Origin of the sequence: Alicyclobacillus sp. SO9, from assembly GCF_016406125.1 — a bacterium.
Taxonomy (GTDB): Bacteria; Bacillota; Bacilli; order Alicyclobacillales; family Alicyclobacillaceae; genus SO9.
Map to the genome: position 1 here is coordinate 519041 of NZ_CP066339.1, position 115343 is coordinate 634383.

Annotated in this window: 106 protein-coding genes, 2 tRNA genes, 3 rRNA genes, 1 other RNA gene and 1 pseudogene (2 of these 113 running past the window's edge); 95 read left to right on the forward strand and 18 right to left on the reverse strand. The window is 49.7% G+C overall.

Translation table 11 applies throughout. The features are described 5' to 3' along the window. Both GI364_RS02165 and GI364_RS02170 read right to left on the reverse strand, forming a co-directional pair. Positions 1-1076, reverse strand: partial view of an FAD-binding oxidoreductase gene (locus GI364_RS02165; protein ID WP_198852098.1) — the 5' portion only. 292 nt of this gene lie to the left of the window's left edge; only the first 1076 of its 1368 coding nucleotides appear in the window; it begins with the start codon at positions 1074-1076; its stop codon lies off the left edge, out of view. A gap of 240 nt (positions 1077-1316) precedes the next feature. Continuing rightward, a complete protein-coding gene (locus GI364_RS02170) occupies positions 1317-1781 on the reverse strand; it encodes a hypothetical protein (protein ID WP_198852099.1) in 465 nt (154 codons plus the stop codon). Positions 1782-1975: 194 nt separating this feature from the next. Here GI364_RS02170 and bshB2 point away from each other — a divergent pair, with 194 nt between their 5' ends. Further along, the gene (gene bshB2, locus GI364_RS02175; RefSeq protein WP_198852100.1) at positions 1976-2644 is read left to right on the forward strand and encodes a bacillithiol biosynthesis deacetylase BshB2; all 669 of its coding nucleotides are present in this window, start codon (positions 1976-1978) and stop codon (positions 2642-2644) included. Between the two features lie 74 nt (positions 2645-2718). Here the strand turns inward: bshB2 and GI364_RS02180 are convergent, their stop codons facing one another. Further along, positions 2719-3048, reverse strand: a complete 330-nt coding sequence (locus GI364_RS02180) for a DUF4190 domain-containing protein (protein WP_198852101.1) — start codon at positions 3046-3048, stop codon at positions 2719-2721. Between the two features lie 171 nt (positions 3049-3219). Further along, a complete protein-coding gene (locus GI364_RS02185) occupies positions 3220-3528 on the reverse strand; it encodes a rhodanese-like domain-containing protein (RefSeq protein ID WP_370541828.1) in 309 nt (102 codons plus the stop codon). 348 nt (positions 3529-3876) lie between these two features. Here GI364_RS02185 and GI364_RS02190 point away from each other — a divergent pair, with 348 nt between their 5' ends. Both GI364_RS02190 and dps read left to right on the forward strand, forming a co-directional pair. After that, entirely contained in the window at positions 3877-4119 is a 243-nt protein-coding gene (locus tag GI364_RS02190; protein ID WP_198852102.1) for a hypothetical protein, read from the forward strand. A 189-nt stretch (positions 4120-4308) separates the two neighbouring features. Then, positions 4309-4809 (forward strand): DNA starvation/stationary phase protection protein Dps, encoded by a 501-nt coding sequence (gene dps, locus GI364_RS02195; protein WP_198852103.1) that lies wholly within the window; start codon positions 4309-4311, stop codon positions 4807-4809. Between the two features lie 42 nt (positions 4810-4851). Here the strand turns inward: dps and GI364_RS02200 are convergent, their stop codons facing one another. Further along, complete coding sequence (locus GI364_RS02200; protein ID WP_233095974.1) at positions 4852-5520, reverse strand: LrgB family protein; 669 nt, start codon at positions 5518-5520, stop codon at positions 4852-4854. A gap of 1 nt (position 5521) precedes the next feature. After that, positions 5522-5905: a CidA/LrgA family protein gene (locus GI364_RS02205; protein WP_233095975.1), complete on the reverse strand. Its 384-nt coding sequence runs from the start codon at positions 5903-5905 to the stop codon at positions 5522-5524. Between the two features lie 632 nt (positions 5906-6537). On the opposite strand from GI364_RS02205, the gene folE reads away from it, so the two are divergent. After that, entirely contained in the window at positions 6538-7095 is a 558-nt protein-coding gene (gene folE / locus GI364_RS02210; protein ID WP_233096129.1) for a GTP cyclohydrolase I FolE, read from the forward strand. 158 nt (positions 7096-7253) lie between these two features. Here the strand turns inward: folE and GI364_RS02215 are convergent, their stop codons facing one another. The 3 genes from GI364_RS02215 to GI364_RS02230 form a co-directional block, all read right to left on the reverse strand. Beyond that, positions 7254-8183 carry a DMT family transporter gene (locus GI364_RS02215; RefSeq protein WP_198852106.1) on the reverse strand — a complete coding sequence of 310 codons (930 nt, stop codon included), beginning with the start codon at positions 8181-8183 and terminating at the stop codon, positions 7254-7256. 384 nt (positions 8184-8567) lie between these two features. Next, complete coding sequence (locus GI364_RS02225) at positions 8568-10778, reverse strand: YhgE/Pip domain-containing protein (protein ID WP_198852108.1); 2211 nt, start codon at positions 10776-10778, stop codon at positions 8568-8570. After that, on the reverse strand, positions 10721-11413 hold the full coding sequence (locus GI364_RS02230; protein WP_198852109.1) for an ATP-binding cassette domain-containing protein: 693 nt from the start codon (positions 11411-11413) through the stop codon (positions 10721-10723). The genes GI364_RS02225 and GI364_RS02230 overlap by 58 nt, the downstream gene beginning before the upstream one ends. A gap of 189 nt (positions 11414-11602) precedes the next feature. On the opposite strand from GI364_RS02230, the gene GI364_RS02235 reads away from it, so the two are divergent. From GI364_RS02235 to GI364_RS02270, 8 genes are all read left to right on the forward strand, one after another. Next, on the forward strand, positions 11603-12442 hold the full coding sequence (locus GI364_RS02235; protein WP_198852110.1) for a DUF2785 domain-containing protein: 840 nt from the start codon (positions 11603-11605) through the stop codon (positions 12440-12442). A 306-nt stretch (positions 12443-12748) separates the two neighbouring features. Beyond that, on the forward strand, positions 12749-13417 hold the full coding sequence (locus GI364_RS02240) for a GntR family transcriptional regulator (protein ID WP_198852111.1): 669 nt from the start codon (positions 12749-12751) through the stop codon (positions 13415-13417). A 106-nt stretch (positions 13418-13523) separates the two neighbouring features. Beyond that, a complete protein-coding gene (locus GI364_RS02245; protein WP_198852112.1) occupies positions 13524-15092 on the forward strand; it encodes an ABC transporter substrate-binding protein in 1569 nt (522 codons plus the stop codon). Between the two features lie 187 nt (positions 15093-15279). Next, positions 15280-16230 (forward strand): ABC transporter permease, encoded by a 951-nt coding sequence (locus GI364_RS02250; protein WP_198852113.1) that lies wholly within the window; start codon positions 15280-15282, stop codon positions 16228-16230. 3 nt (positions 16231-16233) lie between these two features. Next, positions 16234-17139, forward strand: coding sequence for an ABC transporter permease (locus tag GI364_RS02255; RefSeq protein ID WP_233095976.1), 906 nt, complete (start codon positions 16234-16236; stop codon positions 17137-17139). Between the two features lie 111 nt (positions 17140-17250). Next, positions 17251-18792, forward strand: a complete 1542-nt coding sequence (locus tag GI364_RS02260; RefSeq protein ID WP_198853816.1) for a gamma-glutamyltransferase family protein — start codon at positions 17251-17253, stop codon at positions 18790-18792. Between the two features lie 57 nt (positions 18793-18849). Further along, positions 18850-19449 (forward strand): chromate efflux transporter ChrB, encoded by a 600-nt coding sequence (locus GI364_RS02265; protein ID WP_198852114.1) that lies wholly within the window; start codon positions 18850-18852, stop codon positions 19447-19449. After that, the gene (locus GI364_RS02270; protein ID WP_198852115.1) at positions 19446-19982 is read left to right on the forward strand and encodes a chromate efflux transporter ChrA; all 537 of its coding nucleotides are present in this window, start codon (positions 19446-19448) and stop codon (positions 19980-19982) included. The genes GI364_RS02265 and GI364_RS02270 overlap by 4 nt, the downstream gene beginning before the upstream one ends. A gap of 154 nt (positions 19983-20136) precedes the next feature. Here the strand turns inward: GI364_RS02270 and proC are convergent, their stop codons facing one another. Beyond that, a complete protein-coding gene (gene proC, locus GI364_RS02275) occupies positions 20137-20964 on the reverse strand; it encodes a pyrroline-5-carboxylate reductase (RefSeq protein ID WP_198852116.1) in 828 nt (275 codons plus the stop codon). A gap of 655 nt (positions 20965-21619) precedes the next feature. On the opposite strand from proC, the gene GI364_RS02280 reads away from it, so the two are divergent. Continuing rightward, a tRNA-Met gene (locus GI364_RS02280) sits at positions 21620-21695 on the forward strand. Positions 21696-22004: 309 nt separating this feature from the next. Beyond that, the gene (locus GI364_RS02285; RefSeq protein ID WP_198852117.1) at positions 22005-22889 is read left to right on the forward strand and encodes a 5'-3' exonuclease; all 885 of its coding nucleotides are present in this window, start codon (positions 22005-22007) and stop codon (positions 22887-22889) included. A 226-nt stretch (positions 22890-23115) separates the two neighbouring features. Here GI364_RS02285 and GI364_RS02290 read toward each other — a convergent pair whose 3' ends face one another. Further along, on the reverse strand, positions 23116-23604 hold the full coding sequence (locus GI364_RS02290) for a hypothetical protein (RefSeq protein WP_198852118.1): 489 nt from the start codon (positions 23602-23604) through the stop codon (positions 23116-23118). A 95-nt stretch (positions 23605-23699) separates the two neighbouring features. Further along, the gene (locus GI364_RS02295; RefSeq protein ID WP_198852119.1) at positions 23700-23990 is read right to left on the reverse strand and encodes a hypothetical protein; all 291 of its coding nucleotides are present in this window, start codon (positions 23988-23990) and stop codon (positions 23700-23702) included. Positions 23991-24133: 143 nt separating this feature from the next. Between GI364_RS02295 and GI364_RS02300 the strand changes: the two genes are divergently transcribed. The 7 genes from GI364_RS02300 to GI364_RS02325 all read left to right on the forward strand — a co-directional run bounded on the left by GI364_RS02300 (position 24134) and on the right by GI364_RS02325 (position 33820). Further along, positions 24134-24496 (forward strand): phage holin, encoded by a 363-nt coding sequence (locus GI364_RS02300; protein ID WP_198852120.1) that lies wholly within the window; start codon positions 24134-24136, stop codon positions 24494-24496. Positions 24497-24696: 200 nt separating this feature from the next. Beyond that, entirely contained in the window at positions 24697-24975 is a 279-nt protein-coding gene (locus GI364_RS02305) for a hypothetical protein (protein ID WP_198852121.1), read from the forward strand. Between the two features lie 76 nt (positions 24976-25051). Continuing rightward, complete coding sequence (locus tag GI364_RS25065; protein ID WP_255524550.1) at positions 25052-25183, forward strand: hypothetical protein; 132 nt, start codon at positions 25052-25054, stop codon at positions 25181-25183. A gap of 231 nt (positions 25184-25414) precedes the next feature. Further along, entirely contained in the window at positions 25415-26320 is a 906-nt protein-coding gene (locus tag GI364_RS02310) for a LysR family transcriptional regulator (protein ID WP_198852122.1), read from the forward strand. A gap of 48 nt (positions 26321-26368) precedes the next feature. Further along, positions 26369-28147, forward strand: coding sequence for a chloride channel protein (locus tag GI364_RS02315; protein WP_233096130.1), 1779 nt, complete (start codon positions 26369-26371; stop codon positions 28145-28147). 30 nt (positions 28148-28177) lie between these two features. Next, positions 28178-31078, forward strand: a complete 2901-nt coding sequence (locus GI364_RS02320) for a UPF0182 family protein (protein WP_198852124.1) — start codon at positions 28178-28180, stop codon at positions 31076-31078. A gap of 1569 nt (positions 31079-32647) precedes the next feature. Further along, positions 32648-33820, forward strand: a complete 1173-nt coding sequence (locus tag GI364_RS02325) for an MFS transporter (RefSeq protein WP_198852125.1) — start codon at positions 32648-32650, stop codon at positions 33818-33820. Between the two features lie 290 nt (positions 33821-34110). Here GI364_RS02325 and asnB read toward each other — a convergent pair whose 3' ends face one another. Next, on the reverse strand, positions 34111-35988 hold the full coding sequence (gene asnB, locus GI364_RS02330; RefSeq protein ID WP_198852126.1) for an asparagine synthase (glutamine-hydrolyzing): 1878 nt from the start codon (positions 35986-35988) through the stop codon (positions 34111-34113). Between the two features lie 113 nt (positions 35989-36101). On the opposite strand from asnB, the gene GI364_RS02335 reads away from it, so the two are divergent. The 10 genes from GI364_RS02335 (at position 36102) to GI364_RS02380 (ending at position 42177) form a co-directional block, all read left to right on the forward strand. Next, positions 36102-36425, forward strand: coding sequence for a late competence development ComFB family protein (locus tag GI364_RS02335; RefSeq protein ID WP_233095977.1), 324 nt, complete (start codon positions 36102-36104; stop codon positions 36423-36425). 4 nt (positions 36426-36429) lie between these two features. Further along, positions 36430-36912: a tRNA adenosine(34) deaminase TadA gene (gene tadA, locus GI364_RS02340; RefSeq protein WP_198853817.1), complete on the forward strand. Its 483-nt coding sequence runs from the start codon at positions 36430-36432 to the stop codon at positions 36910-36912. 69 nt (positions 36913-36981) lie between these two features. After that, a tRNA-Ser gene (locus GI364_RS02345) sits at positions 36982-37071 on the forward strand. Positions 37072-37128: 57 nt separating this feature from the next. Beyond that, an RNA gene (ffs, locus tag GI364_RS02350) (signal recognition particle sRNA small type) lies at positions 37129-37228 on the forward strand. Between the two features lie 187 nt (positions 37229-37415). Then, positions 37416-38534, forward strand: a complete 1119-nt coding sequence (locus GI364_RS02355; protein ID WP_198852128.1) for a two-component system sensor histidine kinase NtrB — start codon at positions 37416-37418, stop codon at positions 38532-38534. A 194-nt stretch (positions 38535-38728) separates the two neighbouring features. Next, positions 38729-40576 carry a DNA polymerase III subunit gamma/tau gene (gene dnaX, locus GI364_RS02360; RefSeq protein WP_233095978.1) on the forward strand — a complete coding sequence of 616 codons (1848 nt, stop codon included), beginning with the start codon at positions 38729-38731 and terminating at the stop codon, positions 40574-40576. 7 nt (positions 40577-40583) lie between these two features. Continuing rightward, entirely contained in the window at positions 40584-40895 is a 312-nt protein-coding gene (locus tag GI364_RS02365; RefSeq protein WP_198852129.1) for a YbaB/EbfC family nucleoid-associated protein, read from the forward strand. Between the two features lie 4 nt (positions 40896-40899). Further along, the gene (gene recR, locus GI364_RS02370; protein WP_198853819.1) at positions 40900-41496 is read left to right on the forward strand and encodes a recombination mediator RecR; all 597 of its coding nucleotides are present in this window, start codon (positions 40900-40902) and stop codon (positions 41494-41496) included. 99 nt (positions 41497-41595) lie between these two features. Next, on the forward strand, positions 41596-41853 hold the full coding sequence (locus tag GI364_RS02375) for a DUF2508 family protein (protein WP_198852130.1): 258 nt from the start codon (positions 41596-41598) through the stop codon (positions 41851-41853). A 45-nt stretch (positions 41854-41898) separates the two neighbouring features. Next, positions 41899-42177, forward strand: coding sequence for a pro-sigmaK processing inhibitor BofA family protein (locus tag GI364_RS02380; protein ID WP_198852131.1), 279 nt, complete (start codon positions 41899-41901; stop codon positions 42175-42177). Positions 42178-42212: 35 nt separating this feature from the next. Here GI364_RS02380 and GI364_RS02385 read toward each other — a convergent pair whose 3' ends face one another. After that, positions 42213-43958, reverse strand: coding sequence for a putative polysaccharide biosynthesis protein (locus GI364_RS02385; protein ID WP_370541829.1), 1746 nt, complete (start codon positions 43956-43958; stop codon positions 42213-42215). Between the two features lie 33 nt (positions 43959-43991). On the opposite strand from GI364_RS02385, the gene ytaF reads away from it, so the two are divergent. Both ytaF and GI364_RS02395 read left to right on the forward strand, forming a co-directional pair. Beyond that, on the forward strand, positions 43992-44594 hold the full coding sequence (gene ytaF, locus GI364_RS02390) for a sporulation membrane protein YtaF (RefSeq protein ID WP_198852133.1): 603 nt from the start codon (positions 43992-43994) through the stop codon (positions 44592-44594). Between the two features lie 183 nt (positions 44595-44777). Next, positions 44778-44939 carry a sigma factor G inhibitor Gin gene (locus GI364_RS02395; RefSeq protein ID WP_370541847.1) on the forward strand — a complete coding sequence of 54 codons (162 nt, stop codon included), beginning with the start codon at positions 44778-44780 and terminating at the stop codon, positions 44937-44939. 214 nt (positions 44940-45153) lie between these two features. On the opposite strand, the gene GI364_RS02400 is transcribed toward GI364_RS02395, so the two are convergent. Further along, entirely contained in the window at positions 45154-46557 is a 1404-nt protein-coding gene (locus GI364_RS02400) for an NAD-dependent malic enzyme (RefSeq protein WP_370541848.1), read from the reverse strand. Between the two features lie 154 nt (positions 46558-46711). Here GI364_RS02400 and GI364_RS02405 point away from each other — a divergent pair, with 154 nt between their 5' ends. From GI364_RS02405 to rsmI, 7 genes and pseudogenes are all read left to right on the forward strand, one after another. Beyond that, on the forward strand, positions 46712-48157 hold the full coding sequence (locus GI364_RS02405) for an aminotransferase class I/II-fold pyridoxal phosphate-dependent enzyme (RefSeq protein ID WP_198852136.1): 1446 nt from the start codon (positions 46712-46714) through the stop codon (positions 48155-48157). Positions 48158-48311: 154 nt separating this feature from the next. Then, positions 48312-48947 carry a dTMP kinase gene (tmk, locus tag GI364_RS02410; protein WP_198852137.1) on the forward strand — a complete coding sequence of 212 codons (636 nt, stop codon included), beginning with the start codon at positions 48312-48314 and terminating at the stop codon, positions 48945-48947. 15 nt (positions 48948-48962) lie between these two features. After that, entirely contained in the window at positions 48963-49292 is a 330-nt protein-coding gene (locus tag GI364_RS02415; protein WP_198852138.1) for a cyclic-di-AMP receptor, read from the forward strand. Positions 49293-49362: 70 nt separating this feature from the next. Beyond that, the gene (locus GI364_RS02420; protein WP_198852139.1) at positions 49363-50316 is read left to right on the forward strand and encodes a DNA polymerase III subunit; all 954 of its coding nucleotides are present in this window, start codon (positions 49363-49365) and stop codon (positions 50314-50316) included. A 3-nt stretch (positions 50317-50319) separates the two neighbouring features. Beyond that, positions 50320-50958: pseudogene (locus GI364_RS02425) on the forward strand (stage 0 sporulation family protein); the annotation flags it as partial. Between the two features lie 122 nt (positions 50959-51080). After that, positions 51081-51398 carry an initiation-control protein YabA gene (locus tag GI364_RS02430; RefSeq protein WP_198852141.1) on the forward strand — a complete coding sequence of 106 codons (318 nt, stop codon included), beginning with the start codon at positions 51081-51083 and terminating at the stop codon, positions 51396-51398. A gap of 18 nt (positions 51399-51416) precedes the next feature. After that, complete coding sequence (gene rsmI / locus GI364_RS02435; RefSeq protein ID WP_198852142.1) at positions 51417-52307, forward strand: 16S rRNA (cytidine(1402)-2'-O)-methyltransferase; 891 nt, start codon at positions 51417-51419, stop codon at positions 52305-52307. 76 nt (positions 52308-52383) lie between these two features. On the opposite strand, the gene GI364_RS02440 is transcribed toward rsmI, so the two are convergent. Next, positions 52384-52623 carry an AbrB/MazE/SpoVT family DNA-binding domain-containing protein gene (locus GI364_RS02440; RefSeq protein ID WP_198852143.1) on the reverse strand — a complete coding sequence of 80 codons (240 nt, stop codon included), beginning with the start codon at positions 52621-52623 and terminating at the stop codon, positions 52384-52386. Positions 52624-53484: 861 nt separating this feature from the next. On the opposite strand from GI364_RS02440, the gene metG reads away from it, so the two are divergent. From metG to GI364_RS02465, 5 genes are all read left to right on the forward strand, one after another. Further along, entirely contained in the window at positions 53485-55560 is a 2076-nt protein-coding gene (gene metG, locus GI364_RS02445) for a methionine--tRNA ligase (RefSeq protein WP_198852144.1), read from the forward strand. Continuing rightward, the gene (locus tag GI364_RS02450; RefSeq protein WP_198852145.1) at positions 55560-56330 is read left to right on the forward strand and encodes a TatD family hydrolase; all 771 of its coding nucleotides are present in this window, start codon (positions 55560-55562) and stop codon (positions 56328-56330) included. The genes metG and GI364_RS02450 overlap by 1 nt, the downstream gene beginning before the upstream one ends. Next, positions 56331-56951, forward strand: coding sequence for a ribonuclease M5 (locus tag GI364_RS02455; protein ID WP_198852146.1), 621 nt, complete (start codon positions 56331-56333; stop codon positions 56949-56951). A 2-nt stretch (positions 56952-56953) separates the two neighbouring features. Continuing rightward, positions 56954-57823: a 16S rRNA (adenine(1518)-N(6)/adenine(1519)-N(6))-dimethyltransferase RsmA gene (rsmA, locus tag GI364_RS02460; RefSeq protein WP_233095979.1), complete on the forward strand. Its 870-nt coding sequence runs from the start codon at positions 56954-56956 to the stop codon at positions 57821-57823. Between the two features lie 1603 nt (positions 57824-59426). Continuing rightward, positions 59427-59912 carry a ribonuclease H-like YkuK family protein gene (locus GI364_RS02465; RefSeq protein ID WP_198852148.1) on the forward strand — a complete coding sequence of 162 codons (486 nt, stop codon included), beginning with the start codon at positions 59427-59429 and terminating at the stop codon, positions 59910-59912. A gap of 40 nt (positions 59913-59952) precedes the next feature. On the opposite strand, the gene GI364_RS02470 is transcribed toward GI364_RS02465, so the two are convergent. Next, on the reverse strand, positions 59953-60804 hold the full coding sequence (locus GI364_RS02470; RefSeq protein ID WP_198852149.1) for a glycosyltransferase family protein: 852 nt from the start codon (positions 60802-60804) through the stop codon (positions 59953-59955). Positions 60805-60901: 97 nt separating this feature from the next. Here GI364_RS02470 and yabG point away from each other — a divergent pair, with 97 nt between their 5' ends. The 27 genes from yabG (at position 60902) to GI364_RS02605 (ending at position 85580) form a co-directional block, all read left to right on the forward strand. Next, positions 60902-61759 carry a sporulation peptidase YabG gene (gene yabG / locus GI364_RS02475; RefSeq protein WP_233095980.1) on the forward strand — a complete coding sequence of 286 codons (858 nt, stop codon included), beginning with the start codon at positions 60902-60904 and terminating at the stop codon, positions 61757-61759. 189 nt (positions 61760-61948) lie between these two features. After that, a complete protein-coding gene (veg, locus tag GI364_RS02480) occupies positions 61949-62224 on the forward strand; it encodes a biofilm formation stimulator Veg (protein ID WP_198852151.1) in 276 nt (91 codons plus the stop codon). Positions 62225-62460: 236 nt separating this feature from the next. Further along, positions 62461-62646, forward strand: coding sequence for a small, acid-soluble spore protein, alpha/beta type (locus GI364_RS02485; protein ID WP_198852152.1), 186 nt, complete (start codon positions 62461-62463; stop codon positions 62644-62646). 269 nt (positions 62647-62915) lie between these two features. Further along, a complete protein-coding gene (locus GI364_RS02490; RefSeq protein WP_198852153.1) occupies positions 62916-63749 on the forward strand; it encodes a cyanophycinase in 834 nt (277 codons plus the stop codon). Positions 63750-63753: 4 nt separating this feature from the next. Further along, complete coding sequence (gene cphA / locus GI364_RS02495) at positions 63754-66396, forward strand: cyanophycin synthetase (protein WP_198852154.1); 2643 nt, start codon at positions 63754-63756, stop codon at positions 66394-66396. 84 nt (positions 66397-66480) lie between these two features. Next, positions 66481-67329 carry a 4-(cytidine 5'-diphospho)-2-C-methyl-D-erythritol kinase gene (ispE, locus tag GI364_RS02500; protein ID WP_198852155.1) on the forward strand — a complete coding sequence of 283 codons (849 nt, stop codon included), beginning with the start codon at positions 66481-66483 and terminating at the stop codon, positions 67327-67329. A gap of 45 nt (positions 67330-67374) precedes the next feature. Next, positions 67375-68184 (forward strand): pur operon repressor, encoded by an 810-nt coding sequence (gene purR, locus GI364_RS02505; RefSeq protein WP_198852156.1) that lies wholly within the window; start codon positions 67375-67377, stop codon positions 68182-68184. Between the two features lie 159 nt (positions 68185-68343). After that, a complete protein-coding gene (locus GI364_RS02510) occupies positions 68344-68715 on the forward strand; it encodes a RidA family protein (RefSeq protein ID WP_198852157.1) in 372 nt (123 codons plus the stop codon). Positions 68716-68859: 144 nt separating this feature from the next. Further along, complete coding sequence (spoVG, locus tag GI364_RS02515) at positions 68860-69141, forward strand: septation regulator SpoVG (protein WP_198852158.1); 282 nt, start codon at positions 68860-68862, stop codon at positions 69139-69141. A gap of 195 nt (positions 69142-69336) precedes the next feature. Next, positions 69337-70743, forward strand: a complete 1407-nt coding sequence (gene glmU / locus GI364_RS02520) for a bifunctional UDP-N-acetylglucosamine diphosphorylase/glucosamine-1-phosphate N-acetyltransferase GlmU (protein WP_198852159.1) — start codon at positions 69337-69339, stop codon at positions 70741-70743. Between the two features lie 4 nt (positions 70744-70747). Beyond that, on the forward strand, positions 70748-71692 hold the full coding sequence (locus GI364_RS02525; RefSeq protein ID WP_198852160.1) for a ribose-phosphate diphosphokinase: 945 nt from the start codon (positions 70748-70750) through the stop codon (positions 71690-71692). Positions 71693-71716: 24 nt separating this feature from the next. After that, entirely contained in the window at positions 71717-72310 is a 594-nt protein-coding gene (locus tag GI364_RS02530) for a 50S ribosomal protein L25 (protein ID WP_198852161.1), read from the forward strand. Positions 72311-72384: 74 nt separating this feature from the next. Continuing rightward, on the forward strand, positions 72385-72945 hold the full coding sequence (gene pth / locus GI364_RS02535) for an aminoacyl-tRNA hydrolase (protein ID WP_198852162.1): 561 nt from the start codon (positions 72385-72387) through the stop codon (positions 72943-72945). A gap of 79 nt (positions 72946-73024) precedes the next feature. Then, positions 73025-73270 (forward strand): anti-sigma-F factor Fin, encoded by a 246-nt coding sequence (locus GI364_RS02540; RefSeq protein ID WP_198852163.1) that lies wholly within the window; start codon positions 73025-73027, stop codon positions 73268-73270. A gap of 247 nt (positions 73271-73517) precedes the next feature. Beyond that, the gene (gene mfd, locus GI364_RS02545; protein ID WP_233095981.1) at positions 73518-77078 is read left to right on the forward strand and encodes a transcription-repair coupling factor; all 3561 of its coding nucleotides are present in this window, start codon (positions 73518-73520) and stop codon (positions 77076-77078) included. Further along, positions 77068-78075, forward strand: a complete 1008-nt coding sequence (locus GI364_RS02550; protein ID WP_198852164.1) for a peptidylprolyl isomerase — start codon at positions 77068-77070, stop codon at positions 78073-78075. The genes mfd and GI364_RS02550 overlap by 11 nt, the downstream gene beginning before the upstream one ends. A 281-nt stretch (positions 78076-78356) precedes the next feature. After that, positions 78357-78899: a stage V sporulation protein T gene (gene spoVT, locus GI364_RS02555; RefSeq protein ID WP_198852165.1), complete on the forward strand. Its 543-nt coding sequence runs from the start codon at positions 78357-78359 to the stop codon at positions 78897-78899. Positions 78900-79090: 191 nt separating this feature from the next. Beyond that, entirely contained in the window at positions 79091-80695 is a 1605-nt protein-coding gene (locus tag GI364_RS02560) for a putative polysaccharide biosynthesis protein (RefSeq protein WP_198852166.1), read from the forward strand. A gap of 57 nt (positions 80696-80752) precedes the next feature. Further along, positions 80753-82237: a bifunctional methyltransferase/pyrophosphohydrolase YabN gene (gene mazG, locus GI364_RS02565; protein ID WP_198852167.1), complete on the forward strand. Its 1485-nt coding sequence runs from the start codon at positions 80753-80755 to the stop codon at positions 82235-82237. A 96-nt stretch (positions 82238-82333) separates the two neighbouring features. After that, positions 82334-82606 carry an HU family DNA-binding protein gene (locus GI364_RS02570; RefSeq protein ID WP_198852168.1) on the forward strand — a complete coding sequence of 91 codons (273 nt, stop codon included), beginning with the start codon at positions 82334-82336 and terminating at the stop codon, positions 82604-82606. Beyond that, entirely contained in the window at positions 82607-82864 is a 258-nt protein-coding gene (locus GI364_RS02575; protein WP_198852169.1) for an RNA-binding S4 domain-containing protein, read from the forward strand. Positions 82865-83053: 189 nt separating this feature from the next. After that, positions 83054-83326: a sporulation protein YabP gene (yabP, locus tag GI364_RS02580; protein ID WP_198852170.1), complete on the forward strand. Its 273-nt coding sequence runs from the start codon at positions 83054-83056 to the stop codon at positions 83324-83326. Between the two features lie 4 nt (positions 83327-83330). After that, positions 83331-83939 (forward strand): spore cortex biosynthesis protein YabQ, encoded by a 609-nt coding sequence (gene yabQ, locus GI364_RS02585; protein WP_198852171.1) that lies wholly within the window; start codon positions 83331-83333, stop codon positions 83937-83939. A 37-nt stretch (positions 83940-83976) separates the two neighbouring features. Next, a complete protein-coding gene (locus GI364_RS02590) occupies positions 83977-84318 on the forward strand; it encodes an FtsB family cell division protein (protein ID WP_198852172.1) in 342 nt (113 codons plus the stop codon). Positions 84319-84518: 200 nt separating this feature from the next. Next, positions 84519-84941, forward strand: coding sequence for a S1 domain-containing RNA-binding protein (locus tag GI364_RS02595; RefSeq protein ID WP_198852173.1), 423 nt, complete (start codon positions 84519-84521; stop codon positions 84939-84941). A gap of 128 nt (positions 84942-85069) precedes the next feature. Next, a complete protein-coding gene (locus tag GI364_RS02600; RefSeq protein ID WP_198852174.1) occupies positions 85070-85273 on the forward strand; it encodes a hypothetical protein in 204 nt (67 codons plus the stop codon). Positions 85274-85394: 121 nt separating this feature from the next. Continuing rightward, positions 85395-85580 (forward strand): hypothetical protein, encoded by a 186-nt coding sequence (locus GI364_RS02605; RefSeq protein ID WP_198852175.1) that lies wholly within the window; start codon positions 85395-85397, stop codon positions 85578-85580. Positions 85581-85662: 82 nt separating this feature from the next. On the opposite strand, the gene cmpA is transcribed toward GI364_RS02605, so the two are convergent. Beyond that, positions 85663-85782 (reverse strand): cortex morphogenetic protein CmpA, encoded by a 120-nt coding sequence (gene cmpA, locus GI364_RS02610; protein WP_198852176.1) that lies wholly within the window; start codon positions 85780-85782, stop codon positions 85663-85665. A 258-nt stretch (positions 85783-86040) separates the two neighbouring features. Here cmpA and dcd point away from each other — a divergent pair, with 258 nt between their 5' ends. From dcd to GI364_RS02725, 23 genes are all read left to right on the forward strand, one after another. After that, a complete protein-coding gene (gene dcd / locus GI364_RS02615; RefSeq protein WP_198852177.1) occupies positions 86041-86568 on the forward strand; it encodes a dCTP deaminase in 528 nt (175 codons plus the stop codon). A 242-nt stretch (positions 86569-86810) separates the two neighbouring features. Next, positions 86811-89273 (forward strand): stage II sporulation protein E, encoded by a 2463-nt coding sequence (gene spoIIE, locus GI364_RS02620; protein ID WP_233095982.1) that lies wholly within the window; start codon positions 86811-86813, stop codon positions 89271-89273. Positions 89274-89464: 191 nt separating this feature from the next. After that, on the forward strand, positions 89465-90202 hold the full coding sequence (locus tag GI364_RS02625) for a VWA domain-containing protein (protein ID WP_233095983.1): 738 nt from the start codon (positions 89465-89467) through the stop codon (positions 90200-90202). A gap of 2 nt (positions 90203-90204) precedes the next feature. Further along, positions 90205-91260 (forward strand): protein kinase domain-containing protein, encoded by a 1056-nt coding sequence (locus tag GI364_RS02630; protein ID WP_198852179.1) that lies wholly within the window; start codon positions 90205-90207, stop codon positions 91258-91260. A gap of 108 nt (positions 91261-91368) precedes the next feature. Further along, complete coding sequence (gene tilS / locus GI364_RS02635) at positions 91369-92892, forward strand: tRNA lysidine(34) synthetase TilS (protein WP_198852180.1); 1524 nt, start codon at positions 91369-91371, stop codon at positions 92890-92892. A 72-nt stretch (positions 92893-92964) separates the two neighbouring features. Continuing rightward, complete coding sequence (hpt, locus tag GI364_RS02640; protein ID WP_198852181.1) at positions 92965-93504, forward strand: hypoxanthine phosphoribosyltransferase; 540 nt, start codon at positions 92965-92967, stop codon at positions 93502-93504. Between the two features lie 90 nt (positions 93505-93594). Beyond that, complete coding sequence (ftsH, locus tag GI364_RS02645; protein WP_198852182.1) at positions 93595-95574, forward strand: ATP-dependent zinc metalloprotease FtsH; 1980 nt, start codon at positions 93595-93597, stop codon at positions 95572-95574. A gap of 121 nt (positions 95575-95695) precedes the next feature. Next, positions 95696-96778, forward strand: a complete 1083-nt coding sequence (locus tag GI364_RS02650; RefSeq protein ID WP_198852183.1) for an HD-GYP domain-containing protein — start codon at positions 95696-95698, stop codon at positions 96776-96778. 10 nt (positions 96779-96788) lie between these two features. After that, a complete protein-coding gene (locus GI364_RS02655) occupies positions 96789-97577 on the forward strand; it encodes a type III pantothenate kinase (protein WP_198852184.1) in 789 nt (262 codons plus the stop codon). A 15-nt stretch (positions 97578-97592) separates the two neighbouring features. Then, positions 97593-98480 (forward strand): Hsp33 family molecular chaperone HslO, encoded by an 888-nt coding sequence (hslO, locus tag GI364_RS02660; RefSeq protein ID WP_198852185.1) that lies wholly within the window; start codon positions 97593-97595, stop codon positions 98478-98480. A gap of 62 nt (positions 98481-98542) precedes the next feature. Beyond that, positions 98543-99370, forward strand: coding sequence for a dihydropteroate synthase (gene folP / locus GI364_RS02665; RefSeq protein WP_233095984.1), 828 nt, complete (start codon positions 98543-98545; stop codon positions 99368-99370). Continuing rightward, positions 99360-99902, forward strand: a complete 543-nt coding sequence (gene folK / locus GI364_RS02670) for a 2-amino-4-hydroxy-6-hydroxymethyldihydropteridine diphosphokinase (RefSeq protein ID WP_198852186.1) — start codon at positions 99360-99362, stop codon at positions 99900-99902. The genes folP and folK overlap by 11 nt, the downstream gene beginning before the upstream one ends. Beyond that, positions 99862-100110 carry a helix-turn-helix transcriptional regulator gene (locus GI364_RS02675; protein WP_198852187.1) on the forward strand — a complete coding sequence of 83 codons (249 nt, stop codon included), beginning with the start codon at positions 99862-99864 and terminating at the stop codon, positions 100108-100110. The genes folK and GI364_RS02675 overlap by 41 nt, the downstream gene beginning before the upstream one ends. A gap of 404 nt (positions 100111-100514) precedes the next feature. After that, entirely contained in the window at positions 100515-100991 is a 477-nt protein-coding gene (gene greA / locus GI364_RS02680) for a transcription elongation factor GreA (RefSeq protein WP_198852188.1), read from the forward strand. 265 nt (positions 100992-101256) lie between these two features. Next, positions 101257-102756 carry a lysine--tRNA ligase gene (gene lysS / locus GI364_RS02685; RefSeq protein ID WP_198852189.1) on the forward strand — a complete coding sequence of 500 codons (1500 nt, stop codon included), beginning with the start codon at positions 101257-101259 and terminating at the stop codon, positions 102754-102756. A gap of 1054 nt (positions 102757-103810) precedes the next feature. Continuing rightward, positions 103811-105357: ribosomal RNA gene (locus GI364_RS02690) — 16S ribosomal RNA — on the forward strand. Positions 105358-105767: 410 nt separating this feature from the next. After that, positions 105768-108729, forward strand: a 23S ribosomal RNA gene (locus GI364_RS02695). Positions 108730-108855: 126 nt separating this feature from the next. Further along, a 5S ribosomal RNA gene (gene rrf / locus GI364_RS02700) occupies positions 108856-108972 on the forward strand. The 16S, 23S and 5S rRNA genes sit together here, the layout of an rRNA operon. Before the next feature lie 943 nt (positions 108973-109915). Next, positions 109916-110947, forward strand: coding sequence for a LacI family DNA-binding transcriptional regulator (locus tag GI364_RS02705; protein ID WP_198852190.1), 1032 nt, complete (start codon positions 109916-109918; stop codon positions 110945-110947). A 26-nt stretch (positions 110948-110973) separates the two neighbouring features. Further along, entirely contained in the window at positions 110974-112335 is a 1362-nt protein-coding gene (locus tag GI364_RS02710) for an ABC transporter substrate-binding protein (RefSeq protein WP_198852191.1), read from the forward strand. Between the two features lie 81 nt (positions 112336-112416). Further along, complete coding sequence (locus GI364_RS02715) at positions 112417-113343, forward strand: carbohydrate ABC transporter permease (protein WP_198852192.1); 927 nt, start codon at positions 112417-112419, stop codon at positions 113341-113343. Then, entirely contained in the window at positions 113340-114170 is an 831-nt protein-coding gene (locus GI364_RS02720; protein ID WP_198852193.1) for a carbohydrate ABC transporter permease, read from the forward strand. Before GI364_RS02715 ends, GI364_RS02720 begins: the two co-directional genes overlap by 4 nt. Positions 114171-114285: 115 nt before the next feature. After that, on the forward strand, positions 114286-115343 hold the 5' portion of the coding sequence (locus GI364_RS02725) for a glycoside hydrolase family 13 protein (RefSeq protein ID WP_198852194.1). It continues 685 nt past the right edge of the window; the window shows 1058 of its 1743 coding nt (coding positions 1-1058); the start codon lies at positions 114286-114288; the stop codon falls past the right edge of the window.

Below are 115343 nucleotides of genomic sequence, written 5' to 3' on the forward strand. Positions count from 1 at the left end.
TAGCTGTCGATGGTTTGCCTGGCTACGGCAATCGCTTTGGGCAGCTCTGACAGAGGAACGCATACATCCGTTACTTTCATCTTCTTGTCTGGTGCTGTTTGCATAACGGCAAGTGCTGCATCGTGGCGTGCTTCCCAAAGCTGATTCCTTGACTCTGTGTCCGTTTCAAACACGAAATCTACGCAGTCTTCATCCTCACACAGCTCTTGACCTAGGACTACATCACCCTGAACGGAGGACTCGCTGCCGTGAAACTCAAGAAACAGTGTGGGTTGTTCGGTATAGCTCGTCTCTTTAGCCAAGTTTACGGCGTGAATGGTGTGTTCATCGACGAGTTCAATACGGCCAATCTGCATTCCGGAGCTCATCATGGAATAAGCAGCTTCGCTGGCTTTGTCCAAGTCGGGGAACACGGCTCGAGCTGCAACTGTGGCTTCAGGAATCGGGTGAATACGCAAAGTCAGTTCTGTGATGACCCCTAGTGTTCCTTCAGACCCAATAAAGAGCTGTGTCATGTTATATCCGGCAGAGGACTTTACTGCTGAGCCGCCGGTATGAATGATGGAACCGTCTGCTAGTACAACAGCCAAGTCCAGTACTTGATTACGCATGACACCGTAGCGCACTGCAGTGGTACCGCTGGCGTTTGTGGCGGCCATGCCGCCAAGGGTGGCGTCGGCACCGGGATCGAGCGGAAACTGCAAGCCATAACGCTTCAGTTCCTGATTCAGCTGCGTTCGAGTTACGCCTGGTTGAACCCGCACCAAAAAATCCCTGGGACGGACCTCAAGTATACGGTTCATTTGCGTCAGGTCCAAACTGATGCCGCCCTGAACTGGAATCACGTGTCCTTCAAGACTGGTCAGGACACCGCAGGGAGTAATCGGGATCCGGTTGTCATTGGCGAAACGTACGATACTTGCGACCTCTGCTTCTGACTCCGGGAAGGCAACAACGTCAGGGGAATGAGGGGGATGATGGCTAAAATCTTGTGCGTGTTGAGCAACGATGGATTCACCGCTGCTGACTCTCTTCGAATCGGAGATATATTGCATAAGTTCCTGCTGCAGGTCCATAGGAAGGCCTCCCGTGTTTTTATTCATTGTGTAAAACTCTTTCGAAACCTGTCAAGGGAAACTTCCAAGTAGCGCCAAAGGGGGACTTCTCACGACTTTCTCTACGTTCGCTCCACGTCTGGTCCACGCTCTGCCCGACCAGCCTTGCCCAGCCCGACCAGCCCTTCGTTCGCCCTACGTCTGCCTCCACCTCCACGTGCGAAAATCGGCTTTAGATGGTGTGCATGTTCTACAGGCGGTTTACTGCAGCACCTTCTTGTACCACGTCAAAAATGATTCTGTTATAACCTTGTAGATTTTCGATTCATTTACAGGGCCCGAGTATGCAGTTTTCGTATCGGCCCAGTGACCCCAGTTGCCGGATACGTTGGGGATACTTTCCCACTTTCCATCTGAGATTTGAAGTTCCACGTTACTTCCTTTACAGGTGGCTGTGACAGAGAATGGAGTCGGATTGTGACCGCCGTGACTAACAAATAGAATTTCGAAACCGGGTGCTTTTGCGTCTGTTTGTACCAAATGACTGCCATCATCACTCTTGTCATTGGAAGTCAGGTCTTTGGAGATAGCGTACAGGAGTTCCTTCATCTGCTTTTCTGTCCGCTGTGTCTCCAACTTCTGCTCCTGCTTCTCTTGTACTTCGGCCTTATTTTCCAACTCAACATGGTTTTTTACGTGTTCTATGTCATCGTGAATGTGCGTCACTGACAAAACTCCCTTTGCAAATGAGAATTGTGCACAAAGGCTGATACACCTTTTGAGCACTAGGATTGCCAGTACGATTCGTACAATACGTGCGGTCATGATAAAATAAACACACTGCACGTCGCTGGTCAGTGTCCATTTAATACTGCAGACGACATCTCATGAAAGTTGATAAACACATAGGGGGACGAACATTGGAACGCCATGTATTAGTTGTATTTCCACATCCAGATGATGAGACGTTAGCTGTCGGCGGAGCCATTGCCTGGCACGCACATACCGGGGCCCCTATTACTTATGGTTGCTTTACTTTGGGTCAAATGGGCCGGAACATGGGGAACCCTTTTTTTGCGAACCGAGAGACCCTTCCAGATATCCGCAAGAAGGAACTTCAAGAGGCTTGTGAAGTATTGGGCATAAAGGACTTGCGTTTGTTGGGATACAGAGACAAGACGCTTGAATTTGAAGATCCGGAAGAACTCGTTCGCGTGATAACGGGCTTAATTGAAGAAGTCAATCCATCCTTAATTATTACGTATTATCCTGGGTATTGTGTTCACCCCGATCACGAAGCAATAGCGGAAGCTACCGTCGAAGCGATTCGTCGGATGCCGGAGAATGCACGACCTAAGCTCCACTGTCAGGCATTTTCGCGAGGGCATGAAGAAGCACTTGGCAAGCGCGATGTCATGCTTGATACGAGCAAAGTGTGGGATACTGTGTTCCGAGCGTGGAAGGCACACAAGTCTCAGACCGCAGTGCGTCTTGATAAGGTGGAGCAAGAGTTGAGTGGTTCAGAGGAAGAACGTAAACGTGCCATCTTGGCCTTTAGTGAGGTTGGCATGTACACATACGAAATCTAGTCCGGACAAAGCTTCTTTTACGGTGGACAAGCTGAAAACCCGTCAGCAGCCGAAGGCTGTCTGGCGGGTTTTTGTCACCCGTGAATGCTTGGCAGGCCAGCGACGATGGAAGCAATTTCTATTACAAAAGCTATAAATGACAGGACAACGCCTGCAATGCCCAGGCCCAAGCCCCATCCCGCACTTTTTCTCCGTGTAGACCGCAGGCCCAGAGAGCCGAAAATGATTCCGAGAATTCCCGAAATGAGCCCAATGATAGGTATTAAAGCCAACATGATGCTTGCAATACCAAGGATCAGTCCTGTAATCGCCATGCCGCTTCTGTCGCGTTCAGGAGTTTGCGAAGAAGCAGTTCCTGTATCGTCGTACACCGTTGGTTGCCCATCGTCACGTTCCTCTGTCACTGTAGCAGTCCTCCCAAGTACACGCTGCATATTGGCTCGCACGTCATACACTTGTCATACACTTAGTGTACACGATACCAGCTTGGCGGACATAAAAATAGAGATTATCTTTACAAAACCCTGTAAAGATAATCTCGCAACATTACGTCCTCGGGACAAGGCTGGTATCAATTAATACTCGATGTCTCCGTCCCAGCTCATCATTCCACCCATAAGGTTGTGAACGTTCTTGAATCCACTCTGTTGAAGAAACTGACAAGCCATGGCACTGCGGCTGCCGCTGCGGCACACGACTACAGTCTCCTTATTTGTATCAATTTCTTTGGTCCGCTGCATAATCTGTCCAAGCGGAATAAGTTTTGCACCGGGAATGTGTCCTCCCGCGAATTCTCCAGGTTCTCGCACGTCGATAATTTGAACTGACTTTCCAGACTGTATACGTTCTTTTACATCAACCGACATCCATTGTGGGACTGCCAAGTGAAAATCCTCCTTATCTTGTCACAGCAAATTTTTGAACTTCATGGTGGAGCCATTTAAAATATCCACATGTAATGTTGTATACCCCCAGAGGTATACTTGTCAAGTCACTTTACTATTTACCTTGAGTTTAATTCGAATGTAAACCTATTTTGGCATAAAATTCAGTTTACATTCACTTTCACAGTGTAATTATAAGGGCAAATCAGCGTAAAATGAAGTGCTTTTAGGGATTTGGGCCAATGTAGCAGAGTTCTGGATGTTGCACCGATGTTTTCGGTGCTTTAATGAAATTTGCGAAATGTTATATCATAAATATCATAGGTAATCAGAAAGGGGATGACCAGAATGGCAATTTATCGATTTGGTGCAAACCCAGACCAAGAGTTTAAAGCCGGGAGGCTGCAAGGATTTAGTCGTAAAGACATCACCCGCTCCGACGTGAAGTCCGAAGCAGCTCAAAAACTGTACGCTGAGATGCGTTCTGATCCGAAGGACTTTGATTGTATTCTTGGAAAACTTCCGGATGGGCGTTTGGCGCTGCTTGGTCTTACTCTCCCGGATCACAAATACGCTGTACAGGGCGAGTAACGTCCAGTTGCCGCTCTCTGACTCCGACCCCGGTGAGGCACCCTGGGGGTAGCGCACATGCCACAGAATACGCTTACAGAGTACAAATCACCCATGTGTAATAAATTGGGGCCCCGGGAGATACTACAGTTGGCACGCGAGCTGTAGGAAGCTGCCCGTGTTAAAGCGGCGCGAATGGGGGATGGCAAGATGAATCAAACAGCAACAGCAGCAAGGTTGTCCAATACTCGAATTAGTCTCCAAAGCCAAACTAAGGAACAGATGGTTCGTATCCTGAACCAGCATGTGACGGACCTGACCGACCTCTTTGTTCAATCCAAGCTAGCCCACTGGAACGTGCGCGGAGCGCATTTTATTTCGTATCACAAGTTGTTTGACGAATTGGCCGGACATCTCACTGAACTGACCGACACGGTTGCAGAGCGAGTGACGGCACTCGGCGGCACCGCGGGAGTGCCCGTTCAATCAATTGCTGCGCAGACTTCTGTGGCGCAGTGGCCGCTAGATCAGCATCAGGATGTGGATGTTATCAAGGCGTTGGCAGAGCGATGGGCTGTTGTCGCAAATTCAGCACGACAGGCTGTTGTGGATACTGCGCAAGCAGACCCTGACACTTCGGATTTATTCACTGAGGTTTCACGCCAGCTTGACAAGGACTTGTGGTTCCTGGAAGCCCACTTTGAGATGTAGGCAACAGTAAAGAAGCCGCAGCGGCCACAACCGCTGCGGTTGTTACATCCAGTGCATCAAAAGAGGTGCCAATACAACGGTAGAGACACCGTTTATAATCAGTGCAATGCTGGCAATCGTTCCTTCTAACTGCCCCATTTCAAATGCCCTTGAGGTGCCAATTGCGTGAGCTCCAGTCCCCATTAATGCACCTTGCGCAAACTTGCTTCGCAGCTTTAACCTTCGAATCAGCAGCGGCCCTGTCATGATACCAACCAGGGCAGTAACAATTACAAAGACGGCTGTCAGTACCGGATTTCCGCCAATCGCAGCGGATGTGTCCATTGCCAGTGGGGTCGTAATCGACCTCGGTGCCAAACTGGCAGCAAGACCCTGCAGATGGAACAGGTCTGCAAACAGAACAGAGGTCGTGACGGCTGTGATACCGCCGAGAATAATGCTGGTCAGAAGCGGTACAGCATTACGTCGTAACACGGGAAAGTACTTGTAGAGAGGAATGGCAAAGGCCACCGTGGCCGGTTGCAGCATGAATTTAAGCCACTTAGCGCTGACCCAGTATTCTTTATAGGACACATGAAGGCTCACCAAGATTGCTATCATGGCCAACAAACTTGTCAGAATTGGTGACAGGATTACCACACTCCATCGCTTGTACACAAGACGCGAGAGAAGAAAGACGGCAAGTGTAACTATGATTCCGAATACCGCCACCTTACACATGTCTCCTTTCTTTTCCCCGCATCCAAAACTCTGTCAACACCCCGCTGATGAGCATGACACAGAGTGTGCTTGCTCCAATGACCAAGAGCAGACGCCAACCGTCTGTCTTTACTAATCCTCCATACTGGACAATCCCGGTGGCCGACGGGACGAAAAACAGCAGCATCTCCGCCAACAGCAGGTTTGCTCCGAGTTCAAACCACTCTACCTTTACGATTTTTAATTGCAAAAGAAGAAAAAGCACTACGAGTCCAATGAGACTAGCGGGTAGATGAAGGTGGGTCACACGAACGATGAGTTCTCCGAGGAGACTCATAAGTGTCAAGAGAGTTACTTGAAGTACTGTCTTCCCAACAGTCTTGAGTACTGCACTCAAGTTCATCACTTCCTGTGTTAATCTGCGCTGCATGGTGGGTGAGAGCTATATCGATACTAAATTATACAACCAACCTCTGCTTCTGATAAGCCGCTGGGACGTTGCATCTTAGCTTGCATTTGGACAAGGAAGCTCGGGAAGGGGGCATGAAGCAATTGTCTTGTGTTCTTCTCGGAAGGGGGTTATCCACACGATTGGAGATTATGGTTAACCTCTCTATCCACAAATCGGTTGGTCATTTAGGTTGCTATTGCGGCTGATTTTTCACTTTGATAAGGTTATTCACAATCGTATCCACAGAGTTATACACAGGGTTATCCACAGATTTTCGTGGATAAGTGGACAAAACACAAGCCAAACACACCTATAAATATAAAAATTATGAATAAATTCCAATATAAGTATTACAATGGGGGTGTGTGGAATACGTGGAAGAAGTTTTGTTCTGATGGATATGTTCGCTTGATTGACACAGGCTCGTCCTATAAGCTTAACTCTACAGACATTCACGTCTGGCTGCCAAGATGGGAGGAATGGGGATGCGCCCTACTGATATACAAACCAACATGATGGTTGATGCTGAACTTGAAGAAATGGACAGAACCATTCATGCGGAAAGTGAAGGAAGAAAAATGGATCACGAGAAGATAAAGCAGGCTGTAACGATGATTCTTGAAGCAGTGGGCGAAGACCCCAATCGCGAGGGACTTGTCGATACCCCGGCTCGAGTTGCAAGAATGTACGAAGAGATTTTTGCAGGGCTACACATGGACCCTGCCAGTGTATTGTCGGCTAAATTTCACGTTGATGAAGATGAAATGGTCTTCGTGAAAGACATTACGTTCTACTCTATGTGTGAACATCACTTGCTTCCGTTTTTTGGGAAGGCACATGTAGCTTATCTGCCCAGCAATGGCGTAGTCACCGGACTTTCCAAGTTGGCTCGTCTTGTGGAGGCAGTGGCGACACGCCCGCAGGTGCAGGAACGAATGACCAATGAGATTGCAGAGGTCCTGCACAGAGAACTGCAAACGCAGGGAGTTATGGTCATCGTAGAGGCGGAGCACTTGTGCATGAATATGAGAGGAGTACGCAAACCCGGCAGTCAAACCGTTACCATGGCTAAGCAGGGCAGGTACAATGATGAGCCTGCTTTAGCCGATCAGGTGTTTCGGATGTTGAAAAGCTGATTCTACAGCAGAATGTACCGGCAATTGTACCGTAACTTTCGGGGAACAAGTGAGGGAAATTGAAGCAAATGGGGCCTGCTCAACAGATGCAAGCCCCATTTACGTTGTACCTCGATGTGAGCTGTCGTACGTGCATGCACACCTACAGAAGAAAACTTCTAGTTACAGGAAGCTTCTGACCTTCTCTCAGTTACCTCAGCAGATTGCTTCAGGTTTGGTTTTTTTACCTTTCGGTTGACAAGGTAGATACCCAATACAATGGCAACAAGCCCAATGACCAATTTCGGAGTAAAGGGCTCGTGTAAGAACAATGTTGCGACGAGGACCGAGATCATCGGGACAAAGAATGTAAATGCGGCAACTCTGCTGGCTTCGCCCTCATGGACCAGAGAAAACCAAATGGACCAAGACGCCGCAATGCCAAAGAGGCTGGCGTACAGCGTTCCAAACAAAAATGGGCCGTTCCAGGTAATTGCAGCCCAGGACTCGGTTAAACTCCCGGCACCCGTAAGCACTGCCCCGCCAAGTAGAAATTGAATAGCTAGGAGCCACAACATCTGCGTGCGCCCTTGCACTTTCTTTGAGTAGACCGTTCCAATGGCCCAGGCAATGGCTGTAAAAATGCCAATGACCGTGCCAATGAGAGACAAATGCCCAGCCAAACTGTCAATACTGATTGAGGCAACTCCCGCAAAGCCAAGGACAAGCCCAAGTACTTTCCACCAATTCATGATTTCACCGAGCCACATCCAAGCAAATAAGCCGACTAACACCGGTTCTAAGTAGACAAGTACAGAAAACAGTCCGGCAGGCAGATAGGACAGACCGACCGTTTGCAGTCCAAAAAACAACACCACATTGAACAAAGCGGAGATGACATAAACGGGCCAGCTTTGCTTCCACCGAATCTGATGTCTTTGCGGCCATGCAAAGACAGCCAAAATGACACCTCCAAGAAATGTACGCACTCCTGCAAACAGGAGGGGAGGTGAGTAGTTGAGAGCCACCTTGTATACGGAAAACGAAGCACCCCAAATTACTACAAGAAGTAGAATTCTTAGTGCTGTCCAGGCGGGTGAATGCTTCATTGTGATCCTCCTTTAAATTGTTCCGGAACACGAAACAAATAATTGATACCAAAACAGTATAACAGGGATGGAGGATGTCTGAACACGTCTCTTTCATCAGAATCATCGATATGAATATGAAGGAACCAAATAGCAGGATACGCTTGGCGCGGCAACAAGGTGTGCGGCTGGGGCATGAACTTCTGCAACACGCTTCGCTTGTGAAAGCGGCAGCCCATGTTCGCTTGGACTGCCGCAGTGATCTGACTTTGTTCTTTAATTTTCTCCAATTCGCCTGTTTTCAACAGCCGAGTGTGACACGGTGTGACACGGTGTGACCGAGCCTGTCGGTGATTTATCAGGGCTCAGCACGGCTTCAACTGCTTATAGGTGAGTTGCCGAGTTCTAGGAGACCAATCTATCCGGAATTTGCAGCTCTGCAGGCGATATTCTTTTCAGATTTCTGAGTACAAGTACCAGCAATGAAGTGCCAAGATAAATGCCTGTCATTTCGGCTGTATGCCAAGCCGTGCTTAAGTTGTGAAATGCAATGAGTCGACGCAAACCGGTGACAGCGTAGCTCATTGGCAGCCATGGATGCACTGCCTGAAAGAAATGAGGAACCAGCTGGATTGGGAAAGTACCTCCGCTTGACGTGAGTTGCAAGAGCAACAGGACAATCGCCAGCACCCTTCCTGGTCCTGTTCCAAGCAGGCTGAGCAGCATGCCGATGACGGTTACATAGGTAATGGCCATCAGAATTGCATACAAGTAGAAACCAAGTGTGCTGGTCACTGTAAGTCCTAAGCCGAACAGCAGGGCCGAAGCAGCAATGACCGCTTGGGCCGCTGCTATAGTCCACAATAACGCGAACTTGCCGATCAGCACCGATGTGTTTGAGACGGGCGTTATGGACCAGCGTCCTTCTCGCAAGGACATGATGAAGTACAGCATAAGGGCACCAACCCAGAGACTCAAAGGTAAAAAGTAGGGTGTCAATCCTGGGCCGTATTTGGTGACTGGGTTAATCGCCAGACTCTTAATGGTTACGGGGTTGGACATCAGTTTCGCTTTTTCCGTTTTATTCGGTATCGATGAAAGCTGTACCGAGTTTAGTTTATGCGCAAAAGTTGAAGCTCCTGACGCCAGTTTACCTGTCGCCGTTGTAAGGTCTTTGCTGCCTTGACTGGCTTTGTCCAGGCCGGTTGCCAACTTTGCTGCACCCGTTTGAGCTGCTTCTGCGGATGTAGTCAATGTATCAGCACCTGAATGCAGTTGACTCTGTGCGGATGCCAGTTTGTCTAGAGCGGCTCCTGACTGACTGAGAGCAGACTGCACCTGTGTCAACGCCTGCTGCGCCTGACCCAGGCCTGTTGCAATTTGGTCAGAGCCCTTAGCGGCACTACCCAATTTCGTCGACAGTTGCGAGAGACCGCCGGTTAACTGCTGCTGACCTTTTTCTATTGTCTGCAACGAGTTCGCAAGATTGGCCGATCCCGTCTGTAATTGTTGCAAACTACCTGTCAGTTTCTGTGTACCCGGGTAGACTTGATGCAGAGCACCAAGCGCCTTTTGAACAGCTGGGTCTTGGTTTGCGGCAGAGTTGGCCAAAAGTTGAAGCGCTCCGCCCACGCCGGTTTCAATCTGCTGTGATGCGGACGTCGCTTGCTGCAGTCCGGCTGCAATGGAATTCGCACCTTGATGGGCTTGCGTGCTGCCGGATTGGAGTTGGTTGCTCGCTTGTTGCAGCCTTGCTCCTGACGAAGCCGCCTTTTTCAGTCCACCCGTCAGGTTTGCTGCCGCGGCTTGGGCCTGTGAGAGTTTACTGTTTACCTGACTGACGCCTTGACCTGTCTGGGTTACCCCTTGCGCCACTTTTTTTGTTCCGGTTGCTGCAGCTGACAGACCGTCTGCAAGTTGTCCGCTCCCCGTGGACATCTTTGTCAGTGCCGCCGCCAGCTTGTGCGCGCCTGCATCTGCCGAATTCACTCCCGTTTCCAACTGCGTCGTACCATTTGCCACCGCAGTGCTGCCGGAAGCCAGTTTGCCGGCTTGCTTGGCTGCGCTGGACAATCCGCCCGACTCTTTTCCGACGACATCGAGCAGACGAGTAATAAATTTCTGACTAAACTGGCGGTTTAGGCTTGCGGCAACATCGTCTTGTACACGAGCTACAATGTTGCCTGCCAAATAGTTGGTGCCTTGGTTTGGTATAAAGATAAGCTGTGCTTTTTTGGCGTGTGTTCCGTCAACGCTCAAAATGTCCTTAGTGAAATTCTTTGGGACCTTTAAGACCGCAAAGTATGTCCCATTACTTACGCCGCTGTCAGCTTCATTTGGGCCAACAACGTGCCAATCCAACTGTTTGTCATGCTGCAGATTTGTGATGAGATTTTGTCCATAGTTCACGTGTTCTCCACTGAGGGTTCCACCACTGTCAGCGTTAACGAGTGCGACTGGCAGCTTGTCTAGGGATCCATAGGGGTCCCAAAATGCCCATAGATACAGAAAACTGTATAACAACGGTATGATGAGGCCGACGAGCATCCCCGCTCGTGTCAATTTATTGCGCCATATCCGCCGCCACTCAATTCGGAAGACGGTGAGTATTCCCATGTCGTTCTCACCTCCCCTCTGGGCAATGCAACTGTCTGTGTTGCTGCCGCAGATGCAGCTTCAAGGACTGTTGTGTACAGAATTCCAACGTTATTTCTTTCAAGACGGCGAAAGTAGTGGACCATTTGTTGCCATTCTTGCTCTGTCAGGCCGACCTCAGGTTCGTCCAACAGTAAAAAGGGTGGACGATGTGCGATTGAAATGGCAAGAGAGAGCCTTGCGTAGGAAAATTTATCAATGTCCTTAACACGTTGTTTGCGGACGTCCGTGAGCGAGTACTCAGATAAAAGCTCCTCCGCTCGTTTTTTGGCACCTCGCAAGTGATGGAGTTTTCCATGGAAAAACAAATGCTCCTCTACCGTCAGCGTTTCAAACAGAGGAGCAAAATGCTCGATGGACCCGATTCCTACAAGTTGCCAACAAGGAGTCAGACTCTGCCCTTCTTCATCAATGATTTGCACGGTCCCTTCTACTGGCCGCACATTTCCTGAACCATACAACAGGAGTGTGGATTTACCGGTCTTGGAAGCTCCTAGTATAGCCGTGGTACTTCCTTCTTCAACAGAAAAGGTAATGGGTTCTGTTAAGTGTGTATTGTGATTTCGGACACGAATGTCTCTAAATTCCAGTCTCAAGTTCCGTCACCACCTTTCTCAAAACATAAAATGACACTTTGTCATTTTATGTTTTACTGTATAGCTTTATGGGTGTCAAGATGATTTTTCAGGAAAAGCCCGTCATTAAACTGAAACAGCAAGTGCTGAAAGGTATAATGAAGCTGTTTCAGTTATCATCACGTCAACAATTTAAGAGGAGTTTTTGCTGTGAAGTTAGATTTATTCAGTAAGGGCGGATTGTACAACTTTCTCGAAGGCGGATGCTCTGTTGAAGATGCCGGTGAGGCAACGGATATCTGTGTTTGGCTTTTGGAGAATTTAGGGTCTCCTGATGCGGAACTTCGGGACGGTTTGTCCTTCACCATCCTGGCGAAAATACTCATGGAAACCCCAAACCTCGAAGGCAGCCATTTAAAGCAAGTCCTTCAGACTGCGATAGATGATGAACACTTGTTTTACCGCATTGGTGAGACAGGTTCGGATTCTGTCTTCATGCGCAGCTTCTCGGTTCTGGTTGTAGCCGCAGTGCTGGAACGAGATGGCCGAGATAATTTGTTGGATACGGACACAGTCAGAGAGGCGATTGCGGCTGTTCTCCGCTACGCTTTGGAGGAAGAGGACAAGCGCGGCTATGTTGCCAAGAAGGGATGGGCTCACTCTGTGGCGCATACGTCCGATGCACTCGACAGTTGCATTGTGCACCGATATATTACTGTCGAGCAGACGGACCTTGCTCTGGATGCATTGAGACATCTAATTATGAGCCGGGATTACTTGGTGCATGATGAAGACGGGAGACTGGCTGAGACCGTCTATCGAATGGTCAAGCTGAATCGAGTAGAGTTTGATATTGTGAAAGACTGGATGCCGGGCTTTGCACAGCATACGTACGGGACTTCTCTCGAACCAAGTGCACCTGGGTGGAACGCACAGAATTTTTTACGTCGTTTATACCTGCGGTTGCACTGGGCAGGTGACAGCGATTACTTTAAAGCTGTCGTAGAGGAAACTTTGAAAAGCGTAGACCCGCTGGCAATCCAATCTTGAGTATTTTTGTGTCTGATGACAGTGTTCCCCTTCGGGTAACCTTACCGAGGGGGAAGATTTTGGGCAAGTCCACTCCTATTTTATCCTTTCCCACTGATGTAGTATTCAGATTCAGAGCATAGACTTGCATATACGGTAACCGATAGAGCCCAAGAAAACGAAAATATGAAAAATGATTGACAGAATAAAATAGTCTGAATATAATGTTTACAATCTCTACAGATCGTCGACGGTCGACGGTCGACCAACACTGCTGTCGCAGAGTCCATGGGGGCAAAGCAATTCAATAGAGTTAGGGGGGACGACTTGGATACGCCGATTGTCCGGTCAGAGTCATTGGCCCAGCAGGTATATCGTTACCTGAGACATAACATTCTGACAGGGAACATGAGTCCTGGAGAGCGAATTGTTGAAACTCGACTTGCTGCAGACCTGAACACGAGCCGCAGTCCTGTTCGAGAGGCTTTGCGGATGCTGATGGTTGAGGGACTTGTATCCGATAAGGATGGCAACCTGCAAGTGTTTGACCCGTCATTCGAAGATTTTCGCGAACTCTACGAGCTTCGGCTTGCACTAGAATCTGAAGCAGCGAGACACGCAGCTGTGAGGATTACGGTAAATCAATTGGAGCAGTTACAACAGAACATCGAAGTTACGAAACAAGTTATTGCAGACGGAGAAATGGAAAAACTCATTCAGCTGAATAGTGAGTTTCACGGCATCGTTCTCGACGCATCAGGGAATCGTCGGTTTCTTCAATCGGTGCGAAACATTGAAGCTTTAATTAACTATTACAGCTATATTATTTTCCGAAAAAACAACATGCAGACCAATATTGTTGAAGAACACGGAAAGATCCTTCGAGCCATGGCCCATCATGACGCAGAAGCAGGATACCATGCAATGTACAGTCATATCTATCGAGATTTGAGTGTAGTCAAACCCGTTTATGATGAAAAGCGAGACGTGCGCTAAGAACGATTTTTAGAGCACAGAGGATGGACAGTTAGGTAAGTACAGGCGAGCAGACATATTCATAGACCGAAGATTTAGTATATTCATATAACAGGGGGGTTCTTTTGTGAACGGCAAAACACTGGTGACGTCCATGGCTTTACTGGTTGGTCTCGGAACCGTTACAGCTTGTGGTAGTACTACGGGAACATCTGGTTCAGGAAACTCATCTCAAAACTCGGCATCTGGCGGCGGCAGCGCATCGAGTGCGGCCAGCACTTTGAAAATAGGATTGGACGCGGCTCCTCCAAAACTTGACCCGTCACTTTCCACATCGTTAGTCTCTCGGCAAGTCATGGTGAACATTTTTGACACTCTGGTAAAGATCGGACCAGACAACAAGTTGCAGCCGGACTTAGCGACGAAATGGCATGTGTCGAACGGCGGGCTCACGTATACGTTCACCCTGAGACAAAACGTGAAGTTTCAGGACGGAACAACTTTTGACGCGAAGGCAGTCAAATTCAACCTAGACCGGGATATGCAGAAGATTTCTCCGCGGCACAGTTCTCTGTCAGCGATTAAGAGTGTTACGACTCCAAACAGTTCAACGGTCGTTTTGACATTGAGCAAGCCTTTCAGTCCTCTCTTAACCATTCTTGCAGGGCGGTCCGGAATGATGGTGTCGCCGGCAGCGGTTAAAAAAGAAGGTTCAAAGTTTACCAACCATCCTGTCGGAACGGGACCCTTTGAGTTCAAGACTGAGGTTAAAGGCGATCACATTACATTGGTGCGCAACCCTAAATACTGGGGTGGAGAGCCAAAAATTAAGACTGTTGAATATAAGATTTTCACAGACCCCAATGTTGAAACAACAAATCTGAAATCAGGTGCAGTTCAGATGGTAGATACGGTGCCGGCTTCAGAACTGGCGTCTGTTAAGAGCAACAGTCAATTAAAAATTGTAAACAAGCCCAGCTTGGGATTTCAGGGAATTTATATGAACGTGAAAGCCAAACCATTTACAAACCAATACCTGCGCGAGGCAGTCAATTTGGCCATTAACCGCCAAGCTCTCGTCAATGTTGCACTGAAAAATGCAGCAGTCCCGGGATACAGCGCATTCAGCCCCGCGTCACCGGCTTACAACAAGAAGGAGGATACGCCGCCCACGCCTAATGCTGCGAAGATAAAACAGCTTTTACAAAAAGGCGGCGCTCCAAGTGGCTTTAAGTTTACGTTCCAGACTGCAGCAAACTCTGTCAACACGCAGATTGCGCAGATTATTCAGCAGATGTTGAAAAAATACGGTATTCAAATGAGTATCAAGCAGCTAGATTTCGGAACCCTGCTTAACAACTCTGAGAATGGGAATTTTCAGGCTATGCAACTCGGTTGGTCCGGGCGCGTCGATCCAGACCAGAACATTTACAGCTTCATGCATACAGGCGGACCTCTGAACTCATCGCAGTTCAGCAATAAGAAGGTGGACCAACTGTTAACCCAAGCTCGCACCATCACGAGCATGCCAAAGAGAGCCGAGTTGTACGCTCAAATTTCTCAGATTATTCACCAACAGGCACCATACGCCTACTTGTATCATCAGGACAACATCATTGCCTACAGCAAGAAGGTTCAAGGATTTCAGTATTACGCTGATGGCTTAATCCGCGTAGCAAATCTCTCACTGTCCTAACTCCAACACGTACAGATAGAGCGGAATAATTGGTGTTACTGTCACTGTGCTCTGCGAAAAGTGCAAAAGGGGGGGGATCCCCTCTTTTGCGCTCTCAGCAGACAGCACGGCTAGAAGTTATGTTGTCTGGTGTCACGTCCGGTTTCGTAGACAAACCTGATTTTATCCACTGTGTGGGGGTCGTTCCATGAATTATGTTGCTAAGCGCCTCATCACCGTCATTCCAGTCCTGTTCATCTTATCAATCCTGGTGTTTGGCCTCATTCATCTGATTCCGGGAGGTCCGGCACAGGCAGTTCTGGGTCAGGAAGCAACACCGTCCGCTTTGGCCGCACTGAGGGCCCAGCTGGGCTTAAATCAGCCCGTTCCAATTCAATACACCACTTGGTTGTGGCACGCCCTTCACGGCAATCTGGGGACTTCTCTGGTAAACGGAGAGCCGGTCACACTGCTTATTATGCAGCGGTTGCCAGAAACACTTGAGCTGGCAATTGGAACCATTGTTGTTGCAGTCCTTGTGTCGTTTCCGTTTGGTATCATGGCGGCCGTTTACCGTGGCAAATGGGCTGATACTGCGGCTCTTTTCGCTTCGACAATTGGAATTGCAGTTCCGCCGTTTTGGCTGGGGCTTGTGTTACTCATTCTGTTCACTGTGAAATGGCATCTGTTCCCGTCTTCCGGATATGTTCCAATTTGGGATAATGTTGGCCAAAACCTTCGGGTAATGCTTCTGCCGATTGTTGCAACCGGCGTGCGTGAAGCAGGAGTTCTCATGAGAATGCTCAGATCCAGTCTTTTGGACATCCTTGACGCTGACTTTATTCGCACTGCTAGGGCCAAAGGACTTCGCGGATGGGCCGTAATTGTTGGTCATGCATTGCAAAATGCGCTGATTCCAGTCATAACGACAGGCGGACTGGAAATTGCGGCGCTTCTTGGCGGACTGGTCATCACTGAGCAGATGTTTTCACTGCCTGGATTCGGCACGCTATTGATTCAAAGTATCTTTAGCCGCGACTATACAACGGTTCAAGGTGCAGCTTTGTTTGTCGCTGTAGGCGTAGTTCTTGTCAATGTCGTGGTTGACATCTTCTACGGCATCGCTGACCCGCGAATGAGACTAGGAAAGGGGGCGTAAAAATTGGCAATTGCCAGTAATCCAGCCTCAAATCCACAGACTTTACCGCCATCTGGCGGGAAAGTGACACGCACGTCGCGTTGGTTTCGGAAGATGTGGCGAAACAGGTCACTTGTTTTGGGCGGGGCGATTGTTGCTGTCATTCTTATCTCTGCCGTTTTTGCGCCGCTGTTGACCCCTTATTCGCCCACCGAGCAGAACTACACGGAAATTCTCCAGCCGATGAGCGCCCATCACTGGCTTGGTACAGACCCTGTGGGTCGTGACATCTTATCTAGAATTCTAATTGGTGCCAGGACATCAATGGAAGTCTCCTTTGGAGCTGTTGCAATAGGTATGCTTGTTGGTATCCCCGTAGGTTTGTTTTCCGGATTTTACGGCGGGTTTATGGATAATTGGGTGATTATGCGAGTCGTTGATGCGCTGCAAGCTTTTCCTTTCTTGATTCTTGCTTTGGTACTGGCTGCCATGTTAGGCCCTGGCATCGGAAATGCGATGTTCGCAATTGCCATAGGGTATCTGCCCATATTCATTAGAATTACAAGAGGACAAGTGATTGCGGAGATGAACAAGGATTATGTTGAGGCCGCAAAAATGGTCGGAGCCTCGCCAATGCGCATCATGTTCAAGCACATCTTAAGGAATGTGACAACTCCCCTTATCGTACAAGGTACCATTGCGATGGCCAGCGGCATTGTCGCAGAAGCCAGTCTGAGTTACTTGGGGTTGGGACCCAAACCTCCAACCGCCAGTTGGGGAACCATGATTCAGACGGCGCAAGGATACATGTCACAAGCACCGTGGTTTGGCCTCATCCCGGGCTTTGCGATTGTCATTGCAGTTCTGGGTTTCAACATGCTGGGAGAAGGTCTTCAGGACCTGTGGAATCCAAGAAATCGAAATAGATAGATTCACTTCAGTGAACATGTAAGGCTTGAGAAAGGAGCAGCGGATGTGAACTTCGATACATTATGTAATCCTTACGCATCACGACGAACAACAGTTTATGGAAACAGGGCAATGGTGGCCACGAGCCAACCGTTAGCAGCTCAAGCCGGAATGGACATCATGAAACGAGGCGGAAACGCCGTTGATGCAGCCATTGCGACTGCTGCCGCTCTGACAGTTGTTGAACCCACATCCAATGGCATTGGCGGCGATGCATTCGCCATCGTGTGGACGAACGGTCAGTTGCACGGGCTCAATTCCAGCGGTCAAGCACCAAAAACACTGACGCTGGAAAAGGTAAAATCGCTGGGACTAACCGAAATGCCGAAGTTTGGGTGGGTTCCTGTGACTGTGCCCGGGGTTCCTGGCGCATGGGCAGAGCTGTCTCGAAAGTTCGGAAAGCTCCCTTTGCATGAAGTGTTGGAACCGGCAGCGGTATTGGCGGAAACGGGTCATCCCGTGGCTCCGACGGTTGCGAAGTATTGGCAGGCAGCTTTCCGTCGCTATCAAGAAGTGCTCAAGGGAGAAGAGTTCAAATACTGGTTTGAAACCTTTGCAAACCAGGGGCGACCGCCTCAACCGGGAGAGTTGTGGGCTTCTCAGGGGCATGCCGACACGTTGCGGGAAATCGGCGAGTCCAGTGCACAGTCCTTTTATCAAGGCAGCCTGGCTAAGCAGATTGCATCATTTGCGAAGGATACGGGCGGCTTCATCAGTGAAGAGGATTTAGGCTTGTTCCAGCCAGAATGGGTTCATCCAATCAGTGTTCGTTATCACGGTTACGACGTTTGGGAATTGCCGCCAAACGGTCAAGGACTCATTACTCTCATGGCACTTAATATTTTGGATGGATACGAATTTCCTCATAGAGAAGCGGTTGAAACCTATCATCGGCAAATTGAAGCGATTAAACTTGCGTTTGCGGATGGGAAAAAATACATTACAGATCCACATGACATGACAGTAGCAACGAAGCAGCTTTTGTCGCGAAAGTATGCAGACGAGCGGCGGAAAATCATTACGGACACCGCTTTAGAGCCTTTTCCAGGTCGTCCTGACGCCGGCGGAACCGTCTATTTGGCAACGGCCGACAACGAAGGGAATATGGTGTCATTTATTCAGAGCAACTATATGGGCTTCGGATCAGGACTGGTTGTTCCCGGCACAGGAATTGCTTTACAAAACCGAGGACATACCTTCTCGTTGGATGACGCACACCTGAACGCGCTTCGCCCTGGTAAACGAACCTATCATACAATCATTCCTGGCTTTCTCACCAAGGACGGAGCTCCGGTAGGCCCGTTTGGAGTGATGGGAGGGTATATGCAGCCGCAAGGGCACTTGCAAGTTGTCATGAATACAGTAGACTTTCACATGAATCCACAAGCAGCATTGGATGCACCTCGGTGGCAGTGGTTGGAAGGGAAGAAGTGTGTCGTTGAACGGGGTGTGCCTGAGCACTTGGCACTGGGTCTCGCAGAGCGAGGACACGGCATTGAGGTTGCCAATGACACTGGAGGATTCGGACGCGGACAAATCATCTGGAGAATGGGGAATGGTGTGTTGGCCGGCGGCACGGAGCCCCGAGCTGATGGAACGATTGCGGCGTGGTAGATATGCAGTCAGACGGTACTGTGATCCCCAGTACTTTACAAAGGAGCTCTGTTGACGATGTCTCTACAAATTTATAGGGAGCTTGTCGTCGCGTTTGTACGAACCGGAGTGGTTGGTTACGGCGGCGGCCCTTCTATCATTCCTCTGATTCGACATGAGGCTGTGACACGCTACAAGTGGGTCAGCGACGAGGAATTCGGGGAAATTCTCGCCTTAGCCAATACCCTTCCAGGTCCAATTGCGACCAAAATGGCCAGCTATCTAGGCTATCGCACGGCCGGAACGATAGGATCACTTGTAGCTCTTGTCTCTCACATTTTACTGAGTGTACTTGGAATGGTATTTCTGTTGGGTGCACTGACTGCATTCCGGAAGTCTCCTATTGTCAGAGGCATGATTTCCGCAGTCGATCCCGTTGTTGTCGTGATGCTGGGCATCATGGCCTACGAGTTTTCTGCCAAATCGGTAAAAGGACTTGGCAAATGGCTGAGTCTGGGCTTTGGGGTACTCATCTTTATACTCATTGAGGTTGTTCACGTGCCGGTAGGTTTTATTGTTGCAGGGGCTCTGCTCTACGGAGCTTTTCACTTGCGTCTTGCCGGCCGCTTACGAAAGAAGCACAGTGACGGTAAGACGGACAAGGGGGCATCTTTGTGAATTCGTGGCATGTATTCCTTGGGTTTCTGATTGCCAATTTACTCGGCTACGGCGGGGGGCCTTCGACGATTCCGCTGATGCAGTCCCAGATTGTGACGCATTATCAGTGGATGAACAATGCCCAATTTGCAAATCTGTTGGCTATCGGCAATGCCCTTCCTGGTCCGATTGCAACGAAAATCGCAGCAGCCGTGGGGTATCAGGAAGGGGGGGCTCTAGGACTTCTTCTCGGCATTGTGGCTACGGTTGTGCCGTCTGCTGTTGCACTTATTCTTATGTTAAAGGTGCTGAACAAATTCCGTCAGTCACGCGTCGTAAAAGGCATGACCATGGTTGTGCAGCCAGTGATAGCCATTCTGATGATACTGTTGACTTGGCAGGTGTTTCACGATTCCACTAGAGGGTTGGGCATTCTGCAGACCGTCATTATTGCGCTTGTTTCGTTATGGGCTATTAAGGTGCGGAAGATTCACCCTGCACTTGTGATTGTTGCCGCTTTTGTCTACGGGGGAGTTGTCTTGCCGTTAATCTAGTCAGCTGGAATAAATGGTGTTTTTATACTGCAACTATCCACAACCCATAAATGCACGCCATAAAAAGAAATCCACAGGGTTATGCACAGAAAACTGTGGATAACTGTGGATAAATCCTGTGGATTACATAATGTGTCTTCAAAACGAGCCGTTTTTATCGTTTAGCGTAAGTTCTCCCGAGCTCTTCTGACCGTTGTGCTGCAGCCAGAATGGCCTTTCCGATAGACTGTCGAACCTGGTTTTTTTCCAGCACATCCACACCTGCTGCCGTGGTTCCGCCTGGAGACATGACCCGCAATCTTAACTCTCGCGGAGAGAGTTCCCATTCATCGAGTGTACGAACGGTACCAGTGAGCGTGGTGAGCAACATGCGTCTGGCCAGTTCGGGTGTAAAGCCCACGCTGACAGCGGCATCTTCTATAGCTTCGAGCATGTAACACAGAAACCCCGGTCCGCTGCCGGAAAGAGCGGTCACTGCATCCATCATATCCTCCGGCATCTCCACGGCATCTCCCAGCTGTTCTAACAGACGTAAAACGACGGTTCGCTCTTCCCGACCGACATCTTCGCTGAATGCCACTGCGGTGGTACCTGCGGATACAGATACGGGCAGGTTGGGCATCGTTCGAATGGCTGCAGCTTTTCCCTCACTGTCACGTTCCAACTGAGCGAGACCTACACCCGCAGCGAATGAAATGAGTAATTGGCCGTCGAGAAACGGAAGGGCCGACGACAGAGCTTGACTGACATCAGCCGGCTTGACGGCCAAAGCAACGATGTCGGCATGCTGTATGTCCGAAAACGAAGTTGCCTGACGCACACCGTAGCCCGCCGTCAACTGTTCAAGCTTGTCACGCCGAGACTTGTTTAAGACCCGAATCTGTTCTGGAGGGACAACACCACCCTTTGTAATGCCTCTGATGAACGCTTCAGACATAGAGCCGGCTCCAATGACGAAAATCTCTCCGCCTTTACTCACCATTTTTTGTTCCCTCCTTATGATTTAAGTCCTATGAATTAAAGTCGTGTCAAGCAAACCTGGTAGGAATAATGAAAAGCGCTCACGCCATTGCCAAACTGGACAGTTTGACAGGGGCGTGAGCGCTGCTCACACGGTACCACCCTGATTTTAGAAGCGTAGAGAGCTTCATCTCGTTGCGCCAATATCGGGGCGCATCCGGATGCCTTGTCGGCATCGACTAGAAGGTGGGTTCGCTCAGATACAAACAGGAGACTTTCAGCCTTGAGGTCATCCCTCTCTGGGGTCGCTGTCTGAGGTACTCTTCCTTCATTGCAGTCACAGTTACGGTTATAGTTACAGTTACAATGTCAACCACAGTGAGCTGACTTATTATTTAGGATTATGAAAGATTATACACCCGGGCTGAGATTTCGGTCAAGGTAATGCTCTGAATTCATAAAATATACAAATATTTATGCACAAAACTCACGTAATCAGGTATAAAAAAATTTTTTTAGGGAACAAGCGAAATCTCCCTTTGCCTTCCGGTCTGATTCATGTTAAGCTATGCTCTGTGTTTGAGACACAACTCCAGCCCACAGGTTAATTCACACGTTGGAGTTGCAGATTGACACGTGCAAGCTGACAGGAAATCATCTTAGATTGAGACAAACGCCGCGGGGTGGAGCAGTTGGCAGCTCGTCGGGCTCATAACCCGAAGGTCGCAGGTTCAAGTCCTGCCCCCGCAACCAGATTAGTCCTCAAATAAGTAAGGTTCTCCTGAAGTTCTTCTGTAAAAGTTTTTCCGAAAGTTCTTCTGAAAAATTTTCCGAAACAAGTTCTTCTGTGAAGTTCTCCTGGAAATCACGGTTCCTCATAACGAGATGTATTTTAAAATCCACTATTTCCAACACAACATTTGCCAAAGGGCTTATAATACGAAGCAATGATTGAAAATGTGATGAGTGATTGAATGCGTGATGAGTGATGAAAATATGATACGCACGATTATGAACGCCATTACATAACCCCTCATCTGGATGAAGGAGACCGGCGCACTTATGAATCAGTTATTACTTATTGACGGGAGTTCCATGCTGGTACGTGCCTTTTTTGCCACCAGCTTTGGTAAGACGCTGCGAACAACCAGCAGTGGAGTTTATACAAACGCTGTATTTGGCTTCCTCAATATGACCCTTGCAGCATTAGAACAATTTAATCCCACACATCTGCTGGTTGCCTGGGATGTTTCCAGGGATACATTTCGGCGTGAACTCTACCCTGATTACAAGGGTACAAGAGGAGAACTGCCCATTGAAATGCTGCAGCAATTTGACACGACACAGAACTTGCTCGATTCGGTAGGGATTCATCAGTGTTCCAACAGGCGCTATGAAGCGGATGACTTACTTGGAACCGCTGCAAGGCTTGGCAGTTCAGCAGAGATGAAAGTGAATGTTTTGACGGGAGACCGCGATGCATTGCAACTGGTTTCAGAATCAGTTTCTGTTTGTATTATGCGCAAGGGGATTTCCGAAATGGATGTCTATACCCCGGCATACCTGCAGTCCACTTGGGGACTTACAGCAGAGCAAATTCCAGACCTGAAAGCGTTAATGGGTGACAGCAGCGACAACATTCCTGGTGTACCCGGTGTTGGAGAAAAAACGGCGAAGAAGCTCCTTGCACAGTTTTCAACGCTGGAACAATTGTATGACAATGTGCACCAAGTGTCAGGAAAGCTGCGGCAGAAACTTGTTGACAATCGAGACTTGGCGTTTTTAAGCAAGGAACTAGCAACCATTGTTTGTGATGCACCCATGGAAAGCAGTGCATTGGATTGGCGTGTCCAGCTCAATTTGGATGACGTGACAACGGCGTTTACGGAATTGGAACTGCACCGATCACTCGGACGATGGAAAGAATTTATTGGCGCAACCAGTTAATCGCTCAGAGGACACGGACCTCCTAACCCTATCTCCTATGTTGTTTTAAATTCCAATGGTTCCAATGGTTCCTACGGCTGTGACCTGAGTGGGAGACGTTTTAATCTCCATCTTGCGGCCGTGTAAAATAAAAGTAGAAAACCACAAGGAAAATGGTGACGGCGAACAACAGCCAGCGCGGCATTCGGATTGTGGGTGCTTGGTTCAGTGCCATCGCGGTTCCCCCTTATGGCTCAAGTCCGTTCTCTTTTGCAGTGAATTGGGACAGAGGCTTAAGAACAAAATCGTCCACCACTGTTTGTCGAAGTGCCCGATAGAAATCTTTGCGGCCTTCTGCAGCACGGGCGTGTTCTTGAGTTTCCGAATGACTTGGGATTGGGACGCCGTCTCCTAATGGAGCTCCTGTCACGACAATATATAGACTCCTTGGCCCCACAAAGGGTCCAATGACTCGCAATTCTCCAATGATGAGTAGTAGAGCTACAAGAATATCCATTCCATCAATGATAGCGTTCGCTGTTTTGGATGTGCCAGAAAGACGAATTCCGCCGAGGATGGGGCCAGACAAACTCAATGACAGTCCGCTGGCAAATGCGAATACGCCAGTGGTCGTGATTTGTCCCGTTAGCAGCAAGATTGCCGTGGCGTAATCGATTCCTTGATAAATGCCGGAAAGAACTGGAGCGCGATTTGGTTTGCCCGCACTCGTGCTCATGTAGAATCCCCCATTCGTGGACGTTTCCTCTTACAATATGCAAGCGAAATAAGGGGAGGATGGGTTAGCGCAGCAGGCACTTGGGAAGTGTTTGTTCAATCTAACGGACGTTCGAATACAACCTGTTGGCCTTCACGGTTGATATGACATACAATCAGTTTCATGTCATTATTGGCCCAAACAGGGTGTCCTGCCAATACAGTTCCATCCGGCATGATGGACGCAGTCCAGCCCCTCGGCAGAGTATCGTCAATTTGTTCCAGGATAGAATCATCCGCAGCTGTTCCTGTCATCTTCGGCAGAAAGCCTTCAGCGTAGGCATACCAAATGTCGCGCATCACCCCGGCAGCCTCCTGCAAATGAATTTCTCCCATCAAATTTTGCATGTGTGTCCGCTCCCTTCGTCATAGGTATATGCACATTCTTGACGAGTTAGATCCAAATCAACCCTGGACGCGAGAAATTCATTGAATCATCCACCCGTTTTTCTCCCTAAAAGCATTTACTGTACAAAGGGGGTATGGGGGATATGGACATGCATGTATTCGATCCCGTTATTTCACAAGTCCTCACAAATCTCATTCAACTTGCAGCCATGTTGGTATTTGCAGGTCTCGCAACCCTGTGGAAAACAGTCCGGCATTATTTAAAGGCCCATCTCAGTGCCAAACAAATTCAAGTGCTTCAGTTCCTTGGTCAGGAAGCATACTCATTAATCGAATCGCAATACAAAACTCTAGGTGGGGCTGCCAAACTAGATAAGGCACTCCTGTATGTAGAGGAACAGGCGAAAATTCACAAAATACCGTTTCAGGCTGATGCGGCACGGGCTGCAATTGAACAAGGGTGGATGACAATGGAGGGTCAATATAAGAAACGGGTATCTAATTAGCTGGAGTAACAAATATTGGATGAGTGCAGAAGGGGAAATCCGGGAGGAAGAAAACCGCCCCGTCTCGAAGTGGTGTAAGGCAGAGTTAGTTCGAGAAGCAGAGTTCAGAACGCTTTTAAGAACACTTCAAGGAGTAGATATCAGGAAAGACCAAGGTTTGTGCGGAAAAAGCGGAGTTTGGCTTCTGAGGGGGAGCAATCGTGTTGTTTGATGTAGGAAAAGTCAAGTGGTCAAGAGAGGTTTTGGTTCATCCTGGAATCACACAGCAGGACCTTATACATGCGTTTGAGCGGTACATTGTTGGTGATTGGGGCGCAGTGACTGCCGAACAGAGTCTAAGCAATGACGTGTCCTTGACCAGCGGCGGAAGTACAGTGGCCAAGTACGAGTCGCAGTCAGGAGTTGCGTTTTACTTCTGTACGGAAGCTGAAGGTACAAAAGTAATGCTGGAGCCCATTTTGTCGGTGTTTCGACCGTAACAGGGCGAGTGTCCCGTCATTGAGATTCCTCCTGTCATAGTGTGGAGTATGCCATAATGAAAAGGAGGAATTCTCAATGTATGGCGTATTTGGCGGATATACACGTTGGGCGGTAGTGTTTTTGATTATCTTTGTCCTGTTCTTCCTGCTTGTTCCAGGATATGGTGGTGCAGCCGCGGGTGCAGCGGGTGCCGGAGTAGCATATTAAAGAAGCTGACGAACACATGTGAATACCGCATAGCAATCGGGGCACACCTCAGGTGTGCCCTGTTTTAGTTTTAGAATTTGTTCATATTATTTTCATAAACGATTTCTATCAATAATCTTGCTGTACAAACGAAGCTGTTATTCTATAATGTGTATCAAAGACATAACTTTAATCGCAGAATGAGATAATAGTTCTGTGACTAAACCATTTAGCAAGGAGGTGACGTTTGAGGTGGAATTGCGTCAACTAATTTATTTTCGCACGGTGGCTCAGATGCAACACGTGACCCGTGCCTCTGAACACCTGATGGTGGCGCAATCTGCAATCAGCCGTCAAATCCAGTTGCTCGAACAGGAACTCGGGGCTCCTTTGTTTTTCAGGGAAGGCAAACGCATTCGGCTGTCTCCTTTAGGTACAAGGTTTCTCCCGCACGCAGAGCGGATTTTGAGAAACATCGAACAGGCCAAGGCCGAAACACAGAGTTTTCGCAACCCGCACGCAGGAACCATTCATTTGGGCTTTCCACACAGTGTGGGCGTTTATTATGTTCCACGACTGATTGCCGCATTTCAACAGGAGTTTCCGGAAGTGTCGTTTGATTTGGTCCAGGCCCGTGTAAGTGCGCTCTTGTCACAACTGCGGGACGGTGATTTGGAACTGGCCATTGTTACACCATGGGATACATCCGTTCTTGCAGAACGATATCCAGGCAGGTTTTTGACAGAAGAGCCCCTTTTCATTGTGTTGCCGGAACAGCACCCCTTGTGTCAGCGCAAAGAAATTCACTTGTCAGAGTTACGGGATGAACCGTTTGTAGTGTTTAAAGAGGGATACACTTTACGTAAGATGGTGTGGGACGCATGCATTGAAGCGGGCTTCGTCCCAAGAATTGCTTTTGAGGCTGAGGAGACGGACACAATCCGGGCTTTTGTCCAGGCAGGTCTCGGCATCAGCGTGCTGCCTCCGTCAGAGACGGCTGGAGCACTGGGTATCCGTGAGGTAGCCATCAGCAATCCGCCGCTTCAGCGGGCGATTGGTATGGCATGGTGGCAGGATTCCGCTTTGTCAGCAGCGGCAAAGGAATTTGTAAGTTTTGCTTCAAAGTCTGTCCCTGTTTTCAACAAACGAGTAGAATAGGGACGGTATTGGAATAACAAACATAGGGTGGGGAAGAAATTGCACGTAGTGAATGAAGTAGGACAAGACCAAGCAGCATTCTTTTCAGCACAAGTAACCGCTGAAAAGAGGAAGTGGTATCAACCGCGTCTAGGCTTCCATGCATGGTTGAAGAAATTTCTGCCCGAGCCTATTATTTTGTTGTTATATGCACTTCTTGTCGGTATTATTGGCGGCTTTGGCGCAGTCGGATTTCGTCGTTTAATTGCGCTGTTCAAATCGCTTTTCTTTACAGATGTAAAAGGTGCATTTGCGCCTTTAGGACACTTCGACGTGTTTTTATTACCTGTAATCGGGCTGTTTATTGTCAGTTTTATGGTGCAGTACTTGGCGCCTGAGGCCAAAGGACACGGTGTGCCGGAGGTCATGGCGGCAATTGCTGAAGAAGGAAGTATTATTCGTCCGCGTGTAGTTGTCATAAAAGCTGTATCTTCCGCACTTTGTATCGGATCTGGTGGTTCAGTCGGTCGTGAAGGCCCGATTGTTCAAATCGGATCCGCTTTTGGTTCATCCCTTGGAGCTTATCTGGGGTTGCCTGAACGCTACCTGCGTTTGCTCGTCGGGTGTGGCGCTGGGGCTGGTATTGCGGCCACGTTTAATGCACCAATCGGCGGAGTGATGTTTGCCACAGAGGTTATTCTCAACAGCTTCACACTTCAGAATTTTACCGCTGTGGTGATTTCCTGTGTAGCGGCTGCAGGAATTGGACGTATTTTCTTTGGAAATCATGCTACATTGACTGCAACCGTTCCGGTTTCATCGCCCCATTTTTCTTACTACTTCATCTACATTCTGGTTGGTTTGCTTGCTGGACTGTGGGGCTTCGTATACATTCGGGTTCTCTATAAAATCGAGGACTGGTTCAATGCGATTCCGTGGCCCTTTTGGAGTAAGGCAATTCTTGGCGGCGTCATTGTGGGCGGTATTGGCGTGGCATTTCCGCAGGTGTTCGGCGTTGGCTATACTTGGGTCAATGCTGCCATTTCCAATCACATTGGGCTGACTATGATGTTTGTACTGCTGATTCTCAAACTATTGGTGACATCTGTAACCATCGGGGCCGGCGGCTCAGGCGGAGTTTTCTCACCTGGACTGTACCAAGGCTCGATGCTTGGCGGCGTGATTGGTCTGCTCGTCGTGCAGATTTTTCCGCACAGCGGTCTTAATCCAGGCATGTTAGCTGCCATTGCGATGGCTGGCGTATTTGCAGGCAGTGCTCACGCACCGGTCACCTCCATTATTATGTTGTTTGAAATGACAGGTGACTACAAAATCATTCTTCCAATTATGATTGTGTCTGTCCTGGCTGCGACGGTCACAACGACCATGTCCAAGGAAACAATTTACACTCTAAAACTGGTTCGTCGAGGCCTTGACTTCTATCGCCTGCGACAACCTGATAGAATGAAGGCAATCACCGTTGGAGACGCTTTGGCGACAGAGCATTTAGCCCTTGATGCGAATTTGACTGTCCGTCAGGCGTGGAAACGGTTTGCGGAAACCAACGCGTGGTTTGCCCATGTACGCGACGAAAAAGGTGTCGTAATGGGGTCTGTTGCCCGTGCACAAGTGCTTGAAACCATGAACCAGACAGATGGTCAGGATACCATTAAAATGGAAGAGCTTTTGCCAAAGACGATTCATCGCATCGATGAGCAGGCCACTCTCGCAGAGGCGTTGGATAAAATGCACACCTTGGATGTGACCTACTTGCTGGTTGTCCGCAAACAAAATCCAATCGGCGTGATAGGCAGCTCAGATATCATTCACGCTTATAAGGAAGAATAGTTGCAGAAACCACAAGGCAGGAGGAGTTGGATGAAAAACAATTCATTTTCATCGACGAGGGTCAAGTTGCCTCGAGGGTGGAAATACATCCTTGGGATCATCGTGCTGGTCGTCATTGTCAATGTTGCCTTCAACCGGTTTTATGAAGTCCGCTTGCACGGCGCACTGGGTTACGGCAGCGTCTATACCAAACAAATGGTCTTTGAACTGTTGACAAGGTATATTGGCGCAGTCATTTATGCCGGGCTGGCCATGCTCGCTATCCGTCCGTTGGAGCGAATGCTGCCCAAGGCATTTGCGGTGCTGCTTCGGATCCCTGCACTGTTTCTTGGTTGGGTGATTGGCTATGGCATGTGGTCGCTGAATCCAACGACTTGGTATTTGTTTTTTATGGGCAAGTCCTTTGGCAAAGTGGACCCTTTGTTTCATATTGACTTGTCGTTTTACGTCTATCGTCTCGATCCGGTATTGAGTATTCTTGGGCGAATCGCAGCTACTTTTATTCTATTTGCTGCGGTTCGAGCCTTTATTTTCCTCATTTACATAGCCCGTCACAGGATAGCTATCTCCGCAGAAAACTTGACTGCTGAAACGGGGCGTCAAGGACGGTTCCTCTTGTGGTCTGCAGCAGTCCTGTTTGCGTTGCTGACGGTAATTGCAGTGGTCTTGCGCTACCGTCTGGCACTCGTGACAGGTCCTGGGTCGTTTCTATTTGGACCCGGATTTGTAACTGCAAAACTAACGGCCCCGATTTTCTCATGGCTTCATATCGCAGCCTTGGCACTCATTGCTGTTACGTTTGCTATCTTGGCTTTGCGGCCTCACTCTGTTTTTACCGTTCAGGACGGTTTTGTAAGTACATCTGTTCGCGCCTGGAAACGTCCGCTGCAAGCTATCGGCTTGTTAATTAGTGTCTCGATTCTAACTGGAGCCACAGGAGCACTTGTCAACGGACTGTATGTGCATCCGAATCAGAACACGGTTGAACTTCCGTACATCAAGCGCACGATTGACGCAACGCGCTGGGCCCTCGGTATCAACAACGTAAAGGCCAAGACTTTCACGCCGTCGGATACGTTGTCTGCCAAGGAAGTCAAACGAGATCAAAATGCGCTTGAAAATGTACGCGTCAACGACCAGGGACAGACGACATCCATATACAACCAATTGCAGAGCTTCAAGAGCTACTTCGATTTCCCGGCGACCAGTGTGGACAGGTACGGAGGAAAGGAAGTATACATTTCTGCACGGGAGATGGACGTTTCCAAATTGCCAGTTCAAACGTGGGTTAACAAGACGTTGGTCTATACCCACGGATACGGTGTTGCGGCGAGCCCTGTGAACCACTTTGACGTCAATGGATTGCCGCAGATGTGGGCCAAGAACACGCCCCAGGCAACGCAGAGTCCCATTCCGAAAGTCACACAGCCGAACATTTACTTTGGTTTGATGAACAACAACGTCATTGCTCCTTCAAAACAGCCGGAGTTTGATTACCCGGTGGCCTCGGCTGACCACACGTCACACTATAAGGGCGGATATGGACTGCCCATCCGGGGGAACAGACTGTTTCTGGCAGTAGAAGAGGGATCATTAAAGTTTTACACCAGCAGTCAGTTTACAAACAAGTCCCAGTGGCTCTTTGACAGGAACATTTACACGCGAGTCAAGGACATTGCACCCTTTTTGTCCTATGACAACGATGCGTATCCATTTATTGGAGCCGATGGTCACATCAAGTGGATGCTTGACGCCTACACAGAGTCGGCAAGTATTCCGTACGCACAAAACAAGCTGCAGACGGCGTATATTCGAAATTCCGTAAAAGTCGTGATGGATGCGTATACGGGCAAGGTCACATTTTATGTGGTCAACAAACAAGACCCGATTATTCGAAGCCTCATGGCCATCTATCCGCATGTGTTTACAACCAAGATACCTGCCTACGTGCGAGCGCACTTCCGCTATCCAAAGGACTTGTTCCAAGCTCAGGCACAGGCATTGACACGCTATCATATGACGAACCCTGCAGCCTTTTACAATCAAGAGGACCTGTGGTCGATGGCAAACCAGATCTACAACCAGAACCAGACGAAGCCAAGACCGCCAGTGTATCAGATGATTCGAATGCCAGACCAGAATAAACCCCAGTTTGTACTGAGCGCCTTGTTCACACCTGCCAACAAGGATAACCTCAACGGTTGGCTGATTGCGGATAACGAGCCGGGTGATTATGGGACGCTGAGTTTGTACCAGTTCCCCCAGTCAAAACTGATATTCGGTCCCATGCAGGCCGAGAACCAAATCGATTCTGATCCAGTCATCTCATCGCAACTAACGCTGTGGAATCAGCAGGGTTCCCATGTCATCCGAGGAGACCTGCTTTTGATTCCTGTCGGAAACTCCATTCTGTATGTGGAGCCAGTCTACCTCGTGGCAAACCGAAGCAACTCCTTGCCTCAGCTTGAACGCGTCATCGTCGAGTACAACAAGCACGTGTACATCAATCACTCACTAGGTGCGGCTGTTCAGGACTTGCTGAAGGGGAACTCCACGAAGTCTCAAAGTGGCGGCTCCAGCGGAGGAACTTCCGGCCAGCAGGGGGCAGGAGGCAGCAGCGCTGGAACGGGATCGACCGGAGCGGGATCGACCGGAACGGGAGCCGTGCCGGGCACCATTTCGGAGAACGCCAAGAAAGCAAATCAGCTCTTCCAGCAGTACCGGAAGGATACGGCAAGCGGCAACTACCAGGCTGCTGGCAAGGACCTGACGCAATTAGGCCAGTTGTTGAGTCAGATGCAGAATCAAACCAATTCACAGGGAGCCGCAACAGGCGGGGGAAGCGCCAAGACCGGCAACTCGACTGGCGGGAGCAGTAACACTACCGGCGGACACTCTGGCAACAGTACAACGAACAGCAGCGGGAAGTAACGCTACACTCTGGGCAGGAGAGCAGGAGAGCAGGAGAGCAGGAGAGCAGGAGAGCAGGAGAGCAGGAGAGCAGGAGAGCAGGAGCCCGATGCGGGGAGCGGACTTGTTTGAACGGAGCCGGCCAAACAGCAGCATGAGCAAAGTGACGCCGTGCAGGTTATACTGTGCGGCGTCGCCAATTTCGGTTGGATGACAGAGTCGGCCAGATTGCGCCGAGAGAGTGTGTAAATTTGTCCCTCAGTAAAACCAGGTGTCCCCAACATTGCACTACGTTGCGTTTCCTTTTTTTTCTCTGTATACGCCATTGCACGGATTCAACTGGACGTTGATGACACTCCCGTCGCTGGGCCTGCCGGGGCAGGGGCTGATGGACTGACGGGAAGATAGGAAGACGGTGGGCTGCTGGATGAGGCTGCTGGGCGGGCGATTAGTGCCTCGAAAGATCCCTATTGCCCGAGGGGCGATGCCATTGTGATCCCAAGGATCCTTAATGCCACCTGGCCCCTGGCATTAGTGTCATAAATGGACACTAATGTCGGAAGAGGCAGAGTGGAGCGTGGCTGTTAAGGAGCAAAGGGATCCCTATTTCAGAGGGCCTGCTGGTGATAGTGATCGAATCGATCACTATTCTGTGGCGGATATCGAGATAAGGATCAAAAGGATCACTAAGCAACGGGCTACCAGCGGCACAGGGGCCCGCACCGACTGTGTCCGTCGCAGCGCCTGCCAAATTCGCACCAGCATTAGGGTGTAACTTCAATTTCAGTTGATTAATGGCAGTTTACCACCTATTTTTTCGTTCGATCCCGTTGATCTGCCGGGCCTCGCTGGCTGTGGTGGCTGGCGGGCCTGCCAGTGAGGCTGGTTAGTGCCTCGAAAGATCCCTATTGTCGGCGGGGCGATGCCATTGTGATCCCAAGGATCCTTAATGCCACCTGGCCCTGGCATTAGTGTCATAAATGGGCACTAATGTCGGAAGAGGCAGAGTGGAGCGTGGCTGTTAAGGAGCAAAGGGATCCCTATTTCGGAGGGCCTGCTGGTGATAGTGATCGAATCGATCACTATCCTGTGGCGGGTATCGAGATAAGGAGCAAAAGGATCACTAAGCCACCCCGCAGGCGCCAGCAGCGGCCCGCACCCACTCTGCACCCCCGTCTCCGTCGCAGCGCCTGCCAAATTCGCCCCATCATTAGGGTGTAACTTCAATATCAGTTGATTAATGGCAGTTTACCACTTATTTTTACCTTCGATCCCGTTGCCCCGCCCGGCTTCGCTGCCTGCCGCGCCCTTAGTGCCTCATCCTTCCATCCTTCCATCACCCCGTGCATGTTTTCACCTGGTTTGTCGTTAGCCCATGATGCGGTCGCCGTACAGGAGTTCCGGCAGGTCCAGCAACAATAGGCGGATTTTGCTGAAAATAGGAAGTCTCGGTGTTGCTGTCGCGTGAAGGGAAACATTGCATCGTAACGTGAGACAAAAATCATCCGAAAGGACTAGTCAATTTAAGCAAAGGGTAGTAACATACTTCTTGTGTATTTCGAGTACCGAAGAATCATGGGAGAGATTGTTATGATCAAACGTTTTCCGCCTGCAGTCTGGGCGACCACTTTTGCTACATTGATTGCATTTATGGGGATTGGTGTTGTCGATCCGATTTTATCCCAAATCGGCAAAGCCATGGGAGCCAACAGTTTTCAGGTGGAGTGGCTGTTTACCAGTTACATTGCCGTGATGGCGTTGTCCATGCTGATATCTGGGGTGCTTGGAACAATTTTTGGCGGACGCCGTGTGCTTTTGATTGGATTGGGCTTGGTCGTTATCTTTGCGACAGCCAGCGGACTTTCTCCAAACCTTGTTGTTTTGGCCACAGTACGGGCTGGGTGGGGATTAGGCAATGCATTTTTTACCTCGACGGCTTTGTCTATCATCGTTGGCGCTTCCAGTGCGAGTATGTCGGAAGCGATTACGCTGTATGAAGCGGCACTTGGGCTTGGCATCGCATCGGGCCCGCTTCTCGGAGGTTTCCTTGGCAGCTTCTGGTGGCGTTATCCCTTTTTTGGCACGGCCACTTTGATGGCCATCGCTTTTATTCTGACGTTTACGCTTGTGAGGGATCCCGAAAATAAAGAGCCGCCGCGAGGTCCCCAAGACATTTTTATTGCCATGCGGCATCCTGCGGTGCTGACCAACGCGTTAATTGGGCTGGCGTATAGCTTTGCCTTCTTTACGATTCTCGCGTATTCTCCATTTACGCTAAAGAATATAAGCAGCATGTCTCTTGGCTTTACCTACTTTGCATGGGGCATTCTGGTTGGCATATCGTCTGTGTTTGTGGTGAATTGGCTGCGGCCTTTGCTGGGCACAATTCGACTCCTGGTCTTGAATTTGGTTGGTTTGGTTGCGGTGTTCGCTGTGGCCGGTTTTGTCCACGGCAGTTCGTTGCTGCTTGTAATTGTGATATCCGGATTCTTCTGCGGCATCGCAAACGCTTTGTTCACTACTCTGGCCATGGAGGTATCTCCGTACTCCAGGTCGATATCGTCAGGCGCCTACAACTTTGTACGCTGGGCTGGCGCCGCTTTGGCACCTGTCATTTCCGGATTTATAGGTGACAAGTTTGGAGCGCAAGTCCCCTTCTTTGTCAGCGGAGCGATCCTCTTAATCGGGATGCTGGCACTGGTGATTCGGTCGAGTACCATGGAAACAGCATTGGCGGCCACAGGGCACGCCCATGGAGAGTAGACCGATTGTGTTTATGATGGGAAAACTCACGCAGAGGGTATTGGAAGATGGCGAGAAACTCTAATAGCGCTATGAATCGTACCTGCTTTGACCGGTTTGGATTGGGAAGTTTGGTGGACAGAAGAGACAGTTAGAACATCGTAGTGCTTTTTGAACCGCCGCATGGAAATCCGCTTGTACGGTGATTGGGGGGAGGGGGTTAGCCGCCCCCTTCTACTCGATTCGATTTGGTGCGCGGATTACGGAGCGGTGTTCCGTCACCTGTTTCACTCTGTGTTCCGCGCGTTTGTTCAGTTCTCTTGCAGTGCTGTTTTCCTGGAGAATTCAATTCGAACCTTGTAATCCTTTAACCACTGATTGACTTGAATAAGGTAGTGAAACATCTGGGCCGTTCCTGCGATTTGTCCGAACCATGGCCGGTGTTCAGACTTGTCGTAGCTTGATGAAATCCATTCCTTAACGGCCCCTTCATCCAGCAAGGGTCGAATAGGTGCTTTGTCATCCGCCAGGATCTCTTCCAATCGACTGCGAACAGCTTGCAGGTACTCGGGGTTGGGATCAGACGGATATGGACTCTTTTTTCGTCCCAAGACGTCTTTGGGAAGATAGGCTTTCATTGCACGCCTGAACACGCCCTTGACTTGGTTGTCACAAGCCTTGTACTCCCATGGGATGTTGAAGACGTATTGAACCAGTCGATGATCGCAAAAGGGGACACGGACTTCGAGTCCGGTAGCCATACTCATTCGGTCTTTTCGGTCCAAAAGTGTTGCCAAAAAACGCGTAATACTCAGGTATGAGATTTCACGGATACGCGCTTCTCGTTCTGACTCTCCTTCTAGCCGCGGCACTTCTGCAAGCGCTTCTTGATAGCGTTTTTGGACATATTCATAAGGTTTGATTTTGTCCTGGATATCAGGTGATAACACGTTTACCCGTTCCTGGAGTTTGAGTGCCCACGGAAAGGTGTCAGCGTCAAGGGATTCTTGGCGGTGAAACCAGGGGTATCCGCCAAAGACCTCGTCAGCCGCTTCTCCGGACAAAGCCACAGTGGCATCCTTCTTAATTTCCTTGCAGAATAGATACAACGACGAATCGATGTCGTACATGCCCGGCAGGTCCCTGGCTTTTATGGGTGTCATTAAATGCTCCAGTTGGTCTTTCATACTAAAGACAACCGGGTGATGCATACTGTCAATGTGATTCGAGACTTTTCTGGCCCACGGTGCATCGAGGCCGGTTTGAAAGGCGTTTGCCTCAAAGTTCTGCTCCATGCCGTCAAAATCGATGGAGTACGTGTGCAAACGTCCCATACCTTGCTCTTCAAACGCTTCGGCTGCTACCGCGGATACAGCGCTGGAGTCAAGACCGCCTGATAGAAAGGTACATACAGGGACATCAGATACCAGTTGCCGCGAAACGGTGTCGAGAAAGAGTTCCTTGACTTTTTCTACAGTCGTCTCGAGATTGTCTGTGTGTTCTTCAGCTTTGAGTGACCAATACTGATCAATCTTTGTCGTGCTTTTCGTTACGGTCATACGGTGACCGGGCCGCAGTTCATCAATGCCTTTGAAGACGCCGTGACCAGGGGTTCTGGCAGGGCCCACACAAAAAATCTCTGCAAGGCCTTCTTCATCAATGACGGGTTCGATTTGCGGATTGGCCAAAATTGCCTTTAACTCTGATCCAAATAAAACTCCCGTACCAGTTTGAGAGTAAAACAAAGGCTTGACTCCAAGCCGGTCACGTGCCATAAACAGCGAATCGTTTTTCTCGTCCCAGATGGCAAACGCGAAAATCCCATTGAGTTGGTGGACACATTCTGAGCCCCATTCAATGTAGGAGATGAGTAATACTTCTGTATCCGAATATGATTCAAACTGATATCCGAGCAGAGCTAGTTTACTTCGAATGTCCTCTGTGTTGTATAACTCTCCATTGTAGGTAATCGAATAGGTTCGGTCACCGTGGGTTCTTACCATAGGCTGCGCGCCGCCAACGGGATCGACAACAGTCAGACGACGGTGGGCGAAAGCGGCTCGCGTTGAAAACCAGGCGCCGTCAGCATCTGGTCCTCTGCAGGCTAACGTTTCTCCCATGGCTGCAACGGTCTCTTTCTCCTGCGTCAAATCTCGTTCCCAGTCAACCCATCCTGCGATTCCACACATTGGGCGTAGCCTCCCTGTCATTGCGTCGTACCTAGGTACCCTATGCGCATCGCGAGAAAGATGTGCTTTTGCCTACAAGTGTGGAGAGGAAATTATGCGGGATGTGTCGAAATATGGTGCCTATAACACTCGAAGCGCCTAAAGTGTCACTTTTGGAAGGTGGAAAAATGATGGTGACAAATGTTGTAGAGCAGCTTGTTCGCAATACACTGGAGGAAAATTTCCTGGAAGACGACAAGCTCTTCTGTTCCTGTGAACTATGTCAAAACGATATTGTTGCCTTTGCCTTGAATCGGCTGCCCCCAAGGTATGCTTCGTCCGAATTGGGGCGAGCTTATATTAAGAGTCAGTATTTTACGGTGCAAATGCAGTCGGATATTCTTCGGGAAGTGACACACGCGGTTGAGGTTGTTGGACAGCATCCCCGTCATGCATGAAAGGATGAATCCATTGAAAGACGAGGACTACATGCGTCTGGCACTAGAGCAGGCAGAACAAGCGGCCGTCCTTGGCGAAGTTCCCATTGGGGCCGTCGTGATAAAGGACGGTGCGGTGGTTGGAAGCGGGCATAATTGGCGGGAAACATGGCGAGACCCGACGGCGCACGCTGAACTGGTTGCTTTGCAAGCGGCAAGCCGGCGCTTAGGAGGTTGGCGGCTGGAAGGGTGCGACCTGTACGTTACACTTGAACCGTGCCCGATGTGCACAGGAGCTGTCATGCAAAGCCGCATAAGGCGGTTGGTGTATGGCTCTGCAGACAGCAAGGGCGGTGCCGTAGTTTCAAAAGTAGAGTTGCTGAAAACGGGCTTGTGGAACCATAATCCAGAGATTACAGGTGGCATTTTGGCTGACGAATGTGGTATGATACTCAAGGACTTTTTTCGAGGACTGAGAAACAAGCCTGTCTCCGACAATCAGTCCTAAGTGACGAACAGCTATGAGGTTCGTTCAGGATTCAAGTTTCAACAGCATAACACTTTGAATGAAGAGCACGGAGAGATGTCTGAGTGGTCGAAAGAGCTCGCCTCGAAAGCGAGTGGCCCTGCAAGGGGCCCGTGGGTTCGAATCCCACTCTCTCCGCCATTAGTTTATGTGGTAGTGGTCGCGTCGGATTGTAACGCGTCTTGTGCCCAAGGACCAAATTGGGTCCCATGCGGCGAAACCTCCCGAACCGTGTCAGGTCCTGACGGAAGCAGCACTAAGGGAGATGTTTCGGGCGACGTGGGGCAACCTGGTTTGGTTCTTGGTCAGAGGGCGCGTTTTTTGCTGTCTGTTGCGCGTAAGTCCCTTTAAGTCCCTGTAACTAGTCTAACTTTCGCAAAATACGTCGATCCAAGTCAACTTGTGGAATGTTTTGTCGATAGAGGAGGAAGTTGGCTTCCTGCTGCGAATTCAGATAGACATAGTACAGGACTGGAGGTTAAGGAATGGCTGAGGCAGGACACCTAGATGACAGCATTTGTTGGGATTGGGCACGCTCTCTGAACTGGGGTGTTATCTTCATACACAGTGACTTAACCGTTCGAATTGAGAATCAGCTCGGTGCATCCTTGCTGGATACAGGATTTGAGGAAGACATGGTTGTACCCTTGGCTGACTGCCTTCCGTCCCATTCTGATGAATACCGCGTGCTTCAGGATATGGTCTATGCACAGAGAGAGTTTCGAGACTTGTTTTTGCTCTGGCAAACTAACGGACGAGTCCGGCATGTACTGCTCGATTCCTATCGCATTCGCCGTGAAGACGGGACTGTGGCCGGCATGCGGGTGATTGCCAAGGACTTAGGTAATTTTATATCCCTTGAAAAGCGCTTGCAGCAGACGAACCGGCTCTTGACGACGAGCAAAGTAGCCGCTGGCATCGCACATGAAATCCGTAATCCGTTAACGACTATTAAAGGTTTTGTGCAGGTGCTCGACCAGGTGATTTCCAATCTTCCTGCCCAGATGCAGTCATCCGAACGGAATTATGTCGATACCATTCTTTCCGAAGTGGAACGCGTTGAATACATTGTTACTGACTTGCTCATGCTGGCCAATCCCAGACGACTTGAAAAGACCGAGTGCAGCATCAAAGACCTGCTTGTGGAACTTGAACCGGTCATATCAGAGAGGACTCTGTCTCAGAATATACAATTCGAATACAGCGCTGAGGACCTGCCTCTGCTTGAATTAGATAAGGAAATGATGAAACATGCCATGCTGAACCTGATTGACAATGCGATTGAAGCCATGGCAGATGAAACACACGGAGATGCCGCTGCCGGCATCCTGAAAATTCACGCGCAGCGAGTGGACGATTTGATACGAATCGATATTTCTGATTCTGGTCCAGGCATTCCCTACTATGAAACGGATAAAATTTTTGATGCATTTTTCACAACCAAGGACGGCGGCATTGGCTTGGGACTGCCGATTTGTCAGCGCATTGTCTCCGATCACGATGGTGAAATTCGCGTCTCGTCAAAGGGCTACGGCACTACCTTTTCTGTCTTTTTGCCTCTTTCTGCCTCTAAGGCGGCACATTTGTCCAGTAGAAGCGGTTGAAGCGCTCTCTGTAGTTCTTGATGTAGTTCTTGATGTAGTTCTTGATGTAGTTCTTGATGTAGTTCTTGATGTAGTTCTTGATGTAGTGAATGTGAATCCGGTCACTTTCAGGACAGATTCCCCCTCGTTTGCGGAAGTCATTTTATTGTTAAAGAACTGCCGTTTGTCGTCGCCAGCATTGCTGTGATACTGTTATGACAGGTTTTATGAGGCTGTTCGAAAAGCTACCGTCTTTTCGGACACGTACCTTATGTGTCCTCGTGAAGGAGGGGTCCGCCCTGTCATATCAAGCTCTTTATCGAATGTGGCGGCCGCAGACGTTCCGTGACCTTATTGGTCAACCCCATGTTAAACAAACACTGGTTAACGCACTGCAGCGCGGGCAGGTTGCCCATGCCTATCTATTTGCCGGACCGCGGGGTACCGGGAAAACCAGTGCGGCTAAAATTCTTGCGAAAGCCGTGAATTGTTTAAATCCCCTGGAAGGCGAGCCGTGCAATGAGTGTGAAGCCTGTACAGCCGTTCAAAACGGGACTGGGATGGATGTAGAGGAAATTGATGCGGCCTCCAATCGCGGCGTAGATGAAATCAGACAGCTTCGTGAAAAAGTGCAGTATGCGCCCACTGGGCTGACGCGCAAAGTGTACATCGTTGATGAGGTTCATATGTTGACCACGGAAGCGTTTAATGCGCTCCTGAAGACGCTGGAAGAACCCCCCAACCACACCCTGTTTGTTCTCGCAACGACTGAGCCTCACAAAATCCCAGGGACTATCATTTCTCGCTGTCAGCGGTTTGATTTTCGTCGGATTGCACCAGAACTCATGGTGGAACGACTGGAGACTGTGTGTAGTACTGAAGGCTGGACGCGCAGCGAAGAAGCCCTGTGGAAAATTGCTCAGGCAGCAGACGGCGGGTTGCGTGATGCTCTTGGACTGTTGGAGCAGACGTCCGCGTTTGGCGGGGGAGACATCAGCAGTGAGAATGCAGCGCACGTAATGGGAGGGGTTGAGTCCGTTCTGTTAGTGCAATTGCTGCAAGCCATGTGGCAACGTGACATGGCTAAGGTGTTGAATTTGCTTGGGGACTGGTATGAAAGGGGCAAGGACGCTACAAGAATCGTGCATGATCTGCTGCAGATTCTACGCGATTTGGTCATCATCAAAATGTCTCCTTCGGATAGTCTGCCAGGTCATCTTCGACTGTCTTCGCTGCAGGACGCAGCGCAGCAACTGAGCGTTCCGTGGTTAATGCAAGGCGTCAAGAAACTTGGGGAGACATACACCGGTCTGCGGTATGTAGATGACCCCAGGCTTGCTTTGGAGGCTGCCTTACTGGCATTGGTACCACGAGATGAAGATACTGAGGAGCGTCTCCATTCGGCACATCAGGCAAGCGGAGTAAAGTCCGAATCAGGCGTTACGGTACCAGGTAAAGCTGCAGACAAGGCGTCAGCGAGTACGCGCTCAGATGCCAATGATTCGCGGGAACCGGATGAACCCGCAGGGGCCACAGGGCCGTCTGGACGTCAAGGCCGCGAGGCAGCACTTGCACCAGAGCCGAGCGCGACAACGTTGGCGAAGCCCGCTGCGAAAAAGAATGGACGCACTTCCGAATCAAGGAAGCAGGAAGTTCTGAGAAAACTTGCAACTGAAGCAGACAACGAGGTACTCGAACGAGTACAATCAGAGTGGCAGCAAATTCTCCAACGGGTAAAAGATGAGCGAATTCAAACCCATGCCTGGCTGATGAACGGACAGCCTGTTTTAGCCACAAAAAATGCAGTTGTGGTTGTGTTTAGCAGCCGGTTTCACCGTGATGCAGTCATGAAACCAGACGAGCGTACGGTCATCGAACAGGCCTTTGCCCAAGCAGCGGGCATTTCACTTCAAATGCTTGCCCTGTTAAAAGAGGACTGGGAAAAATTTCAGACACCGACAGAGCCTGAACCAAGTGCTGCTTTGGCTACAGAGTCAGACCTTGCTGAGAAAGCGGTTCGGGTTTTCGGGAAAGACTTGGTTGAAATTATTGACGGAGAGTGATAATTACATGAAAAACATGAATCAAATTATGAAGCAAGCCAAGAAAATGCAGGAGGATATTGCACGAGCTCAAGCCGAATTGGCGGAGAAGACTGTCGAAGGTACAGCCGGCGGCGGTGCTGTAAAAACTACTATGACGGGTGACAAGAAACTTATTGGTGTATCTATCAGTAAGGAAGTTGTCGATCCGGAAGACATCGAGATGCTCCAAGATTTAATTGTAGCTTCCTTTCAAGATGCCATGAATCAGGTTGATGAGATGACCAGCACAGAACTTGGAAAATACACCAAGGGCATGAACATGCCGGGCTTGTTCTAATATGATGGGATATCCGGAGCCGATATCCAGGCTCATAGAGCAGTTTATGAAGCTTCCAAGTATTGGTCCGAAAACGGCTTCCCGCCTGGCATATCACGTGTTAAAGATGGAAAAATCCAGTGTGGACGAGTTTGCCACTGCACTTCACGACGTCAAGACCCAATTGGTGGAGTGCAGTATTTGTTGCAATATTACTGACATTGACCCATGTCCTATTTGTGCTGATAGAAGCAGATTGGACAGTGCTTTGTGTGTCGTACAGGAGAGCCGTGACGTGGCCGCAATGGAGCGAACGCACGAGTATTCTGGAAAATATCACGTGTTGCACGGTTCGATTTCTCCGATGGAAGGAATCGGGCCGAACGATATTAGAATTCGTGAACTGGTGCAAAGAGTAGCAGACACGGAAGTCGAAGAAATCATTATTGCGACCAATCCCAATGTTGAGGGAGAGGCAACGGCAATGTACATCTCGAAGTTGCTGAAACCGTTCTCTATTCGCATTTCGAGGTTGGCTCACGGGCTGCCTGTCGGAGGAGATTTGGAGTATGCAGATGAAGTGACGCTGGCCAAGGCTCTGGAAGGACGCCGAAATCTATAACTTTCAGTTGCATTTATTCAACTTTTCTATATGAACAGTCATATTTTGCGCCTTACTTGTCTATGTTTTAGTAGTTACAGACAAGGGGGCGCATTTGTTTTGGGAGAAACCAGGAACGATGGACTGCAGCCTTTGTTGTCGCGGTTGACGGAATCCAAACACGCTATTGAATGCGCGCGGATGCAATTCAATGAAGCAACAGACCCCAATGCGATTGACGAGATTATCTACAGATGGATTGCTGAAGAGAAACGATTTCAAACACTCATTAGGACGGCACGAGAACAGCACATTACGATTGAGGGACTAAGATGGTATTGGCATCAAACGGATCCCTACGCGCCCTCCAATCTGTAAAGGGTGCGTAGGCGGTGACGGACAGAGGCGGGGGAGGGACAAGCTGTGAAGATTCCTGCAGACGTATCTGTGTATGTTTGGATTGGACTCGGCTTAATAGGATTATTTCTACTGGCACAACTCATGCGGCATCCGAAGCAAATTCTGCTGAGGCTCTTCAGGACTGCTGTGATGGGCTGTCTATTTGTTATCGCTGTGGATTGGATTGGTCAATACTTTCACTACCATTTACCGTTTAATCCGCTGACTGCTCTTACCGCTGGTTTGCTGGGGATCCCTGGAGTCCTAGCGCTGATAGCACTCCAACTGTGGATTTTCCCCTAAGCTTTTCGTTACGGTTTTGCCTAAGCAAATATTTTTTAAAATTGATGGGGTTGGATGCGTTCTGCCAGACGTGCCAGCCTCGTGCCTACCCCAGGCAGTGATTTCAGTTCTGCCGCTGTCACCGCGTGTGAGCGCATGCTAATGAAGAGGTAGAAAAGACCACTCAGGAACAGAATGAACAACAACTGAATCCAAGCCCATATCATTGCATGAGCATTTGTCACAGGGTGCCACAGTACGAGAGAGAACGCATACAGCACTTCTGTCAAAATTCCCGTCAGCACAGTCGCAACCAGTGACGGCAAGACTTGGTTCCAAACAGAGAACTGCAGTTCTGCATACTTCTTCACTGCCATGATGTTGAGGGTTGATGATACCAGATAACCCAGTGTTGACGCCATGGCTGCCCCGACAATGCCCAACGGCCCAATGAGGATAAAATTGAAAACCAGCTTTACAGCCAGGCCGATAAACATGTTGCGTACGGGTCTGTACATTTTCCCAACGCCTTGGAGCATATAGGTGGTTATCATTTCAAATCCGCTGAAGATGCTCATGACCGATACACTGGCAATGGCATTTACGCCGCTCTGCTGGTCAAACAGTGCCATATCAATCGGTTTTGCTAAAAGCAGCAGGACCGCAGCAATGGGAAACAGGAGAAAAAATGCTGTACGAAGCGTCCGGCGCATCTGATGGTTGATTGTTTTCAGGTCTCTGCGGGTCTGGGCGTGCGCGATGGCCGGCATAATGGAAGATCCGATAGCGACCACAAATGCCATTGGAATGCTCACCAGTTGCACCGCTTGTCGAGAATAAATTCCGTACTGTCCCAAAGCATTGGACCAACTGAGGTGCTTCAATACCGACAGGAGGTTGGGGATGGTCAATGCGTCTACTTGGATTGAAACAGGCAGGACCAGAGCACCCATGGAGACCGGCACAGCATATTTCCAGAGTGTCTTGATGGCCTTGGACGAGGACTCGGTGGGTGTTGCAAACCTTCTGTTGCCGAGGTCCTTTTTTAATTTCTGCACAGCCAGAATCAGCAGCCATAGTGCTGCGGCTCCACCAACGAAGCTTCCGAACGTCGCAGCAGCTGCGCCAACTGCGATATTTCCAGGGGCAAATACCTTCACTACCAGATAGGCACCAAGAACGATAGCCACCACGCGAAACAACTGCTCAACGGCCTGAGACAGTCCTGACGGCTCCATCCGCTGAAATCCTTGCAAATAGCCTCGCAACGAACTCATGACAGGAATAATCAACAGACTCGGCGCCACCGCCCGCACCGACAGCGTCACAGACTGTAAGGATGCGCCGGACGCCTTTAAGCCAATCAGCCTGCTGTACAGAGGAGCTCCAAACCACATCAGCAAAAAGCTAACTGCGCCGAGGCCTATCATCAGCCGAGATGTGAGCCGGAACAACTGTTCGACATCTCCGTACCGATTGAGTGCAAGCCGTTCTGAAATAGTGCGCGCCATTGCCGTGGGGAATCCTGCAATCGACACGGTCAACAGCAACGAATACAGTGCGTAAGCGCTGGAGTACAATCCTAAGCCGTCTTTATGTATCAAATATGTCAAAGGTATGACGTAAACGAGGCCGAGTACCTTTGTAATAAACATGGACGCTACCATCGCGGTTGCGCCGCGGGTCAGACTGGGTTTGTGCGTAGCACACACCTCCCGATTAAAAAAAGCAACTGCATTATAGCACATGCAGCATGAAATCAGGTGACGAGAAGGATGAAACAGCGACAAGCCTGTTGTCATAGGTTAATACGACGACCGGGAGGTGTTCGGCGTATGTCGGGAGTATTGACGGTTCTTGCAATTGCCATTGCGTCGAACCTTGACAACGCGGGTGTCGGGATAGCCTATGGAGTACGGAAGATACACTTTTCCTGGTGGGCGAACCTGACCATCAGCTCAATTTCGGGCTTGACGACATACATAGCCGGTGTTACAGGCTCTGCTTTGACACGCTATGTGCCAGGAAGCTTCGCAAAAATTCTCGGTGCGATAGTCATGATGCTGGTTGGTATCTGGGTACTGTTAGAGCCCTGGCGTGAACAAAGGACACAAGAGAAGGAGAATGCCAATGTCGTGACGCAAATTTTACGCGATCCCGTTTACGCAGACTTTGACAAATCCAGCAGCATCAGTTTCAAAGAAGCGCTGGTGTTAGGCGTTGCCCTTTCTCTCAATGCTTTAGCTGGCGGCTTTGATGCAGGTATCGTCCATATCGGTGTGATCTGGACTGCAGCGGCTGTTGCTCTTGCCAGCGCCGGCTTATTGGAACTGAGCGCGTATATCGGTGAACACTACGCGTCTCGCGTATTTGGGAAGCGGGCTACTTACATTGCAGGTCTACTGTTGTTTCTGGTTGGAGTATTTCAGATTTGGTAGGTATAGAAGTTACATGCAGCACCCATACTTGATTAGTAGAGGGATTTTTAAGTGGCTTTCGTCTGTATCAATGACTAGTGATTTCTGAGCAGCGAGTTGTTATTGGGGCGCAGTGTATCGGGATCACAACAAGGTTGGTGAACGTGCGTGGCGAATAACGAAACCCATGGAGAACGGTGCATCGTGTGTGAACAGCCTAAGGAGCAAGGGATTCGCGTATGCGGGCAGTTCATCTGCTATGAATGTGAGCGGGAGATGGTGCACACAGATACGAGTGAACCGAGTTATCAAAACTATGTACTGAGATTACGCCGAATCTGGGACGCGTACTTTCTCCCGAAGTAGAGAACTGATGAATGGGTTTTGCATCGAAGGACGGCAAGACAGGCACGGAGTTAATCATGAATAGTTGCTCATGAAGCGCCAAAAGGGCTGCTAGAAGCTGATACAGCTTGCATCACAGCCCTTTTTGTTTGCGCTTGAAACCTTTCAGACATTGCAACAGCAGAGTACTTTTTGCAGCAATAGTGCGCTTTGCAACAAAACTTACGAAAAGATACTAGACATTGGCTTGGCGTCGTGCAACGCCGGACCGATATGCGGCTTCTGTGACTGCTTGGCTCACCGCTTTTACTACATCCTTGTTGAATACGCTGGGGACAATGTACTGTTCGTTCAACTGATTTTCTCCAACACTGTCTGCAATGGCGTTTGCCGCTGCCAGTTTCATTTCTTCGTTAATGTCGCTTGCGCGGGCGTCTAATGCGCCGCGGAATATGCCTGGGAAACAGAGCACGTTGTTAATTTGGTTGGGATAATCGGATCGGCCCGTAGCCATAATTCGGACGTAGGGTTCTGCTTCCTCTGGGGCAATTTCCGGCGTTGGGTTCGCCATGGCAAAAACAATTGGGTCTTTGGCCATTTTCTTCAGGTGGTCAACCGTCAAAACGCCCGGACCCGAAACCCCGATAAACACATCAGCTCCCTCAATCGCAGTGTTTAAGTCACCTTTCCTGGCTTCTGGATTGGTGTTTTCCGCATACCACTGCCACATGGGGTTGTCGTAGGAGCGACCCGGCACAATAATGCCTTCTCTATCTACGCCAATTACGTTTTGTACACCTGCAGCCTGAATCATTTTCGTACAAGCTACACCGGCAGCACCGATTCCAACGACGACAACACGCAGGTCTTTCATTTTCTTTTCTGTAATTTTACAGGCATTTATGAGTCCAGCTAAAAGAACGACTGCAGTACCATGTTGATCGTCGTGAAAAACGGGTACCTCCATTTCTTGTCGCAAACGATTTTCAATCTCAAAGCAGCGGGGAGATGAAATGTCTTCCAGATTGATTCCGCCGAAGCTTGAGGAAATGGATTTTACGATGTTGACAATTTCGTCAGGGTCCTTTGTGTTAAGGCAAATAGGAAATGCATCTACGTTGGCAAACTGCTTAAACAGCATTGCCTTTCCTTCCATGACAGGCAGTGCTGCGTCAGGACCAATGTCACCGAGACCAAGGACAGCCGTTCCGTCTGTGACGACAGCAACCGTATTTCTCTTGATGGTCAGCTGGTAGGCTTTGCTGGGGTCTTCTTGAATAGCTGTGCAGACTCTAGCGACACCAGGTGTATAAACGCGGGACAGGTCGTCGCGGTTTTTGACGGGAATCTTGGATTGCATTTCAATCTTTCCGCCAAGGTGAACGAGAAACGTTCTGTCGGAAACGTTAATGACTTCAATACCGGTCCTTTGCCGCAGTGATTCGACTACGTGCTCACGATGGTCCTCGTTATGTACATTTACGGTGATGTCGCGAATTACGTGGTCTTTTGTCACGTGAATGACGTCAACAGCAATGATGTCACCGCCAGCCTCTCCAATGGCTGTGGCAACTTGACTAAAACCAGCATTGCTCTGGATCTTGACTCGAAGAATGAGACTCAGACCTGTTGTTTGCATAATGGCCATGTTGATAACCTCCCTGATTTTGTTCTGTGCATGCTCGTGCATGTACGTAAAGGACTTGCACAAATACGTTTCCGGAAATAATATCACATTGTATCATAGAGCCTGAATAAGTCTGAACGAGAGGTTCTGTTGAGGAGGTCCATCCGTGTTTGGACAGATGCCCATTTTGGAAGCTTTGCAAAGGCATGTGCAAGTTGCAAGGGGCAATCTTCATGTCCCAGGTCACCGACAGGGGGCGGTCTTGCCCGCTGCTTTTGCAACGTGGATGGGCCATGCTGCAAAACTGGACTTAACTGAGCTGCCCGGCTTGGACAACTTGATGGCCCCGGAGGAGTGTATTCTCGAATCGGAGAAGCTAGCAGCATCCCACTACGGCTCAGACCGGTGTTTCTATACAGTAAACGGCTCTAGTGCCGGTATTATGGCAGCCCTTGTTACGGTGCTGCAGCCTGGAGACACTGTTCTATTTGTCAATCCGTTTCACCTGAGCGCCTGGAACGGTCTTGTACACAGCGGCGCTGATGCATTGTGTCTGCCGTTTCATTATTCGGATGAAGGCCGCCAGAGCGCTCCTGACGCAGTTGAGGTGCGCGAGAAGCTTCGCCAGCATCACAACATTAAAGCGGTGTTCTTGACTTCTCCTACCTATCAGGGTGATACTGCAGACGTCGCAGCCATTGCAAATGCTGTTCATGATTTTGGTTTGCCGCTGATTGTTGATGAAGCCCACGGAGCTCATTTTGGGCTGGTACCGGAATTTCCTCTACACAGCATCGCTTTAGGCGCTGACATTGTGGTACAGAGTACACATAAAATGCTGCCCGCACTCACTCAGACAGCATGGATACATATACAAGGGAACAGAGTCAGCCGCAGGCGGTTTGCGGCTGTCTTAAACAGCTTTCAGACGTCCAGTCCTTCGTACTTGCTGTTGGCATCCTTGGATGCAGCCCAGGCCTGGCTGCGAAGTGAAGGTCGTGCAGCAGCTGAACGAACAGTTTGGCGGTTGCGAAAATACGGGTTGCTTGAGGAGCCGGCGGGAGGATGGACAGGATTGGAAGTAAAACCGGTAACGCGAGACGGACTAAAGCACTGGATACCCGCTGACCGAGAGGGCAGCCGTCTGTTGCAAGACATGCTTGCGAAGCACGGCATCTTTGTAGAGTACGCTGACGGGACTGGAGTGCTGTCCGTGTTAGGACTGGATATAGAAGAAAGGGTTCTGTCGGAGTACACGAGGATTGTGCACGATTGGCACTTGAAACGTGATTTTCTGCCTCAGTCCAGAAGAGATAAAAGACATCAAGGGATTGCAGACTTGAACGCACTGGCTGCAGCCGCTCCAAGAACTTTTGCCATCAGACCCCGAGATGCCGACCGAAACCACGGCCGTCTTGTTTTATTAGAGCGGAGTGTTGGCACCGTCTCGGCTGCCCCGATTGTGCCGTACCCGCCTGGAGTACCGCTGGTTTATCCGGGTCAGGAACTAAGTCAAGCTGCAGTTGAAGTTCTGTCCAGATGGTTTGCCTCGGGAGAGAAGATCCAGGGCATCTCGGCCAGCGGCGAGATTGAGGTCATGGCCGAAAGCTGAAGCCTCAGGTGAAACACTTCATCACCTTTTTACTTAGAACCGGTTGCAACTGCCCGAAACGTGATGAGAGGCACTTGCAAGGGTGTTGCCGCAGCACATTATTAGGGTGAGACTTTGGAACATGGTATGATACAGACAAAGGCGGGAGAGATACATGTTCATCACATTTGAAGGACTGGATGGAGCAGGTAAGAGCACGCAAATTGGCAGACTCAAGGCACGTCTTGAAGCCGCGGGGAGAACCATGGTTTCCACGCGGGAGCCGGGAGGAACGCCCGTAGGCGACAGTCTCCGTCACATTCTTTTAAATTCGGAGGCTGAGGCGGTGGCACCGAAAACGGAAGCACTCTTGTACGCCGCTTCGCGCGCGCAGTTAGTGGCACAAGTTATTGAGCCAGCTTTAACTGCCGGTAAAGATGTCATTTGTGACAGGTACGTTGACGCCAGCCTGGCATATCAGGGTCAGGGACTGGAACTCGGGGAGCAGGGCGTCGCAGCAATAAATCAGTTTGCCACTGGCGGTTTGCGGGCGGACATCACGTTTTTGTTTGACGTGACAGTCGCAACCAGTCGCGAGCGCGTTGAAAATTCCCGCATCGGGCAGCCCCTTGATAGAATTGAGCAACGAGATAATGCATATTTTCATCGTGTGCGGGACGAATTCCTCCGTTTGGCCAAACTGGAACCGGACAGGATTGTCGTACTCGATGCATCCAATCACCCAGATGACTTGGAGGAGGAGATTTGGCATCATGTGGAGAAACGGTTGCCTGTCAACAAGATTATTTAAAGGAGGGATTTTAGCATGAAGCTTGTTGTGGCAGTAGTTCAAGACAAGGATAGTCCCAAACTAGCTCAAAACCTTGTCAAAACCGGCATCAGAGCAACCAAATTGGCAAGTACAGGCGGTTTCCTGCACGCAGGTAATACAACGTTCCTCATTGGTACCCCGGAAGAGAATATGGATGAAGTATTGGAGACAATTCGCTCCAGCTGCAGGTCAAGGGAACAAATCGTAACACCAATGTCACCCATGGGAAGTCAACTTGAGTCCTATGTACCATATCCGGTTTCTGTACAAGTCGGCGGTGCTACGGTCTTTGTGATTGACATCGAGCAGTTTGTCCAGTACTGAGTCTTTGCAAGCGAGAGTCTGCCGCAGAAACAGCTGTGTTTAAGATTGTTCCAGCCAAAGGAGTTACAATATGAAACAGCTTGCTTCCTTTTCAAATTGGCCAATACAGAATGATGAATTGGAGGCCCTGTACCGTTTGATTGAAACGTATCGTGCACCGCACGCTTTGTTGCTCACGGGTCTACACCAAAACACAAGGAAATTAGCTGAATATTTAGGTAAATTATTTCTGTGTTCCGGTGAAGATGCGCCATGCGGCAAGTGTGAGTCCTGCCGGCAGTTCGAAGCTGGGAGTCACCCAGATTTCTTACTGATAGACGGGGCAGAATCAGGCTCTATCAAGACTGGTCAAATCGAAGAACTTCAATCGCAGATGAAAGTCAGGGCCCATCACGGGGGAGAAAGAATCTACGTTCTGACTGGGATAGACACGGCAACGCCCGTTGCCGCCAATCGGTTGCTAAAGACACTGGAAGAACCTGCTTCACCGGTTCGGGCAATTTTAACATCTGCAAATCCGGGGAGAATTTTGCCTACCGTCAAATCACGGTTGTTTTCTTATTTGACAGAACCGCTTGGGCAACCCGCAGGCCCTGAAAGCGACAATTTACACGAGCCGGAAACGGTACACAAAGGCTCTGCAGAGTCCGACGCAGAAACAAAGTTTGTCAGTTTTCAGGAGCCGGTGATAAAATGGACACACAGGTGGTTGCGCCAACAGGAACCTGCACTGGTTCTGGCGGCGTCCCTGATGGACATTGCGTCGTCAAATGATTTGCCGGACGTTTTAGATACAGTGTTACAGTGGTTGCGTGATGTAATGCATTTTCGAGTCGGCGCAAACCGTCTTTTCGTTTTTTCAGCCTATGAGAAAGAGCTGGAAACCCAAGCTAAACTGGCTTCTGCACAGCAGTTTGCGAGGGCGGTGGAACTGGTCACGGATGCGAAGACTCGTTTACAGGCTCACGTTGCTGCCAATCTGAATATAGAGCAGTTATGTATTCGGCTGCGGGGGGTCTTATAGATTATGTTGAATGTCGTCGGTGTGCGTTTTAAGACAGCGGGTAAAATATACTACTTCGATCCCGGCGATTTACCGATAGCGAGAAACGACGATGTCATTGTCGAGACTGCGCGCGGGATTGAGTTTGGTTCAGTAGTCGTCCCGATTGAATCTGTGGAGGAAAGCGATGTTGTCCTGCCGCTGAAACAAGTGATTCGGATTGCGTCAGCCAAGGACAGAGATGTTGTTCGGGACAATCAACAAAAGGCAAAAAACGCGATAACGGTTTTCAAGGAGAAGATTGAAGCTCACGGGCTTGAAATGAAGTCTGTTGACGCTGAGTACACCTTTGATAAGAGTAAATTGATATTCTACTTTACTGCCGACGGGCGCGTTGATTTCCGGGAGCTTGTAAAGGACTTGGCTGCTGTCTTTCGTGTCCGGATTGAACTGCGGCAAATTGGTGTACGAGACGAAGCAAAACTTCTTGGAGGCATCGGCCCGTGCGGTCGACTGCTTTGCTGCAGTACTTGGATGGGGGAATTTGAACCTGTTTCCATACGAATGGCCAAGGACCAGAGCTTGTCGCTTAATCCGACAAAGATTTCCGGGTTGTGCGGACGGCTCATGTGCTGTTTGAAATTTGAGAATGATGTCTATCAAGAAGAGGGAACCGTCATTTAGCTTCTCCTTTGGCGTAAACAGGCCACCTGAACGAAAAAAGCAAGCTGAGACCCTTGTCTGCAAAGGCATCGGTCTCAGCATGAATTAGGGAGTTTGCCACCATGGAAAAGCAGTCTCTTTTTGTACAGGTCGCTAACCTGGAAGAGCGAATTGGGGAATTATATATAGAACTGGGCACTCTCAAGCAGAAAATTCAGGATCTCATTGAAGAAAATCAGCGTTTGCAGCAAGAGAATGAGCGCTGGAGAAAGGTGTCTTCAACAGCAGATCCGTTGACTTCAGCGGGATCGGGAATTGACAATCTGTACGAAATTTATCAGGAAGGTTTCCACATTTGCAATGTGAAGTATGGAAGCCTGCGTACAGAAGGTGAATGCCTGTTTTGTCTGTCGTTTCTGCAAAAGACAGAGGATGCATAGCGAGCGAGGACGAACAACATGCAAATACAGGAGAGTTTTCTTGATGAATCGGCAGCGTGTTTATACGTGTGCAGCACTCCAATCGGAAATCTGCAAGATGTTTCACTGCGTTTGCTGCAGGTCTTACGCGACGCAGATGTGATTGCGGCAGAAGATACGAGACAGACGCGCAAGCTTTTAACTCACTTCGAAATTCACCCTCGGTTGTTGACGAGTTACCATTTACATAATGAAAAATCTAAAGAACAGGAATTGGAACACTGGTGGGCAGAGGGGAAAAAGGTTGCACTGGTTTCTGATGCTGGTACACCAGGTGTCTCCGATCCCGGTTTTGGCGCCGTTCGAGCAGCCATCGATATGGGCATTCCGGTTATTCCAGTTCCGGGGGCGAGTGCGTCAATCGCTGCTTTGATTAGCAGCGGGTTGCGTCCGCAGCCGTTTCTATTTATTGGTTTTCTGCCAAAGGGACAAGGTGACAGACGAAAACTACTGGAGCAATACCAGTCACTTGATGCCACACTGGTAATTTATGAATCTCCTCATAGACTGGCTAAAACCGTTGCTGACTTGGACCTATTGTTCGCGCATAGGCAACTTGTTCTTGCAAAAGAACTGACGAAAAAATACGAAACGTTTGCTCGAGGCACTGCCAGTGAAGTAAAAGACTTTCTTTTGACGCATGCGCCGAGGGGTGAGTATGTGATTGTTGTGGGTCCCCCTAGTGATATTGAGACGCAGGAAAATGAAGAGGCAAAAAAGGAAGAGTCAGATGCTGTATGGCAAGAGGCCGTAGCAATTGTGGAAGAACGAGTGGAAAAAGGAATGCGTCACAAGCAAGCTGTAGAGCAGGTTGCTGCACAGTTTGGAATTAAGAAGAGGCAACTGTATCAGGCAACACTGCGTAAGTGAGGCAATTGACAATAAAAAATTCGGAACCCGTAGTCAAAGACTACCAGTTCCGAATTTGCAGCTCTGTGTTGTGTGATTACGAATTCATTTCTGCAATGCAGGACGGACAGACATTCTTTCCCTTGAAGTGAATGATTTCGTCAGCTTGACCGCAAAAAATACAAGCCGGCTCATACTTCTTAAGAATGATGCGATCTCCGTCCACATAAATCTCTAAAGCGTCTTTTTCGCCAATTCCAAGGGTTCTTCTGAGCTCGATGGGAATGACCACGCGACCCAGTTCATCGACCTTTCGTACAATACCCGTTGACTTCACTGCATACCGCACTCCTGTCTCTGTAAGTTTTTTACTCTTTTGTTATACGGATTTGAACTTCCGCATTTATTCAATATTCGCGAATGGATGATAAGGGAGTGACTATCATCAAATGCAAATTATTGAATTTCTTTTACTATACCCTATTTCTATATTTTTTCAAGGAGTTTGCATAGAATTCCATAGTTTTGACATTAATTAACACGACGAGTTTTGCGACATTCACAAACCCAGTGGATGGCGGACGCATTCACGAAGCCATTCAACAGCAAACACAGTTGTGAGTAGTAAAATTCATAATTTGACAATCGAAATCCTGCTTGATATAGTGTGAAACACAAAATTCACGTGAGCATCATGCAGACGGTCTGCAAAACACCTCAGAAATTTAGGACAGCACCGCGCAGACGGTTGGCAAACACCTAATAATATGGATGACAAAACTCAATTTTATATAAGTCGATGAAGGAAAGGTACCTGGGGGAACTGCACAGCGAACTGGGACGGTGAAAGCCAGTGAGGGAAACCAGGGAGTATGGTTCCGGAGATTTACTGGTCGAGTACGAATTATCTCTTGAATGCGTATAAGGCCGGTACGGGTGATTTCCGTTAGCAAATGACCGTTGGACCTGTGCGTCTGACGCTGAGGCATGCAACTTCTTTCGCTGGGCTCTATTTCTGAGAGTACTCTAGGGTAACCGCGACAGAGGTTGTCTGTGAAGTTGGGTGGTACCGCGAGCAACAACTCGCCCCAATTGAGGGGCGAGTTTTTTGTTTTGTTTAACGATTCGCTTGTACTATAGAGCAGGAGCAGGAGCAGGAGCAGGAACAGGAACAGGAACAAACTAGGGAGGTAGCACAATGACAGCCAAATCCACCTTTTACATCACCACGCCCATTTACTATCCCAACGATAAGCTTCATATTGGCCACGCTTACACAACCGTAGCGGCGGACGCGTTGGCTCGCTATAAACGGCAGCGGGGCTATGACGTCATGTTTCTAACCGGGACCGATGAGCACGGCCAGAAAATCCAGAAGCGTGCAGAAGAGGCCGGGCAACCTCCTCTGCAGTATCTGGACGAAATTATTGCCTGGATTCAGGATTTGTGGGAGAAACTCGACATTTCCTACAACGACTTTATTCGGACAACGGAGTCACGGCACACTGAGCAAGTTGCTGCAATCTTCGAGCGCTTGATTGAGCAGGACGATATTTATCTGGCGGACTACGAAGGATGGTACTGTACACCGTGTGAATCCTTTTGGTCTGAACGCGAATTGGCGGATGGAAAATGTCCGGACTGCGGCCGGGAGGTCCAGTGGTTAACGGAGCAGAGCTACTTCTTCCGTATGAGTAAATATGTCGACAGGCTGCTCGAGTTCTACGAGCAAAATCCACAGTTTATTCAACCTGAGTCGCGGAAAAACGAGATGATAAATAACTTTATTAAGCCAGGTCTACAGGACTTGTGTGTTTCAAGAACTTCATTTGACTGGGGAATACAGGTCACGCGAAATCCAAAACACGTGGTCTACGTTTGGTTGGACGCTCTGACAAATTACATTACAGCCATAGGATATGGGTCAGAGAATCAGGAACTGCAGCAGCAGTTCCAACGTTACTGGCCTGCGGATGTCCATTTTGTTGGCAAAGAAATTGTTCGGTTCCATACGATTTACTGGCCAATTATCTTGATGGCTTTGGGTTTGCCCTTGCCAAAGCAGGTATACGGCCATGGTTTTCTCTTAATGAAGGACGGGAAAATGAGTAAGTCCAAGGGTAATGTAATTGACCCGAAGGTGCTGGTCCAGCGATATGGCTCAGACGCCGTCCGCTACTTTCTATTGCGAGAGATTCCATTTGGGCAAGACGGAGTGTTTACGCCAGATGCATTTATGGAACGACTTAACTACGACTTGGCCAATGACTTCGGCAATTTAGTCCACAGAACCGCGGCTATGGTGCATAAGTTTGCCGGCGGGGTTTTGCCGAAAGCCGGTGTGCTGACGAAATTTGAAGAGGAACTCATGGAACTGGAACAGCAGACCATTTCCAATACTGAAAAGAGTATGGATGCGTTGCAGTTCTCACAAGCGTTGACGAGCGTTTGGCAATTGGTACGGCGCGTTAATAAGTATATTGACGAAACGCAGCCGTGGGCGCTCAACAAAGCAGGAGATACAGAAAGGCTCGGAACTGTGCTCCATGTGATGGTTGAGATGATACGGGTGTCGTCGATTCTTACGACACCGTTTATTCCACAGACAGCAGAGAAGATTGCAAAACAATTTCATTTCGCCGATACGGAACTGACTTGGGATACGCTTCATGAATTTGGCATCTTGGGTGCAGGAAGAGACATCGACAAAGCCAATCCGTTGTTTCCAAGACTAGATGTCGCAGAGGAGATTCAGCTCTTGGCACAAAATGCGGGTAATGGAAAGGAAGGAACAAAGATGGACGAAACAAAGATGGACGGAACAGGGATGGAGGGAGCACAGATAGACAGAACAAAGATAGACGGAGCACAGATAGACGGAGCAAAACAACAGAACAAGGATGGCTCCGATATAAAGAACGAAAAACAGGAGAGTGACGTACCAGGGAAAGCTCAAATTGGCATTGACGCATTTGATGCTGTTGAGCTAAAGGTTGGTCAGGTGAAGGTCTGTGACAAAGTCAAGGGTGCAGACAAGTTGCTGCGTCTCGAGGTCGACTTGGGAACGGAAGTGAGACAAATCGTCTCCGGTATTGCGAAACACTATACACCTGAAGAATTGGTCGGCGAGAAAGTCATTGTGGTGACAAACTTGAAGCCAGTTAAACTTCGCGGTGTGGAGTCCAACGGAATGATCTTGGCTGCATCCCAAGGTGATTCCTTGAAGCTTGCCACAGTGCCGGACACCATGCCAAACGGGGCGGTGGTCAAGTAATGTTGTTCGACAGCCATTGCCACCTGTTTGACGAGCAATTTCAAGAAGACTTGGATGCCGTGATGAAGCGAGCAGCGGATGCAGGTGTCACTCGCTTTGTAGTCCCCGCAGTAGACGCAAAATCAGCATCTATGGCAATCAGGCTAGCCGAACGATTTGACGGAGTCTACGCTGCTGCGGGATTGCACCCGGAGTCGTTGGAAGACATAAAGGAAGAGGAGTTTCAACGTATTGAAGAGTTGACCCAGGAAGAAAAAGTCGTGGCTGTGGGAGAAATTGGGTTGGACTATCATTGGGATGTAGCACCAAGGGACGTTCAAATGGATGTGTTTCGACGGCAGCTGCGGTTGGCAAAGAAAGTGAACCTTCCTGTCATCATCCACAATCGAGAGGCTACGGATGACACGGTCCGGATTTTGGAAGAGGAAGCTTCTGACGGACGTCTGCGAGGGGTCATGCATTGTTTTACAGGTAGTATAGAAACGGCACGACGGTGTATGAACTTTGGCTTCTATATTTCCTTTGGAGGCCCGGTGACCTTCAAGAATGCGAAAAATGTGCAAGCTACAGCAGCACAAGTCCCTTTGGACAGGCTTCTGGTGGAGACGGACTCTCCATATTTGTCCCCACATCCGCACAGGGGAAAGCGCAATGAGCCCGCGCAGGTACGGTTAGTTGCCGAGAAGCTTGCCGAACTGCATGGAGTCTCTCTGGAAGACTTGAGCAATACCACTGCAGCCAATGCGGCACAGTTGTTTGGCGTGAAGTAAATGACACAGTCGAAGCCCGTGAAGATGCAGGAAGTGGTTGTAGTGGAAGGGATTCACGACGCGCAGGCCGTGCGGCGTGCGGTAGAGGCAGATGTTTGGGTTATTGGCGGCGATCGCGTTGCCAATCGCTTCCTCAACGAACTGAAGCGAGCTGCCGCCGTGCGAGGTGTGATTGTTCTCACCGATCCCGACGGGCCAGGCGAACGCATTAGAGAACGCATTCGCCGCGCGGTCCCCACTGCGAGACATGCGTTTATCCCCAAGCACCAAGCTTCGGGACGTCGTGAGGGGAAAAATAAAATTGGCGTGGAGCACGCTCGTCTCGATGTTATTCGGGAGGTCCTTGAAAACGCACGAGGTGCTGAGGAATCGGTTTCTGAAAAATTGATTTCTGAGGCATCGGTTTCTGTACGCCCCCTTTTTACGGTACAAGACTTAACGGAGGCTGGATTGATTGGGGGAAGTTCTGCCGCCTCAAGGCGTGAACATGTCGGTGATATCCTCGGGATTGGCAGTGGAAACGGGAAAAGTTTTCTGAGGAAGCTAAATGCGCTTCGGGTCACCCGTGAGGAATGGGATCGGGCTTTGAATCATCTGAAACAGACGGAGGAGTCTTCTTAATCGTGACACAACGCAAGGATAAGTCTCCAACCAAGTCTCTGAAGGAACTTCTGACAACTCACGGATTTCAGTTAAAGAAATCACTGGGGCAAAACTTTCTTATCGATACAAACGTGTTGAACCGTATTCTCGATGCTGCGGAAATCACTCAAAACGATGGAGTTCTGGAGGTTGGACCCGGTGCAGGTGTTGTCACCCGGGAATTGGCAGAAACAGCTAAACAGGTCGTCGCTGTGGAAAAAGACACAGCGCTCGAGCCTGTACTGAAGGATTCCCTGTCGCAGTTTGACAATGTGCAAGTGATTTTTTCCGACATACTCGATGTAGACATGAATGAGTTGTGGAAACACTTCCAGACTTGCCAACGGGTTGTCGTTGTCGCCAATCTCCCCTACTATGTCACGACTCCAATCCTGTTTCAAATCTTGGAATCTGAGGTACCCGTGGACACCATTGTGGTTATGGTTCAAAAGGAGGTCGCGAATCGGCTCACTGCGTCTCCAGGCACGAAAGACTATGGGGCACTGACTGTCGCTGTCCAGTTGCGAGCGAAAGTCGACACAGTCATGCAGGTCCACCCCGGTTCATTTCTCCCGCCTCCCGGAGTAGACTCCACGGTTGTGCGACTACGGTGCTATCCGTCACTGCCTGTACGATTGCAAAGTGTAAAAACGTTTCGCAAAGTCGTACGAGCAGCTTTTGCGACTAGGAGAAAGACACTGTACAACGCATTAAGCAACGGACTTGTTTTGCCAAAGGCACAGGTTGCTTTGGCGCTCGATGAAGCCAACATTGACAAGAGCCGCAGAGGGGAGACGCTTACCTTGGACGAGTTTGTACACTTGTCTAATTTCTTCCACGAAATGCTGTGACTCTAACCCAATTGCTGCACCCGGCTTACCTGAGATATCCGGCTAAGTGAGCTTCCTGGGGGCTGCCGGGGGCTGTGCCGGGGCCTCGCTGCCTGAGGTGGCTGGTGAGGCTGGTGAGGCTGGTGAGGCTGGTGAGGCTGGTGAGGCTGGTGAGGCTGGTGAGGCTGGTGAGGCTGGTGAGGCTGGTGAGGCTGGTTAGTGCCTCGAAAGATCCCTATTGTCGGAGGGGCGATGCCATTGTGATCCCAAGGATCCCTAATGCCACCTTGCCCGAAGCCTTAGTGTCATAAAAGGGCACTAATGTCGGGAGAGGCAGAGTGGAGCGCTGCTGTTAAGGAGCAAAGGGATCACTATTTCGGAGGGCCTGCTGGTGATAGTGATCGAATCGTTCACTATCATGTGGCGGATATCGAGATAAGGATCAACGGGATCACTAAGCAACGGCGCAGACACCCCCCCACCCCCGTGTCCGTCGCAGCAGCTGCCAAATTCATTCCATGATTAGGGTGCAACTTCAATTTCAGTTGATTAATGGCAGTTTACCGCTCGTTTTTTTCGTTCGAACGCATTGCCTGCGGTGCCTGGGCGGGCAATTAGTGCCTCGAAAGATCCCTATTGTCGGAGAGGCCATGCCATTGTGATCCCAAGGATCCTTAATGCCACCTTGCCCGAAGCCTTAGTGTCATAAAAGGGCACTAAGGTCGGGAGAGGTAGAGTGGAGCGTGGGTGTTAAGGAGCAAAGGGATCACTATTTCGGAGGGCCTGCTGGTGATAGTGATCGAATCGATCACTATCATGTGGCGGGTCTCGAGATAAGGATCAACGGGATCACTAAGCAATGGCGCACCCCCCCACACCCCCGTGTCCGTCGCAGCGGCTGCCAAATTCACTCCATCATTAGGGTGCAACTTCAATTTCAGTTGATTAATGGCAGTTTACCGCTCGTTTCTTTCGTTCGAACGCATTGCCTGCGGTGGCTGGGCGGGCAATTAGTGCCTCGAAAGATCCCTATTGTCGGAGGGACGATGCCATTGTGATCCCAATGATCCTTAATGCCACCTTGCTCGTAGCATTAGTGTCATAAAAGGGCACTATTCTGGGGAGAGGTAGAGTGGAGCGCGGGTGATAAGGAGCAAAGGGATCACTATTTCGGAGGGCCTGTTGGTGATAGTGATCGAATCGATCACTATCCTGTGGCGGATATCGAGATAAGGATCAACGGGATCACTAAGCAACGGCGCAGACACCCGCATCGACTGTGTCCGTCGCAGCGGCTGCCAAATTCACTCCATCATTAGGGTGTAACTTCAATTTCAGTTGATTCATGGCAGTTTACCACTAATTCTTTCGTTCGATCCCGTTGATCGACCGGGCCTCGCTGCCACTCGAAACCCTCATCATGAGGCTGGTCCGCGGATCGCTATTTTGGTATTTGCAGCTGCCATGATGAAGGTGCCGTCCCTTTGCTCTTGAAACAGCCCCTTTCTTTCACAGAAGACGAATCTGGCATATACTGTTGTAGCAACGTAGAATATTCACAACAGTCACAACGGCATCTGGGTCAGAGACATTCGGACATGCTTTCCTAAACGGAGGGACACCAATGATGTGGTCTTTTTTGAGCCCAACCAAAGGCGCTATGAGTTTGACAGAAGTTGTCGAGGATATTCTTTTGGACATTCGCAACAAACCTAGTGACGATTTTCGCTTGATGATTGGTACTGATTCACAGCCCAAGGAAAGCGGACGCAGCGTCACCTTTGTATCGGCCATTATTTCGCATCGTGTTGGAAAGGGAGCCAGGTACTACATTCACAAGGACCGGGAGAACCATCTCTTTTCTTTGCGGCAACGGATGTTTACGGAAGCAGCTTACTCGTTGCAACTAGGCGGAATGTTGTCCGAGGAGTTTCAGGAGCGGGGTGAAACAAGACCCATTCAAGTTCACTTGGATATTGGCGAACGCGGTGCAACAAAGCAGATGATTCGGGAAATTGTATCCTGGATAACTGCCAGCGGGTACGAGGCTATGATAAAGCCTGATTCGTTTTGCGCCTCGAAGGTGGCAGACCGTTATACCAAAAGTTAGCAGCTCAAGCAAGCAGCTCAAGCAAGCAGCCTATAGAGGGTTATAGTGGAAGCTGGAAGCTCTCCATGTACTCCCTAAGCAAGTCCACTCTGCGATCCTGATGGTAACCAATGTGTTCCTTGCCTCTCCATCGCCGCCCAGTTGGCTGCCCGGTGAGAACGGCAAGGCCTTCCACCGCATCGCCTACTAACGTATCCAGCATCTTTCTCTGATGAGAAGCGCTTTTTGTCGGGTTTCCGGAAAACTGCGGGCTCCAAGCTCTGGATACTTCCAAGCGCAGTGGTGGTTTTTGCTGTAGACACCTTGCGGCAAACAACCCTGGATGGTACAGCCAATAAGGGGCTATGAAGGTGAATACCCGTTTGTTAACGGCGACAGGTGATTCGGACACAGACATCCCCTGAAGTTCCTTTTGTTCAGAGAGAGCTTGTTCCCAAAGCCAGACGTCTTCTCGTCTGTTAAAACGCGAATGCTCGAACGTTTCTTTGCGGCCGATAAACAAGACGTCGGCCTGTTTATGTTTTGCTTCACTTAAAAACGAATCCAGATCAGGTCCGAAACCTCCCTTCCAATCAGAATCTACATAGGTGAACCACCCGGCGGAGAATGCGGGATGCCGCAGTGCAGCGTAAGTTCCTACAGCCTTTCCAACATCAGGGCCCAATGGCTCAGAAAACGCAACCACTCTGCCGATTCCAGGGAAGCGCTTAAAAAAAGAAGACGCCAATAATGTCGTTTTGTCACGACACCCGTTGGCAACGACAATGCAACATCCGACGTGTGACCGGACTATTTGGGACAAGACATGTAAGATGGTACCTTCAGCGTTTCTGGCTTGAATAATGACGCACGTATCGCTATGGCTCACGACATGGCTGGCGGCATGGCTCACGACAGAACTCCCTTTTTTGATTAGACGTTCGTCACACAGTTCAGCACCAATCCATATGCTAAAAAAGGGTCTTGGCACGTGGAAGGGGGACTGCCTCGTGGAAATTGGAGACTTTGTTGCAAGAAAATCTTATGATAAAGATGTTTGTTTCATTATTGTTGAGGTGGATAAGGAGTCTGAAACGGCTATTCTGAAAGGATTTGACGTTCGTCTGGTGGCAGATGCTCCCTTATCCGATTTGCATAAGTTGACCGATGAGGAACGAAAGCAGTTTGAAGCAGCGTCTCACCGAGTTGAGGATGAGTGTTTGCGATTGATTAAATCCAGACGCGAGTTGGAGCATGAAAAGCGCTCCCTTCGCAAGGAGGCACGCTTTGAATCAAGCCCAGATTTTTTTGAGAGGCCCGGACGGGTTCTGCATCTCGACGGCGACGGAACATATCTGAACAAATGTCTGACAATGTATCGCGAACTCGGTATCCGGGCAATTGGAAAACACGTGCCGGAAGCGCAGATGCCAAAGACTGTGACCGCGCTGTTGGAAGAACACGAACCAGACATCGTGATTATCACTGGCCATGACGGTGTGATTCGGAAGGGGAAAAACTGGTCAGATATATATAATTACCGCAATTCTGGGCACTTTGTACAGACGGTCAGACAGGCCAGAAAATACGCTCGCAATTTTGACGATCTCGTTATCATAGCGGGCGCCTGCCAGTCTCATTTCGAGGCCTTGTTGGACGCCGGAGCAAATTTCGCCAGCTCGCCGCAGCGAATCATGATTCACGCTCTCGATCCCGTCTTTATTGCCGAAAAGATTGCATACACACCAATTAATGAGACTGTCAATGTTTACGATGTGGTTCATTCAACTTACACCGGAACAGACGGGCTGGGAGGACTTGAATCTCGAGGAAAGTACAGGTTGGGATTGCCAAAGTCAATCTACTGAGAACCGATAAGGACGGTTGAGAGAAGCAGTCCATAGTGCAACAGGACCACATTTAACCTACTACGATTCAATTAAATATATTTATTAAAACCATTGACAAAGCAAAAAGACCGTTGTTATAATGATATACCCACATTGACACATGCCCTATGCCATGGTACAATGTACTACGGAAAGAGGTGGTGTGTGTTGGCGAGAAATGCGCTCCACGACATCAAGAACAGTCTGGATGAGTTGATTGGAGAACGGGTTTTGCTAAGAGCGAACGGTGGAAGGCGAAAGACCATAGAGCGCTCGGGAGTGCTTGAGGAAACCTATCCATCTGTATTTGTGGTGAAGCTAGATCCACCGGATGGCTCGTTTAAACGAGTATCCTATAGTTATGCCGATTTGTTGACGGAGACTGTTGAACTGATGGTTTATAAAGATGGTGACAACGTCCGTCTGAGCTATAGTCCGGCATAGTATCAACTCATTTGTTTGCCTTGTTTAGGCAGATAAATGATGAATCTGTGCAATCGTACATTTTCTTCAAAACAAAAGAGACGAATTTCGTCTCTTTTGTTTTATTTGTAATGTAATGTATTGTATTGTTTGCCTTATTTGCTTTGTGTCGCTGAATTTGTGTCCAACACTTTCCCCTGATAATTTGCTGTGGCTTTATCATACTATAAAGGCCGCCGGGAAAGGTGTTGACCGAAATGGGACGACGCAGAGGTACCATGTCAGATGGACTAAAAATGGAGTTGGCAAAAGAACTCGGTTTTTATGACAAGGTTCAAACTGACGGCTGGGGTGGTATTACCACGCGAGATGCCGGAAACATGGTAAAACGGGCAATCGAAATTGCCGAGCAATCTTTGGCAGAACAGTCCCAAAAGAAATAAACGTCAGTTAGGTACAACAAAATCCAAATGGCGGCAGGAGACTGTCCCGGAGTCCGATATTCATGGGCTTGGGCAGTCTCCTTTTTGATTTCGTTTTGGACAACGAAATGGCCCTGCGTACGAAGGGTTTTTCAGTCCGTAGAAATTCGCTGGAATACCTGAATTTGAGTTGGGGTAGTCTACAGCGTGTCGATTTGTTTGAATCAAGACCTTCACATGCAAAACTGTTTTGAAGTTGTGGGTGAAACTTGCTCGTTAGGAGGGACTTCATGGGCGAGCAGCAGCCAGGACCGCTCGTTGTTATCGGCGGAGCAGAAGATAAGGAGCACGACTGTCGGATTCTCCGCCATTTTCTACAACGGGGCGGCGGAAAACGTGCACAGGTTTTGGTCATGACAGTTGCAACTCAGTTGCCCGTGGACGTCGGGATGCAATACATTGAAGTCTTTCAGAAACTTGGTGCAGCCGACGTACGCACCTTTGATGTCTCTACCAGGGAGGCCGCCAATAAAGACAGCGCAGTTCAACATATTCGTGACGCGACCTGTATTTTCTTTACTGGCGGAGAACAACTGAGAATTACAAAGTTGCTTGGCGGAACCCGCGTTGATGCGGCGCTGCACGACGCGTTGGCGCGCGGGGTAGTGCTTGGCGGAACCAGTGCTGGGGCTTCAATGATGTCAAGTACCATGATTGTCAGCGGAGACGCTGAGACCAGCCCAAAAATCAGCGTTGTCGACATGGCGCCCGGGATGGAATTTATGGCGGGTGTTGTCATCGATCAGCATTTCGCGCAACGCGGAAGGTTGGGACGGCTGATGTCAGCCGTTGCTCAGTACCCGCACCATCTCGGCCTTGGACTGGATGAGGACACTGCTATTGTCGTTGAGAACGGCGTTTTTCGGGTGATTGGGAAAGGGGCCGTCAGTGTGGTAGACGCCGGCGGAATGTCTTTCTCCAATTTGGATGAAGTCGGAAGTGACGAATCTTTGTCTTTGTGTGACATAAAACTACACATTCTGACTGAAGGCTACGGTTTCCACTTGTTAAATCGGCAGCCCATTACAGACTGGGCTGAATGGGAACGCAGCAAGGAGAGCTGAATCGATGAAAATTACGTCAGTACGTCACATCGAAGGTCCTAACGTCTATATTTATAGACCAGTGCTAGTGGCCATGGTGGACTTGGAAGAACTGACTGAAAAAGAAAGCCATCAAATACCAGGCTTTGTTGACACTCTTCTATCGTACTATCCCGGCCTTGAGGAACACCACTGTGCAAAAGGCCGACCTGGCGGCTTTGTGGAACGACTTCGAGGCGGTACCTATTTTGGACACATCGTGGAGCATTTGGCAATTGAAATGGCTTCGAACCTAGGCTTGGACGTGCACTACGGTAAAACGCTGTATGCCGGGACGAGAGGTCACTATGAAATTGTTATTGAATGTGAGTCATTTCAGTGCCAGAAGGAACTTCTTTCTGAAGCAATTCAAGTGGTGCAACGTCTTGTACAGAACCAGTCAATCACTGTTGAAGAATCCCTTGACAAAGCCGCACAGTTGTTGACGAAAGCCCAACTTGGCCCTAGTACAGCTGCAATTGTAGAAGCAGCAAAGCGCAGAGATATTCCGGTTCGACGGTTGAATGAGGGAAGCCTCGTGCAATTGGGGTATGGGGCAAACAGACGATTGGTACAGGCTACGATGAACGAATACACATCCGTTGTGTCTGTTGATATTGCAGGGGACAAGCAGATGACAAAGCAACTGTTGTATGAAGCTGGTCTGCCTGTGCCTGAGGGAGGCGTCGCGGCTGATGAAAATGAAGCTGTTGCGTGGTTTCTCAAGGTAGGACAGCCAGTGGTCCTAAAGCCCCTTAACGGCAACCAGGGTAAAGGTGTCAGCATGAACCTGGCAACGGAAGAAGAAGTCAGACAGGCCTACAGACTGGCATCAGGAGTCAGCCCAGAAGTGGTTGTAGAGAGATATGTAGCCGGGAACAACATTCGACTCCTGGTTGTGAACGGAAAGCTGGCAGCTGCAAGTCAACGGATTCCTGCTCGTGTTCACGGTGACGGTGTTCACACCATTCAAGAGCTAGTCGACATTGAGAACCAAAACCCTTTAAGAGGTGATGACCACGAGTTGCCGTTGACCAGGATTCGGCTGGACGCAACAGCGTCGCGGGTGTTGGCACAGCAAGGCGTAGGTGTTACAAGTATCCCTGCGTCACAGCAGACTGTGTATTTGCGGGACAGCGCCAATCTTTCTACCGGCGGAGAAGCGATTGACATTACCTCTGTGTTACATCCGCGTTACAGGATGATTGCCGAACGGGCAGCACGCATCATCGGTCTCAATGTCTGCGGTATTGATATGATTGTTCGCGATGCCGGACGGGACGATGAAAACGCGGTTGTCATTGAGGCCAACGCCGCCCCTGGAATTCGAATGCATCAGCACCCGTCCTATGGTTTGTCACGCAATGTGGGCGAGGCAATTGTCGATGGACTGTATCCGGACGGCAGCAATGGACGTATTCCCATTGTTTCCATAACGGGGACCAACGGAAAGACAACGACGACACGTCTCATTGCGCATAGCCTGGCAGAAAGCGGCTATGTTGTGGGGATGACCACGACGTCCGGTGTCTATGTAAATAACGAGAAGATTATGGATGGCGATACAACGGGGCCTCAGAGCGCCAAAATGGTGCTTGCAGACCCAGCTGTCGAAGCAGCTGTTTTGGAAACGGCCCGGGGCGGTATCCTCAGAGGCGGATTGGCTTACGATAAGGCGAACGTAGCAGTGCTGACAAATATTACGCCCGATCACGTTGGTCAAGACTTCGTCGAGACCCTGGATGACCTCGTACACATCAAGTCTCTTGTTGCGGAATGCGTGGCTGACGACGGAAGTGTGGTTTTGAACGCAGATAACGCTCCCCTCGTGAAACTGGGACGGCGCCTGCGTTCTAAAATTTGCTACTTTGCCCTGTACGAAGGCAACCCAGTTCTACAGCAACATCTTTCCGAGGGCGGAGTTGGGCACTGGCTGTCGGACGGATGGATTATGGAGGGGAGGGGAAACCTCCGATGGAAGGTGACTGAGATCGACGAAATCCCTCTTACCATGCAGGGGACAGCTCGCTTTCAAGTTGAAAACTGCCTGGCGGCTGCGTCCGCCTTACGTAGTCTGGGGCTGACGAGACGCGAGATTCGGAACGCATTTGCAAGCTTTCTGCCGGCAACGGCCAACCCGGGCAGGTGCAGCATTTACCGAATGCCTAACGGATGTCACGTGGTCTTAGATTATGGTCACAATCCGGACGGTTATCGAAGAGTCGGAGAATGGTTGCGTCAAGCTTCGCCGGGCCGCTTATTTGGAGTCGTGGGCGTGCCGGGAGACAGGGCTGACAAACTGGTACGTGAGACTGCGCGGGAGGCTGCTCAAGTCTTTGACTACTTTGTTGTCAAGGAAGATGCTGACAAGAGAGGACGCAGTGAAGGTGAAATAGCCAGGATGATGAGTGCTGAGATTCGGAAGACAGCCCCTGATAAACCCCTGCAGATGGTTTTGAAGGAAAGTGATGCACTGTGGACGGCAATTTCAGTCATGGAGCCAGGTGATACAGCAGTGGTGTTCTATGAGCAACTGGCACCTTTACAATCCCTGATTGAAAAACTCAACGGACAGCCGTCGGAAACCTTAAGACAAACACAGACACAGTCAGCGGTAGTGATGCGCTGAGTGCAAAAGGCGGCGAAGAGGGATCTACAGGGTTGACGTCGCATCCATCTCGACGCATGCTAGAATAGGTTGAGGTGGATAACGATGTTAGCAGAAAGAGCCTATGCCAAGGTAAATCTAACCTTGGACGTGAATTTTAAACGGCCTGACGGCTATCATGACATTGATATGGTCATGCAGACAATTGATTTGTCGGATTTAATCTGGCTCGAGGAAATCTCCGGCGGTGGTATCAAAATCGAATCGAATGTGAGTTATTTGCCGTTGGACAAGCGGAATTTGGCGTACGCTGCGACTGAAGTATTTCGTCAGGAAACAGGTATCACAACGGGAGTACGCATTCGAATTGACAAACAGATTCCTGTCGCCGCCGGGTTGGGCGGCGGCAGTGCAGACGCTGCAGCTGTGCTGAGAGGACTGAATAAATTGTGGAAGACCGGGTTATCGACAGACAACCTGGCAGAAATGGGTGCATCTGTTGGTTCGGATGTGCCTTTCCTTGTGTATGAAGGTTGTGGTGTAGCCACCGGGCGAGGGGAGCAAGTTCGGCTTGTTCGCCATCCGACAAAGGCGTGGATCGTCCTTGTGCGTCCAACGGTGTTTGTTTCTACTGCTGCAATTTACGGTGCATGTGAGTCTTTTCAAACCAGATTAGAACCGTCGAGTAAGGCCATGGTGGAAGCGCTGAAACAGGGTGACTTAGATAGAACCGCAGGATTGATTTCCAACGATTTGACGCCTGTTGCGGAAAGACTTTACCCGGAAATTGCAGAAATGAGGGAACGGTTGGAAGGTGTAACGAGATCGACCGTTTACATGTCCGGCAGCGGTCCAACGCTGTTTTGTCTCGCGCCCAACGAGACGGTTGCTCACCGCTATTACAATGCTATTAATGGATTTGCAAAGGAAGTCTACTTGTCTCGTTTTATCTAGTTAGTTGAGTGATGATGACATGTCGCGTTGTGGGGGGAGAAGCGCTTGCGTCGGTCTGAACGGATTATTAGAGTCGTAAGAGCTTTACAGGAAAGGCCCAACCAGCAGATTTCACTGTCCGAACTGGCTGAGGAATACGGTGTCGCCAAGTCATCGTTAAGTGAAGATGTGGCTTTGATTCGCGACGTACTTGAAGCTGACGGTGCGGGAACCGTGGTGTCGTTAACTGGAGCAGGCGGCGGTGTGCTGCTAAGACCGCGGGTTCCCGAACGGGACCGTCAACTGTTCTTTGCTGATATGTGCCAACGCCTAAGCGACTCTTCTCGCTTGTTACCGGGAGGATTTCTGTACATGTCCGACATTTTAGGTGATGCGAGCGTACTGGACATGGCTGGACGCTTGTTTGCCGAGCGGTTTCAAGACTCCAACGCCAACGTAGTTGTGACGGTAGAGACAAAAGGAATCCCGCTGGCTTGTGCAACAGCCCATTATTTGAATGTACCTGTCGTCATTGTTCGTCGAGACCATAAGGTTACGGACGGTGCAGCCTTAACCGCACACTATGTGTCTGGTTCGGAGCGCCGTATCCAGACCATGTCGATTTCCAAGCGAGCACTCCCGCCCGAAGCCCGGGTTTTGATTGTGGACGATTTTATGAAAGCCGGAGCTACTGCAAAAGGGGTCAGCAGCTTGGTCAAAGAGTTTGCATCAAGTGTAGTGGGTACTGCGGTGTTTGTTACGACTTCAGAACCAACCGGAAAATTAGTTCCAAGTCCGGTTGCACTCTTTACCGTGGGGCAGTTGGAAGAAGAGAACGAGATTCAAGTGTGGGCCCAAACGGATTGGCGAGTCTAGTACACCCGCCATATCTGCTATGTGCAGTAATCTGTTACACTGAGCAACAGGGTGCGAAGATGCACTGGATGCCCGTCACGTACATGTGTTGACGCGCTCTGTGAAGACTTGCGCAGGGGCTGCTGAGCAGCGTTGATTCAAGATTGGAGGAGAAGAGTAGTGCAAACGGTTAAGACAGATTTAGCGCCACAAGCAATCGGTCCATATTCGCAGGCAGTTGTCACAGGAAATACGATTTACGCGTCGGGTCAAATTGGATTGCGGCCAGACGGCTCGTTGGTCACGGGCTCAATTGAGGATGAGGTTTTGCAGGTGCTGGAAAATGTAGACGCCATTCTAACGGCCGCAGGAGTCAGCCGCGCAAGCGTTGTAAAGACGACCATCTTTATGACAGACCTAGCGAATTTTGAGAAGGTCAACCAAGTGTACGGCAATTTTTTTGGCGACCATCGTCCAGCTCGGTCTACCGTCCAAGTTGCCGCTTTGCCCAAAGGTGCTCAGGTGGAAATTGAAGTGATGGCAGTATCTTGAGACGTGATAGCCCCTACAAAAGAGTAAACGCCTAAAATTTTCGATAATTTTAAAATCGAAAGTTAAATCTGGCAGGAAATTGACGGTTTTTGTTGAATACCACTCTTAACTGACTTCAGGGACAGGACAAGGGTGGTGACAAACATGCAAATCACGGACGTACGGCTTCGCAAAGTTAACAGTGAGGGACGTATGAAGGCAATTGCTTCCGTCACTTTTGACGCCGAGTTTGTAGTGCACGACATCCGGGTAATTGACGGAAATAACGGAATGTTCGTTGCAATGCCAAGCAAAAAGACTCCCGACGGGGAGTTTCGGGATATCGCGCATCCGATTTCATCTGCTACACGCCAGAAGATTCAAGAAGCTGTTTTGACTGAATATGAGCGCGCGGATGACGATGCACAGGAGCAGCCCAGCGCGTAGGGTTGTTTCGCAGGTCTATAGTCCATTTACGGTGTCTTATGTCAGGACAGCGACAGTCACTCATCTCATTATTATTGATATTCGGATTCGGCTTGGGGTCTGGGGACTTCCCTCGGACTCTTTTTGTCATGGAAAATTGAACGCTGTGACCGCATCAGGTACACTGGACTTCAGAGTGAGTATGGAGGGGATCTAGTGGGCAGATGTGCCGTCGTTTTAGCAGCAGGACTCGGAACAAGGATGAAGTCAAACAAGCACAAGGTACTGCACGAAGTGGCTGGCAAGCCGATGATATTACATATCCTTGATGAATTGCAAAAACTGCATCTCAGTCAATGTATTGTCGTAGTCGGGCAGGCCCGTGAAAGTGTGATGGAGGCCGTGGGAAATCGCGCCGAATTTGCAATCCAGGATGAGCAATTGGGAACGGCGCACGCGGTTCAAACAGCAGTGCCGCTGCTTTCCCCGGATGCTGATTCTACGCTGGTGCTGTATGGCGACGCCCCCTTGGTTCGCGCAGAGACGATGGAGAAACTGTTTTCTCTGCAGGAGCAGCAAAACGCTGCTGCCGTCGTATTGACTGCACAAGTCGAGGATCCAACCGGATTGGGACGAATTGTAAAGGACAGCGAAGGCGAAATTGCAAAAATTGTCGAAGAGAAAGACGCTGACCCTGAAGAGCGAAGGATTTCGGAGATAAACAGCGGTATTTACGCGTTTTCCACTCAAGACCTGATTTCTTCACTCAAATCTATTGGAAACCAGAATGTACAAGCGGAGTACTACCTGACCGATACGGTAGATATTTTGCGCCGTCAGCAGCGAAAAGTTTTGTCCCATTGTGTCGAAGACGCGTCTGAGATTGCCAGTGTCAACAACCGGCAACAGTTGGCAGAAGTTGAATCGCTGTTTCGCAAGAAATTAAATCAGCACTGGATGATGGAAGGCGTCACAATGTTGCATCCAGAGACCACCTACATTGACGCTGACGTACAGCTTGAACGAGATACGGTACTGTATCCAGGAACATACCTCCAAGGTACAACAAAAATCGGCGAAAATTGCACAATTGGGCCTAATTCACGTTTGTTTGATGCAATTATTGAGAGAGATTCAAAAATAGAACAGTCGGTAGTTTTGGAGAGTACTGTCCATTCCGGTGTCAGCGTGGGTCCGTTCGCCTATATCCGTCCGGGCAGTGAAATTGGCTCGGGTGCGAAAGTCGGAGACTTTGTTGAAATCAAAAAATCGAAGCTGGGCGCGGGAACAAAGGTGAGTCATCTGGCCTATTTAGGCGACGCACAGATTGGTGCCAACGTGAATGTTGGGTGCGGTGTAATTACGGTGAACTACGATGGAGAGTCTAAGCACCAGACGCTTGTGGGAGACAACAGTTTCATTGGGTCTAACGCCAACCTGATTGCTCCTGTTCGAATTGGGGATGGTGCATATGTGACAGCGGGATCGACCATTACAGACGATGTCCCCGGCGACGGATTCGCAATCGCCCGAGCACGTCAGACAACCAAAGAAGATTATGTAGAACAATGGAAGCAAAAGAAACACCAGGAACGGCATAATTCCAATCCAGGAGGAATGTAGAAGGATGGCTCGGGAGCGAGAACTGAAATTATTCACGGGTAATTCAAATCCTACCTTAGCACGTGAAATTGCTGATCACATTGGGGTCCCCATAGGAGAATGTACCGTAGGCCGGTTTAAGGACGGTGAAGTCCATATCAAGCTGGGAGAAAGTGTGCGCGGCGCCAACGTCTTTGTGATTCAGCCCACATCTGCTCCTGTCAATGAACACTTGATGGAATTGTTAATCATGGTCGACGCCCTGAAACGGGCGTCTGCGAAGACAATCAGCGTGGTGATTCCGTACTACGGCTATGCGCGCCAAGACAGGAAGGCGCGAGCGCGGGACCCGATTACAGCAAAATTGGTTGCGAATCTGCTCGAAAAAGCCGGAGCCACCAGAGTCATCTGCATGGATCTTCACGCCGGCCAGATTCAGGGGTTCTTTGATATTCCGCTGGATCATCTCATCGGCCTTCCGATTCTTGCAAATTACTTCATTCAAAAAAACCTGGAAGATCCCGTTGTTGTTTCACCTGATATGGGGGGTGTCACCAGGGCTCGAGCATTGGCTGAGCGTCTGGGTGCGCCTTTGGCAATCATCGATAAACGACGTCCGGATGTGAATGTGGCCGAAGTGATGAATATTATCGGGGATATTGAGGGAAAGACGGCCGTCATCATTGATGACATGATTGATACGGCCGGAACCATTACAGCCGGTGCCCAGGCATTGCTTGATAGAGGCGCAAAAGATGTGTACGCTTGCTGTATTCACCCAGTGCTCTCGGGAGCTGGCGTGGACCGATTACAGGACTCAAAAATCAGGGAAGTTGTGGTGACAAACACCATTGCTTTGCCCCCGGAAAAAAGAATTGATAAGATTAAAGTGCTGTCTGTCGCTGAATTGATTGCAGAAGCAATTTTACGCGTGCACACGCGCCGGTCAATCAGCGCATTGTTCGATTGAGTGTTTGAAAGGAGTAAAAGACAAATGAATCACCCAGTTTTGGAAGCAGAAGTGCGTGATACGCACGGAAGTACGTTGGCGCGCTTGCGCAAAGGTGGACGAGTTCCAGCAGTCGTTTATGGAAACGGAATGCCAGCCACTGCTATTTCCGTATTGGACAAGGCGTTCATCGGCGAAAATCCGTTGCGCTCCGGCTTAGTACAACTTGCGCTGGACGGAAAGAAAGTCAATGCCATGATTCACCAAATTCAACGCCATCCTGTGTCTCTGGACATCCTCCACATAGACTTTTACCAGGTGAACTTGAATGAGCCAATTGATTCGAAAATACCTGTTCATGTTCATGGGGTTGAAGAAGTCGAACGTCGCCGTGGAATTGTTCAGCAACAGCTTCGCGAAGTCGAAGTGCATGCCCTTCCAGAAAAAACGCCCGAGTACTTAAGTGTAGACGTCAGCAACCTTGAAAACGGAGATCATCTGTCACTAGGCGATATTGAACTGCCTGCAGGTGTAGAACTTCGGTCTGATGCTGCTGAAGTTGTTGTGAGCGTACTTGTATCTAAGCGTACGGCTGAAACCGAAGAGGATAGTTCAGAAGCGGCAGAAGTGGAAGAGTAATTTTCAGGAACTCGGAAGCCGCGCAAAAGCGCGGCTTTCTGAGGTTTCAAGACATATACACTGGAGCGTGGAACATGAAGGTTGTTGTTGGTCTGGGCAATCCTGGAGCTAAGTACGAGCGCACGCGCCACAATGCCGGATTCTGGGTCATCGCACGGTTGGCAGAAAAATTGTCGATCACAGGAACCAAGGAAAAGTGGAGTGCCATCGTAGGTGAAACATTTGTGAGCGGCGAAAAGGTCCTGCTTGTGCAGCCGCTGACCTTCATGAACAAAAGCGGAGACTCTGTCAGGCAAATTGTTGAGTACTTCCCGCAAATTAAGCCGGCCTCCGATATCGTTGTCATATACGACGACATGGATTTACCTCCTGGGGTTATACGGTTGCGGCAGCAAGGAAGTTCAGGCGGGCACAATGGGATGAAGTCCATTGTGAATGCGCTCCGAGAGCAGTCTATCTGCAGAATTAGAATCGGCATTGGCCGCCCGGACAAACAGGATGTCATTGACTACGTGCTGCAGCGGCCTGGTGTGGAGGATGAGCAAGCGATTGAAGAGAGCGTCAATCTTGCTGTCGAGGCTGTAGTGCTCACATTAAACAGTGGATTTCAGCATGCGATGAATAAGTATAATTAACAGGTATGAGATACGCACCAACCTTCCATACTAATTGAAACGGTACTTTTTAAGGGCTGTTTCGAGAGGGGATGAGGTTATGCGGATTTCTTATGTCTGTAAACACTGCCAGCACCAAGTCGGTGAAATTAATCGACCTGATTGGAATTTTCAAGATGCAGAACGCCTTTGCGGATTTGGGAGCTTGTCAAGTGTGGAGCAAGAAGACACCATTGCATATAATCAGAATCAGAGTGTAGCATATGTACATGTGGTTTGCGATCACTGCCAACAGGCGGTAGAAGAAAACCCAGAATTGCTATTAGAAGGAAAATTGCTGCAATAGTATTGGAGGGGGCGTACCATTGCCTCAAATTCCACGGATGTTTAACCTCGGTTGACGACAGCCTTGGCTCTTTGCTAAGGCTCTTTTGCGTGTCCGCACTTGAAGTTGTTCAGCGACAGAACGACAGCTTTTGTGAATTCTGTCGCTGGTATTGTCCACTGAAGTTCACGGTGTCACTGAAGTTCAGTTTACTGTTCATAGATTTTAGTCAGATGAATGAATGTCCGCTTACCGCGGAGGAGGGGTAATGTTGATTGATTTAGTGCGCCAGGTCATGGCCGGGGAAGAGTTTCAAGCATTGGCGTCTGATCTGGCCAAAAATATGCGTGATGTGATGGTCACCGGGGTAGGGGGCAGTGCTCGCCACTTGTATTATGCGGGGCTGTATCTGTGGATGCAGGAACACAAAAGAATTGGGCCCGCCATCCTGCTTGTTGTCACACATTCGTCTAGTCAAGCTGCTACGGTGTACGAAGACTTGCAGGAATTTCTACCGGAGGAAAGGGTTTTGCTCTATCCAGAGCGGGAACTGTCAGTCGTTGATATGATGGCTTACAGTCCGGAAGTTCTAACCAACAGACTTCAAGTCCTTGAGGCGCTCACAAACCGCGGTTCTTGTGTCGTTGTAGCTACGGTGGCGTCTGTGGTCCAGCCGGTGATGAACAGGAACTACTTTCGAGAGTCGACCATTGAGTATGTTGTCGGTGACCGAATTGAACTCAACCAGCATGTGGCGCACCTCATTCAAATGGGCTACGAGCGGGTCCAGATTGTTGAGTCCAAAGCCCAATTTTCCCTCCGCGGCGGCATCTTGGATGTTTTCCCGGTGACGGCAGACGCACCGCTCCGGATTGAACTGTTTGACGATGAAGTCGATTCAATTCGCTCCTTTGACGTTGAGAGTCAACGTTCGCTGGATAAGCGCAAAACAGCACAGGTTGGACCAGCACTGGATTTTTTGGTGCCCGAGCGAAAAATGTTCGAAGCTGCTGAAGCCCTTGAAGAACGTTTGACTCAGAGAATCGTGACCACTACCAATCTGGAAGTACGCGACAGATTGCAAGCTGTCATAGGAGAAGACATCCGCACACTGAAGGAAGGCACTCCCTTTTACGGTGAGTTGCGGTACGAGCAACTCATGGGCAAAGACTCAGTGCAGACGTTATTGGATTACTTGACAAAAGACTCCTTGGTCTCTCTGGATGAGCCCACGCGCTTACAGGAACGACAAAAAGGACTGGAACGAGACTACTCCGAGTGGGTTTCGGCTGCGCTGATGCGAGGAGAACTTGTGTCCGGGACAATCGGAGAACCTCGTTACGATGAACTGTGGCAACATCCTGCTCTGAATTCAATTCACTTTTCGACATTTTACAGACCTACGAAGAATCAACGGTATCAGTCTACGCACACTGTCACGGCCAAGACGATGCAAAATTTTCACGGCCAAATGCACCTCCTGAAGGCCGAAGTAGAACGTTGGGTGCGAAACGGCATACAAGTGTTGCTGTTTGCGTCCAGCCCGGAACGCGCAGAACGCCTTGACCGGGTCCTGTCCGACTACAGAATCGATGCAGTGAAGAAACCGCGCCTGGGTCCCTCGAAACAGCCTCAGATTCTGGTAGCCAGTTTGTCTAGCGGTTTTGAGCTTCCGTTATCCCACGTTGCGGCAGTAGTTGAGACGGAAGTGTTTTCAGCAAAGCAGAAAACCAGAAGACATCGCAAGGAAATGTCTGATGCGGAGAGAATCAAAAGCTATCAGGAACTTCATGAGGGCGACTATGTGGTTCATATCAACCACGGCATTGGGAAGTACCTCGGTATCAAAACCCTGGAAATCGAGGGAAAACACCGGGATTACCTGTATTTGCAGTATGCAGGGAATGACAGCTTATACGTTCCCGTAGAACAAATTGACCAAGTGCAGCGCTATGTCGGCTCAGAAGACAAGACGCCAAAGATGTACAGTCTAGGCGGAGGTGAGTGGAACCGGGTCAAGCAACGTGTTTCAAAATCGGTCCGGGACATCGCTGAGGACCTGGTCAAGTTGTATGCGTCAAGACAAGCTGCACCAGGTCATGGCTTTGGCAAAGACACGGGCTGGCAGTCAGACTTTGAAGCCATGTTTCCGTACGAAGAAACACCGGATCAGCTCACTGCGATTGAAGATATCAAGAAGGACATGGAGAAAGGCAGACCGATGGACCGGTTGCTGTGCGGAGACGTCGGCTATGGGAAAACGGAAGTAGCTATTCGTGCTGCTTTCAAGGCTGTGATGGACGGAAAGCAGGTTGCAGTGCTTGTCCCGACCACAGTGTTGGCTCATCAACACTTTGAGACGTTTAAGGAGAGGTTTGCGGGGTTCCCCATCAGTGTGGATGTGTTGAGCCGCTTTCGGACCAGGACAGAAGCAAAGCGGGTTGTCGAGGGCGTGAAAGAGGGCAGCATCGATATTGTCATAGGGACTCACCGGCTGCTGAACAAGTCCATTAAGTTCCACGATTTAGGTCTGCTCATTGTTGACGAAGAGCAGCGCTTTGGTGTGACACACAAAGAGCGGTTAAAGCAACTCCGAACCAATGTGGACTGCCTGACACTCACAGCAACACCCATTCCGCGGACACTGCATATGTCCCTGCTTGGCGTACGCGATTTGTCCGTGATTGAAACGCCGCCGGAAAACAGATTTCCGGTACAAACCTATGTGGTGGAATTTAACGAGAGTCTCATTCGTGAGAGCATTGAACGAGAACTGGGCAGGGGCGGACAGGTTTACTTTCTGTTCAACAATGTGAAGTCCATCCAATCGATGGCAGACCGTGTGATGCGATTGGTACCCGATGCGCGGGTGGCTACGGCCCACGGCCAGATGGCTGAAAACGAACTTGAGCAAATCATGTTGGATTTTCTCGAGGGAGACATCGACGTTTTGGTGACGACGACCATCATTGAAACGGGGCTTGATATTCCGAACGTCAACACGCTCATTGTGAGTGATGCGGACAGACTTGGGTTGTCACAATTGTACCAATTGAGAGGAAGAGTCGGGCGTTCCAACCGGATTGCGTACGCCTACTTCACATATCAGAAGGACAAGGTCCTTACCGAAGTTGCAGAGAAGCGGCTTCAAGCCATAAAAGAGTTTACGGAACTTGGCAGCGGATTTAAGATTGCAATGAGGGACCTGGCCATTCGCGGGGCCGGGAACTTGCTGGGAGCGGAACAACACGGTTTCATTAACTCTGTAGGGTTCGACATGTACAACGATATGTTGTCCAAAGCAGTCAAGGAAGTTCGGGGGGACAATGAGAAGGAAGTTCCTGAGCCAACCATTGAACTGCCGATTGAAGCGTATCTTTCTGATGAGTTTATTCCAGATGCTGCACAGAAAATCGAAATGTACAAGAAATTCAAGTTTATACGAAGCTTGGAGAGTGCAGACGATTTAGAAGAAGAACTGGAGGACCGATACGGGGACCTTCCAGATGCATCCAGAAACTTACTGGACATCACGCGTCTCAAAAGTTATGCTGTGCAGTGCGACCTTGACGCGATTACGACTGAAGGTTCAGAAGTTGTCCTTCGGGTTCGGCCGGATGCCAGTTCAACTATAAATCACAGCAGGTGGTTTCAGCTTTCCAAACAGCACGCAGGCCAGTATTCAAAACGGTCGAACGGGACACTGCAAATATCTTTTCGTATCAAAGGAATGGGAGACAGAGAGATCTGCCAGCGGTTGCTCCGTTTTATGAGTGAATTGACAGAGGTGTCTCAAGAAAATGAGGAGGTTGAAGAATTTGCCAAGTAAATCATGGGCGAAAACGTTGACTGGGGCAGCCGTCATCATTGCACTGACAGGTGCCGTGACAGGCTGTAGTTCGAAAACCTCAGGGAATAATACAACGGGGAATGCGACAGCCACAGGGAATGCTACTGCGACAATCCCGCCAGCCCCCAAATACAGCGGCAAAGTAGTCGCTACTTATACAGGCGGTAAACTGACGAAACAGGAACTGGACAAGCAGTATAATCTGCAAGTCGCATTGGCGGGACAGTCCAGTAAAGAACCAAAGAGCAAGTTTGTAAACTACTACATTACTTGGTACAAGTACTTGTACGCTAAATCCGTGAAAAAAGGCGACACAAAGGTGAATGCCCAACTGGCCAATTCACAGGCATCTCAGGTCCTTACCCAGTTGGCGTCACAGGTGTACAAATCCAAGTCTCAGTTGCAGGCGAAGATGAAGTCACTTGGGGTAACGAAGGCGGATTTGGTTCGCTATTTCGCAAAGCAACAGTATCTACAGCAGTATGTTAAAGATGAGACTAAAAACATTAAAGTGACTACTAAACAGGAACAGACTTATTACAATCAGAACAAGAAGCAGTTCATGACTGTAACAGTCGACCAAATCCTCCTGTCTACGAAAGCGAAAGCTCAGGCTGTTCAAAAACAGCTGCAAAATGGAGCCAAGTTTGCAACGCTCGCAGTGAAGGATTCAAAGGATCCGTCGGCAAAAACCAATAAGGGACATTTTGCCAACGCTGACCCAACTCAGTTTGTACCGCCTTTTGCAAACGCCTGTGAGACACAGCCGTTGAAGAAGATTACCATTGTAAAATCCCAGTACGGATATCACGTACTTCGGGTTGATTCAAGGACACAGAAGAAATTCAGTGCTGTACAGAGCCAAATTAAACAGACGCTGACGAGCAACGCACAGCAGAAGAAGATAACACAGGTATACAATAACGCCATGAAGGCGGCCAACATCAAATTGCAAGTGAAGCAATCTGACCTGTAGTTGACAACTGCCGAAGTCAGCAGCCCTGACTGAACTTGCAAGATATATTCTGTACACAGTTTCCTCAGGGAGCCTGGTCGGTTTTACCGGACAGGCTCCTTTTTTCGCTTGCTGGATAAGAACCCCTCTATATGGTGTATAGAGGAATTCAATCCATCGCATAATAACCTCACGTCAATCATCCGCGGGCTTGGCGATTAGGAATCGAACCGGTTGAAGCGTCAAATGAGAGTTGTTCTGGAAATCATCCAAAACTATGACGAGGGAGAGGGATCAACGGTTTGAAGGCAACTGGCATCGTACGTAGGATTGATGACCTCGGTCGTGTGGTAATTCCCAAAGAAATTCGGCGGACCCTGCGAATCCGCGAAGGAGATCCTTTAGAGATTTTTGTCGACAGAGACGGTGAAGTTATCCTAAAGAAGTACTCACCTATTGGTGAACTTGGAGATTTTGCTCGCGAATACGCAGAGTCTATAGCAGAGTCGACAGGACATATTGCTGTTATTTCTGATCGCGATGTAATTATTGCGGTTGCAGGAGGTCCAAAAAAGGACTTCACGGATAAGCCCATCAGTGAAGAAGTGGAGCAGGCAATGGAAGACCGAAGAACCATCGTGAACGCGGCGCAGGCAGATTATGCTGTTGTACGTGATCGAATGGAGCCATTTTCATCTCTTGTCATTGCGCCCATTATCTCCGCCGGCGACCCAATTGGGTCCGTCATTTTGATGTCTCGTGAGGACGGCATAAAAATGGGTGAGTTGGAAACCAAGATTGCAGAAACTGCTGCAGGATTCCTTGGGAAGCAAATGGAGCAGTGACCGTAACACCAACACTTCTGTATAGCCGCAACAGGGAGCCCGGTAAGGTGACTGGGCTCCCTGTTTTCGTGCTGCAGGACTAGATTGGTCTGCCCGTCCATATCAATGAAGTAGTGCAGTTGTACATGCAGGCGAATGCTTCGGATGCATGACTGACTGTCAAACTGCTACATCTTGAATGGAGGGAAACCATGGCAGGACAGAAAGGTTTTGTTCAGGGGGCAATGTTGCTTGCAGCAGCAGCAGCCGTGTCCAAGGTCATGGGCTCTGTGTACACGATTGTACTGCAGAACGTTATTGGTGACCGGGGCATGGGACTGTTTCAGATGGCATACCCCATTTATGCCACGCTGCTGGCCATTGCTACTGCAGGCTTTCCAGTAGCCATTTCCAAGCTCGTATCCGAGCGGCTCGCTTTGGGTGACGTTCAAGGGAGTAAAAAAGTATTCAAAGTCTCTTCGATGCTACTCACTGCCGCCGGTATTGCGAGCTTTTGTCTGTTATTCTTTGGCGCCGCATTTTGGGCACGCGTCGCAGGCGATGAGCACGCGGTATGGGCTATTCGTGCCATCGCTCCGGCACTGTTGTTTGTACCGATGTTGAGTGTGCTCAGAGGATATTTTCAGGGGCACCAATGGATGCAGCCGACAGCGACATCACAGGTATTGGAACAACTCGTGCGTGTGGTAACGATTATCGGGCTTGCGATGTGGCTGGAGATGAAAGGCTACAGTCATGCCATTTCAGCCGCTGGTGCCGCGTTTGGGGCAGTGACAGGCGCAATTGCAGGCTTTGCCCTTCTGCTCTATTATTGGCTGCATCGACACCCGCACGTAGACTACGACGAGACGGCACGTGTTGCGTCGTCCTGGTCTTTGGCCAAGACTTTGGTGTATTATGCTTTCCCCATCAGCCTTGGTGCCATGGTGATACCACTGATGAACAATGTGGATGTGGTGACGGTCGTAAACCTCTTGAAAGAAACAGGGGATGCACAGGGCCAGGCGACAACCCAATTCGGACTGCTTACGGGACGGGCCTTTAAATTAATGATGTTGCCAACCACGCTGGCTTCCGGCATTGGCATTGCAGTGATGCCGGCTGTTTCTGAGGCCTTTACGCTGGGCTTTCGCAGACTCATGTCCAATCGCATTGATACAGCAATTCGCTTAACTGTTATTCTGGCATTGCCGTCAGCCGTGGGGCTTGCGTTGTTGGCTAAACCCGTGGATGTAGCTCTCTTTAAAGATACGGCAGGTGCCGCCGCTATTCAGGTGATTGCGTTCGCTACGGTCTTTGCAGGCGTTCAGTTGACTGTCGCAGCAGTCCTGCAGGGCTGCGGCTGGATGTATCTTCCTGTCATTCACTTGTTGATTGCCGCTGGGGTAAAACTGGTCGGAAATCTGTTGTTCATTCCCTATTACGGAATCGAAGGAGCCGCTGCAGCTACTGTAGTGAGCTATGCTGTCGCTGCTGTGCTGAATTTTGCAGCAATGAGACGATTGCTCAAAGAACGATTTAATTGGCTGGAGTGGGTTGTCAAGCCCTCCGTGGCAGTATTCATCATGGCTGCAGCCGTATTTGGAGCGTATCAGCAGTGGCTGCGCATGGGCGGTCTGGATTTGCAACGCTGGACCATTGCAGCATCCGCAATGGCAATGGTAGGCATCGGTATCATTGTCTACGGCGTGGCTTTAATGGCCACTGGGCTGGTGCGGGAAAATGAATTGGCCCGCATCCCAAAAGTTGGTCCGCAACTGGTATTATGGTGTTCGAGAGTTGGATTGCTCCGCTGATTGTTCAAATGACCGGAGAATATAACAGAACAATCAAATTGAAGGAGGCAGTTTGTTTTGGCGATTATTTACGTGGTAGGGCTGGGGCCCGGTGACCTGTCGGGCCTGCCGATGGGGACGTATCAACGTCTTCACTCAGGACTGCCTTTGTACTTTCGCACGGGTATTCACCCAGCCGTAGACGGATTAAAGGCAGAGGGGTTAGTTTTTAATTCCTTTGATGTGCTCTACGAGCAGGGAGAAGAGTTTGAACAAATTTACGATGAAATGGCTGAAAAACTGCTGGATGCAGCCGTACATAAGGGAGACATTGTCTATGCTGTACCAGGTCATCCGCTGATGGCTGAACAATCTGTCCAAAACTTAGTGCGCAAAACTGAGGAGAGAGCGGACATTGACGTACAGATTGGCTTTGGTCAAAGTTTCTTTGACGCGGTGTGCACGAAATTGAAGATCGATCCCATTGAAGGACTGCTCCTGGTGGATGGGACTCAGATAAGTGCAGATCAACTACGTGCCGATAAGCACCTGTTGATTGCTCAGGTCTATCATCCTGTCGTTGCGTCCGAGGTCAAGCTGACGCTCATGGAACTCTTTCCCGACGATTATTCTGTAACAGTCGTGCGGGCAGCTGGAGTGTCTGGTATGGAACGCGTCGAACAAGTTCCACTGTTTGAGCTTGACAGAGTAGACTTCATTGACCACCTGACAACAGTGTATGTTCCACCGGCAGCTTCCACAGACGTTTTATCAGGAGAGCTCTGGTATACGGCAGGGCTGGTTTCAAGGTTGCGAGCACCGGATGGCTGTCCTTGGGACAGAGAGCAGACTCATAAGTCACTTCGGAAATATATGCTGGAAGAGGCCTATGAAGTCGTACATGCCATAGATTCCGAAAATCCTGAGGAGCTTGCAAAAGAACTTGGTGATGTTCTGCTGCAGATTCTCTTACATGCAGAGATAGCCAGTGAATTTGGGGACTTTACCCTGCGAGAGGTGTTCTCCTCCCTGGGAAAGAAGCTGATTCATCGTCACCCCCATGTTTTTGGCGGTGTGAAGGCCGCCACTGCAGAGGAGGCAGAGGGCTACTGGATGGCCGCCAAGCGGGATGAAACAGCAGAAGCAGAAGCTGAAGGCGTCCTGAACAGTGTGAAATGGGCGGCTCCAAACTGGCAAATTGCAAGAGAGTTACAGGAGAAAGCGGCAGAAGTAGGCTTCGATTGGTCAATGCTAGAGGATGTTTTTTCCAAATTGCATGAAGAAGTGGCGGAATTAGCCGCAGAAATAGGAAAAAATCATCAAGATTCTTTATTAAATGAGTTAGGAGACGTTCTATTTGTGATTGTAAACGTCGCTAGATGGTTAGACTTGGATGTAGAGCAAGCTTTAGACCGGGCAAACAACAAGTTTGTCCGGAGGTTTGGGCACGTTGAACGACGCGTAAAGGAGAGTGGCGGGTGGTCTGGTAAGTCGCTGGAAGAGCTTGATGAGTATTGGAATGAGGCTAAAGGTTTGGAAAAAGACCCACAAAACCTAAATTAAAGGCAGATTTAGGACTTTTCTAGGGCAGGCATGCAGGATTTCACTATTAAAACACGAATACTCTTGACGGACATTGCCACAAAGGGGGCTTTTATTTTGAATAAGATGGAGTTAGTTAATAAGGTTGCGGAACAAACTGGTTTGAAAAAGAAGGATGCTGAATCTGCCGTGAACAGCGTATTCACATCCATTGAAGAAGCATTAGCTGCCGGTGAGAAAGTCCAGGTAATCGGTTTTGGAACTTTTGAAACCCGTGAACGGTCCGCACGTTCCGGCCGTAATCCGCAAACAGGCGAGACTATCTCAATTCCAGCGTCTACAGTGCCGGCGTTCAAACCCGGCAACCGTTTGAAAGAAGTCATCCGCTAATTGCGGCTTGACAAGTACCTCAAAGTCTCACGCCTTGTCAAGCGACGAACCGTCGCCAAGGAAATCTGCGATGCCGGACGTGTTCTTGTCAACGGTCGCCAGGCCAAGGCAGGAACGGAATGCGAGATAAACGATGTCCTCACGATTCGCTATGGTCAAAAAACCACGCAAGTGAGGGTACTGTCGGTGGCTGAGGCAGCGCGCAAAGACCAGGCCCATGAGATGTATGAGGTTCTGACGGAACACGACGCCAACTAACCACGCGCAGACTGTGTTGAGAATGTTTTGCAGTCTGTTGTCATTGCAACAATGTCCAATACTAAAGACGGGGTTGTTCATGCCATTGTCAGAGTGGCAGGGACAGCCCCGTCTTTCTGTGTTCTATTGCGTCGCCGTGACTCATAGACTGTAGTGCAAGTACACATTTTCGGAAACAGGTGAGGCACAGTGGCGCAAAACAGCGAACAGGAACATGAGATTCGGTTAAAAGGACGCAAACTGGTTGAAGTAACCGGTGTAGCCAGCGTGGAGAGCTTCGATGTGCAGGAATTCGTGCTTACCACCAGCGGAGGGCCTTTGCGCATTACGGGATCGGACCTGAATATGAAACATCTGGACTTGGACAAGGGTGAAGTGTTCATCGAAGGAACCCTCATCAGTTTGGCGTATGTTCAAGACCAGGGCAAGAAAAAATCAAGTATCAAGAAATTGTTCAGGTAGAAACATGCAGTATCAATACGTCTTCTATTTACTCGTTATCGGCGGCGCTATGGGAACGGTCTATGATGTGTACAATACCGTAAGCGGGTCTTCACGTTGGCTGCGTTGGCTGCGTCCGGTGCTGGACTTGGCCTTTTGGTGTCTCTCGGCCGTCGCGGTCTACTACACCACTTTCATCACAGATGAAGGCCGCTTTCGTCTGTACACCTTCGCACTTCTTTTCATCGGGTATTTTATTTATCGTATTCTGCTGCACAGAATTGTAGTCGGGAGCGCCTTTGCTGTTGTAAGAGTTGTTCGAGGGGTACTCTTGGCCTTCGGGCGACTCGTGGATGTACTTGTATTAAGACCCATCCGATTTGTTCTGTCTGTTGTATGGTCTGTTGCGGGACAAGTTTATACACTGCTGCATCGTCTTGAAGATGTGACTATATGGATTCTCGCATTTTGGGCTCGTATCCTGTTGTTCCCCTTTCGAGGCCTGTTTCGAAGTCTGTTTCAAGGATGGTGGAGGGGTTGGGGAGAATCGTTTTTTAACAAATTTACAGGCAAGTGGGAAGGGATGTGGACGTACCTGTCGAATTGGATTAAGACATGGCCGCAGAGAGAGTAATTACGGTCTGAGTCTTTGTTGAAGGAGAGCGTTGTTTGTGTCTAAGCAAACCCGTTTGCACAGCCCAGCCCGTAAACAAAATGCGCCTGTCGCGGGTCAGAGAAAACCTGCTAGACGCTTCAAACTCCGCTACATTGCTGTATTGGCGCTTTGCGGATGGGCCTTTTATCACTACTGGACCGTTCAGCGTGTTCAATTGCAACAACTGCAGACAAAGCAGCACCACCTGCAATCTCAATTGACTGAGCTCAAGCAAAAGCACACCCAACTGCAGACACAAAAAAAACAGTTGAATAGCAAGAGTTACATTGTACGTTACGCCAGCGCACACTACCATTTAATTCTTCCCGGACAGGTGCCGTTTGACTTACAGCATTAGAAAGTGCTAGTTGCACGTGACTGGACGAATTGCTTATTTTAATTCCGGGCACACTGCTAACGCCATCAAAAAGTTGACACTGACTGATGCTTTTTCATATATTATATAAAGCAACGGCAGAGCGTCCCACTTAGGTTGGTTGAACTCTGTGGTGCCGATGTGCAAGGCACGTATTTCACTCAAGGAGGAACTGCTTCTGTATGTCCATTGAAGTCGGCAGCAAATTGGAGGGAAAGGTGACTGGGATCACCCATTTTGGTGCGTTTGTTTTGCTGCCGGGTGGGGTGACTGGACTTGTACACATTTCTGAGATATCCAACAGCTATGTAAAAGACATTCACGAACACCTTAAGGTTAATGACCCTGTCACCGTAAAAGTTATTAATGTTGATAAGGATGGAAAGATTGGGCTGTCCATACGAAAGGCAGATCCAAACTATCGTCCGCCTTCTTCATCAGGCGGCGGCGGTGGCGGCGGTGGAAGAAATCGCAGACCCGGCGGTCCATCCAGGATGACTTTTGAAGACAAAATGTCTAAGTTTCTGAAGGACAGTGAAGAGCGGCTGCAGGCTTTGCGGCGCAGTGAATCAAAACGTGGCGGACGAGGTGGTCGTAGAAGTTAGTTCTGTGGCCAACTGAACCGCTGACAATATATCGAAGGGTTCCTAGAAGTTCTGGAGCCCTTTTTCATTTGGCGGGGGTCTTGCGTCTATCGGTGCCAAATTCAGAACTGTGAGGTGTATCAGAGTTTATGGATTCGAACAGTGGTGAAGTATATTTGCTTGAATACAAACTCAGTGATGAAACCCAAGTGTTTTTACGCTTTAACAATATCAATGACAGGGACGGATGTCACATTTCTTTGGATATGTACAAGGCACAATTGGGACCAGTGACACAAGCGGTGCTGCAACGAATTCTGAACAAGTTCTCTGGTGAAGTTGTAACATCCTAGTGACAATTTCGCTTGCTTTTGAAGTTCAGACGGCCTTGGTTTATGCTAAAGTATCTCTATGGTTAAGGTCTTTGCAAAAGGCCCGTCGGTCTCAAAAGTCTCGTAGTTAGAGGTGAATTCGGTGGATAGCGCGAAATTTCTTCATCCATGGCTTATTGCAATTTTTCTCGGGCTGTTTACAATTATGGCGCTTATTGGACTCCTACGTTTAGTTCGGGAACGACGTTATTTTGGTTCAGTTCTGCTCGTGCTGGCAGTCTTCCTGTTTGGTTACAGCACATGGATTGCGGCTACTCTAAAGCTGTAGGATTGGTAACAGTTAGAGTGCATGTAGGGAAGAAAAACGGCGTGTAAAAAGGAGACCGGAACGGTCTCTTTTTTACATTCTGCTACATTTGTGCCGACTTTACACTTCGATAGCGGAAGTATGCTTGATTGAGCATGGCTACAGCTTTCACATCGTGATTCAAAAACGCCCGTCGTAACTGACTGCGAAGCCAATCCGGCATCGAATCCCCCCTATGACGGCGGCATTCTTCACCCATGTTCGTGTTGTTATAGTTTATGCATACGGGCGAAAAGGTGACTCAATTTGTTACATATCTATCAGTCATTTTGGCATTGTTATTGTATTTTAAACCTCTACACGCCTGCAAAAGGGTGAAAATTTCCATATGTAATGAGCTGATATCACTCTGTGTCCTAGAATTCCTTGCAAAGATAGTTGTATAATAGGCCAAAATGGACACAGAAAGAGTGGACTGCACATGATTTTGTCAGACACGAAAATTCGTCAGATGATAGAGAGTAAGGAACTAATGATTGAACCAATTATGGAGAATCAAATTCAGCCGGCTTCTGTGGATGTTCGTCTTGGTCACCATTTTCTTAAAGTTCAGGAGCATCAAGTTGGCTTCATTTCATTAGACCAGCCAATAGAATACGAATCGTTTCAAAGTGATGAAATTATCATTCCGCCTCATTCTTTCTTGCTGGCCACAACCATTGAGGAAGTGGAGTTGCCCAATCACATTACTGCGTTTGTAGAAGGACGAAGTTCCATCGGCAGAATGGGATTGTTTATTCAAAACGCAGGTTGGGTCGATCCAGGATTTAGAGGAAGTATTACTCTGGAACTGTACAACGCAAATCATCTTCCGATAAAACTCATGAAAGGCTGGCGTATCTGCCAGTTAGTCTTCGCGGAAATGGATCAAGCTACGATTACTCCCTACAGAGGAAAGTATCAAGGGCAGAAAGAAGCTACCGGAAGTAAAATTTATCTCGACAAATGAGGGACAGGAACGGATTCCGCTTGACATGTTACGCGGAATTTAAGAGGAACGTGAGCTCCAATTGAGGTTGGGGCTCTTTTTATTTGTTGAAGGCAATCGATTATGTTGTTCTACTGTCGAAACAGCACAGGGTTCCTTCAAGTCCTGTCGGAAATTTTCCTGCCGCGGTCCCCGCCGTTTGACAAAATCCTTCGGAGCAACTGCATATAATAATCTTTACACCGCTCTGAGGGGGAAGTTCGATGGACGGGTCACAGTATGCTTCGGAACAATCAATACCAGTACTCACTGCTAATAAAGCATCGAAGCGCAAAATGAAAGTACAAGTCGTTTTTCGTGCTTTGTTACTGCTCTTAATCAGTTGGTTGCTTGGAAGGGCAACTATTGGACACGTGATTTCGCCCTTTGCGTTGGCTTTCTTTGCTGTCTCAACGGAGGTATTTGGCGTGAAGCGCAGCTGGCCAGTGTGGGCTGCCGTAGCAGGAACCTATGGAACTTATGGCTTTGGACAGGCATTGACGTTGCTGTTCGAATTTACGTTGTATTTGCTGCTAAGAAAGGCGCTGTTTCGAAAATCCAAACCCGATTTGCATTGGATGCCGTTTCTGGCGGGCTTGATTGACATTGTCTCCCGGTTGGTCGCAAGTCACCAATCGTGGAGTCGTTATCATGTGTTTCTTTCGTTGGCCGAAGGCGCTCTCGTCGCTGTTCTCTCGCTTATATTCCTGCAATGTATGCCCTTATTCAATCTGCGTAAGTCTCAAAATCGCTTGCGCACGGACCAACTTCTCAGTATTACGATTTTCGTGGGCTCAGTCATGACCGGGCTGACGGGTATGGTTTTTCATAACGTATCGGCACTGGCCGTTGGTACAGATGTCATTGTTATGGTGATGGCTGCAGCAGGCGGAGTCGGCGTCTCTGCCACCGTCGGCATTGTTGTTGGTGTTCTCGCTATGCTTGACCACTCTCTGACATTGTCGCAAGTAGCCATCCTGGGTTTCGCAGGGATGTTGTCGGGCGCGCTCAAGGAAACTGGACGCATGTTCATCGCACTGGCGTTTGCCGGAAGTGAAGCCGCTCTTACTATCACCCTTCACACAAGTTGGAGCGCAGTGGCAGGAACCATTGGTGCGGCGCTGGTCGCGGGAGTGCTTTTAAACACGATTCCGTCGCAGTCACTATCTCGCTTAGCCGAATTTATCCCAGGTACATATGAACACAATCAAACTGAAAAACAGAGTATTAAGCGGGTTCGCAAACTGCTTCAAGAAAAGATAACGGAAATCAGTAAGGTCTTTGATGAACTCTCAGTAACATTTGCAGAAACCGAAAGCAGCGACTGGATAGCATCACGCAAGCTGGTGGATGAAACCATATCGGAATCTGTGCGCCAAGTCTGTACAGGCTGTCCACTTCGTTCAAAATGCTGGGACCAGGAAGGATTGGCAACTTACCAGGCTTTAATGGAAACAATCTCAAGGTTCGAAGAGAGCAAAACGGGATACCGGGCTGCAACGCAGGAATTGAAGGACAGATGCGTGCGTCTTGACCCAATGCTAAATGTACTTCGCCGCAATGCAGACCTGAGTGAACGGGATGCCAAGTGGTTGAAAAAGGTAAACGAACAGGCTGGGCTTGTATCTGCTCAGTTGTCCGGAGTCGCTTCTGTGATTCGGTCCGTCGCCCATCACGTTGAGCGGGAAACAGAAGCGTCTCTGGCAGGAGAAGAAGAAATACTTGCCTCACTGGAACAATTAGGACTGTACGTTGACAATGTTCGCATTGTCAATCTTGACCCTGGAAAAGTGGAAATCGAGGTGACGCAACCGTCACAGGGTGCCTATGAGAATTCTGTCCGTATGATAGCACCGCTGTTGTCCGGCATTGTCGGTGAGAACATCGGTGTTGCACAAGTGGAGACAAGTGATGGCGGTCCGTGTACAAGTGTTTTCACTTCAGCTCGTTTGTATGACGTGAAAGCAGCGGTCTCCACGGTCGCGAGGGACGGCAGACTGGTCTCGGGCGATAGTCATGCATCCCTGGATTTGGGCAACGGTCGCTTTGCTCTGGCCGTGAGTGACGGTATGGGCAATGGAGAACGAGCACATCGTGAATCCAACGATGCTTTAGAACTGTTGAAGCGACTTTTGCAGACGGGATTTGACCAGCAACTGGCTGTGAAAACTGTAAATTCCACTTTATTGCTAAGGTCCAGAGATGAAATCTTTACAACTTTGGATATGGCACTCATTGACCTGTATTCCGCGCAGGCCGAATTCTTGAAAATTGGCTCTGCTCCCAGCTTCATTAAACGCAATCAAGAAGTCAGATCCATAACCGGAGCAAGTGTACCAATTGGGATTTTGCAGGAAATTGAAGTGCAGTCTATCGACGAACAGTTGCAGGGGGGAGACCTCCTGATTCTTCTTTCCGACGGAGTTTACGACGCAGCCAAGCACGTCTACAACCAGGAAGACTGGTTGAAGCGCCAGATTGAAAAGCTAGAGACGAATGACCCTCAAGAGATTGCAGACACACTTATAGAGACCGCTGTTCGCGTCAATCACGGTCAAATTCTCGACGATATGACAGTGCTGGTGGCGGTCATCGATGAGCACCAACCGGAATGGGCAGCCATTCGTGTTCCGGGCGTGGTTGGACTGAGACAGCAAAATCCCAGTCGCAAGGAAAGAGGCGCGTAATCATCTGGAAAGAGGCGCCTAATAGGAAAGAGGTGCGTGCAAGCTAGAACTTGACTATCGAAAACTAGAGAAGAAGAGCTTGAAAGCTCGGCGGAAAAGTTTCTGTCCTACTTTTGAATGCGCAGAATCAAGCCTGTCTATACTGCTAAGGAAGATGGAGTTGATAGAACCTTTCAACGGGGGGAATGGCAGTGTCTGACAAGCAGGGAACGATTCGGCAAATACTCGTGATTACAGACGGGTGTTCAAACGTAGGAGATAATCCTGTTCAGTCTGCGGAACAAGCGCGAAAAAGAGGTATTACAGTCAATGTCATCGGCGTCGTGGACAAAGGGGACATGGGAAAGCAAGGCAAGCAAGAAGCGATGTCTGTAGCTGATGCGGGCGGCGGTATGTGCCGGATTGTTCAGCCTACAGAAGTCTCTGCCACTGCGCAGATGATGACACATCAGACAATGCAGATGACGCTTCAGGACGTTGTCAACCAGGAACTGTTGCAAGTGATGGGGAAAACGACCGAAGAATTGCCTCCGGCGGAACGCTCGCGTGTTGTCCAGGTGGTCGACAAATTGGAGGAAGAAGTAAACCTTCGGGTTGTGGTCGCCGTAGATACCAGTGCAAGTATGCGGGATAAGTTGGGTACGGTACGAGAAGCTATACGTGACTTGTCTTTGTCATTTCAGGTTCGTACCGGCACGTCGAATGTAGCTGTCTTAATTTTCCCGGGCTCTGCTGATGAAATGGTAAAAACGGTACACCCGTTTCGCTCAGAACTTGATATGAAGATGCTTGAGTCAATGTTGATTGCACGAGGCGGAACACCCACCGGACCTGCAATCGACTATGCAGTAACGCTGTTTTCTGCAGACGACAACAAGAGTGATTTTCCTGATCGGCCTTGGACTGAAGACTGGGCCGCTTCTGAATAGTCATGAATCACGTTCAACAGGGGACGGTTTTCACAGGAAAGTGGACGAGACAGTCCTTTAAGATAGCAAAGTGCCTCGGTGAAGGTGCGAATGGAGCCGTCTACTTAGCGTATTCACAGCATGGGTACGGAGCGTTGAAGTTTTGTCAGCAAGCATCTGATGCGGCGCTGGAGTGGAATATACTTGAACAGGTCAGTCAGGTTCAGACCTCATTTCCGCGGCCCATTTTGATTGACGACTGGGAGACAGCTTCAGGAACCACATACTTCTACGTTATGGAATGGGTATCCGGAAAACCGCTGGACAAGTCAGTACAGCAGTTGGATGCCTCTTTCTACTATCAGGCAGTTGAACAGATTGCTCTGGGTCTCTCAGCGTTGCACGGAGCGGGTATGGCTTTTTGTGACATCAAACCCCAGAACATTTTAGTGGCATTGGGTAGTGTTGCATCAGGAGCGGCGCGGAACACACTGTCGGTGCGCTTTGTCGATGTGGGGGGTGTGACTGCTTTCGGACGGTCGGTTCGGCAGTTTACACCTATATCTGACAGAGCATTCTGGGATTTGGGTAGTCGTCGGGCTGAGCCCGGCTACGACTTGTGTGGTTTGTCCCTGTCATTGTTGTTGTCAGAAAAGGGAGTTTCACCGGGGCTTTATCAAATGTCGCCGGAAGAGCGACAAAAGCATCTAAAAAAAGTGATAAGAAACTATCCGTATCCAGAGTTAGGACGTGTTCTGGAAAGAACCTTGGACGGTAAAATCACGGATACCCAGACTTTTCTTTCTGAATGGAGAAGTGCCGGCACAGCTCGACCTTCAGTAAAACGAAAGACCAGCGGGCAGCGTCAGTTCCGAGGCGGACCGAGGACACAACGTCAATTTGCGGGACAGCAGGGTTCTCAACACAGTGCATCTGTGTATGCGGCCCAGACTGCGGCTAGCCCGCGGCAGACTGGTCATCATAGCGACTGGACAGAATGGGTGATGTGGATCTCTTTGGTTGCCGCGGCATTGACAACAGGTGCTGCCTGGGCTACTTTTCTCGGATGGAGACCGTGAAGCGGTTCGGCAAAGGTAGATAGTTTTCTGTTATCATAGAGACAGACAGTGTGATGCTGACTGTGAAAGACTGATGTTATCAATGCCGCAGAGATGGGGGTCAAAAAGATGCCGTTACAGACAGATTTGTACGCGTCTTTTTCAGACCAACTGAGCCATTTAATTGGTCGTGCCCCGAACGAGAAGAGTTCGAACACGGATCGTTCGAATATCGATAGTTCGAATACCGATAGTTCGAACAAGAATAGTTCGCTTTTGATAGTGGCATGTTCGGGCGGTGTCGATTCAACAACTCTGTTGCACTTGGCGCATCGCTATTGCCTAGAGAAAGAGTACCGGCTAGCAGCGGCTCATGTGAATCACGGTGTGCGAGAGTTGGCTGACCGCGATGAGAAGTTTGTGCGGGCCCAATGCGATGAACTCGATATTCCGTGTCTGGTTGCCAATCTTGCGGAAGCAAACGGTGCAGCGCCCGAACCGCGAGAGGGTGTGTTGCGTGAGCACAGGTACGAAGCGTTGTTCAAGTTCGTCCGTCAGCATCAGGCAATGGCGCTTTTGGTCGCGCACCACGCCGACGATCAATTCGAAACTGTCTTGTGGAGATTGATTCGCGGGACATCACTGAGTGGTATCAGCGGGATGCGCAGTTTGAGTGTACGACAGAATGTAAGTATTATGCGACCGCTGCTCGAACATGCGAAGTCGCAAATTCAGGCCTACGCGGACAGTCACGGTCTGGATTACATCGTAGACGAGACAAATCAATCCGAGGAATACACTCGCAATGCGTTGCGGCACAACGTGATTCCGTATTTAAAGGGAATTCAGCCGCAAGTACTGCAGGCGGTAACAAAGTTTGCTCAGATTGCGCAGGAAGAAGATGCTTGGATTGAAGCAAAGGCCGAAGAAGTCGTAAAAACGTGCATCAAGTTTGAAGGGAATCGTGCAATTGTTGACATTTCACAACTTCACACATTTACGGTTCCTTTACAAAGGCGCGCAATTAAAATACTATTGTATTGTTTAGCTTCAATGCAATGGACGTTCGATCACGTTGACAGTATCCTGCAGTTGTCGCATTCAAAATCCCCTTCTGCTCGTATTGAGCTCCCAAGCGGATTGGCCGCTTGGCGAATATACGACGCCATGATTGTCGCAGAGCAAGGTACAGAGTCTTTCTTCGCGCGCGGGGATAGTAGTGAACCTGTCAGTTGGGCACTATGTGACAAAAGTACTATTTTGTTTCCTAACGACGGTTCGCAGTTTTGGCAGTTCTATTGTGAGCGCTGGCGTGTACCAGATACACTGTCGGTTTCCTTGAACGAGGCTGTCATTCCCGATGTTGCAGGTATACATATCCGAACTGCCGACACCTCTGAGCGGATTCAGCCTTTGGGCATGAATGGCAGAAAAAAGCTGCAGGATATTTTTGTGGATGCGAAAGTTCCGAAGCAAATGCGGCGTGTGTGGCCTGTTGTTTGTGTTGGCAGAGAGATTGTCTGGGTGCCAGGGCTTCTTCGCACACAGGCGCGCCTCGTTGCAGCACATGAGACCGCTGGCTGGAAGTTGACCGTGACAGCACCAGTCCTGAATTGGATTGCACATTCCAATCCAGACGCGGATAGTGAATGACTGCATGAGTGACAGGTATGGTTGAACACGAGTAAGCGTATCTATGAAACAAACATGGTTCAGGAGGATTTTATGCATCCGGATTTGGAAGAGATTTTGTACACAGAAGAGCAAATTGCAGAATCCGTAGTGCAACTGGGAGAGCGTTTATCAGCCGACTACGAGAACAAAAATCCCTTGTTTATTTGCGTTCTCAAAGGGGCAGTTCTCTTCATGGCCGATCTCGTGAAGCAAGTCACGGTTCCTATGGAGATGGATTTTATGGCTACGTCCAGCTACGGTGAATCGTCGAAGTCATCGGGCGTTGTGAGAATTCTCAAGGATTTGGAGGGTTCGGTCGAGGGGCGAGATGTGGTCATTGTGGAGGACATTGTGGACACTGGCTTGACGCTGGCCTATTTACGGGACATGCTGCTGAACCGTCGCGCAGCCTCGGTTAAGGTAGTCGCTTTGTTCGATAAGCCAGATGGACGTCAAGTAGATATCATTCCGGATTACTACGGGTTTACTGTACCCAATCAGTTCATTGTTGGTTATGGCTTGGATTTTGCAGAGAAATACCGTAATCTGCCTTACGTCGGGGTCCTAAGGCGGGAGATCTATACAAAATAGTTGCTATTTATCGCCACAGGGCCTGTAGACCTGTTGAACTGATCCTGCGTGTGATACAATAAATTCCGCCAGACCGAGAGGAGGCAAGGCATGAACAGGTTTTACCGCAGCATCGTCTTTTATGTGCTGATTCTGCTCGCGATTGTCGGTGTTGTTGACTATATTACCGGTCACGACAACCAGCGGCAGACTATTTCATATAGCCAGTTCGTCACAGATGTTCAGCAGCAGAACATACAGGGTCCGGTTAAGGTGACACCGGACGGACTGACCGCTACAATTGACGGGACAGAAAAGACTGGAAAGCAACCAAAGTTTACAGCAAGGGTTTTGCTGGATCACAATGTGACCGGCTTTTTGACAAAAAACAAAGTGAAATTCACGGTTGAACCACAACCGAAGGCGTCCATATGGATTCAGTTCCTTGAATCGGTGGTTCCGTTTATTTTCATTTTCATCTTGATGTTCTTCCTGTTCAACCAGACACAGGGCGGCGGCAGTCGGGTGATGAACTTTGGCAAGAGCCGTGCGCGCTTGTATTCTGAGGAAAAACGCCGAGTTACATTTCGAGATGTGGCTGGAGCAGATGAAGAGAAAACTGAGCTTGAAGAAATCGTTGACTTTTTGAAAGACCCGAAGCGCTTCTCTACCTTGGGTGCCCGAATTCCAAAGGGTGTCTTGTTAGTCGGACCGCCTGGAACAGGTAAGACGCTGCTGGCCCGAGCTGTAGCGGGAGAAGCGGGAGTTCCTTTCTTCTCCATCAGCGGCTCTGACTTTGTCGAAATGTTTGTGGGTGTCGGCGCTTCGCGCGTTCGCGATTTGTTTGAGAATGCAAAGAAAAATGCGCCTTGTATCATCTTTATTGATGAGATTGACGCTGTTGGACGTCATCGCGGTGCGGGTCTTGGCGGCGGTCATGATGAGAGGGAGCAGACTTTGAATCAGTTGCTGGTTGAGATGGACGGATTTTCTGCTAATGACGGAATTATCATTATTGCAGCTACAAACCGTCCGGATATTCTTGATCCTGCATTACTGCGCCCAGGTCGGATTGATCGGCAGATTTTGGTCAATCGTCCCGACGTCAAAGGACGCGAAGAGATTCTGCACGTTCATGCGCGCAATAAACCGCTGGCGAAAGACGTTCGTTTGGATGTTATTGCAAAGCGTACTCCTGGTTTCACAGGTGCCGATTTGGAGAATGTGTTGAATGAAGCAGCGTTGTTAGCAGCGCGGAAGAAGAAAGATGCCATTACACAAGTCGATGTGGATGAAGCGATTGACAGAGTGATGGCTGGGCCAGAGAAACGCAGCCGCGTGATGTCTGAACACGAGCGTCGTCTGGTAGCCTTTCATGAATCCGGTCATGCTATTATCGGCTTCTTCCTGCAGAACGCGGATACGGTGCACAAGGTAACGATTATCCCCCGGGGCATGGCTGGAGGCTACACTGTAACGCTGCCGAAGGAAGACCGGTACTTCATGACCAAGCAGGAAATGATAGACCGAATCTGCGGTTTGCTGGGAGGACGCGTTGCCGAAGAGATTACCTTTGGCGAAATTAGCACAGGTGCTTCCAATGACTTGGAGCGTGTGACCAGTATAGCGCGATCGATGGTGACTCAGTACGGCATGAGTAAAAAACTTGGACCCATGCAGTATGGTAGCAGCGGTCAAGGTCAAGTGTTCCTCGGCAAGGATATCTCGTCTGAGCAAAATTACAGTGACCAAGTTGCCTATTCCATCGATGAAGAAATGAAGGGAATCGTTGAATACTGCCATCAGCGGACGCTGGATTTGCTGACTGACAAAAAGGATAAGCTGGACGCATTGGCCAATTTGCTGCTCAAAGAGGAAACGATTGATGAAGAACGGATTCGCTCCGTTCTTGACGAAAACTATGAGAGCGACAAAGAAGCGAATGGCGATAAAGAAGCGGATGAGACCCGCGAAGTTGAGCAACAATCACATCCTGAGAATCAGTCTGATTCAGAGAGCCAAGAACCTTCTGACAACCAGTCCGATTCGGGGCCGGCAGGCAACGGTGAGTCAAACAAGCACGATGACTAAGCAGCGATGACAAGGCTCCTCGGGAATGTTTCTCGGGGGGCTTTTGCCGTTGGGTGGTTAGGCCTCGACGGTTGGTGTTCAGCGTTATAGATTACGGGTGCATCTGGGTGGAGGTAGAAACGTGCGCTGGGTTGCGTTAAAAAACTTAGGGGAACACAGGGTTCTGGCACAAAACATACTGGATGAGAGAGGGAGAGTCCTGCTTGCAAAGGGTGTTGAGCTCACAGACGGACGAGCCGAACGCTTGGCGAAGTTGGGGCTTTTTTCGGCTTGTGTGGAGGACCCGGCCACAGAAGACATTGAGCTGGAAGAGGTCGTTTCTCAGCGTCTGCGCGGGGAACTGGTCTCCGCTACATACGATTCCCTTGTAGAATTGGTACAAATGGAAGGTACCAAGCATATTCGAGCTTCCAACGTCAAGCGGAAACTACAACCCCTCGTGGACGACGTGCTGGGTCAGTTAAAAAGCATCGAAGGTGCCAGTCAGCACTTGGGGAATGTCTACGTGACAGACGGAGAACTCTACCATCACTCTGTCAATGTAACGCTGTTTGCGCTTACCCTTGGGATTGATCAGGGTTTGAACAGCCACGATTTGGTCGAGCTTGGGATTGGTTCATTGCTGCACGATGTGGGAAAATTAAAGGTGCCTGGCTCGGTACTGCGTAAACCCGGCAAACTCAGCAAAGACGAGTTTGAACAAATCAAGCGGCATGCGGGCTATGGATATGAAATTCTTAGGTCGCTCCCAGACATTTCTGCTAAATCTGCTCTGATTGCGTTGGAGCACCACGAACGGTTGGACGGGATGGGCTACCCGAGGGGATTGCGAAAAGACGAGATTCATCAGTACAGCAGAATTGTGAGTGTCGCAGACGTGTATGAGGCTTTGACTGCAAACAGGGTTTACCGCAAGGGCTACCTGCCTCACGAAGCACTGGAATTGCTGCTTGGCGGAGGCGGAATGCAATTCGATGAATCGATAGTAGAATCATTTGTAAAGACTGTGGCGGTCTATCCGACAGGAGTTACAGTGAAGCTTTCAACAGGAGAAAAAGCTGTTGTTGTTGAATCAAAGCCGAAACAGTCACACCGTCCCATCGTTCGGGTAATAGAGGACCCTTATGGAAAGAGATTGGACAAGTCTTACAACCTGGATCTTTCGACAGAACTCACTCTGGAAATCGTAGCGTGGGAGTCTTAGGAGGAGACAAATGGAGTCTTGGGTGTTAGTACTGAACGTGGGGAATTCCAGCATCTCCATTGGTGTATTTTCAGGTGCCAAATTGCTGCATGACTGGCGTGTGTCAACAGACATTCGACGTTCCGAAGATGAGTTAGGACTGTTGCTGAAAGCTCTGCTTCGAGATGTCGGCTTGGAAACACAGACTTGGTCAGGGGTCTGTGTTAGTTCTGTTGTTCCGCCTCTCGGTGCAGTCCTGGTTGCAACGATTAGAAAGTACCTAGACACAGAACCGCTGATTGTCGGCCCAGGTGTGAAAACGGGGCTAGCTATCCGGAGCGAAAACCCACGGGAAATCGGCGCCGATCGCATTGTCAATGCAGTGGCAGCGGCCAACAAGTTTGACAGTCCTCTCATTGTCGTCAAATTGGGAACCGCGACAACCTTTTGTGTTATTGACGAGACGGGAGATTATGTTGGTGGTGTTATCGCTCCCGGTGTCCGGTTAGCAGCGGATGCCTTGTATGAGCGAACTGCCAAGCTGCCAAGGGTTGAACTGGCTTATCCCAAGCATGTTGTTGGAAAAAGTACGATTTCCAGTATTCAGTCCGGCCTGCTGTACGGTGCTGCAGGTCTGGTCGACGGAATTGTCACCCGTATCAGTGAGGAATACGCTTTGGATTTTACGGTAATCGCTACAGGCGGGTTGGCCCATTTGATTTCTCCTGCGTCCTATACCATTAATATTGTGGAGCCGTATTTAACCTTGGAAGGACTTCGACTCATTTGGCAGCGAAATGCCGGGACAAGTAATTGTTAGAGGAGAGTGCACAATTTGACAGATTCAACCGACCGCGCGTTGCGGGCCGTTTCTTCTGATGGCACTGTACGCGTTTTTACTTGTGTCACAACTAATCTTGTAAACGAATTGCAAAGACGACATGGCTCCTGGCCCGTCGCCACAGCTGCGCTCGGCAGGACTGCTTCTATAGCCGGAATGATGGGCCTTCAGATGAAAGGAGACGAGCGGCTGACCGTGCAAATAAAAGGCGACGGTCCGCTTGGTACCATTATGGTTGACGCTGATTCACAGGGCTTTGTACGCGGCTATGTACAAAATCCCCACGTGCATCTTCCGAACAACAGGAAAGGTAAGTTGAACGTCGGGGGTGGCGTCGGGGAAGGACTTCTCTATGTCATGAGAGACATGGGGCTGAAGGACGTATACAGGGGAAGCAGTGAACTCCAAAGCGGAGAAATAGCGGATGACTTTACCTATTACTTTGCAATATCGGAGCAAACTCCCTCGTCTGTCGGCGCAGGCGTCTTGGTCGATACTGACAATTCGGTCATTGTCGCTGGAGGATTTATTATACAATTAATGCCGGGCCATACGGAAGCAACCATTGAAAAAGTCGAGCGAGCTGTGGAGTCCATGCCCAGTGTTACAGACCTCTTGCGAGACATCCCAACTCCTTTACCGCACCACTTGTTGGAACGTTTACTTCCGGATGCTCAGATACTGGAGGAACACCCGCTTGCATTTCGGTGTCAATGCTCCCGTAGTAAGGTAGAGAATACATTGAGAAGCTTAGGTGTTGCGGAAATCAACTCGATGCTTGAGGAAAATGGTGAAGCCGAGGTGATTTGTCACTTTTGCAATGAAGCTTATCACTTCGACGGGTCCGAACTGATTCGTATTCGTGACAGTATTTCGCTGTGACAGCCTAAAATTCTCTCACAGTGCTTTCGGAAAGCGGCTTATATGGTACTGGAGGTAGTGAAATGAAAAACAGAGCAACATCGCACGGACTACGATGCATGCCAGCCTTGGACGGGCGAACGCTGGTGATGGGAATTCTCAATGTTACACCGGATTCCTTCTCTGACGGCGGCAGGTTTGTTGACGCAGAACGGGCTCTTCGCCATGCGGAGTCCATGGTGACTGACGGCGCCGATATTATCGATGTCGGTGCAGAAAGCACCAGACCGACAGCACAGCCGCTGACGGCTGATGAAGAAATGGCACGATTAGAGCCGATTTTGCCTGCTTTGAGGAGTCGAGTGAATGTTCCCATTTCAGTTGATACCTATCATTCGCAAACAGCCGAATACGCTTTGAATCACGGCGCAGATATCATCAACGATGTCTGGGGCGGTTTGTTCGATGCTGATATTCTCAAAGTTGCAGCGGCCTACGATTGCGACTACATCTACATGCATAACCGGACCGAAGCTGTCACGGCAGGTGCAATGGAGACGCTTGTGACAGAGACCAGGGCGGGGATTGAGCGCTGTTTGAAAGCGGGGATAGCCCCAGGTCATCTTTGGATCGATCCCGGTATCGGCTTTGGTAAAACCTACAAACAAAACCTTCAGATTCTACGAAGGCTTGGTGAATACTGCAGTCTGGGCTACCCAGTGTTGCTCGGTACCAGCAGGAAGAGTGTCATCGGAAACACGTTGCAGACTGTTGCAACTGACAGGCTGGAAGGTTCTCTTGCTACAGTTTCCGCTGGAGTACTGAAGGGCGTGCGTGCGGTGCGGGTCCATGATGTCAAGGAGACGGTTCGCACTTGCCGGATGATTGAGGCGATTGAACATGTGGAGTGACAGTGAGTTCTCTAGTCCTGCTTCCGTACCGGTGTACATAGGCTTCGGATCGAATATAGGTAACCGAGAATCATATCTGCAGCTAGCGCTGCAAAAAGTTGAGGAACTGTCACAAACCTCGGTTCGCTGTTCGTCGCTGTACGAGACAACCCCCGTAGAGTATCTGGATCAGCCGAACTTTCTAAACATGGTGGCTGTGATACAGACCAAGCTGGGACCGCGTATTCTTCTGGAGAAATTGCAGCGCATTGAACAACAATTGGATAGAAAAAGGGGAATTCGGTTTGGGCCTCGAACAATAGATCTAGATATTCTCCTGTATGGCAACAACTACGAATGCTTTCATGACCTCCAAATACCGCATCCGCGCATGTGGCAGCGAAGTTTTGTCATGACGCCGCTGGCTGAACTGGATCCGACACGGCGAGGCCTTGGCGGACAAACATTTGCGTCAATTGCTGCGCGGATCTTCAAGAAAGGAGACGTGCGCTATGCTGGACGTCTTCGCAAGGAGACTTCGTGCCTATCGTAAATTGAAGCACTGGACGCAGGTGGAACTGGGAAAACAGGTTGGGGTGAGCGTCGCCGTCATCGGCGCTTTAGAGCGAGGAACGCGAGAACCCAACGAGGAATTGTTGCGGAGTTTATGTACAGTCCTTACGGCCAGTGAAGAGGAACTTGGGATTGTTCGACAGCAGGACGGATCGCTGGACTTTAAAAGCGACAGCCCTTCGTTTTGAGTGACTCAAGACGGGGACGGCTGTCCGGCATGCAAGAGACAACGCCCTGCGCTTACATATCCAAAGCCACTGCTTCTATTCTTTGTTGGTGCGCCAAATTTGAGCTGATGTGGAAATAACTTCATCTGATCCGTTGACTTTCAAAACACTGCTTACTATAATTGCGCGTAGAGTAATTCGTGATTACTTCCCATGCACTGTTGGTGGCACACTGACAGTGTTTTCTACAAACCATAAAGAGGTATCACATTTGGCTCCACTTTGTGTGTTGAACAACGCATAGGTGGTGTTTTTGTAACATAATTATGGAGACAGACTTCCATGAATGGGCTTTCTTGAGGGTTTGGGTGCCTTACAGAAGGACTAGACAGGATTTTGTGGTATTTACTAAAGGAGAGACTGAGATGCCGGAAAAAGAAGTGCTTCTTACTACTGAAGGTTTAAAGAACTTAGAAGACGAGTTGGATAATCTCAAAGGTGTCAAGCGTCGAGAGGTAGCGGAAAGAATCAAACTTGCCATCAGCTACGGAGATATCAGCGAGAACTCCGAGTATGAAGACGCCAAGAACGAACAGGCATTTGTCGAGGGTCGGATTTTGACGCTGGAGAAAATGCTGCGGAATGCACGTATTATTAAAGATGATGAAGTCGATACAGATATAGTGAGCATCGGTTCAACTGTGCGACTCCAGGACCGGGAGTTCGACGAAGAAGTTGAATATACAATTGTTGGATCTGCAGAGGCCGACCCTTCCAAAAACAAGATTTCGAATGAATCACCCGTGGGCAGAGCCTTGATTGGTGCCTCAGTAGGTTCCGTCGTAGATGTTAATGTACCGTCTGGGACAATTCAGTTTCGTGTGTTGGACATTAAGCGGTAAGCGGAGTCTTAACATCAGCTTCGGACAGGGCATATGGAAAGCCTTCGGACAGCTCATATGGAAAGCGGACGGAATCAAGCTGTTTGGTTTCGTTCGCTTTTTGTTTAGAGGTGGCGTAATCCACTGGAACTCTGTAAAGTGGGTATAGTGAGTTTGGCAAGGCCCCAGAAAGACAAAGTGATCGGCAAAAGGACAAGCCCAGAAGGACAAGTCACAGATGGGGCGAGAGTGGGTTTGACAGAGAGAAATTGTGGAGAGGTGAAATATGGAAGACCAAGATTTGTATCAAACCAGAGTTGCGAAAATGGACCAGCTTCGAGATAAGGGGATTGATCCCTTTGGACATCGCTTTGAAGCGGACCATCACGCTGAAGATATTCACGAGTTTGGTGAAGGGAAGAGTAAGGAAGAATTAGAGGAACTTCAATTTCAAGTAAACATCGCCGGCCGCCTTATGATTAAGAGAGGCCATGGTAAAGCCAGTTTTGCTGTTGTACAGGACAGGACGGGTACGATTCAGATTTATGCCAAACTGGATGTTCTCGGTGAGGAGAACTACAGCGTGTTCAAACTGCTCGATCTCGGTGACTTCGTCGCAGTCTCAGGCCCCGTCTTCCGGACCAATCGGGGTGAAATCACCGTTTTGGCAGAAAAACTGGAGATTCTGTCCAAAGCCCTTCGGCCCTTACCGGAAAAGTGGCATGGACTTAAGGATGTTGAGATACGCTACCGCCAACGTTATTTGGATTTGATTGTCAATCCAGAGATCCGTGACACATTTGTTGCGAGGTCGAAAATCATCCAAGCGCTGCGTACATACCTTGAACAACGCGGCTATCTGGAAGTGGAAACACCAACCCTGCACGGCGTTGCCAGCGGAGCGCATGCACGGCCATTTACCACGTATCACAACGCGTTGGACATGCCGTTTTATCTGCGGATTGCCTTGGAACTGCACTTAAAGCGCCTCATCATCGGAGGGCTCGAACGCGTTTATGAAATTGGCAGGGTCTATCGAAATGAAGGTGTGTCTACTAGGCATAACCCCGAGTTCACTATGCTGGAGTTGTATGAAGCGTACGCGGATTTCCATGTGATGATGGATCTTACCGAAGAGATGATTAAGTTTGCTGCGGACAGTCTTGGCAATGGCCTGCATATTCAATATGATGACACCGAGATTGACTTGGAATCTCCCTGGAAGCGAAGGCACATGGTAGACCTCATTAAGGAACAAACTGGTGTCGACTTCTGGGAGGTAAACAGTGCTGAGGAAGCGCGTTTGCTCGCAAAGCAACATAAAGTAGCGGTCACCCCGGTAATGGAGTACGGACATATTGTCAATGAGTTTTTCGAGCAAAAAGTTGAGGAGACTCTGATTCAACCGACTTTTGTCTACGGCCATCCGGTTGAAATATCGCCGTTAGCAAAGAAAAGCAAGGAAGACGCCCGCTTTACCGACAGGTTTGAGTTGTTCATCGTTGGTCGGGAACACGGTAACGCTTTTAGCGAACTCAACGATCCCATTGACCAACGCGATCGTTTCGTCAGCCAAATGCAGGAGCGCGAAGCCGGCAACGATGAGGCCCAGGAACTGGACGAAGACTTTCTCACCGCAATGGAACACGGTATGCCCCCTACCGGCGGACTTGGGATTGGTGTGGACAGGCTGGTCATGTTGTTGACCAATCAGCCGTCAATACGGGACGTCTTGCTGTTTCCGCTGATGCGTGATCGAGCAGAAACTACCGAGACGCAGGCGTGACGATTGAGTAAGCCAAACTCTGCGCAGGGCCTTTGAGCCGGACCTTTGAGCCAGGGCCCTGGGATAGCCATCAGCACCTGACGCAGCCGTCAGCGGCCGCCAGACACCGTCGTCAGCAAATGCGTCGGACTGTGGCCGGCCTCGAATCACTGGTGTCAAACAGAAGGAAACCAGAAGGAAGCCGGAAGGAAGCCGGAAGGAAGCCGGAAGGAAACCAGAAGGAAACCAGAAGGAAACCAGAAGGAAACCAGAAGGAAACCAGAAGGAAACCAGAAGGAAACCAGAAGGAAACCAGAAGGAAACCAGAAGGAAGTCGCGCTGCACTGCATGTTATGGAGTTATCCATTCATAATCGCTTTCTAATCGTCTGGAACTCATTGCGGACATTGCGAACACGTCACTAATTACTGGGCTGTCCTTAGTGGAACAGCCCGCCTCCATTTTCGCTCCAACCACTTTCTCAACTTCCCTCGGATTTTGTTCCTTCTCTATATCTTTGGATGGCAGTCCCCTTTGTCAACCCCGTTTGTGTATTCCTACTCATCTCGTCATTGTTAGACGATTGTGCCCCGCAACCCGGCCCGCTTTCAAATCCAAGCAGCCTGTAAAAACCTTATGTCCGCATCCAGGCTTGAAGGTGAAATGGAGGTCTGAATGAGTACGCGAATTTGAGTCTGAATCTGAGCCAGAATAAGGCTCAGAATTTGAAACTGAAAAAAGTGTATAAAAACATTTGACGAAGACTTCTGGGCATGGTATATTAGTCGATGTCGCCGCGAGAGCGGGCCGGACAACAAAGCCTTTAAAACCCGCGCCATAACAGCATTTTTCAGACATCATGAAAGGCTTCAGGCGGGATGATTCAGCCGAGATTGACAAGCGGATGAGCGGAGAAAGATGGGCCGCCAAACCCAGTGGATTGACAGCGGAATGGTTCATCGGGATTTGAAGCAAAGGGTTCCTTGAAAACTAAACACACGAAAGAGACGCTTGTGTAAGAAATGAGCTTCGTCTGTTCTTTGAGAGAAGAACAGTACAGGATATATGTAAGACCTAATTTGAGAGTTTGATCCTGGCTCAGGACGAACGCTGGCGGCGTGCCTAATACATGCAAGTCGAGCGGACCTCTGGGAGCTTGCTCCCAGAGGTTAGCGGCGGACGGGTGAGTAACACGTGGGCAATCTGCCTGTCAGACTGGAATAACATCCGGAAACGGGTGCTAATGCCGGATAGACAGCGGGAAGGCATCTTCCTGCTTTGAAAGCTGCTACGGCAGTACTGACAGAGGAGCCCGCGGCGCATTAGCTAGTTGGTGGGGTAACGGCCTACCAAGGCAACGATGCGTAGCCGACCTGAGAGGGTGACCGGCCACACTGGGACTGAGACACGGCCCAGACTCCTACGGGAGGCAGCAGTAGGGAATCTTCCGCAATGGGCGAAAGCCTGACGGAGCAACGCCGCGTGAGCGAAGAAGGCCTTCGGGTTGTAAAGCTCAGTCAATCGGGAAGAGCGGACAGGAGAGGGAATGCTCCTGTCGAGACGGTACCGGAAGAGGAAGCCCCGGCTAACTACGTGCCAGCAGCCGCGGTAATACGTAGGGGGCAAGCGTTGTCCGGAATCACTGGGCGTAAAGCGTGCGTAGGCGGCCTTGTAAGTCTGGGGTGAAAACTCAGGGCTCAACCCTGAGAATGCCTTGGAAACTGTGAGGCTTGAGTACTGGAGAGGCAAGGGGAATTCCACGTGTAGCGGTGAAATGCGTAGAGATGTGGAGGAATACCAGTGGCGAAGGCGCCTTGCTGGACAGTGACTGACGCTGAGGCACGAAAGCGTGGGGAGCGAACAGGATTAGATACCCTGGTAGTCCACGCCGTAAACGATGAGTGCTAGGTGTTGGGGGTTACCGCCCTCAGTGCCGAAGGAAACCCAATAAGCACTCCGCCTGGGGAGTACGGTCGCAAGACTGAAACTCAAAGGAATTGACGGGGGCCCGCACAAGCAGTGGAGCATGTGGTTTAATTCGAAGCAACGCGAAGAACCTTACCAGGGCTTGACATCCCCCTGACCGGTGTAGAGATACACCTTCCCTTCGGGGCAGGGGAGACAGGTGGTGCATGGTTGTCGTCAGCTCGTGTCGTGAGATGTTGGGTTAAGTCCCGCAACGAGCGCAACCCTTAATCTGTGTTACCAGCATGTAAAGATGGGGACTCACAGGTGACAGCCGACGCAAGTCGGAGGAAGGTGGGGATGACGTCAAATCATCATGCCCTTTATGTCCTGGGCAACACACGTGCTACAATGGGCGGAACAAAGGGAAGCGAGACCGCGAGGTGGAGCAAAACCCAGAAAACCGTTCGTAGTTCGGATTGCAGGCTGCAACCCGCCTGCATGAAGCCGGAATTGCTAGTAATCGCGGATCAGCATGCCGCGGTGAATCCGTTCCCGGGCCTTGTACACACCGCCCGTCACACCACGAGAGTTGGCAACACCCGAAGTCGGTGGGGTAACCCTTAGGGGGACTAGCCGCCGAAGGTGGGGCTGATGATTGGGGTGAAGTCGTAACAAGGTAGCCGTATCGGAAGGTGCGGCTGGATCACCTCCTTTCTATGGAGTACTAGACAGACCGCGAGAGTCTGTCAGAACGCAAGCGTCTCTGAACTAACTGCAAGTCCCATTGTGGAAACTGGAGTTAGTGAGTGTGTTTAGTTTTGAAGGTGCCCTGCCTGCAGGAATGCAGGGAAGTGTATCTTCAACTTTTGTGTCTTTGGACACAGAGGTGTGTACCTTGACAACCAGATAGCGAGAAGTGAATTTTCCTGTTCACAAGTAAGAAATGGGTAACTGCACTTCGTTCACAGGGATGTGAATGAAAGTGATAGTGAATAAACGTACAATGCACAGTCTTCGAGTAATACAAGGAACAGTGCGAGGGCGGCAGCGAGCGTACTTTAGGGTACGTGAGCAACGCAGGAGCGGTGTGACGCAGTAGTGCGAAGGAGAATGGGTATTGTGATGGTGAAGGTAGAAAGGGCGCACGGGGGATGCCTAGGCGCCAGGAGCCGAAGAAGGACGGGGCGAACACCGAAATGCCACGGGGAGCTGTAAGCGAGCCTTGATCCGTGGATGTCCGAATGGGGGAACCCCCTGGTCGTGATGGGCCAGGACTGCAGGCTGAATCCATAGGTCTGTAGAGGCAACCGGGAGAACTGAAACATCTCAGTACCCCGAGGAAGAGAAAACAAGAGTGATTCCGTCAGTAGTGGCGAGCGAAAGCGGAAGAGCCTAAACCGGATACGCGGGAAACCTTGCAGGGGATGCGTAGACGGGGTAGCGGGGCAAGCGAAGAACGGGCTGCAACCGGTTCACAGAGTGAGAAAACGATGTTCGTAGAGGAAAGGTCTGGGAAGGCCTGTCGAAGAGGGTGAGAGCCCCGTACTCGAAACGGACGCGACTTTGTCGCATGACCCCAAGTACCGCGGGACACGAGAAACCCCGTGGGAATCTGGGAGGACCACCTCCTAAGGCTAAATACTCCCTGGCGACCGATAGTGATGAGTACCGTGAGGGAAAGGTGAAAAGCACCGCGGGAGCGGAGTGAAAGAGAACCTGAAACCGTGTGCCTACAATCAGTCGAAGCATCCATAGAGGTGTGACGGCGTGCCTTTTGTAGAATGAACCGGCGAGTGAGGGCGGCGAGCAAGGTTAAGGTGAGAAGCCGGAGCCGAAGCGAAAGCGAGTCTGAAAAGGGCGATAAGTTGGCAGTCCTCGACCCGAAACCGGGTGATCTACCCCTGGTCAGGGTGAAGTGCGGGTAACACCGCATGGAGGCCCGAACCCACTGGCGTTGAAAAGCCAGGGGATGAACTGGGGGTAGGGGAGAAATTCCAATCGAACTCGGAGATAGCTGGTTCTCCCCGAAATAGCTTTAGGGCTAGCGTCCGGGGATGAGTTGCGGAGGTAGAGCACTGATTGGGTGCGGGGCCCGTCCAGGGTTACCAAGCTCAGTCAAACTCCGAATGCCGCAATATTAACCCGGGCAGTCAGACTACGAATGCTAAGATCCGTGGTCAAAAGGGAAACAGCCCAGACCAACAGCTAAGGTCCCAAAGTACCAGTTCAGTGGGAAACGATGTGGCGGTGCACAGACAACCAGGATGTTGGCTTAGAAGCAGCCACCATTGAAAGAGTGCGTAATAGCTCACTGGTCGAGTGACGCTGCGCGGAAAATGTAACGGGGCTAAACTGGACACCGAAGCTTTGGATGCACAGAGATGTGCGTGGTAGGGGAGCGTTCCATGAGCGGCGAAGTTGAGCTGAGAGGCTTGGTGGAGGTCATGGAAGTGAGAATGCCGGTATAAGTAGCGAAAAGACAAGTGAGAATCTTGTCCGCCGAAAGCCCAAGGGTTCCTGGGGAAGGATCGTCCGCCCAGGGTTAGTCGGGACCTAAGGCGAGGCCGAAAGGCGTAGTCGAAGGACAACTGGTGGAAATTCCAGTACCACTCCAGACTGTTTGAGCGAAGGGGTGACGCAGGAGGTCCAGGGAAGCGGCCGGATGGAAGAGGCCGTCCAAGCAGCAAGAGGGGAATCGAGGCAAATCCCGGTTCTGGTAACTTCAAGCTGTGATGGGGAGGGAAGAACAGTACCGAAGTCCTGAGGATCACACTGCCGAGAAAAGCCTCTAGTGAGGAAAGGAGTGCCCGTACCGAAAACCGACACAGGTGGGCGCGTGGAGAACACGAAGGCGCGCGGGAAAACTCTCGTTAAGGAACTCGGCAAAATGGCCCCGTAACTTCGGGAGAAGGGGCGCTCATCGAGAGATGAGCCGCAGTGAAAAGGCCCAAGCGACTGTTTATCAAAAACACAGGTCTCTGCCAAGCCGAAAGGCGAAGTATAGGGGCTGACGCCTGCCCGGTGCTGGAAGGTTAAGAGGAGGGCTTAGGGTTTCGACCCGAAGGTCTGAATTGAAGCCCCAGTAAACGGCGGCCGTAACTATAACGGTCCTAAGGTAGCGAAATTCCTTGTCGGGTAAGTTCCGACCCGCACGAAAGGCGCAACGACTTGGGCGCTGTCTCAACGAGAGACCCGGTGAAATTGTAATACCTGTGAAGATGCAGGTTACCCGCGGCTAGACGGAAAGACCCCGTGGAGCTTGACTGCAGCTTGATATGGGAGATGGGTATGTCATGTACAGGATAGGTGGGAGACAGAGAAGCAGGGGCGCAAGCCAATGTGGAGTCGGTGTTGGGATACCACCCTTGAGATGCCAATCTTCTAACCTGGCGCCATGAAACTGGCGTGGGGACAGTGTCAGGCGGGCAGTTTGACTGGGGCGGTCGCCTCCAAAAAGGTAACGGAGGCGCCCAAAGGTTCCCTCAGCGCGGATGGAAATCGCGCAGTGTGTGTAAAGGCAAAAGGGAGCTTGACTGCGAGACGGACAGGTCGAGCAGGGACGAAAGTCGGGCTTAGTGACCCGGCGGCCCCGAGTGGAAGGGCCGTCGCTCAACGGATAAAAGCTACCCCGGGGATAACAGGCTGATCTCCCCCAAGAGTTCACATCGACGGGGAGGTTTGGCACCTCGATGTCGGCTCATCGCATCCTGGGGCTGAAGTCGGTCCCAAGGGTTGGGCTGTTCGCCCATTAAAGCGGTACGCGAGCTGGGTTCAGAACGTCGTGAGACAGTTCGGTCCCTATCTGCCGCGGGCGCAGGATACGTGAGAGGAATCGTCCTTAGTACGAGAGGACCGGGATGAACAGACCGCTGGTGTCCCAGTTGTTCTGCCAAGAGCATAGCTGGGTAGCTAAGTCTGGAAGGGATAAGCGCTGAAAGCATCTAAGCGCGAAGCCCCCCTCAAGATAACGTGTCCCATCCATTTATGGAGTAAGACCCCTTGAAGAAGACGAGGTAGATCGGTCCGGAGTGGAAGCGTAGTGATACGTGGAGCTGACGGATACGAATCGGTCGAGGGCTTCACCAGAGGAACAGGGAAACGACAGACGACTCGCTATCTGGGAAGAAGAGGTACCAATTACATAGGGGAATGAAGGGTGTGTGCGCAGTGGCTTGCGCAGCACGAACGAAGCACACGCCCTTCATCTCCCAGTCTGGTGACGAGAGCGGAGGGGCCACACGCGTACCCATCCCGAACACGACCGTTAAGACCTCCAGCGCCGATGATACTTGGAGCGCGAGCTCCTGGGAAAGTAGGACATTGCCAGGCGAGAGAGCAAGAAGAGAGAGGCGTTGCACCTGATGGGGTGTAGCGTCTTTTGTATGTGACTGCAGGTACAAGTGGACGAATGAGACAAAGAGAGAAAGAGGAGGAGGAAGATAAACGGGGACACCCGTTTATTTACTGTCTGAAGTTCCTGAATGCATGGAAGTAGAGTTGGTGTTTATGGCGGAATTGTGTCTGCTTGAGGGCAAAAGAGGGGGGGCAGTGCCAAAACATGGTCCCTGGCGACGTTGTGTTCACAAGGCGGACACAAACAGCCCGTTGACATGCCTCAGATGTGGCGGAACTGTGTCCAAAGACCCGATGAGGGGGAGGGGTGCAGAAAATAGAGATCCCACAAGTGCTTATTTGGAACGTGGCTATCGCCGTGTACAAAATAAGCTCCTGAGAAGTGCTTAAAGGCCGCCAAACCGCTGAAAATGGGGTGTGAACAGCGAATAAGCTCGTCTGAAGCGCTTATTTGCTCTCTTGGGCCTCCTTTGCGGCGAATAAGCGCTTCTCGGATCTCTATTTGGCCCTGGAGCGCCCCTGTGCCCCCCGGGGCCGACTGCCCGAGCCCCCCTGGAGCCGACAGCCGCAGCCCCGAGCCCCGCCCTGCCTGCCCTGCCTGCCCTGCCTGCCCTGCCTGCCCTGCCTTCGCACCTTTCAGATGGATTACTACTTCAGCTCTTGATCTTTGGGCTAGATTCATATACATTGTAGTCACCGACTGAAACCGGTTTATGAAACTGTTTCAGTCAGGTATGAAATGTTATAGATTGAGAGAATGTTAGTGCCACGTGGATGCACAAGAGGGAATGAACTCTCGCGTTTTATGAAAACGTAATCGTAAGTGCGCGAAGTGAGAGCGAAGGTTCCCCTTAAGGCCCTTACGTCCACGAAGCAGTATGCAACAGACATCCTTTTGCGGTAAGAGTGGTGGCAGTGGTTGAAAGTAACGATTCGAGATGTGGCGGAAAGAGCAGGTGTATCTGCGGCAACGGTATCCCGAGTACTGAACAGGCCAGAGCTTGTGGAAGTGGAGACACGGGACAAGGTGCGGCAGGCTATGGAAGCGCTCGACTTTAGGCCGAATGCATTGGCGCGAGGCCTGAGCGGGAATCTTACCCGAACCATTGGGTTGGTTGTACCCGGAATCACGGACTTCTTCTTCAATGAAGTTTACGCAGGTATTGAACAGGCCACACGAGAGTACGGCATGAAGGTCCTGGTTTTCGATGCTGAACACAGCAGGCACCGTGCGTTGGAAGCGTTTACCTTTCTGCATCAGCATCAGGTCGACGGCATAATTTTTACGAGTAAGTTGGTTACGCCGGATTATGATGCCGTTCTCGAACGTATTGGAATTCCAGTTGCGTTGGTTTTGACACAGTCAACGGGGAGAGTGCCGCTTCCGGCTTTCAAAGTTGACGATGTGAAGGCAGTCTTTGATGGTGTGTCCTACTTAGTTAGCAGAGGTCACCGAAGTATTGGAATGTTGGCGGCAGGCCTGGATGACGAAATGACTGGGCGTCAAAGACACGAAGGATATGTATCTGCCATGCAGCACTACCAGCTTCCGTTTGACGAACGCTACGTGGAGTTTGGCGACTATCGATTTAATGACGGTTATACAGCAATGCAACGGCTCTTGGGAAAGCAGTCTGAACTGAAGCTGACTGCCGTCGTTTGCGCTAGTGATGAAATGGCTCTTGGAGCCGTGCGTTGCTTGTATGATAATGGGTTCCACGTTCCTGACGATATTTCCATCATGGGCTTCGATGACTTGAGTATTGCCAGCATGGGAATGCCGCGGCTCACGACCATCCGCCAACCATTCAAGGAGATTGGCGCGAAGGCAGTTGAGCAACTTATGAAGCTGATTAAAGAACCTCGCCATTCTCTTAGCGGCGTATACTACTTGCCGCATCAGTTGGTGGAGCGCGAATCGGTTAGGACAATTACGGGAACCTTAAAATAGTTTAATTTCTCGAGGAGGGTCAGTCTGTGAACCTAAAGAAGAAAAGCTTTTTGACAGGGGCTGCTGTTGTCACCATCGGTACATTGGTCGCTGGGTGTGGCACAGGCGGGAACAACACAACAAGCAGTGGCAGCGGTGGGGGAAATACCACCACAAACACAACAGGAGGAACGGTTAAGACGCCGGATTACTCCAAGGCATCCGGGACGATTGTATGGGCAGCACCTCCGATTACACACACTGGACTGCGTGCAAAGTTGATTAAGGAATTCGAAGCGAAGTATCCCAACGTTAAGGTAACGCTGCAGAATCAAAACAACAATACAGATACCAACAAAGCGAGTTTGACCACGGCAATTCAGGGCGGTTCCTCCAAGCCTGACGTGTACATGGGCGACGTTGTCTGGCCGGCTCAGATGGCAAGTCATTCAATGGCTGTGCCGCTTGACACTAAACTGCCGAAGTCATTCTGGAACCGTTTTGCTTCTGGATTGGTCAAAGGTGCGACCTATAAGGGTCATGTTTACGCTGCACCGTTCTTCGTTGACTCTGGCTTCCTCTTTTATCGGAAAGACTTGCTGAAGAAGGCTGGTATCGCCAACCCTCCCACCACTTGGGCAGAGTTGAAAGCTGATGCACAGAAGGTGCAAAAGAAGGGTCTTGTACAATACGGATATGTCTGGCAGGGTGCATCTTATGAAGGAACAACCTGTGACTTTACAGAATTCCTTGCTGACGCCGGCGGAAAAGTGTTGAACAGCAGCGGCAAGCCTGTGATTGATTCGCCGCAGGCGCAAAAGGCTCTGACGTTCATGACTGGCTTAATTAAGAGCGGTGTTTCACCTAAGGCAGAAGATACGTTCCATGAAAAAGAATCCATGAACGTGTTTGACCAAGGCAACGCACTGTTCCTTCGCAACTGGTCCTATGCGTGGAGCAACTCGCAGACGTCTAAGAACTCTAAAGTCGTTGGTAAAGTCGGCGTGACCGTACTCCCGACGTTCAAAGGCAACAGCAAGCACTACAGCACCATTGGCGGATGGGACCTCTATGTGAATCCACACAGCAAGAACATGCTGGCTGACTTGGCATTCATCAATTGGATGACCGGTAAGGGCGGCCAGGACATTCTTGCGAAGGACTACTCTGAGCTGCCGACCAATGCGTCTGTTCAGAACGATCCCGCTGTGAAAAAGGTAAGCCCGGTATTCACCATCGTGAACAAGACGTCATTTGTCTCACGTCCGAGTCAGAATCCGAACTACGCAGCAATTTCACAGGCCATTTATCAGAACGTTAACAAGGCGTTGTCAGGTGGTACCACACCTGCCGCAGCTTTGAAAAAGGCACAGTCGCAGATTAAATCAGCGCTGAGCGGCGGTCTATAAGCATCACCAAGCTGTTCTCAAGATTGAGCGGAGGCAGCGTTACGTTGCCTCCGTTTCACTTGTCTGGAGGTGGAAAAAGAAATGGGTCAACCTATTGCTCAACCAAGACCAAGTGATTTAAAGCGCACAGACCGCCGGTCCGGATATCTCATGTTCATGCCTGCGGGTCTTGTAATTGCAGCGGTCACGCTCTTTCCAATCATTTATTCTGTTTACATGAGTCTGAACCATATCGAACTGACACCGCACGGCTTTGCTGCACATTCTGCGGGTTTGGCAAACTATAGTCTGCTGGTCCACAGTGGTGTCTTTTGGCACAGTGTTTGGTTTACGACCTATTACGCAGTAGTCACTGTGGTCGTTGAACTGGTTTTAGGTATGTTTATTGCGCTTGCCATCAACGGCGTGCAAAAACTAAAGAATTTGTCGCTGGTTGTCATGCTGATTCCATGGGCACTGATTACCGTCATTTCAGCACAGATGTGGGCTTACATCTACAACGGTGTCTATGGAGTACTGAACTACATTCTTCAATCGTTACACCTCATCGGTGCTCCCGTTACATGGATGGGGACCTCGACCAGTGCAGTCATTGCTATGATGATTGCTGATATTTGGAAGACGACACCCTTTGTTGTCATCATTTTGCTGGGTGGATTACAGATGATTCCGGAGGAGTACTACGAAGCTGCACACATTGACGGCGCGAACCGCTGGCAAATCTTTTGGAAAATTACCTTCCCATTGCTCCGGGGCAGTGTAGCACTGGCTGGGCTCTTCCGGATTCTGCAGGCGTTTGGTGTCTTTGATTTACCGTTTGTACTTACCGGAGGCGGACCCGGAACAGCAACACAGTCACTGGCTATTCTAGGTGAGCAGGAGTTGTTCAGTCACTTCCGCTTTGGTGTTGGTTCAGCCATCGCCGTCAGCACTGTTGTGATTGTTCTGTTCCTTTCATTGATTTTCCTGTCGGCCTTTAGATCTTTGGTGGAGAGTGATCCCGCATGATTCGAAGCCGCACACAAAAAGTTATTGGTTACGTTGTGTTAATTTTCTTTCTCCTTATGATTTTGCTCCCATTCTATTGGATGTTTGTAACATCGTTTAAACCAATTCAGAGTATTAGTGCTTATCCGCCGACCCTGTTTCCTCATCACTGGACATTTGAGCACTATACTCAGGCATTTGGTCAGTTCCACTTTGCGCATTACATTCGCAACAGTGTTGTGGTTGCAATCGTTACAACCTTTCTGGTTCTGGTGTTTGCCAGCATGGCAGGGTTCGTTATCGCCAGATTGCCTGTGAAAGGGAAAACGCCTACGTTGATTCTCTTGCTGGTTATTTCCATGTTTCCGCCGATTGCTATTGTGTCGCCGCTGTATGTCATGTTGCGGGATTTGCATTGGCTGGATTCGTACCAAGCGCTGATTATTCCGTATACCGCTTTTAATCTGCCCTTCGCAATCTGGATTTTGCGCAACTACTTTTTGCAGGTACCTGGAGCCCTCTATGAAGCAGCAAAGGTGGATGGAGCCAACGCTTTTCAGACCTACTACCGTATTTTCCTGCCTGTCACGACACCTGGAATGTTTACGGCTGCGGTTTTCACTTTTGTTGCCGCTTGGACCGAGTTCTTTATGGCCCTGGTGTTCAATCCATCGGATAACATGCGGACGATTCCGGTTGGAATTGCATTGTTCAGCGGGCAGTACAATGTGCCCTATGGTACAATTTTTGCGGGATCGGTCGTATCGGTCGTACCGATTATTATTTTGGTGATTTTGTTTAGGAAATGGATTGTCTCAGGCTTGATGGCTGGTTCAGTTAAAGGATAGGTTTCGGAAAGAAGGCCCTAGAGAGAGGCGCTATTGACAGTGAAGTTTTGGTCTCATAGGAGATTTTGAAGTTAGAAACTGCATTCACTCTTCAACAGGAATTGGTGATGATTTTATGTCAGTTGGACAGCATTTTACACGGCAAGACAATCCTGCAGTAAATGCTGCTGTGGTAAGCGCTGCATGGTGGAAAGAAGCGGTCGTGTATCAAATCTACCCGCGAAGTTTTATGGACAGCAACGGCGATGGAATTGGAGACTTGAAGGGGATCTTATCCCGTCTGGACTATTTGAAAGACTTGGGCATCGATGTGATTTGGTTGAGTCCAATCTACCAATCACCAAATGATGATAACGGATATGATATCAGCAACTACCGTGAAATTATGGATGAGTTTGGAACGATGGAAGATTTTGATGAGTTGCTGAATGCAGTTCATGCCAGGGGTATGAAGTTGGTCATGGATTTGGTAGCGAACCATACTTCTGATGAGCACCGTTGGTTTGTTGAATCGAGATCGTCCAGAGATAATCCGTATCGCGATTACTATATTTGGCGACCTGGAAAAGATGGCAAGGAGCCGAATAACTGGGAGTCCTTCTTTAGTGGTTCCACGTGGCAATACGATGAAGTGACGGGCGAGTACTATCTGCATTTGTTCAGTAAAAAACAGCCCGATTTGAATTGGGACAATCCAGCGGTTCGCAACGAGGTTTACGATATGATGAAGTGGTGGCTGGACAAGGGCATCGACGGATTCCGTATGGATGTAATCAATATGATTTCAAAAGTAGACGGTCTGCCTGATGCTCCCAATCCGGACCACAAAAGCTATGCTTGGGGCGGTCAGTTTTTTCAAGACGGTCCTCGGGTTCACGAGTACTTGAAAGAAATGAACAGTACAGTGCTGTCGAATTACGACATCATGACCGTGGGGGAAACTGGCGGTGTTACGCTTGAGCAAGCTAAACTGTACACGGGTGAAGACCGCGGTGAGCTGAACATGGTGTTTCAATTCGAGCACGTCGGCTTAGACAGCGAAGACGGAGATAAATGGAAGGTAAAGCCATGGGATCTCGGTGAACTGAAAGAAGTGATGACCCGCTGGCAAGACGGCTTGTACGGTACCGGGTGGAACAGTCTCTATTTGAATAACCATGATCAGCCCAGGTC

Coding starts and splice junctions, on each gene's coding strand:
- tmk (WP_198852137.1), top strand. CDS start 48,312: ATGTTCATCACATTTGAAGGACTGGATGGAGCAGGTAAGAGCACGCAA.
- ftsH (WP_198852182.1), top strand. CDS start 93,595: ATGAACAGGTTTTACCGCAGCATCGTCTTTTATGTGCTGATTCTGCTC.
- GI364_RS02250 (WP_198852113.1), top strand. CDS start 15,280: ATGAATTATGTTGCTAAGCGCCTCATCACCGTCATTCCAGTCCTGTTC.
- GI364_RS02335 (WP_233095977.1), top strand. CDS start 36,102: ATGGTGCCTATAACACTCGAAGCGCCTAAAGTGTCACTTTTGGAAGGT.
- GI364_RS02300 (WP_198852120.1), top strand. CDS start 24,134: ATGGACATGCATGTATTCGATCCCGTTATTTCACAAGTCCTCACAAAT.
- hpt (WP_198852181.1), top strand. CDS start 92,965: ATGCATCCGGATTTGGAAGAGATTTTGTACACAGAAGAGCAAATTGCA.
- rsmI (WP_198852142.1), top strand. CDS start 51,417: ATGCAAATACAGGAGAGTTTTCTTGATGAATCGGCAGCGTGTTTATAC.
- yabQ (WP_198852171.1), top strand. CDS start 83,331: ATGCAGTATCAATACGTCTTCTATTTACTCGTTATCGGCGGCGCTATG.
- tadA (WP_198853817.1), top strand. CDS start 36,430: ATGAATCCATTGAAAGACGAGGACTACATGCGTCTGGCACTAGAGCAG.
- GI364_RS02215 (WP_198852106.1), bottom strand. CDS start 8,183: ATGAAGCATTCACCCGCCTGGACAGCACTAAGAATTCTACTTCTTGTA.
- GI364_RS02485 (WP_198852152.1), top strand. CDS start 62,461: ATGGGACGACGCAGAGGTACCATGTCAGATGGACTAAAAATGGAGTTG.
- GI364_RS02365 (WP_198852129.1), top strand. CDS start 40,584: ATGAAAAACATGAATCAAATTATGAAGCAAGCCAAGAAAATGCAGGAG.
- ytaF (WP_198852133.1), top strand. CDS start 43,992: ATGTCGGGAGTATTGACGGTTCTTGCAATTGCCATTGCGTCGAACCTT.
- GI364_RS02265 (WP_198852114.1), top strand. CDS start 18,850: ATGTCTCTACAAATTTATAGGGAGCTTGTCGTCGCGTTTGTACGAACC.
- lysS (WP_198852189.1), top strand. CDS start 101,257: ATGGAAGACCAAGATTTGTATCAAACCAGAGTTGCGAAAATGGACCAG.
- GI364_RS02455 (WP_198852146.1), top strand. CDS start 56,331: ATGACACAGTCGAAGCCCGTGAAGATGCAGGAAGTGGTTGTAGTGGAA.
- cphA (WP_198852154.1), top strand. CDS start 63,754: ATGAAAATTACGTCAGTACGTCACATCGAAGGTCCTAACGTCTATATT.
- GI364_RS02465 (WP_198852148.1), top strand. CDS start 59,427: ATGATGTGGTCTTTTTTGAGCCCAACCAAAGGCGCTATGAGTTTGACA.
- GI364_RS02295 (WP_198852119.1), bottom strand. CDS start 23,990: ATGCAAAATTTGATGGGAGAAATTCATTTGCAGGAGGCTGCCGGGGTG.
- folE (WP_233096129.1), top strand. CDS start 6,538: ATGGATCACGAGAAGATAAAGCAGGCTGTAACGATGATTCTTGAAGCA.
- GI364_RS02430 (WP_198852141.1), top strand. CDS start 51,081: ATGGAAAAGCAGTCTCTTTTTGTACAGGTCGCTAACCTGGAAGAGCGA.
- GI364_RS02325 (WP_198852125.1), top strand. CDS start 32,648: ATGATCAAACGTTTTCCGCCTGCAGTCTGGGCGACCACTTTTGCTACA.
- GI364_RS02190 (WP_198852102.1), top strand. CDS start 3,877: ATGGCAATTTATCGATTTGGTGCAAACCCAGACCAAGAGTTTAAAGCC.
- GI364_RS02525 (WP_198852160.1), top strand. CDS start 70,748: ATGGCTCGGGAGCGAGAACTGAAATTATTCACGGGTAATTCAAATCCT.
- GI364_RS02225 (WP_198852108.1), bottom strand. CDS start 10,778: ATGGGAATACTCACCGTCTTCCGAATTGAGTGGCGGCGGATATGGCGC.
- GI364_RS02530 (WP_198852161.1), top strand. CDS start 71,717: ATGAATCACCCAGTTTTGGAAGCAGAAGTGCGTGATACGCACGGAAGT.
- ispE (WP_198852155.1), top strand. CDS start 66,481: ATGTTAGCAGAAAGAGCCTATGCCAAGGTAAATCTAACCTTGGACGTG.
- GI364_RS25065 (WP_255524550.1), top strand. CDS start 25,052: ATGTATGGCGTATTTGGCGGATATACACGTTGGGCGGTAGTGTTTTTG.
- folK (WP_198852186.1), top strand. CDS start 99,360: ATGTGGAGTGACAGTGAGTTCTCTAGTCCTGCTTCCGTACCGGTGTAC.
- GI364_RS02540 (WP_198852163.1), top strand. CDS start 73,025: ATGCGGATTTCTTATGTCTGTAAACACTGCCAGCACCAAGTCGGTGAA.
- dcd (WP_198852177.1), top strand. CDS start 86,041: ATGATTTTGTCAGACACGAAAATTCGTCAGATGATAGAGAGTAAGGAA.
- GI364_RS02320 (WP_198852124.1), top strand. CDS start 28,178: ATGAAAAACAATTCATTTTCATCGACGAGGGTCAAGTTGCCTCGAGGG.
- GI364_RS02385 (WP_370541829.1), bottom strand. CDS start 43,958: ATGACAACAGGCTTGTCGCTGTTTCATCCTTCTCGTCACCTGATTTCA.
- GI364_RS02415 (WP_198852138.1), top strand. CDS start 48,963: ATGAAGCTTGTTGTGGCAGTAGTTCAAGACAAGGATAGTCCCAAACTA.
- GI364_RS02355 (WP_198852128.1), top strand. CDS start 37,416: ATGGCTGAGGCAGGACACCTAGATGACAGCATTTGTTGGGATTGGGCA.
- proC (WP_198852116.1), bottom strand. CDS start 20,964: ATGGTGAGTAAAGGCGGAGAGATTTTCGTCATTGGAGCCGGCTCTATG.
- GI364_RS02600 (WP_198852174.1), top strand. CDS start 85,070: ATGGATTCGAACAGTGGTGAAGTATATTTGCTTGAATACAAACTCAGT.
- GI364_RS02630 (WP_198852179.1), top strand. CDS start 90,205: ATGAATCACGTTCAACAGGGGACGGTTTTCACAGGAAAGTGGACGAGA.
- folP (WP_233095984.1), top strand. CDS start 98,543: ATGAAAAACAGAGCAACATCGCACGGACTACGATGCATGCCAGCCTTG.
- greA (WP_198852188.1), top strand. CDS start 100,515: ATGCCGGAAAAAGAAGTGCTTCTTACTACTGAAGGTTTAAAGAACTTA.
- GI364_RS02490 (WP_198852153.1), top strand. CDS start 62,916: ATGGGCGAGCAGCAGCCAGGACCGCTCGTTGTTATCGGCGGAGCAGAA.
- dnaX (WP_233095978.1), top strand. CDS start 38,729: ATGACAGGTTTTATGAGGCTGTTCGAAAAGCTACCGTCTTTTCGGACA.
- cmpA (WP_198852176.1), bottom strand. CDS start 85,782: ATGCCGGATTGGCTTCGCAGTCAGTTACGACGGGCGTTTTTGAATCAC.
- asnB (WP_198852126.1), bottom strand. CDS start 35,988: ATGTGTGGAATCGCAGGATGGGTTGACTGGGAACGAGATTTGACGCAG.
- pth (WP_198852162.1), top strand. CDS start 72,385: ATGAAGGTTGTTGTTGGTCTGGGCAATCCTGGAGCTAAGTACGAGCGC.
- spoVG (WP_198852158.1), top strand. CDS start 68,860: ATGCAAATCACGGACGTACGGCTTCGCAAAGTTAACAGTGAGGGACGT.
- recR (WP_198853819.1), top strand. CDS start 40,900: ATGGGATATCCGGAGCCGATATCCAGGCTCATAGAGCAGTTTATGAAG.
- dps (WP_198852103.1), top strand. CDS start 4,309: ATGAATCAAACAGCAACAGCAGCAAGGTTGTCCAATACTCGAATTAGT.
- mfd (WP_233095981.1), top strand. CDS start 73,518: ATGTTGATTGATTTAGTGCGCCAGGTCATGGCCGGGGAAGAGTTTCAA.
- GI364_RS02290 (WP_198852118.1), bottom strand. CDS start 23,604: ATGAGCACGAGTGCGGGCAAACCAAATCGCGCTCCAGTTCTTTCCGGC.
- spoIIE (WP_233095982.1), top strand. CDS start 86,811: ATGGACGGGTCACAGTATGCTTCGGAACAATCAATACCAGTACTCACT.
- GI364_RS02720 (WP_198852193.1), top strand. CDS start 113,340: ATGATTCGAAGCCGCACACAAAAAGTTATTGGTTACGTTGTGTTAATT.
- GI364_RS02450 (WP_198852145.1), top strand. CDS start 55,560: ATGTTGTTCGACAGCCATTGCCACCTGTTTGACGAGCAATTTCAAGAA.
- tilS (WP_198852180.1), top strand. CDS start 91,369: ATGCCGTTACAGACAGATTTGTACGCGTCTTTTTCAGACCAACTGAGC.
- metG (WP_198852144.1), top strand. CDS start 53,485: ATGACAGCCAAATCCACCTTTTACATCACCACGCCCATTTACTATCCC.
- GI364_RS02285 (WP_198852117.1), top strand. CDS start 22,005: ATGAATCAGTTATTACTTATTGACGGGAGTTCCATGCTGGTACGTGCC.
- GI364_RS02715 (WP_198852192.1), top strand. CDS start 112,417: ATGGGTCAACCTATTGCTCAACCAAGACCAAGTGATTTAAAGCGCACA.
- GI364_RS02655 (WP_198852184.1), top strand. CDS start 96,789: ATGGAGTCTTGGGTGTTAGTACTGAACGTGGGGAATTCCAGCATCTCC.
- GI364_RS02400 (WP_370541848.1), bottom strand. CDS start 46,557: ATGCAAACAACAGGTCTGAGTCTCATTCTTCGAGTCAAGATCCAGAGC.
- GI364_RS02675 (WP_198852187.1), top strand. CDS start 99,862: ATGCTGGACGTCTTCGCAAGGAGACTTCGTGCCTATCGTAAATTGAAG.
- GI364_RS02595 (WP_198852173.1), top strand. CDS start 84,519: ATGTCCATTGAAGTCGGCAGCAAATTGGAGGGAAAGGTGACTGGGATC.
- GI364_RS02260 (WP_198853816.1), top strand. CDS start 17,251: ATGGTGGCCACGAGCCAACCGTTAGCAGCTCAAGCCGGAATGGACATC.
- GI364_RS02420 (WP_198852139.1), top strand. CDS start 49,363: ATGAAACAGCTTGCTTCCTTTTCAAATTGGCCAATACAGAATGATGAA.
- GI364_RS02560 (WP_198852166.1), top strand. CDS start 79,091: ATGGCAGGACAGAAAGGTTTTGTTCAGGGGGCAATGTTGCTTGCAGCA.